Origin of the sequence: Pseudomonas sp. CROZ-RG-20F-R04-15, assembly GCF_022662375.1 — a bacterium.
GTDB lineage: Bacteria > Pseudomonadota > Gammaproteobacteria > Pseudomonadales > Pseudomonadaceae > Aquipseudomonas.
The window spans coordinates 1-115,343 of the sequence record NZ_JAKNQL010000004.1 but is presented as its reverse complement, the minus strand read 5'-3'; the positions used below and the strand labels follow the sequence as shown (position 1 = coordinate 115,343).

Below are 115,343 nucleotides of genomic sequence, written 5' to 3'. Positions count from 1 at the left end.
TTGGTGTTTTCGGGGTGCGAGCTGAGTGCTTCAATAAGTCGCAGGCAGTGAAGCGATTCAGCAGAAGGGCGGCAGGATAATGATCTGTTACAAAAAGACAAAGGCCTTTTGTGAACATGCAGCGTTTCGGATTCGGTAACAGTGCGGCAAACGGGCGCATTGTGAGCCGGGTCGTGGCCTGCGATCTTTTCAGGTTGGCCTACATTTGAAGTCAGGCCTTCCACCCGACCAGCCCCTCGGCTAAGGTGCGCGGCTTCTGCATTTTCACTTCGCCCAAAGGCCTGGCATGAACGAACAAACCCCCGATCCACTGCACGGCGTCACCCTCGAACAGATCCTCAATGCACTGGTGAGCCATTACGAATGGTCGGGGCTGGCCGAGCGTATCGATATTCGTTGCTTCAAGAGCGATCCGAGCATCAAGTCGAGCCTGACGTTCCTGCGTAAAACCCCGTGGGCGCGGGAGAAGGTCGAGCGTCTGTACGTGAAGTTGATGCGCACCAAGCGACCGCTCTGAGATGGACGCCGTCTCGCGGCGACGCCTGATCACCTGCGCAGCCGTATTGGGCTGGGCGGGACTGGGCATTCAGCTGTACCTGATTTTCTTCGCGCGCTTGAGTGTCGGCGCCAGCCTGTTGGGCGGGCTGGTGAGCTTTTTCAGCTACTTCACGATATTGACCAATACGCTGGTGGCGACAGTGTTGACCTGCGCCGTGACCGCTCGCGAATCCGCTGCGCGGCGCTGGTTTTTGCAGCCGTGGGTGAGTAGCGCGATTGCCGTGAGCATTGCTGTGGTCGGACTGGCCTACAGCATTCTGCTGCGGCATTTGTGGCATCCCGAAGGTTGGCAATTTGTTGCCGATGAACTGCTGCACGACGTGATGCCGTTGCTGTTTCTTGGCTATTGGTGGTTGTGCGTGCCCAAGGGCACTTTGCGCCTGTGGCATCTGCCGGTGTGGCTGATTTATCCGCTGCTGTATTTCATCTACGCCTTGCTGCGCGGACATTGGCTCGGTGCGTATGCGTACCCGTTCATTGATGTCGCGGTGTTGGGTTATCCACAGGTGCTGGTCAATGCCGGGGGGATATTGCTGGGGTTTGTGGTGATCGGGCTAGCGCTGATCGGCCTCGACCGCTGGCGGTCAGTACGAAGTTAAGGTCAAGGGTGGGAGCGAGCCTGCTCGCGAAAGCGGTGTATCAGTCGACATCGTCGGGTGAATGTCAGACCGAATTCGCGAGCAGGCTCGCTCCCACAGGGATCTCATTCTTCTTCGGGAGTGCCTTCTGCGCGCCAGTAGCCGACCGCTTTGATCAGTTGTTCATCCAGCCCATGCTCATCGATCAGCACTCGGCGAATCTGCCGTGAAACCTTGGTCTCGGTCGCCACCCACGCATACAGATTGCCCTTCGGCACCTGCAATTGCTTCACCGTCGCCAGCAAATTGTCCTTGCCGCCCTCGCGCAGCACCCAGATCACGTTGACCTGCGCTGCACTCTCCAGCACTTGCTGTTCGGCGCCGTTCTCCACTTCGATCACCACCAGCGCTTTGCGATTGGCCGCCAGGCCTTCGAGGCGGCGGGCGATGGCGGGCAGGGCGGTTTCATCGCCGATCAGCAGGTAGCTGTCGAAGATGTCCGGCACGATCATCGAGCCGCGCGGGCCGCCGATGTGCAGGAATTGCCCGGGTTGGGCTTGCTCGGCCCAGGTCGACGCAGGACCGTCGCCGTGCAGGACGAAATCGATATCGAGTTCGAGTGCGTCGAGGTCATAGCGACGTGGGGTGTAGTCGCGCATTTCCGGTTTCGGGCCGTCATCCTTGCCAGCGCCGAGCACCATGGTTTCGAGGGCTGCAGCCTGTTCGGCATTCTGCGGGAACAACAGTTTGACGTGGTCGTCGGTACCGAGGCTGATGAACCCGGCCAATTCCGGCCCGCCGAGGGTGATGCGACGCATGCGCGGCGTCAGGTCGACCACACGCAACACTTCCAGCTTGCGGCGTTTGATTTCGTGCATCACGCGGTGAATGGTTTGGCTATCGACTGCAGTCATTCGCTTTTCTCCGAAACAGGTTGAACGGCGGGGCCGTCGACGATGGCTTTGGCGGTGTCGTTGAGCAGGTCACGCACGCGCAGGATTTCTGCCGGGCTCCAGCGGCCGTGGTGCATCTGCAGGGCATGGCGCAAGTTGTGCACCGCCTCGTGGATTTCCGGCGGGCGATCATGGCCGCGCAACGAGCGTTTGCTGACGTCGATGCGCATGCGCACGCCGTCGAGGGCAACGGCTTGTTCGCTCAAAGACAAACGTCCGGCCTCGGTGACGCTGTAGCGTTTTTTGCCGCCCTCGGCGTCGCCGGTGATCAATTCGCTCTCTTCGAGAAAGGTCAGGGTTGGGTAGATCACGCCCGGGCTCGGGCTGTAGGCGCCGTCGAACATGCCTTCGATCTGGCGGATCAGGTCGTAGCCGTGGCACGGCTGTTCGGCGACTAGCGCCAGCAGCAGCAATTTCAGGTCACCGGGGGCGAACACCCGTGGGCCACGGCCGCCGCGTTCACGTCCGGGGCGCTTCTCGAAGCCGTCACGGCCGTCGCCGTGTTCGCGGTGGGGGGAATGATGGTCTCTCATTTCAGGTTTCTCTCGTCGTGTTTAGATACAACTTAAGATATATCTTAAGGCGGATGCAAGACGTTTTTCCCTGAGCCTTGACCCGGCCTGACGAGCGGCAGCCGCGGACAAAGGCAAGCGATGATTTTTCAGGCGAATGTCGCGTGCAATAACCTGAAAGTTAAAGTCATCACTCTATTCCATGTAGAGTATATGTTCTAAATTGCACTAAGTTACCGCGTTGGCAGGGTGAAGTTGCTGTATGGTTTTTTAACTTTAACTGTCTGTAGGGTGGAACTTACAGTCACTGTTTCGAATGTCGTGTTTTTGTTGTTTTTTCTTGCGGGTCATGGGGTTGTTTAACTACGCGGTTGTCGGAAGTTGCCTGCTTACTTTCCAGAGTTAACAGCCGATGATGTTCCGGCATTGAAAGTTCAAGTTGGCCTGGAACAACCCGGGCAGCGATTCGGGCAGTGTTCGTCTTGAACTTTCAATGCTCATCCCCCTATCAAGAAAACAGGTACATAACGATGTTCAAGAAATTCGCAATCGCCGCTCCACTGGCTCTTCTGGCACTGGGTTCCACTGGCGCATTCGCTGCCGGTGAAGCGTCGCACTCGATCAACCTTGTCGCGCATGTGCCGACCAACGGTTTCTACGTCGTGCCGACCGATCCGGATCTGGTCAACAAAGACCAGGACATGAGCTATCAGCCAACCACCGGCAAGATGCGCGACGTCAACGGCTTCTTCGATGTGCGCAACAATAACGGCTCGGTACACGCCAGCCTGGAGAGCCTGCCAAAACTGGTCTCCGGCAGCACGTCGATCGACTTGCGCGTTCTGTTCAACAACAAGGAACTGACGCTGACCCCGCAAATGGTCGTGGGTGAAGCCGAGTCCGACGTCAACTTCCGTGCGCCGCTGAGCATCAGCGCCGTGGGCAGCAACTTCCAGCCAGGTGATTACACCGGGGCCGTGGCGATGATCTTCGACGCTGTGACGCCATAACAGCAGTCACTTGATCGATCGATCAGGCACCAGGCCCAACTTCAATGTTGACGCTTGACCGTCGGGGCAGACGCTTTGTTTGCCTCGACGGACTTCCATTGTTTGTTATCCGAGTACGCGTTCATGTTCCCGATGACACCCATCGCGGCTGCGCTTGCGCTGTTGTTTTGTGCCAGCGCAGCTGTGGCTTCCAACTCCACCGGTACCACACCACGCAGTCTGCTGGCGCAGGCCAAGGGTTTGCCGGCGGATTTCGAGGAGCATTTCTTTGATGTGCCGCTCGCGGTACGGGTCGAAGTCGATCAGCAACCACTGGGTGAAGCCATGGTGGTGCTGTCCCGTGATGATCGCATCACCCTGCTGGAATTCACCGACACCAGCGAAAACCGTTTCGGCCCCGCCGAGCGGGAAAAATGGGCGAGCTATCTGAAACCCGGCGTGCCTTTGGGCGCGTGCAGCGGTTCCTGCCCGGAGCAGTTTCTGGTCGTGCATTACAACCTGGAAAACTCGCTGGTCTCGATCGTCACCGAAAACGCTGAACGCGACGTAGCCGCCAAGCGCTACTACGAGCAGCCCGACGGCGGCAGTAGCGGCCTGATGGTGCGCAATCAGCTCAATCTCAATGGCGGTCAGGATCAAGACCTCGGCGGCCGCTTCGGCCTGGAGGCCAGCTCAAGCCTGGGCAACTGGAGTCAGACGCTCAACCTGCAAATGGCCCGTCTCGGCGGTCCGGACGACAAGCTCTACCATGCCCTCCATGAGCTGCACACCCAGCGCGAACTGCAAGGCAGTTTTTTCCGTCTGGGTTATTTCACCCCCAATTCCGAAGGACTGACGCGCCAGCCCCGCACGTTCGGCACCAGCCCTGACACCGCTGTCGGTGTGATGTATGGCAGCTCCGACAGCCTGGCCATCAACAGCCCGATGCCCAGTGTCTATCCGATCTATGTCACCGCCAACCGTCAGGGCTCGGTGGAGATCTGGCGCGACGGCCTGCTGATCAACACGCAATCGGTGCCGGCCGGGTTGCAGACCCTCGACACCCGGCCGCTGCCCGGCGGTATTTATGAAGTGGAAGTGCGGCTGATCGAAGACGGCCAGATTACGTCGACAACCCAGGAGCTGGTGTACAAACCCAACAACTGGCGCAACCTCGACGAGCGCTGGCGCTACAACGTATTCGCCGGCGAAGAACAGAAACTGCTGAGCAACTGGGACACCCAGGCCAGCGGCAGCCCGACGGCGGGCGCCTCGGTCAATTACCTGATGCATCCACGGGTGATTCTCGGGCTGTCGGCGCGGCAGATCCGCGAAAAGCTGCAGTACGGCACGTCCATCGACTGGACGCTGGCCAATCACGTCAGCCTCTACGCCAACGTCTACAAGACCGAGGACTACGGCACCGGGCTCGACCTGCAGAGCCTTTACAACTACGGCGCCGGCAGTATCGTCGTCAGCCACAACCGCAGCTGGCTCGACACCACCAATACCTACGACACGTTACCGGACGGCACTCGCGTGCGGCCACGCAATGTGTTTATCGGCCAGACCAGCAATTCGTCGCTGGCGCTCAACCATCGCATCAGCAGCAAGAGTTCGGTCAACGCGCGGGTCTCGCACAGTGAAGGCAACGTCGAAGGCATGGGTGTGGATCTGGGCTGGACCCAGCGCACGGTGGTGCTGGGCAGCGATGCCAGTTGGCGCTTGTCGCTGTTCGATCGGCCGGGCAGTTACAGCAGTGGCGATGCGCGCAATCGTGGCGTCGACCTGAGCATCAATATGGCCCTCGGCACACCCGGGCAGCAGATCAGCGGCAGCATCGGCTCGCGCACTGCTCGGGACGGCGCGCGCGACAACAACGCCTCCCTCGGTTGGCGCAAGGATCTCAAGGACCACGTGCTGCAAAGCGTTTCGGTCACTGCGCTCACCGACACCTATGGTCTGGGCATGTCCAGCCTGGCCAATTTCCGCACCGATGCGGTCAATGGCGACGCGTTCGTTCAGCGCTCCTCGTACAACGGCAATTTCACCGGTGGCCTCAACGTCGACAGCACGCTGGTAGTGGGTGGGCAGCAGATGCTCATGACCAGCCAGAGCGAAGTGCGTGGCGCCGGCATGATTGTCGATGTCGAGTCGGACATCGAGGACATCGTTCTGCGTGCCGATGATTACAGCGGTGGCGGTGCGGCGTTGAAGCCGGGGCGCAATTTCATTCCGATCACCGCGTACCAGAACAGCTCGGTGAGTTTCGATTTCGAGGGCAATACCGTCCCGGCGGCGACGATCGAGCCGGCGCGCACGCGTTATCACCTGAACAAGGGCGGCGTGGAATATCGCCAGGTCCGCGTAATGCGAACCCTGACCGTCCTCGGCCGGCTGGTCGATGCGCAGGGGCAGCCGCTGAAGGGGCACCACGTGATCAACCACGCCAGTCGCGGCGTGACCGAGGTCGACGGGTTCTTTTCGATGGAAATGAATGCCGGTTCGCCGACCCTGGAAGTGCGTCAGGGCAATCAGTTGCTGTGCCAGTTCCGCCTCGATGCCGACAGCCATCGCAACGAAAACAATGTGCTGATGATCGGTGACCTGCGCTGCACGCCGGACACGCTGGCCGATGTCACGTTCACTGAACAGAAGGCGGGTTGAGCCATGAAAATCATTACGACGGGGTGCGGGCTGGCACTGGCGCTGAGCGTGTTCCCGGCGCATGGAATGAATCAGGAGATCCGCGCGTTGTTTCAGCCCGACCCTGCGCAGCCGTCCAAGAACCTGTTCGTTAACCAGACGCCCAATAGCGGTTATTGCGTGAGCTATCCTGCGCAATGTGAGGCCAGGAACATGTTCAGCATCGAGTTGCCCGTTCCTTACCGATCAACTCGCGCGCTGATGCCCGGTGACGATGTTTCAGTGCGAGCGCCTGTGGATTGGCGGCGGCTGACGGTCACCAATCTGGATACCCAGGAAACCGAAGTCGTCGAGGTACGCATAACCGGCATCGGCTCCAGATTCGTCCTGAGCGAACCGGTGGAAACGTTGACGGGTGTGGCCGCCCCCACAGGCCATGACATCCTCTGGACGTCTGGCAGCGGTTGGCTTTATGCACCGGCGCCGTGCCTCGGTAGCGGCCTGGCAGGGTACAGTGCCACCACCTATCTGTTTTTCTGGCATACCCCTGTCGAAGCCTCGTGTACCAAGACCGCTGCCTTCCGTATCCCCTCGATGTATTTCAGCAAGCTCGATTTCGCCTATGAGCTGAAAACGCCTAATCCGCTGGGCATGAGCAGCGGTCTCTACACCGGATCGCTCTCCTACACCATGGGCCCCGGTGGCGATTTCGATTTGGGCGCTGCGTTTCAACCAGACGACAGCAACCTGACCCTCGACTTTGTCCTCGACGTACAGCACACCCTCAAGGTCGACCTGCCGCCCGGTGGCAACAACGTTGCACTGGAGCCCGAGGGCGGGTGGGCGCGCTGGATAAACAGTGGGCGCAAACCCACGCGGATCTTTCGCGATCAACCGTTCTTTATCTCGGCTTCATCGCGTTTCAAAGTGATGCTCCTTTGCAGCTCCCAAGGCGGAAATACCTGCAACCTCGGCAGCCCGAAGGGCAACACCACCGAGGTTGAGGTTTCCATGTCGTTACCACCGGGCATTACCCATTCCGGCGGCACTAACGTTACTCGGCTACCTCTGCGCTTCAACGAGTGGATCGGCCCGTTTCAGCCTGGCCTGTACGTGGATCGCAAGCCCGGAGCAATCCATTTCGAGATGACGCCGTTTGCCATCGAATTTCTCCTCAAACAGCCCGACCTCAACGACCGGCTGCGCGGCAATGTCACCGTGATCTGGGATTCGGATGTTTGAGCCTTTCAATCCGTGCCTTCTTAACCGTTCAGGAGTTTCAACGATGAACCGTGGTTTTCTGCTGGGCGTGCTCAGCGTGTTTTGTCTGACCGCTCAGGCCGGTCCGCAGATCAATGTCGGCACCGTGTACGACTATCTCGACGCCGACAAAAGTACCTACCTCAAGCGCGTATTCAATAGTGGCGATGCCACTGCGTTCGTGAAAGTCAACGTGCTGGAAATCGTCTACGGCGCCGACGGCACCTCCCAGGAAATTGCAGTCGAAAACGCCGCCGACGGCGCCTCGCGCAATGGTCTGATGGCCAGTCCCGCACGGCTGATCGTGCCGGCGCAGGGCATGCAGGGCACGCGTCTGTTGTACATGGGCGAGCGTGATCGCGAGCGTTATTTCCGCGTGCGCTTCGTACCGGTGGTGCCGGAAAAGGAAGACGAATTCGTGGTCAGCAACGAAGAGCGCGAGGACTACAAGAACTCCCTGTCGGCCGGGGTCAACGTGATGACCGGCTTCGGCACGATCTTTTTCGTGCGGCCAAAGGACGCGCGTTTCGACACCCAGGTCAATGACAGCGCCAGCCGCTACGAACTGCGCAACAACGGCAATACGGTGATCATCGTCGACGAGTTCAAAAGCTGCTCGCTGACGAAGGAGTCCGACTGCGGCGCGACCACCAAACACCATGTACTGGCCGGCAAAACCTTCGCCTTCGACAAGGAAAAGGGCCGCGAATACCGCTTCTTCCTGATCGAAGGTGCCGACAAAAAAATCGTGAAAATCGCCAGTCGTTAAGTCTGCTTCCATTGACGCATCGGGTAATCAACATGATCAAGCAATGCACCGCCGCCGCGCTGATGGTCGCTACCGGACTGACCTGCGCGCTGGCGTGGGCGGCCCGGGAAGAGCACACCTTCGAGGTGTCCCTGACCATTCCCAACCGGCCCTTTTATGTCATTCCCGCCGAGCCGGACTGGATTCACCGGCCGCAACAGCTGTTCTGGGACTATCCCAAGGCAACCCTCGGCAGCCTGCAGAAAAACTTCGATGTGCGTCACGACAGCAGCGCCATCGATGCCCGTCTGTTGTTTGATCCTTATCTGGAAAATGGCCGGCCCAGCGAAGTGATCATGTTGCGAGTAACGTTCAATGATGTCGTGCTCAGTTCACACATCGTTCCGCAACAAGTGGTCTCGAAAGAAGAGGCGGCCGGCGGCAAACGCGTGGCGCTGAAAATAGAGCCGATCGAGCCGGCTGGCGGTTATCGCTCGGGCGATTACAGCGGCAATGTGTTGCTGATGTTCAGCGCTGCCGCGCCGGCCGGGGAGCTGGAGCCATGAATCCGGGGCGGATCCAACCATGAAAAAGCTCACCTTGGCGCTGGCTCTGTTGTTGATGGCGGGCATTCCCGAGGCACAGGCCGCGAATCTGGAAATTCGTGCGTTGTTTCAGCCCGATCCTGCGCAGCCCAGCAAGAACCAGTTCGTCAACCAGACGCCCAACAGCGGTTATTGCGTGAGCTATCCGGCGCAATGCGCGGAAAGCAACATGTTCAGTATCGAAGTGCCGGTTCGTTTCACGTCATACCGCGACCTCCCCCCCGGTCACGGCGTCGCGCTGCAGGTTCCCGTCAACTGGCGACGGTTGACGGTGACCAATCGCGACACCGGGGAGACGGCGCAGGTCGAGGTCAGTATCACTGGCGTCGGCTCAACTTTTCATTTGAGCAAGACTGTGCAGGAGCTCACTGGAATCGACAACACGTTCCAGGCCCATGACCGTCTGTGGACCTCCAACGGTTGGGTGTATGCCGCGCCGCCTTGTCGCAACAGCCTGGTGAGCGGAGTCAGTGCCAAAACCTATCGGTTCTTCTGGCACACGCCGGTGGAGAACACGTGTACCAAGACCGTCGCTCTGCCGATTCCATCGATGTGGTTCGAGAAGCTCGACTTTTCCTATGCACTGAAAACCCCTGACCCGTTGGGTATGTCGAGCGGCGTATACACCGGATCGATCAGCTATTCCATGGGCCCCGGTGGAGATTTTCACATGGGTCACTGGATGCAACCGGACGACAACAACCTGACCCTGGACTTTGTCCTCGACGTGCAGCACACCCTCAAGGTCGACATTCCACCCGGTGGCAACCACATCGTGCTGGAACCTCAGGGCGGCTGGCGCAGTTGGCTAGAGAGCGGGCGCAAACCGGTGCGGCTATACCGCGATCAGGTTTTTCATATCTCCGCCTCGTCCAGGTTCAGCATGAGGCTTGAATGCGAACACAGCCTGGGCACGGGTTCTGGCTGCGCCATTCTTGATCGTGAGTCCGGTTTCGCCGGGGGCGTCGACGTCGGCGTCAGCCTGCCCAATGGCTTGAACGACGGCGCCGGGCAAGCGGTCAGCCGTTTCCCGTTGAGCCGCGAGAACAGCCCGGTGTTTCAACCGGGGTTCTATGTCGATCGCAAGCCGGGAACATTGCATTTCGAGGTCGGCAAGTCGTGGACCGATTGGCTGATCGATAACGCCAAAGGCCGGGCCTACACAGGCAAGATCACGGTGATCTGGGATTCGGAAACCGGTTAGCCAGCCCGGCCAGCCTTGACCAGGCTGGCCGGTTGAACAATGCCGCCGTCAGAGACCGGCTCTGGCCATTGCCTCGCGGGTCAGACTTCGCAACAGTTCCGTGCGTTGCGAGCTGATACCGTCATACAGTTGCTTATAAAGTTTTTCGCTCAGAGGGGCATCTTCGAACAGCTCCGGGGCGTCAGAAATACCGAGCGCATCGGCCAGCGTCTGTATCCTGCGGGAAAGCATGTGCAGGTTGGTTTGCTCATTCGGGGCGGCCCATTCAGCCTTGGCGTTTTTCAATTCTTCGAGCCGCTCCGCTTGGGGACGGAACGCAAGATCATTGCTGGCGATCTCCTGCGGATAGGTCTTTTGCAAATACTTTTCCCAGAAATTGCCGTAGTACAGTTCGAGCATGCCGTTAACCAGACCATCACCTTGTTCGCCGGCCTTGATCGTTTCGTAGGCTTTAGTGATTTTCTCGTCGGTCACGCCGGAGCGCGCCCGGTACAGCATCCCTTCGGTTTGCCAAGGCAATTGCAGGCGTTCAGCCAGCCCGGTTTCGAAGGCCATGTGCACTTCGACTTCATCCGGCGCGGGATTGCGCGGGTCGTCTTCATTCAGCTTTGCCTGGGTCTTGTATTCAAAATCCGCTTCGTCGGTCACCCGGTTCAAGCGCGCAGCGCTGCGGGCGAGGCGCACGAGTCGGTCCTCGATCATGGCCGGTGTGCTGGATTCGGCGTACGCCTTGGACACCAACACCTTCATGCCCAGCGAGTTGAACAACTGCGCACCGAAGTCGCCGCAATCTTTCGGCTCTACGACCTGCTTGAACAGCTTCTTGCGCAGTTTTGTGTCCAGCGCCGCAGCGTCGACCATTTCCCAGACGCGCTGAGTCAAGCGTCGGCGTCCCTGGTCGGAGCGGTAGTCGGCGCTTTCCCGCAGTTTGCGGATCATGGCGAAAAAACCGGCGGAATCCGGTTCTGCCATCAGGTCATGCCAGGATTCTTCACGGTACTTAGTGAACGTTACTGACGGGCTGAAAGGGCTTGATTCCCGAGGAAACAATTTCCAGTGGCTGATCTCGTTATCGGTCGCCGCTGAATAGTCCTGGACAAATGCCATGCCTACGGACTTGCGGTAGTTGCCATAGCGCACGCGGTCCTCGTTGGACAGCCGCCCCGTATCGAAACGTGCACGGCTGAGAATGTGCGCCTGAGTGGAACCGGGAGTGACTTCGGGCAAGGTGTTGATGGGCGCTTTTCGCATATCCAGCATGAAGCTGCGCGGTCGCTGTTTGTCCACTGCATTGACACTGAACAAGCCGTCCGGCCAGCTCTCGATGCGGGTATCGGCCAGACTCAACTCTGTCAGATGGTCCATGCGCCCGACATCGGGTGGCAGGGTCAACGGGTTGCCGTTCAGATTCAGCGTTTGCAGCTCTGTCAGGCCGGCGAGTTCTTGCCGGGAGGCAACTTTCAGCTGGATCTGATTATCGGCCAGATCGAGGGTCTTCAATGACCGTATCAAGCCGAGGATGGAAGGCAGTTCCTGTAACTCACACTCCCGGGCGCTTAAATGGCGAAGGTTGGGGAAACTGCTCAGCAGGGCGCTGGGATCGGATGAAATTGGCGCCTTGTCGAGTCTGAGCGCGGTGATGCGATCGAAGTATTGCTTCATTTTCGGGCGCTTGCGCAGCTCATTCCACCAGGGCTCGATGTCTTTGCCCTTGAACTCGCCGGAAAAATCCAGCGTGTAGCCATCCTCAGGATGGGCACCGGAATCTTCGGAAAATGTGCTTTGGCGCTTGAAGCATTTGATCAGCTGATCGGCGACGTCTTTGCCGCCATTGTGCAGGTAGTCCGATGACGTGCCCACGTAGTCTGTTTCGGGATCCACCTCGCGAGGGAGACTGTCGCGCCAGCTGTCCAGCTCGCTGCTCAGCTCATTGAGGTCCTGCTTCAGACGTGCAATCGCTTCATCCGGGTTGCCCCGGCGCTGCAGCGTCTCAAGCAGCGATGCCACTTCCCTTTGAGTCATTGACGGATACAGGTCGCTGATTTTTTCCTCCCGGGTCGATGCACGCAAATACCGGGGCAAGCCGCGTACCAGCGTTTCGGTTTCGATATTGATCACCGGGCGAATCGGCGGGTCGGCCAGCACACTGCGGCGTTCGGCGGGAGCGGCCGACAACTCCATCAGCCACAATTTCAGCGGGTGGCCCTGACCGCGCCGGTAACCCACGCTCGACAACGTTTCAGCCGGTACGGCATGCAGCATCGATGCATAGAAATCATCGGCGGCGTGCAGCGAACGATGGTTGGCATCGAACACTTCGTAGCGGCCGTGTTCATCTCTGACCAGTCGTCTGAGGGTGCTGGCGTCATCCGGTCCGACGCTGCAACGCAACGGCCCGTCGAGCGTGCCGTCGCGTACCTCGATGCGCAGGTTGGCAAAGGTGTCGGTGTGAATGCGCAAGGTCCCCAGCGCGAGCCGTTCGGTGTCGGCAGACAGTTGATCGTCGCGATAGAAACCTTCGTAGGCACGGCTGGCCCTGGCTTCAAAATCCAGTTCTCGTGCTTGCGTCTTGAGGCGCAGTGGCAGGCGTTTTTCGTTTACCGTGCGTTGCAGCTCGGCGGGACTGGCCTGGGCCAGCAGTTTTTCGCTGAGTGGCAGCGGCAGCTCGGGGAAGGTGTCGCGCACGACGCCCACGTCAGCCTTGGCGGATCGTTCGCTCGCTTGATAGAGACGCCGGGACACCTCCGCCTGGCGTGTGTCGACGGCATCGGCAAGCACATTGCGCAGCGCTTGCACACGCTCCGCTGCGGGTACCTCTGGCCCCAGCAGAGCGCGCATTTGCGCGTCATTCAGAAACCCCACCAGGCGCTGCGGCAAGTGCCCGGCATTGAGTTCGGCCTGGGTGATGGTCAGGGTGTCGGCCGGGCTGGCCGTCGGATTGCCGTAGCGGCGCGAATAGCCATCGAGATGGTCGTACAGCACGTTCATCGCCCGTTGACGCGGCCAGCCGGGCAGGCTGGTGACGATCGGTTCGAACCAGTCCGACTCGGCTGCGATCGGCCGGCCGGCGCGGATATTGGTACTGGCGATCCTCGCGTCATCGTAAGCCGTAAAACGCTTGAGGCCGTCGGCCAGCAATGGGGGCGGCGCGCTACTGGCGCTGTGCATGCGACGCAGGTGATCGTGCCCGGTGCCGCTGCTGATGCGGATCTGCTCCAGCTGCGCCGGCGAGAAGCGCTCGGCGCGGTGGCCGAGGCGCGGCATCAGGGCCTGGTCGTCCCAGTCTGCCGGGTTTTCTGCCTCATGCCGCCAGGCGCCGTGCTCGTTGTGTTCAATGAGCGGTTTGTAGGCATTGGCTCGCACGGGATGTTTGACCCGGTAGATTTTTATGTCGGCACGCGTCGAGGCTTTTTCCACACTGTAGAGTTTGCCCTCGAGCGGCAGGATGCGTTCGCGGCCGTGGTCGTGCAGGCCGAGCAGGTCTGGTTTCGAGGCAGCATTGAGTTGCAGGTTCTTGTGTTCGTAAGGACTGAGGTCGGGCTGCCACAGCGTCGGTTTGCCATCAGGCAAGCGCACCGGTTTCATGCCCTCGACCAGCGGCGATAACTTGACTTTGAAGGCACCGGCAATTTCCGCGCCTGCGCCAAAAGCGGCGAGCTGGATGATGTTGGTCACCACCCCGATGACATGGTCGGCGGCTTCCTGCCAAAGGCCTTCGGCCAGATCGACGATGCCTTCGATCACGTCGGTGGTCAGTTGATAAACGGTGTAGACCATCATCAGTTCGCCCAGCCCCGGCACGAATGGCGTGGCAATCAACAGGGCGACATTGAAGATGTCCGAAAGGATTTTCTTGAAGTTGTCCCACCATGCCCAGCGTGCCTTGCTGTCGGTGTCTGCGGTGGAAACGGCGATTTCCCGGGCGTCGTTGAGAATCTTGTTGAGCTTTTGCTGATAGGCATGGCGCCAGTAATCGCCCTGCAATTTCACCCGGCTGAATTGCAGGTTGGGATTGGCCACGGGATCCTTGTGCCACGGCGGGCCCTGATCGGTCGGATCCTTGCGCGGGTGATACCTGACGACGAACAGCCGTTGTTCGAGTTCAGCGAAGAAGTGCCCGCGCTGCTGGTGATCGACGAACTGGCTGAAAAACTGGCGGTAAGTCTGTTGTGTCGAGTCGCTGAAACGGTCTTCGCGCAGCTGGCGCGCCAATTCCTCCCGGAACGCTTTCAGAGAATCGTATTCCTTGAGCGGGTGATCGGGGTCGTGGGGGATGTAGACAATCAGCCGATTGATGCCACGGCTTTCCGGCTGCGCATGGGTCAACAGCAGGATCGCGTTCAGCCGGGTGCCGAGCAGTGACAGGTCATTGCAGCGCATCGAGCGGCCGTTGAGCAGCAGCGACGATTGGTTTTCCGCCAGATTCAAGACCATTTTGTAGGCGTCGTACGGGATGTCGTTCTTGATCAATGCCAGTTGTGCGGCGACGGCGAGGGCGTCTCGCTGGCTTTCGCTGACCTTGTGTTGCAACACGGCCTCGGCCACGGGCTCACCGGGCAGCAGCCAGGTTTCCAGATGCTTTTTGTACTGCGCGCCGATGTCCAGCTCGCGGCACAGCGACTGGAACTGGCTGATGGGCATGGCGCTTCTGATCGGCAGGACATCGAACAAACCGCGCTCATCGGGCTGGCTGATGTAATCCGAACCGGGCTCGACCTTTTCACTGTCGGCGAAGTTGTGCAGTGCCGCATCCAGCAGCGAGACCGTGTGGGTCACGACGCCTGCGGAAAAGTCGCCGGTGTACCACGGGCGGTCTTTGGGCAGGTACAGGCGCAAAAAAGTGCTTTTGACATCTGGCTCGATGCCGTGACGCGCCTTGATTTTTGCCTTGAGCAACGGTTCGGCGAAGGCATACAGGTCGGTTTTCGCCAGCAGATGATCCACGCGGTTCTGCGAACCCCAGGCCTTGAGATTGGCGGCGGCGAGTTTTTTTCGGTAAGCGGCGGGCGCAGCGGTGTACCAGGCCGGGTTAGTCAGTGGCGTGACTGCCAAAGCGTTGGCACGACTGAGGGTGGCGTTCTTGAAACTGTCGTCGACGGCGGCTTTGATGAATTCGTAGTGCCGTCCTTTGTCCGCGAGTTCGGCAGGCAGGGGAGCGAGAGACATGGCCAATCATCCTTGATTGTTGAGGAGTGATCAGCCTACCCACGGCAGGGCAAAACAAAAGTTCAAAGATCGGGAGGCAAACGACTTGGCGGGCGCCTAACCCGACGAAAATTCGAATCTGAAAAATACATGAGTACCACCCACCGTCGAGAAAAACCGTCACCCTGATTCAGAATGTCCCGACACGATTTGTTACCTCGCTGTAGGACGCTGCGCCTCGAGCATCGCCACGCTGGCGGTTTGCGCCGGCTTGCATTGCGAGTCGCTGCCCGGTTGCAGATACGGCGTGAGAATCGGTGCCATGCCCTTGAGCACCTGCACTGGCAGGGCCGAAGTGAACTTGAAGTTCTCCGCCGAACGCCCCGGAACGAATGCGGTGAGGGTGCCGAAATGGTGCTCGCCGATATAGAACACAAAGGTCGCCGTGCGGTTGATCGACTTCGAACTGAGGATGCGCCCGCCCGAGCCAATCGCCTCGATGCGGTTGTCGCCGGTCCCGGTTTTGCCACCCATGGCCAGCGGGCTGCCATCGGCCAGTTTGAAACTGCCGGAAACACGTTTTGCCGTACCGGCATCGACCACTTGCGACAGCGCCTCGCGCATGGCCGTGGCGACCTCGGACGGCATCACGCGTTTGCCGACATGCGGGTCGTTGACCAGTTGCGTTTCGTACGGTGTGCCAGCGGCGAAATGCAGGCTGTCGATGCGCAGGGTCGGCATGCGCACGCCGTCATTGAGGATGGTGCCGATCAGCTCGGCCAGCGCGGCGGGGCGGTCGCCGGAGCTGCCGATGGCGGTGGCCAGCGACGGCACCAGGTGGTCGAACGGGTAGCCGACTTTCTGCCAGCGCTGGTGAATCTCGAGGAACGCTTCGATTTCCAGCATGGTGCGAATACGGCTGTCGCGGGCGCCCTTGTGCTTGCTCTTGAACAGCCAGCTGTAGACTTCCTGACGTTCGAAATGACTGGCCTTGACGATCTCGCTGAACGTCGCGTCAGGGTGGTGGAGCAGGTAGCCGATCATCCACAGGTCCAGCGGGTGCACCTTGGCGATGAAGCCTTGATCGGGCAAATCGTAACTGCCGGGGCCGTAGGCATCGTAGAGGCGGATCAGGCGATCGTCGGTGAGTTTTTCGTTGAGCTTGGCGCCCTTCAGGTGTGAACGCACGAAGGTGTTGAAGTCTTCCTGACTGGCATCGGGCAACAAATAGCGATGCACGGCAGCCATGCGGATCGGTGTCGGACGCATGCTGTCGAGGAAGGTGTCGAGGCGCGCCTGGGTGTCTTTGTTTTTGTATTTTTTCCAGAACTTGAGCTGGAACGAGGTGCCTTCGCGGTCGGCGAAACTGGCCAGGTATTCCTGACGACGCGGGTCGCGATCATCTTTAAGCAGTTCGGCGCTGTTGTTGGGGCCGGAGTAGGTGGTGTAGCGCACCAGATCGCGCATCAGGCGAATGAACGGCAGGTTGATCGACTCGCGCAGAGCATCGCGCAAGGTCGGCATGCGGCCGTTGTCTTCATTGCGAAAGTTGTGGAACACATGCAAGCCGCCGCCAGTGAAAAAAGCTTCTCCGGGGCTCGCCGAGTATTTGCGATCGAGTGCGGCGCCGAGCATCTTCGACAGGTCGTGATCCTTGTTTTGAATCAGGTAATCAATGACCCACTGGCTCAGGCGATCCTGATCGGGGACTTCGACTTTCTTCAGCTCCGGCACGCTCATTGCGCCGTACTTGTCGTGCAGCTCGGCGATGATTTGCAGGTACGTGGTGAGCACGCGCATTTTCGCCGTCGAGCCAAGTTCGAGTTTGCTGCCTTCGTTGATGTCGAAGGGCTGGTCGGTGCTGTCGGTCTGCACCCGCACTCTTGAGCCGTCCGGGGTCAGTTCGAAAAGGGTAAAGCTGTAGCGCACTTGCGTGGTACTGGTCGGCGTCAGCAAGCGTTCGCCGAGCAGGCCGATTGCGGCGGCATAGGCCGGGTCGGCGAGTTTCTTCAGGTACGCGGTGGCCTGGGTCTGCAGGTCGCCCTGCAGGGTGCTGGTGGCTGACAGATCGAGGCGGTCGAGATCGTACAGCGGCCGGTTGAGCATGCTGGCCAGGCGACTGCGGGCGACGCTGATGCCCTTGTTGGTCTCGATTGGCTGAATGGTCGGCTGGGTTTGCCAGTCGCGATAACTGACCTTGCTGGTCAGGGCGGCATCGGCCAAGGCGCTGTCGATCACGCCGTTCTGCTTGAGCAGGCGCAAGTGACTGTCGGTGAGTTCGGTGAGTTCTTCGCGGCCCTTGGTCAGGTAATGCGATGGACGGCGCTGGGCGATCATCAGCGACAGCATCTCGCGCAGGGCCAGGCCTTTGGCGGCCATGGTTTTAGGATCGGTCGCCGGGCTGTTCAACTGTTCGTTGGCCTGATTGAAGTCGCTGCCGTACCAGACCCGCAACCCTTCCGCCATGCCATGCACTTCGCCATGCCCCGGCACCGCCGACAGCGGCACGCTGTTGAGGTAGTCACGCACGATGTTCTGCCGTGCCCCCAGGGTCTGTGGGCCGGGTTGATAGGCGCGCACGCTGGCGGACATCATCTGCCGCAGCTTTTCAGCGCCGGACACCGTCAGACCATCCGGCGAGTGGCGGTACTTTTCCAGCTGTGTCGCCAGCGTACTGCCGCCCGCCGACTGGCCGGGCAGATGCAGCAATTTCGCCACCTGCGACCACGCCGCCATGCCGAAGCGCGGCCAGTCTACTGCCGGGTTGGCCAACGGTTGTTTCGGGTCGAGCAGGAAACGGTTTTCGATGAACAGCAGGCTGCTGACCACCACTGGCGGGATGGCCGCAAAATCGGCGTACAGCTGTTGAGGATAGTTATATTTATACAGCGGTGCAGCCCGGCAATCGGTGATCGACAGCCCGGCCTGGATCTTCTCCGAGTACGGTACGAACAGGCCTTTGTCGGTGTAGCTGAGCAGCGCCGGCGAAAACCGCGTCTGCTCGGTCACGACGTAATTGCGTTTGAGCAAGCGCGGCAGGAATTCATCGAGGGAGCTGTAACCCAGGCGCAGATCGAACGGTCCGTTGCCGGGATAGCGAATCGCTTCGCTGGGGCCGGGTTCGAGGGTGTAGGTCAGTGACGCCGCGTACTGGCTGAGTTCCCGCGACTGAAAGCGCGAGGTGCGCATTTCCTTGGACGCGGCCAGCCCCACCACGATCGCGATAATCACCAGCAACAGCCAGAAAGCCTTCCACCCATGCCGATTGCGGCGGGGTTTTTCAGGGACAGGCGCTTCATCCACTCGTTCAGTCGGAACCACGGCTTTACTCGAATCGGTTTGCCACAAAGCGCCCATAGTCGATTGATCCATTCACGCAGATTGATCGGACTTGTCTGAAGCTTAGACGGTGGTTGGCGAGGGGCGAGGGAATTGTGAGGGGGATGAGCATCGAAGCCCTGACAAGCCTCGATCACTCGATGAGTGGCTGCAGTTCTGTCAATTTTTTACGGCGTGATCGTCAGCCAGCCATAAGATCATTCCATTCTCGAGAGGCATTCAGTTCAAGATTCGGTTACTGCCGTTGCCGCTCCAATAATCGGGTCCGGCACCGGTGGTTAAAAGTATGAGTCATTTTTATAGTTGATATCGAGTAAGAAAGTTTAAAAACATAAGTTGATAAAGTTTTATGGTTTGAGCTTTCTGGCTGTTTTTGCCTCCGCGGCGCTTGATGTTGGTAAGTTAGCGTATGAGCCAGTGCGGGGTGTTTGAAGTGTTGGCTGGTTAAGTTTTATATACAGTTGGTAAAACACTTAATTGGTAATGCTTGTCGACTGTTTCTTTGAGGATTTTGGATGTTTACTTTTTCCTTGTTTTAATCCTCAAGGAATAGTGTATGTCTGAGTCCAATGGCTCTGTGTCGAATGTTGTTTCGACGTCTGATAGTGATACAAGTAACATTGACCTCGCCAGACTTGAAGCCGAAAAGGTTTTGCCTTCCGCACTGGCTGATTTTGCCGGCGCTTTATCCTGGCAGATTCCTTTAAGTTCCGAGCAAAAGAAGCAGGTGCTGGAAGCTGTGCGGATTTATACCGAGGGTCTTGATGACTTGCCACCGACGGGGCGAGGGCTGCTGGAACTTCTGAACATGGAACAACCGCTGACTCTCGAAACTTTGCGCGATCCAGCCAGGGCGCTGGAAACCCTGATTGCCGGCACTCGCGGTCAGGCACTGGGGCTGGCGGTGCAAACTCGTTTGAAAGGTTATGCCTCGGATGTAAGCGTCAATGACTACGCACTGGCTGCTCTTCAACTGAGCATTGATTCGCAGTCGATTGAAAACCCTAAACGCAATAACGTTGCTGGTTTCGATCTGTGCAGCAAGCAACATTGGGGGAAACCGGTTACGGCAGTGTTCGATGAGCTGCGCAAACATCTGATCAAGGAACTTGTCAGCACCCCCCAAATGGCCGGATTGGGCGCGTATGTTTTGCTGGCGAACAACGCTCCTCTGTTCCTGATCAAAGATATTCCGGTCGGCGTGAAGTACGGCGGTCCGGCATGGTTCAACCTGGCGGTTGCCGCCGCGACCATCGAAGCTCAGTCGCCGGGCAAGGTGGCGAACATGACGTTTGCACAAGTCATGATCTGCGCCGAACGTGCAGCGTTGATCGACCCGGCCGCTACTCAGTACGCGCAGACCGTTACGCTGATTGATTGGGGCGTTGTTCATGGTCTGGTGGCAAGGAAAGAGGATGAAAATTACACCCAGGCAGAATTGGGTGTGCTGAAAACGCGTTTCAATGACGCATTGGCCGACCGGCTCAACACGCCAATCCTGTTGGGTAGTGTGTTCCCGAGTCGCAAGGAAATGGCCCGGGCCGGGCTGAAAAAGGAGTTTGGCGAAGATTATCCCATTGAAGAGCACGTGCTTGAGTGGGACCGATCGGTAGGGGAGAAAATAGTGGACGCGCTCTCCCCGCTGCCAAGTGCAATCCGCGGGCCGGCCGGTCTGCACACGCTGCTGGACGTCGCAATGATGGACGGGGCGTTCAAGTGGAAAACCAGCCATCCATTGGTGAAATACCGTATTCACGACATCAACGAGCTGGATCTGCGTGTACGACGGACCTTCAACCGGGAGTTTGAAGCGACGCTGAATAATCTCAAGGAAGGCGCCCGGTTAACGGTGCGACACCTGATATCCGAGTTGCCACTGGTGGACCGGGAGAACCTCGAACACGGCAAGATCGATTTCTATCAAGACAAGACCATCAAAGCAGGTCTGAGTTTTTTTGATAAGACGATTACTCCCACCAACAGCAACCTGACATTGAGAGTCGAGCGGGGTGCCTATAAGAAAGTCTCGGTGTATTACATCGATCTGGCTGCCGGCTCAATCAGCAAGGAAGATTCTGATCCAGCCACGCATGTCGATCGGGTCAGCCGAGATCTTCCGAGCGTTTCGTACGGCATGAGGCCTTTCACAGTTGCTGATGATGCAATTGCCGCGAAGTTTAAACAACAACGTTATCTGTCGTGGACTCCGTCCGTCCCCGACAGTTACTCCAGTGAGAGAACCCGCCTTATTGCCGATGCGTTTGTCGAACATCTCGATTACGACAGCGACGACATTCTCAAAGCCGCTGAAGGCCAGACCACCTGGGACAAGGAACTGGCGGTGCTGGATTCGCGCGTGCAGTTTCTGCTCAATTTGATCCCCTTCAAATCGGCCATCAGCAATTTTATCGACGGCAAATATCTGGACGGTGCAATTGACCTGTTTCTCGATGTCTTGGGGTTCGTCACCGCTGGCGTGAGTGCCGCGGCAAAGTTGGCACAATTAGGCGCCAGGACGGCATCGGCACTCAGCAAGGCGCTCAAGGCCGCGAAAATCATCGGCGCGCTGGTCATTGGCGAACTCAACCCGTTCAGCGGGCTGCACGTTCTGGCTGCAGGAGGCGCACGACTCGCAGGCAACGGAGTCAAGTTCGTTGCGAACCGCGGCCTGGAAAATCTCGTCAGGTTGCGCGGCGGGGCTGCGGGCACCTATGAGCTGTTGGACGCGGTGAGTAAACAACACGCGACTGCATTGCCAGGCCTCTGGAAGGTAGGCGAGTTGCGTATTGATGGCATAGGCGTTCTGAAAAACGATCAGTGGTACCCCTACAATCTTGCAAGCAATAGAATTTACGGCCCCCCCGGCGACTTTCAGTCCAGACAAGTGCGTATGGGCAGCCTGTTTGGAGCGGATGCAAACTACGCCGATCGCTATTCGAGTTTTCACGACAATATCAAGGCTGCCTGCACGCCGAACAATGTTTCAGCCTTCAAAGATGGCTTCAACGATGGGCTGGATATTGTCAAAGCCATCCCTGATTACAGTTCCCGCATGAGCACGCTGGAATTGTTGGAGTTGGCGACGAAACCGGGTTGGCTCCCCGAAGAAATGGGGGCTCTGACCAGGGAGATAAAAGAGAGTCTGTTTCTGGACGCAGTTATTTATCAAAAGCGACTCATTCGGGACATGCCCAAAGGTGTCAAAGTCGTGCCGTTTTCGCAGTGCAATTTTCTGGCACGGGTCGATGTGGCTTCCAATGGCAGATGCGCCGCGCTGTCATACGGCATGGCATACGCCTTTCATCATCGGCGAGAGGGTACGTTTTTCAGGAATGTCACAAAGGCTGCCGATAACCAGAGTGCTCCGCAAGCGGCACAATTTATTGCCGATCTGGAAAAGAGTCAGCAGCGTCTGGGTGCCAAATATTCATTCCATACAGGGGGCAAGCCGCAAAAAATGGATGCGCAGACCATCATCGATGAGCTCGTCGATGCTCGTGATGAAAAAATACTCATGATCGGCACTAAAAGTCATGGAATGGTCGCCGGCACAAGATTCAAAGCTGGCAAGCAAGAGTGGTTCTTTTACGACCCTAACTCTGGCGTTGCGCTATTTGACACCCAGGAAACCTTACAGGAAGGCTTGTCCAAAGCGTTAGGGGACGGGGCCTTGGCGAAGACTTTCCAGCCGTATGGAAAAAAGCGCGGCGGTGCTGATTATGCTGTCAACGAGTTCAAGCCTGACGAAGTCGAAATAAGTGACATCCGCAGCACCCTCGAGAACTTTTCATCCGCGCCCCTGAGCGTGTGATCCGGCCTGCCTTGTCAGCGCACTGCGGCGATGTTCCGGCGGCGTCAGAAGCCCCGGTAATACGTTGTCGACAGTGCTGAAAAGCCGGGCGAAGCAGAACGGATCAGGCTTTTTGTGAAATACTCGCCGCCGTTTTCAGTGGCGAGTTTTCCTACTTGTGCCAGTTGATCCCATGGGTCTTCTGGCATTCTTGCGGCAACTCCCGCTGAATCTTGTGGTTTATAGAGTGAAAAATCCTGCCCCAGGCTTTTTATACTGCACGCCCCGCTGATCTTGCAGGTTGTCCTGCAGGGCGCGTTTGCCCACGAGGCACTCGCGGTGTCACAGCAGCCAAGGCTTATCGGCCGACGCTTCGCTACTCGGTGGTCATATCCAATAACAAGACGAGGTTGTCCCCCTATGCCAACTGGCAATCACCTGCCTCACGGCGACACCGCTCAGGGCGGTCCGCTGAAACGTGAACTCGGCGAACGGCATATTCGCCTGATGGCGCTCGGTGCCTGTATCGGCGTCGGTCTGTTTCTGGGTTCGGCCAAGGCCATTGAAATGGCCGGCCCGGCGATCATGCTTTCGTACATCCTGGGTGGTCTGGCGATCCTGGTGATCATGCGCGCCCTCGGCGAGATGGCCGTACACAACCCGGTGGCCGGTTCGTTCAGCCGTTACGCACAAGACTATCTCGGCCCGCTGGCGGGCTTTCTCACGGGCTGGAACTACTGGTTCCTGTGGCTGGTGACTTGCGTCGCGGAAATCACCGCGGTAGCCGTCTACATGGGCATCTGGTTTCCCGATGTGCCGCGCTGGATCTGGGCGCTCGCGGCGCTGATCAGCATGGGCTCGATCAACCTGATCGCGGTGAAAGCCTTCGGTGAATTCGAATTCTGGTTTGCCCTGATCAAGATCGTCACCATCATCGCCATGGTCATCGGCGGCGTCGGCATCATCGCTTTCGGCTTCGGCAATGACGGCGTGGCACTGGGGATTTCCAACCTGTGGGCCCATGGCGGCTTCATGCCCAACGGCGTTACCGGCGTGCTGATGTCGCTGCAAATGGTCATGTTCGCCTACCTTGGCGTCGAGATGATCGGCCTGACCGCCGGTGAAGCGAAGAATCCGCAGAAGACCATTCCCGATGCGATCGGCTCGGTGTTCTGGCGGATTCTGCTGTTCTACGTCGGTGCACTGTTCGTGATTCTGTCGATCTACCCGTGGAACGAAATCGGCACTCAGGGCAGCCCGTTCGTGATGACCTTCGAGCGCCTGGGCATCAAGACCGCCGCCGGCATCATCAACTTCGTGGTGATCACCGCCGCGCTGTCGTCGTGCAACGGCGGCATCTTCAGCACCGGCCGCATGCTCTACAGCCTGGCGCAGAACGGTCAGGCCCCGGCCGGTTTTGCCAAGACCTCGAACAACGGCGTGCCACGTCGTGCGCTGCTGCTGTCGATTGCGGTGTTGCTCTTGGGCGTAATGCTCAACTATCTGGTGCCGGAGAAAGTCTTCGTCTGGGTCACCTCGATTGCCACCTTCGGCGCGATCTGGACCTGGGTGATGATCCTGCTGGCCCAGCTGAAATTCCGCAAAGGCCTGAGCGCCAGCGAACGTGCCGGCCTCAAGTACAAGATGTGGCTGTACCCGGTCAGCTCGTACTTTGCCCTGGCGTTTCTGGTGCTGGTGGTCGGCCTGATGGCGTACTTCCCGGACACACGTGTGGCGCTGTATGTGGGCCCGGCGTTTCTGGTGCTGCTGACGGTGTTGTTCTACGTGTTCAAGTTGCAGCCGACCGGTGAATCGCAGGGTGCGGCGCGTTCGGCCTCTTAAGTCGTAGCGGCTGAAGCAACGAAGCCCCAGTCGCGAGATTCGGGGCTTTTTTGTGGGCGCTATTGCAGCCCGACCGCCGGTCTGAAACAACGATACAAACCCGGCGCTGAGGTTCAAATCAGTATCACTTGGCGCGGCAGTGAATAGAGGCGCAGCGATGAGGATCAGCGATTTTGTCGTGCGCGAACTCGGCCGCCGCCAGGTCCTGTGGTTCTTTGTGCTGGCGAGCGGGTTATACGTTCTGCCGTTGATCCTCGCCGACTTTCGCTACATCGATGACAACTGGCGGACACTGGCCGCCGGTAATGCCTGGGCCGGTTACGGGCGGCTGTTTGCCGACTGGCTGTATCAAGCGTTGACCTTCAGCGGCGCTGCGCCGGATATCTTCCCGTTGCCGCTGTTGCTCGCCACTGTGGCGATGAGCCTGGCGCTGACACGACTGACATTTCACTACTTCCCCGAACCGACTCTGGCCTGTTGTCTGGTGCCACTGCCGCTCTGGTACAACCCGTTCCTGCTGCAGAATTTGTCCTATCAATACGACGGGCCGAACATGGCCTTGAGTCTGGTGGCGATGATCTACGCGGTCACCTTTCACGGTTCGACGCAGGTGCAGCGCTGGCTGGTTCCGGCGGCATTGATTGCCCTGGGCATCGGGCTGTACCAGATCAGCATCAACGTGTTTCTCGGCTTGTGTTGTGTGGAGTTGCTCAGGGCGGTGCATCGGCGCGTCGCGTGGATGGAGGTCTGGCACTGCCTCGGCGGCAAGTTTGCGCAACTGGGTCTGGGCTTTGCGATCTATGCGGTCACCGCGTACCCGTTCATGGCGTTTTCCCGGCAAGCGGAGCTGCTCGACCGGGCAGGGCATCCCTTCTTGCAGATCGGCATCAACATGGGGCGGGTCGTGGAAAAAACCGCGCTGCTGTTTCACGGTGGATATCTGTGGGTGTTTGCCGCTCTGGTGCTTCTTGCGCTCTGGGGACTGGCACGACTCGCATGGCCGCAGCGGCGCGCAAGCGCTGTGATCATCGGCCTGAACGCTTTCGCGGTTCTGGTACTGCTCGTGCCGGGCATCACCTTGCTGTTTCGCGACTTCAACGAGGGTGCGCGCACGCTGATGGGGTTCGGCGTCCTCTTGGTGTTTCTGTTCTATCTCGCCCGCCTGGCATTGGCGCCGCATCATCGTTTGTTGCCCTTGCTGCTGATCATCCCGCTGCTGGCGACGCTGTCGCTGTCCTTTGCCTACGGCCGCGTTATGAACCTGCAGAAAGCCTTCGCCAGCGCTGCCCTGTACAGCCTCGGTCACGACATCGGCGCTCATCGAGCACTGCGTGAAGCCAAGCGCATTTACCTGTCGATCAATTACTCCGATCGCTGGCTGGCGAGTGCCGAGGGATCGTTCAGACAGCTGCCAGTACTGCGTTATCTGCTGAATGTCGATTACTACATGCTGGCCGAGAGTCTGCCCTCGATGGGCATCACCAACGTGGTTGCCGAACGTGAGCGGCGCAACGCGACCCACGTCGGTTATCTGGGTTACCCAGCGCTGGTGGAGAGTCTGTATTACCGCATTTATCTGATTGGCGATTACGGTTTTATCGTCATGCAAGAGCCGCCGCACGGGCGGTCGTTGCAGTGGTGAAGCGCTGACCACTCGTCGCATTCAACCCTGCACCTGTAATTTCTGACAGTAGACCGCTACCCCAGCATGGCCTAGGTTGAACGTTCGCCAATGAACGGCCATGGGCAAGGAATCGCGATGAAGGGATTCTCCGCATTGACAGTGATCGGCATCGCCGATGGATTGATTCACTGGCAGATTTTTTTTGTCCTGTGCAGCGCTGTTGGTCTGACTCAGGCCGCGAGCAATTTCGCCGCGTTTTGCGTGGCAGCAGCGTTCTCGTTTTACGTGAACGTGCTCTACACCTTTGAGCGCAGCACGTCGGTGTTCGGCTATCTGCTGTTTATCGGCGTGATGGGCGGGGTGAGTTTTGGCATCGGTTCGATTGCCGATGCGCGGAGTCTGCATGGGTTGGTCACAGTGACGTCTTTCACGCTGCTCAATCTGTTGTCGGGTTACTGCTTTTTCCGGTTTGTCTTGTTGCGCGAGCGACAGGAGTAAAGCGCCAGTCCGTTGCGCAGACTGGCGCATTGGTGCGCTATGCAGCCGCTATTTCCTGAGGCTCGAAACTGTCCGCCCGCGCCATCTGCCACATCCGCGAATAGAACTCGCCATTCACTTCCCCGGTCAGCAATTCCCCCGGTTTCAGGAACACATGCAACTGCGAGAACAGTTTGATCTCGGTCGCCGACATGCGCCGCACCAAGTGCTTGGCCGACAGTTGCGACGGATGTTCAAGGCCAGCCGCTGCCAACATTTCCGCCAATGCCTTGAGCGTGTTGCGGTGGAAGTTGAACACGCGCTGGGCCTTGTCCGGCACCACCAGTGCACGCTGGCGCAAAGTGTCCTGGGTGGCGACGCCAGTCGGGCATTTGTTGGTGTGGCAGCTCTGCGACTGGATGCAGCCGATGGCGAACATGAAGCCGCGTGCGGAGTTGGCCCAGTCGGCGCCGATGGCCAGCACGCTGGCGATGTCGAAGGCGCTGACGATCTTGCCGCTGGCACCGAGTTTGATCTTGTCACGCAGGTTGAGGCCGACCAGGGTGTTGTGGACGAACAGCAGGCCTTCGCGCATCGGCACACCGATGTGATCGGTGAACTCGACCGGTGCTGCGCCGGTACCACCTTCCTTGCCGTCGACGACGATGAAGTCCGGAAGGATGCCGGTTTCCAGCATGGCTTTGGCGATGCCCATGAATTCCCACGGATGGCCGAGGCAGAACTTGAAACCCACCGGTTTTCCGCCGGACAGTTCGCGCAATTGCTGGATGAACTGCATCATTTCGATCGGCGTGGAAAACGCGCTGTGGCGTGACGGCGACACGCAGTCTTCGCCCATCATGATGCCCCGTGTTTCAGCGATTTCCCGGGTGACTTTGTGTTTGGGCAGGATGCCGCCGTGGCCGGGTTTGGCGCCCTGGCTCATCTTGATTTCGATCATCCGCACTTGCGGGTTCTGTGCCTGGGTGGCGAAGCGTTCCGGGTCGAAACGGCCGTCGCTGGTGCGGCACCCAAAATAGCCACTGCCCAGTTCCCAGGTCAGGTCGCCGCCATGTTCGCGGTGATACGGGCTGATGCTGCCTTCACCGGTGTCGTGGGCGAAGTTGCCGAGTTTGGCGCCCTGATTCAGCGCGCGAATCGCGTTGGCGCTGAGTGAACCGAAGCTCATTGCCGAGATGTTGAACACCGACGCCGAATACGGCTGGCTGCACTGCGGGCCACCAACGGTGACGCGGAAACTGCTCGGGTCGCTCAGCGGCGCCGGACGCATCGAGTGGCCGATGAATTCGAAACCGGATTGATAGACATCGATCAGCGTGCCGAACGGCTTGTCGGCGGTTTCGTTTTTCGCTCGCGAATACACCAGCGAACGCTGGGCGCGGGAGAAGGGCAGGGCATCGCTGTCGGACTCCAGCAAATACTGGCGGATCTCCGGGCGGATGCCTTCGACCAGATAACGGATGTTGCCGAGGATCGGATAGTTACGGCGTACGGCGTGCGGGCTTTGCAGCAGGTCGAACAGACCGATCAGGCTCAGCACACCGGTGACGGCGGTGATCGGCCACAGCCAGTCATGTTCGAGAAAGGGCAGGCTGGCGAGGGTGAAAATCACGCAGACGGCAAAGAAGGCGTAGCGGCTCAGGAGTGACAGGCTCATACGGTTTCCTTGGTTCGGACTCGGAATAATCAGCGCTGCAGATTTGTGTGGGAGCGAGCTTGCTCGCGAAAGCGGCGGATCAGCCAACATCAATGTTGGAGGTGATGGCCTCTTCGCGAGCAAGCTCGCTCCCACAGAAAAGCATCAGTCGCGCTGTGTCAGGCGTTTTGCGCCTGAAGAAAAATCGAAAACAGCTCGGACTGGGATTTGATCCCCAGCTTGCTGTACATGTGTTTCTTATGGACTTTCACGGTTTCTACGGAGATTTCCAGCTTACGGGCGATTTCTTTACTGGAACAACCGCTGAGCATCAAGCGCCCGACATCCAGTTCGCGGGCCGTTAGTTGCGCGCCCTTGAGTTGTTGTACCGAGGCTTCCAGTTGCACGCGCCAGTCTGCTTGTGCGGGTGCGACGGCGAGGGCCACGGTTTCGTTGATTTCATAGGGTAGCCGCTGGCGCAAAAGGCCGAGTACCCAAGGCTGGATCAGCGACAACAGGGCAATCTGCTCGTTGCTGAAACGCTGCTTGCTGCCCAGCGACAGGCACAGCGTACGATCGCCTTCGAGCTGACAATTGAACTGGATTTCGTCGGCCACGACATTCAGACGAAAGTATCGCTGGTAATACTCGGTCAGTTCGAAATGCTCCGGCGCCACCTCGGAAAGGCGATACAAACCGGTGCGCGACTGCTCGCGGCAGGCGATGTAGAACGGGTCGAGCCGATACAGGCCGCGCAGATAATCCTGAAACAACTGATCGGGACTGCCGTCTTCGCCGGGGCATTCGGCGAAGACCTGCGGGTGTTGATCGGCGCTGAACAGCAGCGCCACCCAACTATCGAACGGCACGTACTGATCGAGCAAACGCACCAGTTGCGCCCAGAAATTCGGCTTGTCGAGCGCATCGATCAGTTGCCCGACGGCGCGGTGCCAGGTGATGTCGTCAAACGAAAGTGTCATCGATCTACCCCTATCGGGTTACCCCGGCCGCGTGATTCCCTGGCCGGCTGCTTGCTGCGCATACTGGCCCACAGACAGCCACCGGGCAATCTTTCAGCGCCCGACGCTCATCACAAGGAATGCCCATGAAAGTCGAACTCGCCCAATTGGCGGGCCGTGACAATGCCACGGCGTACAACCTCGAACGCGCTTTGGCGGCGATTGCCGCGTGCGCTGCCGACACGCAACTGATCGTGTTCCCGGAAACCCATCTGATGGGCTTCCCGACTGCCGAGACCGTCGCACAAACCGCCGAACCGCTTGATGGCCCGACGGTCAGCGCGGTGCTGGCGGCGGCGCGCCAGCGCAATATCGCGGTGGTGATCGGTATGGCCGAGAACGACCACGGTCGCTTCTACAACACCACGCTGTTGATCACCCCTGAAGGCATCGCCCTGAAATACCGCAAGACGCATTTGTGGGCGTCGGATCGCGGCGTATTCGAGGCCGGCGACCGTTACGCCACGTGCGTGTGGAACGGTGTGCGCGTTGGCTTGCTGATCTGCTACGACATCGAATTTCCAGAGTCGGCCCGTGCCCTGGCGCAACTCGGTGCCGAACTGTTGATCGTGACCAACGGCAACATGGACCCGTACGCACCGACTCACCGCACCGCGATCATGGCCCGTGCCCAGGAGAATCAGGCATTTGCGCTGATGGTCAACCGCGTGGAAGCGGGGGATGACGGTTTGATGTTTGCCGGTGGCAGCGCGCTGGTCGATCCGCTGGGCTCGCTGCTGTTCGAGGCCGGGCGGGAAGAAGGGACGTTCCGCGTTGAGCTGGATTTCGACCGACTGGAGATTGCGCGCAGGGATTACCGCTATCTGGATGATCAGCGGTTGAAGTTGCCGGGGGAGGTGGTGGAGCTTGGCGATGGTGTTCGCGAGTTGTTGATTCCACGCCGTTGACCGCTGCCCTCACCCTAGCCCTCTCCCAGTGGGAGAGGGGACTGACCGTGTTGATTGTTCGAGGTACGCCGACCTGCAATACCGAGTCGCACTCAGGATTTACCCGATCGTTCCCACGCTCTGCGTGGGAATGCAGCCCGGGACGCTCCGCGTCCCAAGAGCGGACGCAGAGCGTCCATTGAGGCATTCCCACGCAGAGCGTGGGAACGATCAGCCACACCCGAAAACATTCGCCGAACCCGGCTCTGCCATAAAACCAATAATTCGGAGTAAGTCGCCCATGGCTCGTTTGCAACGCACCCTTTCATTAGGGGCGGTGGTGCTGTTCGGCATCGCCTACATGACACCGATCATCGTCCTCGGCACCTTTGGCATCCTCGCCCAGTCCACCGCCGGCATGGTCCCCGCCGCGTATCTGGCGGCACTGATCGCGATGTTCTTTACCGCGATGAGCTACGGGCGCATGGCCGCCGCATTCCCGGTCGCCGGTTCCGCCTACAGCTACGTGCGCAAGGCGATCAGCCCCAAGCTCGGTTTCATCGCCGGTTGGGCGGTGCTGCTCGATTACCTGTTTCTGCCGATGGCGATCTGGCTGATCGGTGCGGCTTATCTGGCCTCGGCATTCCCGTCGATCCCGCAATGGATCTGGGTGCTGGCGTTTATCGGCATCACCAGCGCGATCAACATCATTGGTCTGAAACTGGCCAACGGCATCAACGCCTTGCTGATGCTCGTGCAGTTTCTGGTGTTGATCGCCTTCGTCGCGCTGTGCGTGCATTACATCGGTGGCGATGCGAGTACGCCGCTGTGGTCGATCAAACCGTTTTTCAACGGCGACATGCAGATGCCGTTGATCATGAGCGGCGCAGCAATTGCCTGCTATTCGTTCCTCGGCTTCGACGCGGTCAGCACCCTGACCGAAGAAACCCGCGACCCCCGCCGCACCATTCCGCGAGCGATCATGTTGATCACCTTGATCGGCGGACTGATCTTCGTCGGCGTGTCGTACTTCGTGCAGATCGCGCACCCGTCATTGCAGTTCGACAGTGTCGACTCGGCCGCCTATGAAATTGCGCGCAACATCGGCGGTGATCTGTTTGTGTCGATCTTTCTGATCGGTTTGATTGTCGGCCAGTTCGCTTCGGGGCTGTCGGCACAGGCCAGTGGTTCGCGCCTGTTGTTTGCCATGGGCCGTGACGGTGTATTGCCGAAATCATTCTTCGGCACCTTGCACGCGCGCTTCGGCACCCCGGTCAACAGCATCCTGCTCTGCGCCGTGGTGGCGTTGCTGGCGCTGAAACTCGACGTGACGACCTCGACTTCGTTCATCAACTTCGGCGCATTTCTGGCGTTCAGCCTGGTCAACCTGTCGGTGATCTTTCATTACTGGATCGGCGGCGAGAAAAGGGGCCTGCGTGAACTGGTGCTGTTTTTGCTCTTCCCGTTCATTGGTCTGGTCGCGGATTTGTGGCTGATGGTCAGCCTCGATCATCTGGCGGTGTATCTGGGCCTGAGCTGGCTGGCAATCGGCGTGGTGTATCTGGCGGTGCTCACCGGTGGCTTTCGCCGGCAGCCGCCGGAGATGGACTTTCAGGAAGCGAGCTGAGCCTTGCGGCTTGGCACACCGTTGACCGGCATGTGATCCTTGGCGCTTTTGCGCCAAAGGACACCTTGCATGCCGACGCCTTCCCAGACCATTCGTATAGCCGCCGCGCTGGTGCTCAATCCCGCAGGCCAGACTCTGTTGGTGCGCAAGCGTGGCACGACGGCGTTCATGCAACCGGGCGGCAAGATCGAAGCGCACGAGTTGCCGGTACACGCGTTGGCCCGTGAGCTGGAGGAGGAATTGGGCTTGCAGATCGACCCGGTGCAGGCTGCATTTCTCGGGCAGTTCTCGGCGCCTGCCGCCAACGAACCGGGGTTTGTCGTTCAGGCGCAGATCTTTCAACTGACGATCGATACTGAAGTCATGCCGGCAGCGGAAATCGAAGAGGTGATCTGGGCCGATCCTGCCACTGATCCAGTCGTCGAGCTGGCGCCATTGACACGCGACCTGATCCTGCCGTTTTATCGCCAGTCATTGACGGCCATCGCCTGATCATCCACGCAAAGGACTTTGCCATGATCCCGCTGCAAGACTTGCTGATCTTCGCTGCCGCTGCCTTGTTGATGGTGCTGACACCGGGGCCGAACATGATCTATCTGATCTCGCGTTCGATCTGTCAGGGACGCAAGGCCGGGGTCACGTCGTTGCTCGGCGTGGTGGCGGGGTTCTTTGTGCATCTGTTTGCGGCGGCAGCCGGTTTGACCGCCGTGTTCCTGGCGGTGCCAATGGCTTACGAAGTATTGAAATGGGCCGGCGCGCTGTACCTGCTGTGGCTGGCCTGGCAAGCGCTGAAGCCGGGTGCGCGCTCGCCCTTCGAGGCGCAGCAATTGCCTGCCGATTCCTCGCGAAAACTGATCACCATGGGCTTTCTCACCAGCGCCCTGAATCCGAAAATCGCCGTGTTTTATCTGTCTGTTTTTCCGCAGTTCATTACCCCGGAACACGGCTCGGTGTTCAGCCAAAGCATCGTTCTCGGCCTGACCCAGATCAGCGTCAGTTTCTGCGTCAATTTGCTGATCGCGCTGTTCGCGGCGGGCATCGCGTCGTGGTTCGTGCGCAACCCGACGTGGCTGATGCTGCAGCGTTATTGCATGGGATTTGTGCTGACGGGTCTGGCCGTGCGCCTGATGCTTGAACAACGCAGGACGGCTTGAACATGTGGATCGAACGGCTGGACGCCACGCATGCCCTGGCTTACCGGGAACTGATGCTCGAAGCCTACGACCGTCATCCGCAGGCGTTCACCTCCAGCGTCCGTGAACGCGCGGTGATGCCATTGAGCTGGTGGGAAGGGCGCCTGACCAGCACACTCGATGTGGTGCTTGGCGCGTTCGAAGCAGGCACGTTGGCCGGCATCGTCGGCCTGGCTTTCGAGCCACGCGAGAAGGCCCGCCATAAGGCGACGCTGTTCGGTATGTACGTTTCGGCGGATTTTCGCCAGCACGGTCTGGGCTTCGAACTGGTGCAAGCGGCCATTGCCGAAGCGCAGATCCACCCGGCGTTAAAACTCATCCAGTTGACCGTCACGGCTGGCAATGACGCCGCACTCAAGCTTTATCAGCGCTGCGGCTTTATCCAGTTCGGCCTCGAACCGCTGGCGGTGCGGGTGGACGAAGATTATTTCGACAAGATCCACATGTGGCGCGAGATCTGATATCACCCTGATCCCTGTGGGAGCGAGCCTGCTCGCGAAAGCGATGTGTCAGTCAGCAATGTTGGCAACTGACCGATTGCATTCGCGAGCAGGCTCGCTCCCACAGAGGTCGCGCTGTACTTGAATCAGCGCACGGCGCTGACACCGTCCAGGGTCGAAAACGAGGTGTCCTTGGCCGTCAGCAGGAAATCGCGCATGTACGGTGCATCGAGCATGTCGGTGCGGATCGCCGCGTACAACGTCGCGAACAAGCCTTTTTCCCCCAGCCGTTTGCCCTTCACGTAGCCGCGCGAGCTGTATTCGTGCAGCGCCCAGTGCGGCATGCCGCAGACGCCGCGGCCGCTGGCGACCAGTTGCATCATCATCACCGTCAGTTCCGAGGTGCGCACCTGGGCCGGTTCGATGTCGGCAGGTTCGAGAAAACGCGTGAAGATGTCGAGGCGATCGCGTTCCACCGGGTAGGTGATCAGCGTTTCCGTCAGCAGGTCTTCCGGGACAATGTACGGTTTGCTGGCCAGTGCGTGCTGGTTGGCCACGGCGAGCATCGCTTCGTAGGTGAACAGCGGCACATAAGTGATGCCGGCGATTTCCAGCGGGTCGGACGTCACCACCAGATCCAGATCGCCACGGGCCAGCGCCGGCAGCGGCGCAAACGAGAAACCCGAGGCGAGGTCGAGTTCGACTTCCGGCCAGGCATCGCGGAACTGGTCGATGGTCGGCATCAGCCACTGAAAGCAGCTGTGGCATTCGATGGCCATGTGCAGACGCCCGGCGGTGCCACCGGCCAGACGACCGATATCGCGCTCGGCAGCGCGCAGCAGCGGCAGGGTTGCGTCAGCCAGTTGCAGCAGACGCAAACCGGCGCTGGTGAAACGCACCGGTTTGGTCTTGCGCACGAACAAGGCCATGCCCAGGCGTTCCTCGAGCTCCTTGAACTGGTGCGACAGCGCTGATTGCGTCAGGTGCAAGCGATCGGCGGCGTCCACCAGACTGTCGGCTTCGCGCAGGGCATGCAGGGTTTTCAGGTGACGGATTTCAAGCACTGCGGGACTCCATGAGGAAAACTTGTGATCAATGCATAGGCGTTGAGTTTGTCTCATGTTGGTCGGGCTGTCGATATTAGCCCGGCATCAGACAGCTTGGTCGAGCGCCCGGCGACTCTCCCGCTCGTTCTGAAAGGTGCGGTGCGGCTGGCAGATCTGCCAGCCGTGCCGGGTGTTTGTGTGATGTGGATTCAGAGTCCCTCGAAATGCCCCAGAACAATCGAACGCGGCCCGATATCGGAGTACGGCAGATCGGCTTTATCGGCATGGGTCAGATATCGATGCGCCGGCAGTTTCAAGTGCGCTTTCTCGAATTGCCTGAATACCGGCGCTGCGCTGGAGTAGTGGAAGTGGGCGTACCACAGCAGCCGGGCCGGTGCTGCGGTGATGTCCCAGATTTCATATTCCTGCATGTAGTCGTTTTCGCCATGGCGCTTGCCGAGCTGTTTGATCGGACGGGGTTTGCGGATTTCCACAGCGTTCTGGGCGATGAGGTCATCGAGCATGCCGTCGGTAGGCTTTGCCACGCTCATCGTACGTTGCGTGCGCAGGGTACGCCCGGCAGCGATCAAGTCGTCAGCCTTGTCACGCAATTGCACGATGATCGGGTGCTCGGCCGATACCGCCGCGATGCGATCGGCCCGAGTGTTGAGCTCTGCGGCCTGGCTGTCCATCATGTGTTGCAGATCGACGGGCAGCATGCCCCGGTCGGCGTTGCTCTCAACCGTTGCGCGGTAAGTCACTTGAGCGTCCAGACGCTGTTGTGCGTCTGTCACCAGATCGGCAAGCGCCGTTGGCGTGGTTGCCGGCGTTTCAGCATTGCCCGGGGTGAGCAGGCGAGCCTTGCCATCGGCGCCTTCTTCCCAGATTTCGACGATGCCCTCGCGAAGTCTGCGCTCATACAGGCGTCTTTGCGTCTTTGAATCCCATTTTTCAACGCCGTACAACAGATTGTCATCCGTGGTCGTGAACACCCGTTGAGCTGCCTCGCCTGAGGTTTTCGCTTTGCTCGGTGTCTTCACTTCGGCGAGGGCACGGCTGGTCATTTTCTCCAGATCGTTGAGCAACGGTTCAACCATATCCATATGGAAATGCTGTGGATAGCTGGCCGTCCAGACTTTCATTTGCAGACGAAAGCGGGTGTACAGATCGGCGCAGTTCTGCAGAATCTGACTGCGTTGTGCCGGCGTGGTGATGATTTTCGGCAGGTCATACTGCGTTTCCACCGCGCGGTACACATCGGCGCGAAGTCTGGACGCTCGTTGCAGCAGATAAAACCAGGAAACCTCTCTGTGATGGGCGTGATTCTTGACGGCTTCCAAGCGTTGGGTTGCTCGCACGTAGAGCAGATTGGCATCGCTGTACAGGGTGTTCATTTCTTCGACAAACTCGACGAGATGGGTCTTGTCGGCTTTTATACTGACCCGCGCATACCAATGGTTGGCAAGCGCTTTGACTTCCTGCTGCTGATCGAGCTTTTTCAGGTATTCGACCCGCAGCACGCGGACCTCTTCCAGCATCCTCAAACGCTCTGGCAACGCTTGGCTCGGCAAGGCGTTCAACGTCGTGCTCAACTCGTTAATGCGGTCCGTCACCGGAACAATGCTGTCGGAAACATGTGAAGCGCGCTGCCAGTATCGTTCGGTCAGTTTCATCGCGACCTCACTCTGACTGTCCTTAACGGATTGACGCTTTTTTTTCTGTGTCAGCGGCCTCAGTTCTTCCAGAACCTCATAGCGCCGGCTCTCCAGACGGATATCTTCGAGGCAGGCGGCTTCGGAGGCCGCCCGCAATGCGTGGCGGTCGGCAAGGCTGGCATCTTCGTAACTGTCGATGGCTTTCTTGCTTAGCGGGATTCTTGCGTCGGCCAGATCGGTAAGGCGTTCGGACTCATCGGTCAATTGCAGTTGACGGCGAAATGCGCGGTCGGCCCACCAGCGCGGCAAGCGTTGCCGAATGACCGGTGGCCAGTAAGGGTCAAGGACATCGGCCAGGTGTCCGGCGACATTGCCACCGCCCAGCGCACCGCCTTCGAGCGTGGTGCCGTAGACCCCAAACCAGGTGTCCCAGTGTCCGCTTTCATCCAGGGCAATCGGCTGTTTGTAGGTTTTGCGCGAGTTGCCGGACAACCGCCAACTGCGTGAATCGTTGCTGAGTTCCACCTGGTAAAGACGTCCCTGGCGTTCGATGAAATCGCCGTCGGCATGCCGGTAGATATTGCGGTAGAGACCATGAGTCGCGGGCTGTACGCTCGACAGGGAAAGCGGCTTTTCATAGTCGTAATCGGCGAAGCGTGCCAATACGTGTCTGGCCTGCCGCCGGGTTTTGCCCTGCAGGGTGGCCACATTGCCAATCAGTTGATTAAGCTGACGCGTCCGGGTCAGCGCGCGGCTGGTCCGCGACAGCGTCGAGGCGATGGCTTCACCCGGAAGCACATCCATCAGGGCGTCGATCAACGACAGCAACATCGATTCGATTTCCGCCAGACCATCGCCCACCTCGCCGCGCAAGAACGCGGCCGTCGCCTGATTGGCCGCCGTCCAGGCTTGATAAAGGGCCAGCGCAGTGCCGACGAAGGGCACCATGCCGATCGCCATCAAGATGTAGTTGAAGGCGCGCGGACCCTTCAATGCATGGCGCTCGAAGAACAACTCGTCATTGGAGCGCGAGCTGCCGCGATGGGCCTCAACCAAACGGCCCATGTGCGCGTCGAGTAGATGCGCGGCCAGGGAGGTGGTTTGTGGCCAGCGCTCACCAATTTCGATGAGGGCATCGAAGTTCTTTGCCACGGCCTGATGGATCCGCCCCACATGCGCCTTGACGTTACCGTGCAGGGTTCGGCCGGCCAGCCAAGTCACCCATTTGTCGCTCGTGCATAACCTGAACAGGCCTTTGCGCGCGGCTTCGAGGTTGTCGTAGCGGCGCAAAAACTGCTCGTCGGGGCTTTCGGGCAGATACAGCAGGGTCACCCCGCTGACCTGTTCTTCGATGAACGTCACTCCCGACAGCGTGACGGGGCCTTCACGCGGCGTGTCTTTGCCGCCCACTTTCAGGGACACTGGCAGCAGCGCGATGCGCTTGCCGTCGACATTCCACGCTTGCGCAGTGCTGGCCGCGATGGCGGTGTTCAGCGTCGCGGCCTCCTCGTTGCTGATGTGCTTGCGCCGGCGTGCGCTTTCAGCCTGGATCGTGAGCATCAGGCGCCAGGGCTCAATCAGGCTTTCCCGGCGATGCTCCTTGACGAACACTGGCTCGGTCGTAGTGCCGATGAAGGCGTCGCGGATTTTCTGCTCATAGACCTTGGGCAAGTCCAGTTCCGGCAGCGCTTTGCGCAAATAGGTCAGATTGATGCCGTTAAGCAGGCGGCTGCGATCTGTCTTGTGAGTTGCGCGGACCTCCGTTCGCAGGAAAATCAAGCGTTGCGACAGTGAGTCATTGAGCACTGATTGGACATTGTCGATGTTGAGTTGAGCGAGATCTTCGAGCGGCATTTTGCTGCGCGTCGCGCCGGGCACGATGACCGTGGTTTTTCGATGGCCGCCGGGGCCGGATTCATAATGGGGTTCCGTACGGGTCGAATCGGGCAGCTCGACTTCTACCGAAAAATCGCCCTCGAGGGAGAAATCCTTGCGCAGCCGCGCGTACAGGTGCTTGCGGGTAAAGTCGTCACGCGGCTCCAGCGCAAGGGTCATGAGCTGGTGGCTCTTGCGCATCGCCGCGATGTACGCCTCGAGGTTTTTTTTCAGCGCGCTGCGTTCACCACTGTTGAGGTTGATCAGCCAGTCCGGCAGATGCTCGGCGAGCGTGGCACTGCGATCCTGTTCCAGCACATGGGCAAACGCCAGGCTTCTGGCGGCGTGTACCGGCACCTGCAAAGCAGCACAGCTGTTTTCGCGGAGGATTTCCAGCGCGTCGGCCTGCTCGGCTTTGCCGCTGAGCGGGGTGGCTTTTGACTTGTAATCGTCGAGCAGTTCATCCAGACCGGCATGCAACGGGTCCGTGGTCATCGTGTTCAGTTGCAGGGTCAGTTCGGGCGTGTGGTCCTCAATCATGAACGCCTCGCGCTCCAGCCGCCGACGGTTGGCGAACGCCTGCAAACCGCCGCCGCTGCCTGGCCAGTAGAGCAGCAGACTGTCTGTCGAGTCGCGGTCTGCCAAGGCGCCTGGCTGCGTGATGACAAAGGCTCCCTTGAGTTTTTCGGTTTGTACGGCAGTGGTTCCACCAACCGTTTCGGTCATCGACAGGGTGAGGCTGGCCACGCTCACGTCAGCATTTGTCTGGTTGGCGCCGGCGTTGTCCAGCACGGTTGTGAGCCGTGTGTGCTGATCGGTATCGAGATGGCCCAGCGCCAATTGCAGTTTGGCGTCGGCGTACAAACCGTCTTTGTGCGCCTGATGAAGCGCGGTGAAGTCTTTGTGGCTGCTGCTCAGGTCGGATATTTGCACCTGATAAAGCAAGTCGTTCAGCGCTTTGTCGCAGGCTTGCTCAGCGGCTTCAATGGCGTTGAGTGCGTCCTGGCAGGTCTTCTTGTGTGCTCCGTCGTGGTCGTTCTCCAGCAGTGTGTCGAGCGCTTCCCGCTCGCGCTTGATGGCTGCCAGGCGTACACCCAGCGCAATCCCCGCCGACAGGCCGCCGAACAGCGGTTTTTGATCGGGTTCGACAGTGGACAGTTGATGGCTGACGGACGGCGCAGAGGCGACGATGCTCGCGGTGCCGCGCTGGCGATCCAGCTGATCGACCTGCACCAGCGATTGTGCGCCGTGCTCCATCAGCCCGGGCTTGCCTTTGTTTGTATTGCACAACGCGCTGATCTGCGCTTGTTGTCGAGTTGCGAACAGATCGCTTGAACCGCTGACGACCGGATCAAAGACCGTGGTGTATGCAAAACGCAGATGTTCACCAGACAGGCCGGTTGGCACCAGTCCCTGGCGGGACAGCCAGTTTTCCATCTCTTTGCGCGTCTTGAAAAACTGCACGGGCACGGAGCGGCTGGGCAAATAGAGCAAAGGACTGGCAGATGCCGGATCATCCACGCTGATCACCCAAGCCCCCGCGAGTTTGACTTTGCTGCCATTGCTCAACAGCAGCGCCAGCTGTTGCGTATGAATGGGCTGACCGTCCAGCAGCAGCGCTCCGCAGGCGCTGTCGAGGATTTGCTGCAGGGGTTTGAGCTGTTGCGCGGTGATCGTGCGACGGGCGAGCGCCATGTCGGCTGTGGCTTCCAGGTGTTCACGATAGAACTGCAGGCAGCGTTCTCGCCGCGACACTGCCGTATGCGGTGCTCGCGCCTCCCAGAAACTTGCCCAGCGCGTGGCGTGGAACTGCTGCGGATCAAGCGCTTTGAGCTTTTCGAGCACTTGCAGCGGTTTCAAGGCGAACAGTGGGTGATCGGCAACCAGACCGGTGACCTGGCAGCGCTGGTCGAGCGTGACGTCCAGCGTCGGCTGTTGCAGGACAAACGCACAGGCCTCGGTGAGGCTGACAAGGTGCTCGGGATGATCGGCGGTAGCGGCAAAGCGCAGCGCGGTTTTCTCACCGTCAAGTTGCAACTTTTCCTGCAACAGCTCATTGAGGCTATCGCGCAGCCCAGGGCTGGCTGCATACAGTTCACGCAAGCCGTCGCTGCTGTCCTGCCAGCGTCTGGATGCTTGCAGGGCGAGGCTGTCATCGGTGATTTTCGCCAACCGAGTGGATGTTTTCAGCGTCGGTGATGGCGCGGAGGGTAAAGCGCGGGTGCTCTGATCAGGCATGGTGGCATGACTCGCAAGGGGAGCGGCGGATCCGCTCCGGTGCGCGTCATTCAAGGCAAATTGCGCAGGACGTTGGCGGTATATAGATATTGTTTGCCACCCCCCTGCCTGACCGCTCGGCACTCTTCATCAAACTGTCATGGAACTGTGGCAGCGCGCTTGTACAAACTTCATCAGACTCGCGCTCTACTGGGGTTCTGCGTTTCGGTGTTTTTCATGGCTAAGGTTTTTTTGTCTGTCGCGGCTTTGTTGGCCGCGATTTTTTTCGGTCCGTCGACTTGGGCGGCGGCGCGCTGCGACGTGGATGTACCGACCGAGCACGTTGATCTGCAGCAGGTGAGCATTGCTTACCAGAGCATCGGTCGCGCATCGGATCCGGCGTTGTTGCTGGTCATGGGTCTGGGTGGGCAGCTGATCCACTGGCCTGACGAAGTGGTGGTTGCACTGTGTCAGCAGGGCTTTCGGGTGATTCGCTACGACAACCGCGACGTCGGCCTGTCGACCTGGCGTCAGGCGCCGGTGGAAGCCAATCTGACCTTTGAAGTGTTGCGCTACAAGCTCGGTCTGCCGGTGGCGGCGCCGTACAGCCTGACCGACATGGCCGATGATGCGTTGGGTCTGATGGACGCGTTGCACATCGAGCAATTTCACGTACTGGGCGCAAGCATGGGCGGAATGATCGCCCAGCACATGGCGGCGATGGCGCCACAGCGGGTCGAGAGTCTGACGCTGATCATGACCAGTTCCGGTGCCGAAGGTTTGCCGGCACCGAGTGCGGCGCTGGTGCAGTTACTGTCGCGACGCGGTGCGCCGAATCGTCAGGTGGCACTGGAGCAACAGGCCGATCTGCTGGCGGCACTGGGCAGCCCGGCGGTCACCGATGATCGGCAGGTCTTGCTGCATCAGGCCGCGCTGTCGTATGACCGTGCATTCAACCCGGAAGGCGTGAAGCGGCAGATCATGGCGATCCTCGCCGAACCGAGCCGTGTGGCGTTGCTCAACCAGTTGCGGGTGCCGACGCTGGTGGTGCATGGCACGGCGGATCCGTTGCTGCCGGTGATGCACGGCGTGCATCTGGCAGCGCACATTCGCGGCAGCCAGTTGAAGCTGATTCCGGGATTGGCCCATCGTTTTCAGGAGGCGTTCAAGGAGCCGTTATTGGCGGCGGTGTTGCCGTATCTGCAGGCGCATCGTGAAGACACTTCGCACTGGGCGCAGATCGAGCCGGCGGTGGGCGGGAATTTGCTGTAACCGAAAGTTGGCGGTGGTGATGGCCCCTTCGCGAGCAGGCTCGCTCCCACATTTGCAATGCGTCCCCCTGTGGGAGCGAGCTTGCTCGCGAAGGGGGCACCACAAAATCCGGCCGGGGTGTATCGTGCAAACTTTCCCGCACGATTTCCCCCCGCGAGGTGTGTGATGAGTTCTGCCTTGAAAATCGACTTTGTCAGCGACGTCTCCTGCCCGTGGTGCGTCGTTGGTTTGTATGGCTTGCTCGAAGCGTTGGAAATCCTGCGCAACGAAGTGCAGGCCGAGATCCGTTTTCAGCCGTTCGAGCTGAATCCGAAAATGGGCGTCGACGGGCAGAACATTGCCGAACATATTCAGGAGAAATACGGTTCGACGCCTGAGCAGTCGCAGAAGAACCGCGAAGCGATCCGCGCCCGGGGTGCCGAACTTGGTTTTGCTTTCCGCACCGACGGCAACAGCCGCATCTACAACACCTTCGATGCACACCGCTTGCTGCATTGGGCGGGGCTTGAAGGTCTGCAATTGCCGCTGAAAGAGGCATTGTTCAAAGCCTATTTCAGCGATGGTGGCAATCCGTCGGATCATCAGCAACTGGTGCAGATCGCTGAAAGTGTCGGGCTGGATCGCCAGCGTGCGGAGGCGGTTCTGGCGTCGGAAGAGTTTGCCAATGAGGTGCGCGAGGAGGAGCAGCTGTGGCTGCAGCGCGGGGTGAGTTCGGTGCCGACGGTGGTGTTCAACGGGCAGTATGCGGTGACGGGCGGGCAACCGGTGGAGACGTTTGTCGGGGCGATTCGACAGATCATGGCGGAGTCCAAGGGCGGTACCGTCAACTGAAGATCAAAAGCCCCTCACCCTAGCCCTCTCCCAGAGGGAGAGGGGACTGAATGGGGGATGCTGGAGTGATACGCCGACCTGAGCGTGTTTCGCTGAATCCATAATCGACTCGGTTTTTCAGGTCGATGTAACTTCAACGACACCTCGGTCGGCCCCCTCTCCCTACGGGCGGTCCGACGTTTCGGGAGGGCTGGGGTGAGGGTCAGCTGTGCAGCCGAACCCAAACAGTCACCAAAACAGTGGCAGCCATCAACCAGGCCACCGCCGCTACGGCCAGCGAAGCCTCCAACCGCAATCGATCCACCATCACATACAACGTCGCCAGATACACAAAATACGGAATGATCGACCACATCCCGAACACGATCGTGGTCTTCAGATCCTCAATCGAGCGCCCCTTGCCGACGATGTAATGCGCGATCAGCGCAAACGTCGGAAACAGCGGCACCAGCCCGGCGATGTAGTAATTTCTGGTCTTCGACAGTGCCGCGAGAATCACCACCACCGCTGCGCCCAACAGGGCTTTGAAAATCAGATCCACATCGTTCTCGCTTAATGGCTCAGGCCGTACTTTTTCACTTTGTCGAACAGCGTGGTCTTGGCCATGCCCAGCTCAAGACTGGCCTGAGTCAGGTTGCCACCGCTGCGTTGCAGGGCGTCGCCGAGCAGGTTGCGCTCGAAGGCTTCCACCGCTTCGGCAAACGCCAGGCCTTGGCCGCCTGCGCTGGTGCCGGACTTCTTGAACGCTGGCAGACCGAGGGCAAACCGTTCGGCGACATTGCGCAGTTCACGCACGTTGCCCGGCCAGTCGTGGCTCATCAGGTTCGACAGGGTCTGGTTGTCCATCTCCGGCAGTGCGCGGTCGAAGCGCAGTGCTGATTGCTGGGTGAAGTGTTCGAACAGTTGCAGGATGTCCTCGCGGCGCTCGCGCAGCGGCGGCAATTCCAGCGTCACCACGTTGAGGCGGTAGTACAAGTCGCTGCGGAACTCGCCGGCCTTGCTCGATTCGTCGAGATCGGATTTGGTCGCCGCGATCACCCGGCAATCGACCGCCACGCTCTGGTTCGAGCCGAGGCGTTCGAGAGTGCGTTCCTGCAACACGCGCAGCAGTTTGATCTGCAATGGCAGCGGCATGCTTTCCACCTCGTCGAGGAACAGCGTGCCGCCGTCGGCGTGTTCGATCTTGCCGATCCGGCGTTTACCGGCGCCGGTGAAGGCATTGGCTTCATGGCCGAAAATTTCGCTTTCGAAGAGATTCTCCGGCAGGCCGCCGCAGTTCAACGCGACGAACTGCTTGCTGTGCCGGCGGCTGAAGTCGTGCAGGCAGCGCGCGACCAGTTCTTTACCGGTGCCGGTTTCACCTTCGATCAAGACGTTGGCCGAGGTGTCGGCGACGTTGGCGATCAGTTCGCGCAGGTTCTGCATCGCTGGCGAGCGGCCGATGATCCGTCCTTCCAGGGAGTCGCGCTCGGCCAGTTGCCGGCGCAGCGACGACACTTCGCGAGCCAGACTGCGTTGCTCCAGCGCCCGTCGTGCGACATCCACCAGACGCTCCGGCGAAAACGGCTTTTCCATGAAGTCGTAAGCGCCTTTCTGCATCGCGCCGACGGCCATGGAAATGTCGCCGTGGCCGGTAATCAACACCACCGGCAGGCTGCGATCGCGTTGCTTGAGGCGGGTCAACAGTTCCAGGCCATCGATGCCCGGCAGGCGGATATCGCTGATGACGATACCGGCAAAGTTGTCGCCGACACGTTCCAGCGCTTCCTCGGCACTGCCGACGCCGACGCAGGGAATGTCTTCCAGGGTCAGTGCCTGCTGGCAGCCGAGCAGCACATGGGGGTCGTCTTCGACGATCAGCACACTAAGGTCGTGGTTCATATTGGCTCGGCAGGAGTAGGGCTTACCAACGGTAAACTGAGGACGAAGGTGGTGCCACCGCTGGCCGGGTGTTCAACACCCAGGTGTCCGCCGGTGGCGGCCGCGAGGCTGGCGGAAAGGGTCAAACCAAGGCCCAGGCCTTGTTCGCCAGGCTTGGTAGTAAAAAACGGTTCGAACAGATGCTTGCGCGCTTCGGCATCGATGCCGTGGCCGTTGTCGCGCACGCGCAGGCGATATTTGGCGTTGAACTCTTCGCCTTCCAGCCACAGCTCGGGTTGCGGTTGCGCCTGCATGGCGTCGAGGGCGTTGCCGATCAGGTTGACCAGTATCTGTTCGAGACGGGTCTGGTCGATCTGCACCTGCACATCAATGAACTGCCGGTGAATGTTGAGCGCCGAACTCTCCAGGCGTGCACCCAGCAACTGCAGTGCTGCCTCCACGGCTTTGCCGAGGCTGGCCTGGCCCTGGTTGTCACCGCGCCGGGCGAACGAACGCAGGCTGGCGGTGATCCGGCCCATGCGGTCGATCAGCTCGTTGATGGTCTTCAGGTTGGTGCTGGCCACATCCAGCTGACCGCGTTCGAGAAAGCGTACGGTGTTGCCCGACAGCGTGCGCATGGCGGCCAGCGGCTGGTTCAATTCGTGGGCGATGCTGGTCGACATCTGGCCGATGGCGGCGAGTTTGCCGGCCTGCACCAATTCATCCTGAGCGCGGCGCAACGTCTCTTCGGCCTGACGACGTTCGCGGATCTGGCTCTTCAAACGTTCGTTGCTGGCGCGCAAGTCGGTGGTGCGTTCGGTAATCCGACGCTCCAGTTGATTATTGGCTTCCTGCAAGGCTTCACGGGCAGCGAGGCGAGTAGCAATGACCTTGCGCCGCTCGTTCCAGGCAATCAACAGGAAGGCGACCAGCGCAAATGCGACCGCGACGAGAATGCCTTGATTGATCGCTTCGCGGCGCAGGTCCTGCAACGGTGTGAGCAGGGTGAAATTCCACGGTGTGTCGCTCAATTGCCGGGTTTGCGCGAGATAGCTGATGTTGTCTGCATCGGACTGCACTTCGCTGTTGGCAGGGAAGGTGAGTTTTTCCACGCCTTCCGACAATGTTTCCCGAGCCAGCGGTTGCAGTTCATTGAGCGGGAACCAGTAGTACTGCAGGCTGCGCGCGAGTCTTTCCTTGATTTCGTCGGTGAGCGGAATCACTGACTTGAGGCGTCGAGCCGGATCACTGGAAAGAATGATGATGCCGTTCTCATCGCTGACAAAGGCTTCGAGACGCGCGCGTTGCCAGCGTTCTTCCATGGCTTCCATGCGCACTTTGACCACCGCGACACCGATGATCTTGCCGTGCTCTTCGAGGCCATGGGCGAGGTAGTAACCGGGTTCGCCGTTGGTGCTGCCGATGCCGTAGAAACGCCCGGGCTCACCGCGTATGGCTTTCTGGAAATAAGCGCGAAAGGACAGGTCTTCACCGAGGTAACTGTCGACATCGCGCCAGTTGCTGGTGGCCATGACGCGGCCGGTGGTGTCCATGACGTAGATGGCCCGACTGCGGCTGCGCCGGTTCAGGCCTTCGAGGTAATCGTTGACGGTTCGCCGGTGTTCCGGGGTCGGGTCGGCCAGCAGTTGCGAGACACTCGTCTCAAGCTCCAGCAGGCTGGGCAGGTAGGTGTATTTGCTGATTTCGCTTTCGACCGCGCGGGCGTTCAGTTCGAGCTGACGCTGACCGTTTTCACTGAGGCTGCGAATGCCAAAATGCTCACTGGTCCAGAAGCCGGCGTAACCCAGCCCGATCATCAGGATGATGACCAGCGGCGGCAGAAACAGATGGCGAATCAGACGAGGCTTCACGGCAAGTGATGGCGGCGCGGCGCGATAGAGATTGGGGTCGCATTTCATCACAGTTGCCTTGGGTCAACCACCACACTTGCAGGCTCACCGCTGTCCCTGTGGGAGCGAGCTTGCTCGCGAAGAGGCCGGATCAGTCAACATCAATGTTGAATGTCAGTCCGCTTTCGCGAGCAAGCTCGCTCCCACAGGGATCAGTGTGATGGCGCAAGTACTCGGTTTTAGTGCTGCAGGATTTTCTCGAGGAAGTGCTGCGCGCGTTCGGAGCGGGCACTGATATCGCCGAAGAATTCCTCTTTCGGGCAGTCCTCGATGATCTTGCCGGCGTCCATGAAAATCACGCGGTCGGCCACTTTGCGCGCAAAGCCCATTTCGTGGGTTACGCACATCATGGTCATGCCTTCATGGGCCAGTTGCACCATCACGTCGAGCACTTCGTTGACCATCTCCGGGTCGAGCGCCGAAGTCGGTTCGTCGAACAGCATGACGATCGGGTCCATCGCCAGCGCACGGGCAATCGCCACACGCTGTTGCTGACCACCGGACAATTGCCCCGGATGCTTGTGGGCGTGAGCGGACAAACCAACGCGGTCGAGCAGTTGCAGGCCTTTCTTGGTCGCCTCTTCCTTGCTGCGGCCCAACACCTTGATCTGCGCGATGGTCAGGTTTTCGGTGATGGTCAGGTGCGGGAACAGTTCGAAATGCTGGAACACCATGCCGACGCGCGAACGCAGTTTCGGCAGGTTGGTCTTCGAATCGGCTATCGAGGTGCCGTCGACGACGATGTCGCCTTTCTGGAACGGCTCCAGCGCGTTGACGCATTTGATCAGGGTCGATTTGCCGGAACCCGACGGGCCGCAGACCACGATCACTTCGCCTTTTTTGACCTCGGTGCTGCAATCAGTCAGCACCTGGAAGTCGCCATACCACTTGTTGATGTTTTTGATAGAGATCATACGGCGAACCTTTTTTGCAGACGCTTGACCAGCAGCGAGGCGGAAAAGCTGATGATGAAGTAGACGACACCGGCGAAGATCAGGAACTCGTTGGAACGACCGATGATGTCGCCGCTGGAGCGGGCGGAGTTGAGGAAGTCCACCAGGCCCACGGTGTAGACCAGCGAGGTGTCCTGAAACAGGATGATCGACTGTTGCAGCAGCAACGGGGTCATCTTGCGGAACGCCTGGGGCAGGATGATCAGGCGCATGGTCTGGCCATAGGTCATGCCCATTGCCTGCGCTGCGGCCATCTGGCCTTTGGGGATCGACTGCACACCGGCGCGGACGATTTCGCAGAAGTACGCGGCTTCGAACATCATGAACGCCACGACGCAGGAGGTGAATGCACCGATCGGCGTGTCTTCACCGGTGATCCAGCGCAGCACGAACGGTACCGCCAGGTAGAACCAGGTGATCACCAACAGCAGCGGGATCGAACGGAAGTAGTTCACATAAGCGCCGGCCACACGGGACAGCAATTTGCTCGACGACAGGCGCATCAGCGCCAGAATCGTCCCCAGCACGATGCCGCCGACCACGCCCATGACCATCAACTGCAAGGTCATGACCATGCCGTTCCACAGGCCCGGAATGGCGGGGATGATGCCGCTGAAATCGAAGTCCATTATTTACCCCCCACGGAGATCAGGCCGGGCACCGCGACTTTCTTCTCGACCATGCGCATCAGCAACATCAGGCTCATGTTCAGGGTGAAGTAGATCAGCGTGGCCAGGGTGAACGCTTCAAACAGGTTGGCCGAGAATTCGGCGGTCTGTTTGGTTTGCGCCAGCAGTTCCATCAGGCCGATCAGGGACGCCACGGAGGAGTTCTTGAAGACGTTGAGGAATTCCGAGGTAAGCGGTGGAATGATGATCCGGTAGGCCTGGGGCAGCAGCACGTTCCAGTAGATCTGCGGCAGTTTGAAGCCCATGGCGCGAGCAGCGGATTCCTGGCCGCGTGGCAGCGCCTGGATGCCGGTACGCACTTGTTCGCAAACGCGGGCAGCGGTAAACAGACCCAGGCACACGACAACGCTCAGGTAAGCCGAGGTGGTCGGGTTGAGGTCCTGTTTGTACCAGTCCTGCAGGTTTTGCGGCAGCAGGTCGGGCACCAGAAAGTACCAGATGAACAGCTGAACCAGCAGCGGCACGTTACGGAACAGCTCGACGTAGCAGGTCGCGATGCCCGATACGATGCGGTTCGGCACCGTACGCATGACGCCCAGAATGGAGCCCAGCAGCAAGGCGATGATCCACGCCACGATGGCGATGGCGATGGTCCAGCCCAAACCGGTGACGTACCAGTCGAGATAAGTCTCGCTGCCGACGCCGGTGGACTTGAAGAATACGCCCCAGTCCCAGTTGTAATTCATTAGGGTCTCCCCTCGAGATCGATCGATGTACAAGCACCCGCTTGGGGAAGATCCTTTCCCGCCTGACGTTGAACGTCAGGCACACGCGATCGGCTCGAAAACCGCCAGGTCGAGTGTTCCACAGTACAGCCCGCAGGTAGTAACAGACGCCTGAGGGAGAGTGGCCCCCCTCAGGCAATAAGGTTAGTCAGGAATCAGATTTTTACGTCAGGCGCCGGCTTGTCGCTCGGGTTGGCGATCAGATCTTTTACCTTGTCGCTCATCGGGAAGTTCAGGTTCAGGCCTTTTGGTGGAACCGGGCTTTCGAACCACTTGCTGTAGATCTTGTTGATCTCGCCAGACTTGTACAGGGCGACGATGGCGTCATCGACAGCCTTCTTGAAGGCCGGGTCGTCTTTACGAACCATGCACGCATAGGCTTCGAAGGACTGCGGCGTACCGGTGATGATCCAGTCAGCCGGTTTCTTGGCCTTGGCTTCTTCGCCGGCGAGCAGGGCGTCGTCCATCATGAAGGCAACGGCACGGCCGCTTTCCAGCATGTTGAAGGATTCGCCGTGGTCTTTGGCGGAGATGATGTTCATGCCCATCTGCTTGTCGGCGTTCATCGCTTTGATGATGCGCTCGGACGTGGTGCCAGCGGTGGTCACGACGTTTTTGCCTTTCAGGTCGGCAAAGTCAGCGTAGGAAGGCTTGCCATCCTTGTCTTTCTTGACCAGCAGACGGGTGCCGATTTCGAAGATATTGACGGTGAAGTCGACTTGCTGAGCGCGTTCGGCGTTGTTGGTGGTGGAGCCGCACTCGATATCCGCGGTGCCGTTCTGGATCAGCGGGATACGGGTTTGCGAGGTGACCAGGTTGTACTTGACCTGCAGATCCGGCTTGTTCAGGTCTTTTTTCAGGGCTTCAACGATGGCCACTTGAATGTCGTGGGAGTAGCCCACTGGTTTGCCGGAAGCATCGGCAATGTAGGAAAACGGAATGGAGCTGTCGCGGTGAGCGAGCGTGATGGTGCCCGAATCGTTGATTTTCTTCAGGGTGCCGGTGAGTTCGGCGGCGAAAACTGGCGTGCTGATCAGAGCGGCCGCAATGGCTGCGCCCAGGATATGGGGAACGATGCGCATCAAATTTTCCTCGAATTGTTTTTTTTATGGAGCCAGTTCGTCGGCCCTTTTGTGCTTCGAATGCCTGACGGCTCCTGAAGTGTTGGCGCAACAGGCATTCGTCGAAAGAGTGTAGAGCATGAGTCGTGCCATACCAGTGAGACGTTCTTAACTTTATGATTTATAACGTTATTAAAGTTTTGTGATGGTTTTTTTTGGCGTAACTGATCCGGTTTACCGAATCGATCGGGAGGTTGCGTTCGGAAAACCGAACGATAAAAAGCCCCTCACCCTAACCCTCTCCCGGAGGGAGAGGGGACTGATCGCGGTGGATGGTCGATTTATGCCGACGTGAGATATCGAGTCGAACTCAAGTTTTGAACCCCATGAAGATCGGCTCCCTTCCCCCTCTACCCCCTGGGGGAGAGGGCTGGGGTGAGGGGGAAGGATCTAACTGACCCAATCAGGTTCAACAGAACCCACAAAACAAAAAGCCCCTGAATCTCTCAATTCAGGGGCTTCTCGTTTAAACAATGTTCACATCACGCCGCTTCGATCTTGCTACGGTTCTGCTCAACCTTACCCAGATACGCCGCAAGCTTCTCCTGCTCGGCCGGAGTGGTAAACAACCCCAGCTTGCTACGACGCCACAGAATGTCATGCGCCGTGGTCGCCCACTCTTCGCTGCACAGGTAATCGACCTCACGGGTGTAGAGCCCGCCGCCAATGTGTTCGCCCATGTCGGCGAGGGTTTCCACACCTTCGAGCATACGCCAGGTGCGGCTGCCGTAAGTGGTGGACCAGCGGCGAGCGATCTCGGTCGGTACGAAGTCGAACTTGTCGCGGATCAGCGCGCTCAAGGCCTGCGGGGTTGTCATGTTCTCGCCGCCGGGCAGTGTGGCGGTGGCGGTCCAGCTCGGGCGCATCTGGGTGAAGAACGGCAGCAACTGCGCCATCGCCGACTCGGCGAGTTTGCGGTAGGTGGTCAGCTTGCCGCCGAACACCGACAGCAGTGGCGCTTCTTCCGTGTTGCCGGACAAGGCCAGGGTGTAATCGCGGGTGACCGCCGACGGGTTGTCGGATTCGTCGTTGCACAATGGGCGTACGCCCGAGTAGCTGTGCTGGATGTCGTCGCGGCTCACCTGTTTCTTGAAGTGGGCATTCACCACTTTCAAGAGGTAATCGGTTTCGCCTTCAGTGATCGCCACTTTCGCCGGATCGCCGGTGTATTCGCGGTCGGTCGTACCGATCAGGGTGAAGTGGTTCAGATACGGAATAGTGAAAACGATGCGCTGATCTTCGTTTTGCAGAATGTGCGCGTGATCACCTTCGTACAGTTTCGGCACGATGATGTGGCTGCCCTGAATCAGACGGATGCCGTACGGCGATTCCATCTTCAGGTCGTCACGGATGAACTTGGCAACCCAGGGGCCGGCGGCGTTCACCAGCGCTTTGGCGGTAATCGAAAACAGGCTGCCGTCGGCGCGTTCCAGATTCAGGTGCCACAGGCCTTTGGCGCGACGGGCGCTGACGCAACGGGTCTGAGTGTGCACGTGGGCGCCTTTGTCACGGGCGGCCATGGCGTTGAGTACTACCAGGCGGGCATCGTCGACCCAGCAATCGGAATATTCGAAGCCTTTCTTGATTTCGCTTTTCAGCGCGCTGTCGGCGCCGAACTTGAGGCTTTTCGAGCCCGGCAGTTTTTCGCGCTTGCCGAGGTTGTCGTAGAGGAACAGGCCGGCACGAATCATCCACGCTGGACGCAGGTGCGGACGGTGCGGCAACACGAAGCGCATCGGCTTGACGATGTGCGGCGCCTTGGCCAGCAGCACTTCACGCTCGGCCAGCGCTTCACGCACCAGACGGAATTCGTAATGTTCGAGGTAGCGCAGGCCACCGTGGATCAGCTTGCTGCTGGCCGACGAGGTGTGGCTGGCCAGATCGTCCTTTTCGCAAAGGAACACCGAAAGCCCGCGACCGGCGGCATCCGCTGCGATCCCCACGCCATTGATCCCGCCGCCGATAACGGCGATGTCGTAGATCTCGGAGATTGGGGGCGTACGCAAGGTAGAGGTGGACATCGGCTGGCCTCGGGTTTTTTTGATTTTCTATATTGGAAATCGAACATGAATGTTCATTTGCGAAAATGGTAGCCCATAAAGACGCGCGCAGCCAGTCACGTTCGATTGAAAAAACTCATCGAAGATCAAAGAAAGGAAAATTTTCGAACATGGGAGGCGCTTAATGGCGCGAGAGGTGTGTTGTTTGAGTGATCGCTTTCGTCGGATCGCCGCCCGGAGCCGGCTCGCTCCCACAGTTTGAAATGCATTCCAGTGTGGGAGCGAGCCTGCTAGCCAATGAAGATAAGAAGGGTTAAACGACTTCCAGGCGAATCTTGTGCTGACTCAACAACTGCGCCAGCGCCGGCACCGGCTGCTGATCGGTCACCAGACAATCAATCAGACTGATCGGCCCCAACCGGATCATCGCGTTACGTCCGAACTTGCTCGAATCCGCCGCCAGAATCACCTGCCGCGCGTTGGCAATGATCGCCTGCGAAACCCGAACTTCCTGATAATCAAAGTCGAGCAGACTGCCGTCCTCGTCGATACCGCTAATCCCGACCAGCGCAAAATCGACCTTGAACTGATTGATGAAATCCACGCTCGCCTGACCGACAACACCGCCGTCACGACGGACATTGCCACCCGTCAGCAGCACATCGAAATCATCCTTGGCACTGAGCATCGACGCCACGTGCAGGTTATTGGTGATGATCTTCAGGTGATTGTGATTGAGCAGGGCGCGGGCAATCGATTCGGTGGTGGTGCCGATATTGATGAACAGCGAGGCGTGATCGGGGATCTGGGCGGCGATGGCTTCACCGATGCGTTGTTTTTCATCGCGCATCTGGTCGGCGCGCATTGCATAAGCGGTGTTTTCTACGCTGGAATCGTAAGCGGCGCCGCCATGGTAACGGCGCAGCAGATTGGCTTCCGCGAGCTGATTGATGTCGCGGCGAATGGTTTGCGGGGTAACAACGAACAGCGTAGCCATTTCCTCGATGCTCACATAGCCGCGTTCGCGGACCAGCTCGAGAATTTGCTGCTGACGGGGAGGCAGATTCATGGGGCTTCCTTTGGGCTGCCGTGCAAAATTTGCCCATGATGCCGCAGGAATCCGCTCCCGACCAGTTAGTTACCTGTCAGTCTCTGCAGGTTGGCTTATTCAGCGTCCTCACGCGCCCAGTCACGGGTGCGGCTGACGGCTTTTTTCCAGCCTTTATACAGTTTCTCTTTCTCCACTTCGTCCAGGCTCGGTTCGAACTCGCGCTCGATTACCGCTTTGCCGCGCAGTTCTTCCAGGCTGCCCCAGAAACCGCACGCCAGGCCGGCCAGGTACGCCGCGCCGAGTGCCGTGGTCTCGCGCATTTGCGGGCGCTCGACTTGCGTGCCGAGGATGTCGGCCTGGAACTGCATAAGGAAGTTGTTGGCCACCGCACCGCCATCCACGCGCAGGGCTTTGAGGCGTTCGCCGGAGTCCTGCTGCATGGCGTCTAGCACGTCGCGGGTCTGGTAGGCGATCGATTCCAGCGCAGCACGGATGATGTGATCGACGTGCACACCGCGCGTCAGACCGAACAGCGCGCCACGGGCATACGGGTCCCAGTACGGAGCGCCGAGACCGGTGAACGCCGGTACCAGGTACACGCCGTTGCTGTCCTTCACTTTGTTGGCGAAGTATTCGGTGTCGTGGGCGTCGTTGATGATCTTCAGCTCATCACGCAGCCATTGCACGGTCGAACCACCGTTGAACACTGCGCCTTCCAGCGCATAAGCGACTTCGCCACGCGGGCCGCAAGCGATGGTGGTGAGCATGCCGTGCTGGGATTTCACCGCTTTGTCGCCGGTGTTCATCAGCAGGAAGCAGCCGGTGCCGTAGGTGTTTTTTGCCTGACCCGGCTCGACGCACATTTGACCGAACAGGGCGGCCTGCTGGTCGCCAGCGATACCGCCGATGGCGATGCCGCTCTTGGTGCGACCGTAGATTTCCGAGGAGGCCTTCACTTCCGGGAGCATTTCGCGCGGGATGTCGAGGATCTCCAGCATCTTCGAATCCCACTCCAGCGAGTGGATGTTGAAGAGCATGGTGCGCGAGGCGTTGGTGTAGTCGGTGACGTGCACTTTGCCACCGGTGAATTTCCAGATCAGCCAGCTATCGACGGTGCCGAACAGCAGTTCGCCGTTACGCGCACGTTCACGGCTGCCTTCGACGTTATCGAGGATCCACTTCAGCTTGGTGCCGGAGAAGTACGGGTCGGTGACCAGACCGGTGTTGTCGCGGATGTACTCTTCGTGGCCGTCACGCTTGAGCTGCTGGCAGATCTCGGTGCTGCGGCGGCACTGCCAGACGATGGCGTTGTACACCGGCCGGCCGGTGGTCTTGTCCCAGACCACGGTGGTTTCACGCTGGTTGGTGATGCCGATGGCAGCGACCTGATCGTGATGCAGACCGGCCTGGGCCAGCGCTTCAACCATCACTGCGCTCTGGGTGGCGAAGATTTCCATCGGGTCGTGTTCGACCCAGCCGGCCTGTGGGTAATGCTGGGCGAATTCGCGCTGCGCGGTGCAGACCACGTTCGCATCGCGGTCGAAAATGATCGCGCGGGAGCTGGTCGTACCCTGATCGAGGGCAATGATGTAGTTCTTATTCTGAATGTCGGTCATGTCGATTGCCTTGGACGAAATAAGGGAGAGTGGGCCGTGGCGCAGGCTCTATTGGGCAGGAGCCTGCGCCGACTGTTTCAAGAAGTTCTTGGTTTGCCGTCAATGGCCGGTTCTGCATCCTTTGTAGCAGGTGTGGCGCCGGTCAGGTGACGGGCGATGAGCCCGCGATACCCGGCAGCGCCGAGGCAGGCACCGACAATCGGTGCAAAAATCGGAATCAGGAAGTACGGAATATCGCGACCGCCAGTGAAGGAAATTTCACCCCAGCCGGTAAAGAAAGTCATCAGCTTCGGACCGAAGTCACGCGCCGGGTTCATCGCGAAACCGGTCAGCGGGCCCATCGAGCTACCGATCACGGCAATCAGCAAACCGATCAGCAGCGGTGCCAGCGGGCCTTTCGGCAAACCGTTGTTGTCGTCGGTCAGCGACATGATCACGCCCATCAGGATCGCGGTGATGATCATCTCGACCAGGAACGCCTGAGCAGTCGACAGCACCGGATTGGGGAAGGTCGAGAACACCGAGGCCAACTCGAGGCTGGCCGCCGAGCCACGAACCATTTGGTGAGTTTGTTCGTAATCGAAGAAAAGATTGCTGTACAGCGTGTAAACCAGCAACGCACCGCAGAACGCTCCAGCGATCTGCGACAGAATATAGAACGGCAGTTTGCGCTTTTCGAAGTCAGCGAAGATCGCCAGCGCGATGCTGACCGCCGGGTTCAGGTGCGCGCCGGAAACACCGGCAGTGAGGTAGATCGCCATGCTCACGCCGACGCCCCAGATGATGCTGATTTCCCACAGGCCAAAGCTGGCGCCCGCGACTTTGAGCGCGGCGACACAGCCTGTGCCGAAAAAGATCAGAAGAGCAGTACCCAGAAACTCGGCCATGCATTGGCTCGAGAGCGTTGGTTGCTGTAAAGCAGTTGTCATTGAAAACCTCGGTTTTTGTTGTTGTCTGGCGTCTTGCCGGTAGGGCAGGGCGCGATTTTCACCAGGTAGGAATCCCCATTCCGTTCCCGGTTTACTGCTGGGTGCTGCGATGACGATAATTCTTACATTATTCAGATTCGAAAAAATATAGACAAGAAACAAACCTGTCAAAGGTCGAAAGTGAACCATCGGTCACAATAAAACTATTCGCTGCGTGAATGATCCTCTGGCATCGACGCGCGATGGTGCTTGTGGAATGTCTGCAAGCCACGGGAATCGTGGCTTGGGATAGAGCCTTTTGGGGGCTGATCGCCTAGAATCCGACGCAGCATTTTTCTGTCACTGCCGAGCCTGGAGCTGCCATGACCCCTGCGTTGGACTTGTTGAAAAAAGTTCGTGCCGAACATCGCGTGCACAGTTACGAACATGACCCCAAAGCCGCCTCCTATGGGCTGGAGGCCGCAGAGAAACTGGCACTGGAACCGGCGCAGGTGTTTAAAACCTTGCTGGCGGCCAGCGAAAAAGGTGAGTTGCTGGTGGCGGTGGTGCCGGTCGTCGGAAGTCTCGATCTCAAAGGTCTGGCGCATGCGGCGGGAGTGAAAAAAGCCGAGATGGCTGACCCGGCGGCCGCACAACGCTCCACCGGTTATCTGTTGGGAGGCATCAGTCCGTTGGGGCAGAAAAAGCGCCTGCGCACCTTCATTGATAACTCGGCTCAGGGTTTTGCGACTATTTATGTCAGTGCCGGTCGGCGAGGCCTGGAGGTCGAACTGGCACCCGCCGTGCTCGCCGAGCATACCCAGGCGAAATTTGCCGATATTGGCCGCGCGTGACCGTGATCGCTGTATGCAGAAAATTCGCCGGTTCTGTCACTGGCGCTGATCGCCGCGTGGTTGCATGCTCTGGCGACTGACTTAGGGAGAAGGTTATGCAGCTCGAGTTTCATCAGGTCGACGCGTTCAGTGATCGGCCGTTCAGTGGCAATCCGGCGATGGTCTATCGGCTGGACGCCTGGCTCGCGGATGAGCTGATGCAGAAGATCGCCGCCGAACACAATCTGGCGGAAACTGCGTTTCTGGTACGCGAGGGTCAGGCCTGGCATATCCGCTGGTTCACCCCGACCACCGAAGTGCCGTTGTGCGGGCACGCTACGCTGGCCAGTGCTTATGTGCTGTTCGAGATCTACAAGGAATCCGCCGAGCGTATCGACTTCACCTGTAAATCCGGTCCGCTGAGCGTCACGCGGGAAGGTGATCGGTTGTGGCTGGATTTCCCTTCGATCGTGCCGTCCGAGATTGGTGTAACTGTCGACGTCGAGCGGGCGCTGGGTGTCGAGGCGGTCGATGTACTCGGCTCCAACGAACTGTTCGTAGTACTGGAATCGGAGCAGGCCGTGCTCGATTGCCAGCCGGACATGGTTGCGCTGGCCAAGCTGCCGTGGCTGGGCGCGATCGTCACGGCGCGCGGCAATCAGCACGATTTCGTCTCGCGCTATTTTGCCCCGGCGATTGGCATCAATGAGGATCCGGTGACCGGGTCGACGCATTGCAGCCTGATTCCGTATTGGTCAAAACGCTTGGGCAAGTCGAGCCTGACTGCGTGCCAGCGTTCGGCGCGGGGCGGGGAGTTGTTTTGTCGGCTAGAGGGCGAGCGGGTGAAGATTGGCGGCAATGCGACGCTGGTTGCCAGCGGTACATTGTTGTTGGGCTAGTCCAAAAAAACTTGTGGGAGCGAGCCTGCTCGCGAATACGGTAGGTCAGTCAAATCATCTGTGACTGATACATTGCATTCGCGAGCAGGCTCGCTCCCACAGTTTTGATCCATGTTGGATCAGAGTGCGTTGCTGTACCGGCGGACGCCGTTTTCCGCCGCCGGGATTTGTGCGGCGGTACTGCCCGATGCCTGGAACAACACCAGATGTTCAGCGGCTACGCGAATCCCCACCTCCGCCCCCACCTGATGATCAGCATGGCTCGGGAAAATCGATTCCAGCTGCGCCCCCGTCGGCAGTTGCAGGCGATACAGCGTCGAAGCGCCCAGAAAGGTCTTGCCGACAATCCGTGCTTTCAAGCCACTGTCCGGTGCATAAACGATGTCATCCGGGCGCAGCAATACATCCACCGCCCCGCCAATCGGCCAGGTATAAGCCCGATTGCCACGCAGCTCACCCAGTTCGGTCTGCACCGATTCCGGGCTGCCGAGCTGGCCGCGAATGAAGTAACCCTGACCGATGAAGCTGGCCACGTACGGCGTTGCCGGTTCGTGGTACAGGTTATACGGCGTGTCCCACTGCTCCAGGCGACCTTCCTTGAACACGCCAACGTGGTCGCTGACGGCGAAGGCTTCTTCCTGATCGTGGGTCACGAGGATCGCGCTGGTGCCACGGGCCTTGAGAATGTCGCGCACCTCATGACTGAGCTTGCGGCGCAGTTCGCCATCGAGGTTGGAGAACGGCTCATCAAGCAGCAGCAATTGCGGTTCCGGCGCCAGGGCGCGGGCGAGGGCGACACGCTGTTGCTGGCCGCCGGACAATTCGTGCGGGAAGCGCTTGCCGAGGTTTTTCAGGTTGACCAGTTCGAGCAGCTCTTCGGTGACCCGCTCTTTGTGCGGGTGTTTGCGAATGCCGAAGGCGATGTTGTCGGCAACGCTCAGGTGCGGAAACAGCGCGTAGTCCTGGAACACCATGCCGATCCGGCGTTTCTCCGGCGCCAAGGTGAAACCGGCGCTGGAGATGGTTTCGCCGCCGAGGGTGATTTCGCCCTCGTGCACCGGTTCGAAGCCGGCGATGGCGCGCAGGGTGGTGGTCTTGCCGCAGCCGGAAGAGCCGAGCAGGCAACCGATGTCACCGGCGTTGAGGTGCAGATTGAGGTTCTGCACCACACGTTGATCTTGATAACCGCAAGCGAGGTTGCGCAGGTTCAGCAGTAATTCATGGCTCATGCGTGGTGATATGCCGGTTCAACGAGGAACTCGAGCAGGGCCTTCTGTGCGTGGAGACGGTTTTCTGCCTGATCCCAGGCGACGGAGCGCGGGTCATCAAGCAGGTCGAGACTGATTTCTTCGCCACGGTGCGCCGGCAGGCAATGCATGAACAGCACGTCCTCGGCAGCGAGGTCGAGCAGGGCACGGTTGACCTGGAACGGCGCGAACAGCTTGAGGCGCTTGGCAGTTTCCTCTTCCTGGCCCATCGAAGTCCAGACATCGGTGCTCACCAGGTGCGCGCCACGCACGGCGTCTTGCGGGTCGCGAACGATGGTCACGCGATCACCGGCCTTGGCGACGAATTCAGGGTTGGGCTCGTAGCCTTCCGGGCAAGCGATGCGCAACTGGAAGTCGAACTGCATCGCCGCTTCTATATAGCTGTTGCACATGTTGTTGCCGTCGCCGATCCAGGCCACGGTTTTGCCCTGGATCGAGCCACGGTGCTCGAGGAACGTCTGCATGTCGGCCAGCAACTGGCACGGGTGCAGATCATCGGACAGGCCGTTGATCACGGGCACGCGCGAGTTGGCGGCGAATTCGGTCAGGGTGCTGTGGGCAAAGGTACGGATCATCACCGCATCGAGCATGCTCGACATGACGATGGCACAATCGCCGATCGGCTCGCCACGGCCCAGTTGGGTGTCACGCGGCGACAGGAAGATCGCCTGACCGCCGAGCTGGATCATGCCGGCCTCGAAGGAGATGCGCGTACGGGTCGAGGACTTCTCGAAGATCATGCCCAGTACGCGGTTTTTCAGAGGCTCGAACAGTACGCCGCGGTTACGCAGGTCCTTGAGCTCAACGCCTCGACGGATCACGCTGACCAGCTCTTCGGGCGTGCAATCCATCAGGGAGAGAAAGTGCCTTGCGCTCATCATTGACTACCTTTTGCTACAAACCGCAGATGCTCAAAGCCTTGTTTAACGGAACAACGGGCGAGACCTGCGGCGTAAGCCGCACGGGGCGACGAAATAGGGGAAGGCGCGATATTGACACTAAATGTCGCGTTACGCCAATAGGCTACGGTTTTTGCGGGATTCGGAGGGCGCACCGGATTTTGCAGTCGCGCATTTGAAGCCGGGTTCAGGACAGCAGCGAGTCCCTTTGTACACTGGCCTCGCAGGGCTTGGCAATGCGCCGTGGCGGGGATGGAGCACGCTGAGTCGGTTTACGACCGTGGCGCCATGCCACCACTTGGTCGGATGCTCGAGCTGAAACATTTGCTAAAGCAAAGTGCTGGGTTATAAATAAGTTTCGAGCGACGCAGGAAGCCTCCGCATGGAATCGAAAGAAAAACTGTTAATGGAATTGCTGGGCCACACGGCTCGCTCTCTGACCCATCTCACCGCGTCGGTCACCTCAATGTCGTTCGAACTGCTGCGCAGCGAAGACGAAGTCGTCAAGAGCGCCGGCCGCCACATGATCGATCGCATGGCAACCATCAGCGCCGGGCTCGACGAACACTGGCGATTGATCGGCGAACTCACCGGCGTTCACGTCGCCCACGAGCAGATCGAAACCATCCAGGAAATCCAGCTCGCAGCACCTCCGCAGCTTCCATCGAGTTGAGCGCGGCGGTCTATCGGCTCACCTGATAGGCATCGATTCACAAGACGAACGTCGCTGGCGCCGCTTCTTCGCTCGGGCCATAGTTTTGTTCCCGCGGGCGTGATTGCCCGCCCAGAACAAGACAGAGACTGGCCATGACCAAGACTCTCCATCACCGTGCCTGCCACCTGTGTGAGGCCATTTGCGGCCTGACCATCGAGACCACCGAAACCGATGGCAATGTCGCGATCACCTCGATCAAAGGCGATGCGCTCGACACCTTCAGTCGCGGCCACATCTGCCCCAAAGCCGTGGCGCTGCAAGACATTCAGAATGACCCCGACCGTCTGCGTCAGCCGATGCGCCGCGTGGGCAGCGAATGGCTGCCGATCGAGTGGGACGAGGCTTTTGCGCTGGTGGCCGAGAAGCTGGCGGCGATTCAGGAGCGTCACGGCCAGAACGCGGTCGCGGTCTATCAAGGCAACCCAAGCGTGCATAACTACGGGCTGATGACCCACAGCAATTATTTCCTCGGTTTGCTGAAGACGCGCAATCGCTTCTCGGCGACCTCGGTCGATCAGTTGCCGCACCACCTGAGCAGTTATTTGATGTACGGCCACGGCTTGCTATTGCCGATTCCGGACATCGACCACACCGATTTCATGTTGATCCTCGGCGGCAATCCGCTGGCGTCCAACGGCAGCATCATGACCGTGCCCGATGTCGAGAAACGTTTAAAAGCTATTCAGGCTCGCGGTGGTAAGGTCGTGGTGGTCGATCCACGGCGCAGCGAAACGGCGGCGATGGCTGATCAGCATCTGTTCGTGCGCCCGGGTGGTGATGCGGCGTTGTTGTTTGGTGTGCTCAACACGTTGTTCCGTGAAGGCCTGACCCGCGACAGTCATTTGCCGGTCGATGGGCTCGACGAGGTGCGCGCTGCAGTGGCGACGTTCACGGCAGATGCGATGAGTCCGCTGTGCGCCGTTCCCGCCGAGCAGATCCGTCAGTTGGCGCGTGATTTTGCCGCCGCGCCGAGTGCGGTTTGCTATGGCCGGATGGGCGTTTCAACCCAGGCCTTTGGCACGCTGTGCCACTGGGTGGTGCAGTTGATCAACCTGGTCTCCGGCAACCTCGACCGGGTAGGTGGCGCGTTGTGCACCGAACCCGCAGTGGATCTGGTGGCATCGACCTCCGGCGGACACTTCAACAAGTGGCAGAGCCGGGTGTCCGGGCGTCCCGAGTACGGCGGCGAGTTGCCGGTTTCGGCACTGGCCGAAGAGATGCTCACCGAAGGCGAGGGTCAGATCCGAGCGCTGATCACGGTGGCCGGCAACCCGGTGCTGTCGACGCCGAACGGACGGCAACTGGAACAGGCGCTGGACGGCCTGGAATTCATGGTCAGCATCGACCTGTACATCAACGAAACCACGCGTTACGCCGATCTGATCCTGCCGTCGACGTCGGCGCTGGAGAACGATCACTACGACACCACGTTCAATCTGTTCGCGGTGCGTAATGTCACTCGCTTCAATCGCGCGATCCTTGCCAGGCCCGAGGGCGCGCTGCATGACTGGGAGATCTTTGTCGGTCTGGCCAAGGCCTTCGCCGAAACAACCGGCAAGGAGCTGAAACCGACCATGCCACCAGCGAAGATGATCGACATGGGTCTGCGCATGGGCATGTACGGAGACGCGTCAGAGCAGAAGCTCTCGTTGGCGACATTGTTCGATCATCCCCATGGCGTTGATCTGGGCGCTTTGAAAGCGAATCTGGCGCCGCGTCTGAAAACGCCAAACCAGCATGTGCAGGCCGCGCCGCCAGAGATCCTTGCCGACCTCGCACGGTTTGCCGCGTTGCAGGCGCCTGCTGCTGATGAGCTGCTGATGATCGGCCGTCGCCATGTACGCAGCAACAATTCGTGGATGCACAACTACCACCGTCTGGTGAAGGGCAAGCCACGCCATCAGTTGCTGATGCACCCTGATGATCTCGCCAGCCGTGGTCTCAACGATGGTCAGTTGGTGCGCGTCAGTTCGCGGGTGGGGCAGATCGAGGTGGAAGTGCTCGGCAGCCTCGACATGATGAGAGGCGTGGTCAGCCTGCCGCATGGTTGGGGTCATGCACGGCCAGGCGTACAGATGGCGATTGCCAGCGGTCAGCCGGGGTCGAGTGCCAATGACCTGACTGATGAATGTCAGCTCGACGAGTTGTCCGGCAATGCGGCGCTGAACGGCGTGCCGGTCACCGTGGCGGCGGCTTGAGCGTGACCGTCGGGGAGACCGAGCATGGCGCTCGGGATTCCGTTACAATGCGTCACCGTGCCGACCCGTGAGTCGGAAAGTTCAGCCGAGGTGCTCCATGGATATCATCGAAACGATTAAAGAGCAGATTGCCAACAACACCATTCTGCTTTACATGAAAGGCTCGCCGAATGCCCCGCAGTGCGGCTTCTCCGCGAAAGCTGCGCAGGCTGTAATGGCGTGTGGTGAAAAGTTTGCGTACGTGGACATCCTGCAGAACCCGGAAATCCGCGCCAACCTGCCTAAATACGCCAACTGGCCGACTTTCCCGCAACTGTGGGTTGGCGGTGAGCTGGTCGGCGGTAGCGACATCATGACCGAGATGGCTGCAGACGGTTCGCTGCAAACCACCATCAAGTCGGCTGTTGAAGCGGCAGCGGCGAACAAGTCCGAAGCCTGATCAGCCAGGTTTCATGCGACAGCTGCTTCTGCAGGAGCTGTCGAGTGAAACGAGGCTGCGATCTTTTGATTTTCAGCCAATAAAAAGCCCCGCCACTCGAAAGAGGGCGGGGCTTTTTAGTGCGTTCGAAAAGTTACTGCTAGTTGCCGGTGCAGTCTGAAAAGATCGCAGCCTGCGGCAGCTCCTACTCTTCGCCCATCTGCGATTGCAGATAGTTCTCAAGACCGACTTTATCGATCAGGCCCAGTTGGGTTTCCAGCCAGTCGATATGTTCTTCTTCGGATTCGAGAATGTCTTCAAGCAGTTCACGGCTACCGAAGTCACCGACGGTTTCGCAATGCGCGATCGCGGTCTTCAGGTCAGCGTGGCCGGTCTTCTCGATACGCAGGTCGCACTCCAGCATTTCCTTGGTGTGCTCGCCGATGTGCAGCTTGCCCAGATCCTGTACGTTCGGCAGGCCTTCGAGGAACAGGATGCGCTTGATCAGCTTGTCCGCGTGTTTCATCTCGTCGATGGATTCTTTGTACTCGTGTTTGCCGAGCTTGTTCAGACCCCAATCTTCGTACATGCGCGCATGCAGGAAGTACTGATTGATCGCGACCAGCTCATTGGCAAGGATCTTGTTGAGATGCTGGATGACTGTAATGTCGCCTTTCATGATCGGAGTCCTGCCCTGTATTCGCTGTATATACGGCAGAGTTTGAGCTTCGTACTTATAAGTGTCAAACCTAAGTTATTGAATAATATATGAAAATTAATCGGAATAAGAATGTTTGTGTTCCGCGTCTGGAACCTAAGCAATTGATTTTCAGGCATAAAAAAACCGGACATAAGTCCGGTTCTCTGAAATAGGGGGTATTACGCGGCAGTAAATTCTACCGGATAAGGGATCGCAGCCTGAGCGGTTTGCAGCTTGGTCAGGGTTTCGCGGACGACTTCCTTGGCAAGGCAGGCACATTTGCCGCATTGGCTGGCGACGCCGGTGGCCTGGCGGACTTCTTTATAGCTGCAGCAACCTTCATAGATCGCTTCGCGGATCTGTCCGTCGGTGACGCCAGTGCAGAGACAAACATACATAAGTGAGAACCGTCGCTGGTTGTGACTCAATTGCGATGGATCTTAATGTTAACGAGAATGATTGTCAAAGTGCTTTCGGAAGGCTTTTGCCGATTGACAGCGGTGACTGACGAACGGTGATTACTGGCGATTTGCCTGGCCCCGGAAATGCAGCGCCGTTCTGCGCCTGCTTTGAAAAACCGTTAAGGACAGGCCAAATTCGCAGTGTATGATGGTCGGCCCTTGCGAAGGGGGTTCGTGTCACAGGGCTGTCGCCTGAGGGTGGCAGGCTGGCGCGGACCCTGAACTTCAAGTTTTTACACCAGGAGATATCAATGAGCGTACTCGTAGGCAAACAAGCCCCTGACTTCACCGTCCCGGCCGTACTCGGCAATGGCGAGATCGTTGACAGCTTCACCCTGTCCTCGGCCATCAAAGGCAAATACGGCCTGGTGTTCTTCTACCCACTGGACTTCACCTTCGTCTGCCCGTCCGAGCTGATCGCTCTGGACAACCGCATGGCTGACTTCAAGGCACGCAACGTTGAAGTGATCGCTGTGTCGATCGACTCGCACTTCACTCACAACGCATGGCGCAACACCCCAGTGAACAATGGCGGCATCGGTCAGGTGAAATACACCATGGCTGCCGACATGAAGCACGACATCGCCAAGGCTTACGACGTTGAGTCGGAAGGTGGCGTAGCGTTCCGTGGCGCGTTCCTGATCGACGACAAAGGCGTTGTCCGTTCGCAGATCATCAACGACCTGCCGCTGGGCCGTAACATGGAAGAGCTGATCCGTCTGGTCGACGCTCTGCAATTCCACGAAGAGCACGGCGAAGTCTGCCCTGCCAACTGGAAAAAAGGCGACAAAGGCATGAACGCGTCGCCAGAAGGCGTTGCGGCTTACCTGACCGAGAACGCTGCTGCCCTGTAAGGCGTAACGTCGAGGTACAAAAAACCGGCTCATTGAGCCGGTTTTTTTATGCGCGGGATTTACCCGACGACCAACAATCAGTCGTCGAAGTCTTCCCAGCCGCCCATCTGTTTCCAGCGATTGACGATGCCGCAGAACAGCTCAGCGGTTTTTTCGGTGTCGTAACGCGCGGAGTGCGCTTCACGGCCGTCGAAATCGATGTCGGCGGCCTGGCAGGCTTTTGCCAGTACGGTTTGACCGTAGGCAAGACCGGCCAGCGTCGCGGTGTCAAAGCTGGAGAACGGGTGGAACGGGTTGCGCTTCATGTCCAGTCGCGCGACGGCGGCATTGAGGAAGCCGAGGTCGAAGCTGCTGTTGTGGCCGACCAGAATCGCGCGCTTGCAGCCGTTGGCCTTCAGCGCTTTGCGGATGCCACGGAAGATGTCGGTCAGCGCGGTTTCTTCGCTGACGGCCATGCGCAGCGGGTGATCGAGCTTGATCCCGGTGAACTCCAGCGCTGCTGCTTCGATGTTGGCGCCTTCGAAAGGCTCAACGCGAAAGAAGTAGGTGTGATCGGGGTAAACGAAACCCTTTTCATCCATGGCGATGGTGGTCGCAGCAATCTCCAGTAACGCATCGGTGGCCGAGTTGAAGCCGCCGGTTTCTACGTCGACGACAACCGGCAGGTAGCCGCGAAAGCGTGCTGCCATCGGGTGACGAGAACCGCCGCCGCTACTTTGACCGTCCAGTTCGTCGTCGAAATGGTCTTCACTCACGCGTGTTCCTCCAGCAGGCGCCAGCGCAGTTTTTCACCGGCGCGCAGCGGGATAACGGTCAGCTCGCCGAATGGCAGGCTGGTCGGGGCGGTCCATTCTTCACGAACCAGGGTGATGCGATCGGTGTTCGCTGGCAGGCCGTAGAAACGTGGGCCGTTGAGGCTGGCGAAGGCTTCGAGTTTGTCCAGCGCATTACGCTGTTCGAAGGCTTCGGCGTACATCTCGATGGCGGCGTACGCGGTGTAGCAGCCGGCGCAGCCGCAGGCGGCTTCCTTGGCGTGCTGGGCGTGCGGCGCCGAGTCGGTGCCGAGGAAGAACTTCGCGCTGCCGCTGGTAGCGGCGTCGAGCAGGGCTTCCTGATGCGTATTGCGCTTGAGGATCGGCAGGCAATAGAAATGCGGCCGAATGCCGCCAACCAACATGTGGTTGCGGTTGTAGAGCAGGTGGTGCGCAGTGATGGTCGCGCCGACGTTGGCCGAAGCCTCGTTGACGAACTGCACGGCATCGCCGGTGGTGATGTGTTCAAACACCACTTTCAGCGTCGGGAAGCGCTCGACCACACGGCGCATGTGTTCATCGATGAAGATCTTTTCGCGATCAAACACATCGACGTCGCCACGGGTGACTTCACCGTGGATCAACAGCGGCATGCCGACTTCGGCCATGGCTTCGATCGCTGGCAGAATCTTGTCGATGCTGGTCACGCCGGAATCGGAGTTGGTGGTCGCGCCGGCCGGGTACAGCTTGGCGGCGTAGACAAAACCGCTGGCCTTGGCTTCACGAATTTCTTCGGGCTGGGTGCGGTCGGTGAGGTACAGCACCATCAGCGGCTCGAAGCGACTGCCGGCCGGGCGGGCAGCGAGAATCCGCTGGCGATAGCCGTCGGCTTCAGCGGCGTTGCGCACCGGAGGTACCAGGTTGGGCATGATGATGGCGCGGCCAAAAGTGCGCGCAACATCGGCAACGGTATTGGTCAACACGGCACCATCGCGAAGATGAATGTGCCAGTCGTCGGGACGCAGCAGGGTCAGGCGGTCGGACATGAGGGGATTCCAGGCGGGTCAAACTGAGGCGAATGCTACCGGAAAAGACTCTTGCAGGCACTCGCTATCAAGTTTTGCCGGAACCTTCCGATATCCCGTAGGTATGCCGTAAACATAGTGTGAATCGGTCTTTGTGTTTCAGAAGCCAATGGAGCCTCCCGTGCGCCAGCGTTATTTAGCCTTGCTCAGTGTGTTTGCCAGCTTTCCCGCGATGGCGCTCACGTACCAGACCCGTCTGGAGAACATTGAGTGGACGGTCGCCGGGGACAAGTTCGAATGTCGTCTGACCCAGCCGATCACGGATTTCGGCTCGGGTGAGTTCGTGCGCAAGGCCGGTGAGCAGGCGATATTTCGTCTGAATGCCTACAACGCCATGCTTGGCGGCGGTTCAGCGACCTTGCTCGCGGCGGCGGCGCCTTGGCAGCCGGGCCGGGGCGACATCAATCTCGGATCCGTGAGACTCGGCAGTGGCAACGTATTGTTCAACAGTTCGCAGTCCCAGGCCGGTGGTCTGATCAGTGGCCTGCTGGACGGTCGCAGCCCGGTTGTACGTCGCGCGTCTGGCGATGGCCGTGTTTCGGAAGTGCGCTTGCTGCCGGTCAAATTCAGCAAGGCGTTTAACGACTATCAGACCTGTGTGGCGAAATTGCTGCCGCAGAATTTCGAACAGATCAAACAGTCGCAGATCGGCTTCCCCGGCGAGGGTGTTGACCTCGATGCCGCCGCCAAGGCCAAGCTGCAAGTAATGCTCGAATTCATGAAGGCCGACCCGACGGTCAATCACATCGAGCTCGACGGCCATTCTGATAACAGCGGTAATCGCCTGACCAACCGCGAACTGTCGCGGCGCCGCGCGCTGGCGGTGGTCGACTTCTTCAAGGCCAATGGTATTCAGGAATCGCAGATCACCGTGCGTTTCCACGGCGAGCAATATCCCATTGTGCCGAACACCAATGCGGCCAATCGCGCGAAGAACCGTCGGGTCAATGTAAAACTGGCACGCGTGGCGCCGGTCAGCCCCGCACCTGCGCCGCAAGCGAGCACGCCAGCCAGCACTGCAGCGACTTCCTGACCCGCCGGTCATCGTCGCGCTCTCGACAGATTCTGTCGCTTTGTCGTCTTAAGCTGTCGCGCCTCTGTAAATTATCGCGTTTGAGCGGTAGACTCCTCGGCTTTCCGTAGAACCCCGTGGAGTGATGGCATGGCGGACGTAAACAAGGTCGTTCTGGCGTATTCCGGCGGCCTGGACACTTCGGTGATCCTCAAGTGGCTGCAGGATACTTATAACTGTGAAGTGGTGACTTTCACCGCTGATCTCGGTCAAGGCGAAGAGGTCGAGCCGGCCCGCGCCAAGGCTCAGGCCATGGGCGTCAAAGAAATCTACATCGACGATCTGCGCGAAGAATTCGTGCGTGATTTCGTGTACCCGATGTTCCGCGCCAACACCGTTTACGAGGGCGAGTACCTGCTGGGTACTTCCATCGCACGTCCGCTGATCGCCAAGCGTCTGATCGAAATCGCCAACGAAACCGGCGCTGACGCCATTTCCCATGGCGCCACCGGCAAGGGCAACGACCAGGTGCGTTTCGAACTGGGTGCCTACGCCCTCAAGCCAGGCGTAAAAGTGATCGCGCCTTGGCGTGAGTGGGACTTGCTGTCCCGCGAGAAGCTGATGGATTACGCCGAGAAGCACGCTATCCCGATCGAGCGCCACGGCAAGAAGAAGTCCCCGTACTCGATGGACGCCAACCTGCTGCACATCTCCTATGAAGGCGGCGTGCTGGAAGACACCTGGACCGAGCACGAAGAAGACATGTGGAAATGGACCGTCTCCCCGGAGAACGCTCCTGACAAACCACAGTACCTGGAACTGACCTACCGCAACGGCGACATCGTTGCACTGGACGGCGTTGAAATGACTCCGGCCACCGTGCTGGCGACGCTGAACAAGATCGGTGGTGCTCACGGTATCGGCCGTCTCGACATCGTCGAAAACCGTTACGTCGGCATGAAGTCCCGTGGCTGCTACGAAACCCCGGGCGGCACCATCATGCTGCGCGCTCACCGCGCCATCGAATCGATCACCCTGGACCGCGAAGTCGCTCACCTCAAAGACGAGCTGATGCCGAAATATGCCAGCCTGATCTACACCGGTTACTGGTGGAGCCCTGAGCGTCTGATGCTGCAACAGATGATCGACGCTTCGCAGGTCAACGTGAACGGCGTTGTGCGCCTGAAGCTGTACAAAGGCAACGTGATCGTTACCGGCCGCAAGTCCGACGATTCGCTGTTCGATGCCAACATCGCGACCTTCGAAGAAGACGGCGGTGCTTACAACCAGGCTGATGCGGCGGGCTTCATCAAGCTCAACGCGCTGCGCATGCGCATTGCTGCCAACAAGGGCCGCAAGCTGTTCTAAGCGTTGCAGACTGACGTGTAATGAAAAGGGCGGCCTTGTCATCGAGACAAGGTCGCCCTTTTTGCATGATTCTTTGTCTGGATCTGATCGAGCCGTGTTTGTGGTCTTCGCGCTTGTCGCCAAGACTCATCTTTCATGTACGTGCCATCAGCGTCACTGCTTGCGAACACAGGTTATAGACGATACAGAGCGTCTTGCCCGAGCCCTTTTTTACCTGCTTGCTTTGCAGCAGTGCGTTTTTCGTCAGTAAAACATCCGACACGTGATTGGAAAGGAAGACCACCACCCGGGCAGTTTTTCTGTCGAGGGTTCGGATGTTTTCCAGAATCGTAGCTAACTCCTTGGCTTCATCGACATCCCTCGCATCAATGAGGTGCAGGTTACTGATCCATGCAGGTAACTGAATGTTGTGCTGAACAATCAGGTTCGGCTTTTTGTTGATGTCCGTCGGTGGGTCAGGTGCGTTGTGGATCTTGCATGAATCTTGCCGATCGGCAGTGTTTGACTCACTTGGCACGATACAACTTGATAATCCAAATGTACCTTGCATGCTGGGTTCCTGGGGCGAGGTGTGTCGTTTGTTCTCGCGATCGTTGTTATCGATTACTTTTAGAAAGTTTTTGTCTTTACCGAAGTCGGAGGGTGAGTAGAGGGAACGGTAGTTGAAATTTAGTGTGATAAAGAAAAGGAATAACAAATAAAACGGAAAGCTGATCAAGAACCACACGTATATTTCCCGGTCCTTATTGTCGAGAAACGGTAGCGAGATCGCGGCTGATGTTTCCGAGATGGCGGCAAATATGGCAATGACGGTCATTGGGTTGGTGATTTTGTTTTTTATTTTCAACATGCTTTGGCTCTTCTGTCTGATCTTTCTCATAGTTACTGTATTGGTAGTTGGGTTGTTGTTTGGTAGTTGTTTTCCGAGATGTTTATTTTTATAGCAAAAACAAATCGTCAGGTATAAATATCTTGTTTCAGGTGTTTATATTTTGGCTGAGGTGGCGTGTTGCTCTGCAATTGATATTGCTTGATGTTTCCAATTTGAAATCGTGTTGCTTTCATCCGCCGAATCGAAGTTGTTCAGCGCGGGCTCAGACGTTATTGGTCATCGCGGCGAGTCACGATTTCAGCGCTGCTGGAAGTGGCCTGTAACAATGTAAACAGGGAAATATTGCAGCGTCCGAAGGAGGCAATGGTGTCGGTTTTTTCTAGGGGCAGCGGTTTTTTGTAGGATTAATCCGCAATGACTGTAGGGCATGTCTTTCGATGCAAGTGCATGATTATCCTGGCATGCCATAGAGCAAGTGGCTGGGCTATTGTGCGTGTTCTAAAAATTCGAACAGCGAAACTGGACTTGCCCATGAATAAAGTGCTGATCGTGGATGATCATCCTGTCATTCGTCTTGCGGTGCGTATGCTGATGGAACGTCATGGCTACGAAGTCATCGCAGAGACTGATAACGGTGTGGATGCGTTACAACTGGCTCGAGAACAAATGCCGGATATTGTTATTCTGGATATTGGGATACCGAAGCTTGATGGTCTGGAAGTTATCGCGCGTCTGACTTCGACGGCCATGCCTATTAAAGTCCTGGTATTGACTTCACAGGCGCCCGGGCATTTTTCAATGCGCTGCATGCAGTCGGGGGCGGCCGGCTATGTTTGTAAACAGCAGGACCTGACCGAACTGCTCAGTGCGATCAAGGCGGTATTGTCAGGCTACAGTTATTTCCCCAATCAGGCTTTGCATACGGTGCGAACCAGTCTGGGCAATGCCAGTGAGGCCGACATGGTGGATCGTCTGTCCGGTCGGGAGATGATGGTGTTACAGCAGTTGGCACGGGGAAAGACCAACAAGGAAATCGCCGATGGCATGTTTTTAAGTAACAAAACCGTGAGCACTTACAAGACACGCTTGTTGTTGAAGCTTAATGCACGTTCCCTGGTTGACCTGATCGAGTTGGCGCAGCGCAATGGTCTGGTCTGAATACCTGTAGTAGCTGACAGGGTCATGGGCCGATCGAATCCAGCTAGCTGCAGAAAGTAAAAAGCCTCCGGTTCGGGAGGCTTTCAAATATCAGTCATCAAAATCGAACTCGGCCAATCGTTTTTGCAGTCGGCGCTCCTCAAGCAGGTTATCGATGGTGCGGCGCTTGCTCAGATTGGTCTTGGCGACTTCGACCACAGGTTCGGCGTCATCAGTTTCTGCAGCGATATCGTCATCTACATCCAGTTGCTCTGTGTCGCTACTCATAAGCTGACTCCCGGCTAAGAATGCCTTTGGCGCTCCTTATATCGACATTCCAGCGGCGGGTAAAAAAGATTTTTTCAATCGACTCATCAATTATTCCAATAGCCGGTCAATCGTCCGAAGTTTTGGCTTTGTATTCGCACAAGTCCTCGATCCGGCAACTGCCGCAGCGCGGCTTGCGGGCCAGACACACATAGCGGCCGTGAAGAATCAGCCAGTGATGAGAGTCGAGCAGGAATTCTTTGGGGACAAACTTCATCAGCTTTTTTTCCACCTCGACCACATTTTTGCCCGGTGCAATGCCGGTGCGATTGCTGACCCGAAAGATGTGGGTGTCGACAGCCATGGTCAGTTGCCGGAAAGCCGTGTTGAGCACTACGTTTGCGGTTTTGCGGCCCACTCCGGGCAAGGCCTCGAGTTCTTCGCGGGTTTGCGGAACCTCGCTGCCATGGCGTTCAACCAGCAAACGGCAGGTTTCAATGACGTTCCTGGCCTTGCTGTTGTAGAGGCCGATCGTCTTGATGTATTCGGATAGACCGTCGACACCCAAGGCGTGTATCGCGGCCGGAGTATTGGCAACCGGGAACAGCTTCGCCGTGGCCTTGTTGACACCGACATCGGTCGACTGCGCTGAAAGAATCACGGCGATCAACAACTCGAACGGCGAGGAGTAGGCCAGCTCGGTCTTCGGCTCCGGATTGTCTTCGTGCAGGCGGCGAAAAATCTCCAGACGTTTTGCAGCATTCATGGACGATGTGTTTCCTTGGAAATTGAGTTCGGGCGAATCAACGCCTGGCGCGCCGCAAGCAGCAGCGCCAACAAAATAAAAGCGCCGGGGATCAAGCTAATCAAATGCAGCCCTTCGCTGAATACAACAATACCTGGCCATGATTCGGCGAGTCCCCGGCCGAGGCTACCTTGACCGATGAGCTCACGCAGCCCGGCGAGCATCAGCATTAAACTGCCGAACATAACGCAAAGCTTGAAGCGCTCGGTCAGCGACTGGTACCAGAAACCATTGTGCTCCAGCACCACGCATTGCAAGGCGAACAGGCTGGTATAGAGGCCGAAAGATTGCTGCCAGGGTAGAAACCAGCGTTGCGCCATAAGCTCTGCGCAACTGGTGAAAGTCGCGGCGAGCAGCAGGCTTGCCAGCAAAACACTTGTTCCTGTGAGTCGTGAGCGTAAAGCGGACATGCACAGACCATAGAGGCTCACCACCGTAGCGAACATCAATAATGTACCCCGCGCGCCTGCCAATGACTCACTGGTGCCAAGCAGCAGGGTCAGCATCAAGGCGTTCGAAATAGCCGCCGACCGGTTCATGTGCCGCTCCCCAGCAGTGCCGCACGATGTTTATCGAAATAGCGCAGGGCATCATGGATCGCGCTGATTGCGGCGCGAGAGGTGATGGTTGCTCCGGCCATTTGGTCGAACTGTCCTCGATCCTTTTTCAGCGCCCAGCCCGCCTCTGTCGGCTCATTGCCCGACTTACCGATAAACGTCTGCAGCCAGGCATTCGGCCAGTCACCGAGATGTCCGCCGAGTGCTGGCGTTTCGGTCTGTTTGAGGATTTTGACACCCAACAATCTGCCGTTGGCATCCACAGCGATCAACAACTCGATGGCGCCCGCATAACCCTGGGCCTGACTTCGCAGCAGTATCGCTACAGTCTGGCCGCCCAGGGTCGCGCGATAACCGCCCGTCAAGGTGCTATGGCTCAAGGCAGTGTCGGCCAAGGCCAAAGGTTGTTCCAACGGTTGATTGTCGTAGGTTTGAAGCGGCAGCAGATCAAGCAGTTTGCGGGTTTCGATCAAGCGCTGCGCGGCGGCAATCTGTGGTGCGTTAATGCGTTGTACAACGTACGTCGCAGCGATGCCGATGACGGCCAGCAACACAACAGTCACCGCGCTGACCGTGCGACTCATGGGCTCACCTCTGACTGACGAGCCGCGGCAAATCGCTCCAGCGCCGGTACGCCAAGATTCATCAGCAACACCGCAAATGCCACGCCATCCGGGTATCCGCCCCAGGTGCGAATCAAATAAGTCAGCAGCCCGACGCCGACACCGAACAGCAGACGGGCGAGCGCGGTTTTCGCGCCGGACACCGGTTCAGTGATGATGAAGAACGCGCCGAGCATGGTTGCGCCGCTGAGCAGATGAAACAGCGGCGATCCATGCGAGTCCGAACCTGAACCATTCCAGCACAGCAGGCTTGCGACAAACAGGCTGGCAAGCATGCCCAGCGGAGCGTGCCAGGCAAAGACCTGGCGTTGTAGCAAAAACAACCCGCCGGCGAGAAACGCCAGATTCACCCACTCCACACCGTGTCCGCCAAACCGACCGAAGGCCGGATTGCTGGCGAACAACTCGTCCATGGTCAGGCTTTTGTTGATGCGCAGGCTGTCCAGCACAGTGGCCTGTGCCCAGGCGTCCGGTGCCCCACCTGCGCCGAACACCTGTTGAAAAGCGGCGGTCAGGTCCAGGCCGTGGGCCGGCCAATGGGTCATCGGCTGCGGGAACATCACCATGGCCAGGGCGAAGCCGAGCATTGCCGGGTTGAAGGGGTTTTTCCCGACGCCACCGTACACGTGCTTGCCGAACAGCAAGCCCGAGGCAATGGCCGTCACCGTCAGCCACCAGGGGCAGTAGGGTGGCAGGGCGGCAGCCAGCAACGTCGCGCTGACCAGCGCACTGCCGTCGCTCAGCGTCGGCTGCATGGGTTGTCGGCGCAAACGGAGCACCGCAGCCTCGACAATCAGCGCGGTGAGCAGAGACAGCAGCAGATTGATCAATACGCCCCAACCGTAAAACCAGAACAGCGCCAGCAGCCCCGGCAACGTCGCCAGCAGTACCAGCTTCATCGCCTGTTGCAGGCGATTGTCCGGCGTCTCAAGGGGCAACATGATCTTGCACCTGGCGCTCGGCGTCTTGCAGGCGGGCGCGGGCCTTGTCGAGCATTTCTGTGGGCGTGTCGGCGCGCCGTTCGAGTTTGTTGAGGTCCGCGCGGGCGTAGGCCAATTCGGTTTTCAACTGGCGAAGCTGGCTGTCGATCGGGCGTTTTTCGACGCGCACCAAGTCAGGCAATGGCTGCTCGCTGATGGTTTCGGCGGCGTGCAGGGCCTGCTCGGCGTCGCGCAGCGATTGTTCCAGCGTGGCGATCTGAGCGGGCGCCGCTTCGGCGGTTTGGGCTTTTTTCAGTTCGGCGCGGCGCATGGCCAACTGGATCTTCGCCCGTTTCAGATCGGCGTCTTTGGCGGGGGCGGGCACTATGGGCGCTGGCGTTGCGCTGCTTTCAAGTTTCGCCAGGGTCAGTTCTGCCGCTTCGAACTGCTGTTGCAACAAGATCAATTGCGACTGCTGCTCGAATGTCGGCGGATGGCCGAACGCTTTCAACGATTTGTGCAATTGTGCACGGCTCATCGCCACATCGATCTTGGCTTTCTTCAGTGCTGCATCTGCGGACGCTGCTTTCTGCGCACGCACTCGCTCCAGCGCCGCCTGCACCGGATCGGTGGCGGTCACTTCAGGTTGCGCCGCCCGTTTTGCCCGGGCCTCACGTTCAGCCTGTTTCTGTTGTTCTTCGCGTTGCAAACGCTCGTTTCGGCGCTCGAAGCGCTGACGCGCGTGATCACGTTTGGCTGCGCGTGCGCGTTGCTCGTCGAGGCTCAAGGCCAGACCGCCGACCACCGGCAATGTGCCGAGCGGCAGCGGGTGCATTTCAATGCAATCCACCGGACATGGTGCGACACACAGGTCGCAACCGGTGCATTCATCGATGATCACGGTGTGCATCAGTTTCGCTGCGCCGACAATTGCGTCGATCGGGCAGGCCTGGATGCACTTGGTGCAGCCAATGCATTCGGCTTCGCGGATATAGGCAACCTGAGGCGGCGCCGAACCGCGACTGATGTCCAGTTCCAGCACCGGCACTTTCAGCAGTTCAGCCAGCGCAGCGATGGTTTCGTCACCGCCCGGCGGGCACTTGTTGATCGGCTCGCCCTCGGCGATGCCTTGTGCATAGGGCTTGCATCCGGGATGGCCACACTTGCCGCATTGGGTCTGCGGCAGGAGGGCATCGATGCGTTGAATCAGACTCATGTTTTGATCAGTCCACTGAATCCGAGAAAAATCACTGCAATCAGTCCGGCACCGATCAGATCGATCGGCAAGCCGCGAAAGGGCAGTGGAATATCGTTGTCGGCCGTACGCTCGCGCAAATCACAGAACAGGCTCAGCACCAGCCAGAAGCCCAGCCCGGCGCCGAGACTCAGCGCAGTGGCCTGCAGCAGGCCTCGATCGTTTTGCGCGTTGATCAGCGCCAGCCCGAGTACACCGGCGTTACCCAGCAACAACGGCCATAAACCTTCGAAGGGCAGATCCGGCAACCCGCGCGCCAACATTTTCAGCAGTGGCGCGATCAGTAAAACGCTCAACGGCAGAAATACGAATAACCGCAGGGCTTCAAGGTGAAACGGCACCAGCAGCCAATGCCAGATTACGTAACCGATCACGCCAACGATCAACATCAGGCACAACGTCGCCAACCCCAGTGCATGCACTTGCCGACGACTACCCGCCAACAGCGGATCGACGCCCAGCGGCCAGTGCAACACGAAGTTGTTGAGCAGCGCAGCACTGACAAGCGTTAGCACGAGTTCGGTCATGGTTCTGTCGGCGTTACGGGCAGGTGTCTCATAAGGTTAGGCAGTATCCGCCCAGATATGAAAAATCCCACCGGCATGCGGGGCACGTCGGTGGGATCGATTTTGTTGCTGTCGCTTACTTGATGCGCTGACCCGGCTTGGCGCCGCTGTCCGGGCTCAGCAGGTAAATCTCTTCACCGCCAGGGCCGGCCGCCATCACCATGCCTTCGGAAATACCGAATTTCATTTTCCGTGGCTTGAGGTTGGCGATCATCATGGTCAGACGGCCGTCGAGTCTGGACGGATCCGGATAAGCGCTCTTGATGCCCGAGAACACGTTGCGTTGCTCGTCACCGATATCCAGTGTCAGGCGCAGCAGTTTGTCGGCACCTTCCACGTGCTCAGCCTTGACGATCAGCGCGACGCGCAGGTCGATGGCCGCAAAGGCGTCGAAGTCGATTTCCGGCGACAGCGGATCCTTGGCCAGTTCGCCATTGCCGGCCGGAGCAGCGGCACCGGTGTCGGTCTGGCTGGCGGTGAGGTCTTCTTTCGAGGCGTCGCTCATGGCTTGCACTTTTACCGGGTCGATGCGGGTCATCAACGGCTTGAATTCGTTGAGCTGATGGTTGGCCAGCAGCGTGGTGTGGTCGTTCCAGGTCAGCGGGGCAACGTTGAGGAACGCCTCGGCATCGGCGGCCAGTAGCGGCAGCACCGGTTTGAGGAAGATCACCAGTTGGCGGAACAGGTTGATGGCGGTGGCGCAGATCGCCTGGACTTCATCCTGCTTGCCTTCCTGCTTGTTCAACGACCATGGCGCCTTGTCGGCGATCCAGGCGTTGGCGCGGTCGGCGAGGGCCATGGTTTCACGCATGGCGCGGGCGAAATCGCGGGCCTCATAGGCGTCGGCAATGCTCGGCGCGGCGGCGAGGAACGCCTCGGTCAGCTCTGGCGCGGCATTGGTGTCGACCAGCAGGCCGGCGTTGCCTTTCTGAATGAAACCGGCGCATCGGCTGGCGATGTTGACCACTTTGCCGACCAGGTCGGAGTTGACCTTCTGCACGAAGTCTTCGAGGTTCAGGTCGAGGTCATCGACGCCACGGCCCAGTTTGGCCGCGTAGTAGTAGCGCAGGTACTCCGGCGACAGGTGATCCAGATACGTACGGGCCTTGATGAAGGTGCCACGCGATTTGGACATTTTCTGGCCGTTGACGGTCAGGTAGCCGTGCACGTTGATGCCGGTTGGCTTGCGGTAGCCCGCGCCTTCGAGCATCGCTGGCCAGAACAGCGCGTGGAAGTTGACGATGTCCTTGCCGATGAAGTGGTACAGCTCGGCGGTGGAGTCTTTGCCCCAGAACGCGTCGAAGTCCAGCTCCGGAGTGCGGTCGCAAAGGTTCTTGAAGCTGGCCATGTAGCCGATCGGCGCGTCCAGCCACACATAGAAATACTTGCCCGGCTCGCCCGGAATCTCGAAACCGAAGTACGGCGCATCGCGGGAGATGTCCCACTGTTGCAGGCCGGCATCCAGCCATTCGGCGATCTTGTTGGCGACGGCGTCCTGCAGGGTGCCGCTGCGGGTCCAGGTCTGCAGCATTTGCTGGAAGTCTGGCAGCTTGAAGAAGAAGTGCTGGGAATCCTTGAGCACCGGAGTGGCGCCAGAGATGGCCGACTTCGGATCCTTCAGGTCGGTCGGCGCGTAGGTCGCACCGCATTTTTCGCAGTTGTCGCCGTACTGGTCTTCAGTGCCACATTTCGGGCAGGTGCCCTTGATGAAGCGGTCGGCCAGGAACATTTTCTTTTCCGGGTCGAAATACTGGGTGATCGAACGCTGGGCGATGTGCCCGGCGTCACGCAGCTTGAGGTAGATCTGGCTCGACAGCTCACGGTTTTCTTCAGCGTGAGTGGAGTGGAAGTTGTCGAAATCAACGAGGAACTCGGCAAAGTCGGCGCTGTGTTCAGCCTGCACATTGGCGATCAGTTGTTCCGGGGTGATGCCTTCCTTTTCCGCGCGCAGCATGATCGCCGAACCGTGGGCGTCGTCGGCGCAGACATAAATGCATTGATTGCCGCGATGCTTCTGGAAGCGCACCCACATATCGGTCTGGATATATTCCAGCATATGGCCAAGGTGAATCGAACCGTTGGCGTAGGGCAGGGCGCTGGTGACGAGGATCTTGCGTGGTTCGGACATGTGGGGCTTCGCTACTTGATGAAACGGAGGTCGGCCACTATAAAGCGCCGGGCAAGATATTTCACCCCTGCAAATCGTTGCCGGGCATGCCGTCCGGAGGATAGAAGGGGTAGGATAGCCGCCATCTTTTCCCAGTCTTGTTATCGGAGTTGCCCATGAGTGCCGTCACTCGCGCAGCGGTGGAAGCCGTCCTCAGCCAATACACCGACCCTTACCTGAACCAGGACCCGGTCAGCGCCGGTTGCGTGAAGAACATCGAGATCGTCGGTGACCGCGTCAACGTGCAGCTGGAAATCGGCTACGCCGCCGGTCTGTTCAAGAGCGGCTGGGCGCAATTGCTGCAACTGGCCATCGAAAACCTCGACGGCGTGGTAATCGCCAAGGTCGAGGTCAACACGGTGATTGCCGCGCACAAGGCCCAGGCGCAGATTCCGGGGCTGGCCAACGTCAAGAACGTGGTCGCCGTGGCGTCCGGCAAGGGTGGCGTGGGCAAGTCGACCACTGCGGCCAATCTCGCCCTGGCCCTGGCCCGTGAAGGCGCCAAGGTCGGCATTCTCGACGCCGATATCTACGGCCCGAGTCAAGGCATCATGTTCGGCATCCCCGAGCGCACCCGCCCGGAGGTCAAGGATCAGAAGTGGTTCGTGCCACTCAAGGCCCATGGCGTTGAAGTCATGTCGATGGCGTTCCTGACCGACGACAACACGCCGATGGTCTGGCGCGGGCCGATGGTCTCCGGCGCGTTGCTGCAACTGGTCACGCAAACCGCGTGGGGCGATCTGGATTATCTGGTCATCGACATGCCACCGGGCACTGGCGACATTCAGTTGACCCTGGCGCAGAAAGTCCCGGTGGCCGGCGCGGTGATCGTCACTACTCCGCAGGATCTGGCATTGCTCGACGCGCGCAAAGGCGTGGAAATGTTCCGCAAGGTCAACATTCCGGTGCTGGGCGTGGTGGAAAACATGGCCGTGCACATCTGCTCGAACTGCGGGCATGCCGAGCATCTGTTCGGTGAGGGCGGTGGTGAGAAACTGGCGACCCAGTACGGTGTGGAACTGCTGGCTTCGCTGCCGCTGTCGATGTTGATCCGCGAGCAGGCCGATGGCGGCAAGCCAACGGTGATCGCCGAGCCGGACAGCCAGATTGCCATGGTCTACCAGGAACTGGCCCGCCACGTCGGCGCGCGGATTGTGTTGCAGGAAGCGGCAACGCCGGCGATGCCGAACATCACCATCAGCGACGATTGATCAATCAGCAACACCGATAACCCTGTAGGAGTGAGCTTGCTCGCGATAGCGGAATAACATTCAACAGATTTGTTGAATGAATGACCGCAATCGCGAGCAGGCTCACTCCTACATTTGTTATGTGTTGGCAGTTAGATACGCAACCCGCCATCCATCTCCAGAATCCGCCCGGTGTAATAGTCGTTTTCGAAAATATACGCCGCCGAATGGGCGATCTCTTCCGGCTTGCCCATGCGCTTGAGCGGAATTCCCGAGGTCATTTTCTCCAGCGCTTCGGGCTTCATGCCCAGGGTCATCTCGGTCTCGATGAAGCCCGGCGCGATACCCGCCACACGAATGCCATAGCGTGCCAGCTCTTTGGCCCAGGTCACGGTCGCCGCAGCAACACCGGCCTTGGCCGCGGAATAGTTGGTCTGGCCAACGTTACCGGCACGCGAGATCGACGAAATATTGATGATTGCGCCGCTGGTCTTCAGCTCGACCATTTTCGCCGCCACCTCACGGGTGCAGAGGAACACGCCGGTCAGGTTGACGTCGATCACCGCCTGCCACTGTGCCAGGCTCATCTTGGTCATTTCGCCGTCCTTGACCTTGAGCAGCAGGCCATCACGCAGGATCCCGGCATTGTTGATCAGGCCGTGGATCGCGCCGAAATCAGCGGCGACCTGGGCGACCATGTGCTCGACCTGTTCTTCATTGGCGACGTTGCACAGATAGCTGCGCGCCTCGACGCCCTTGGCCTTGCAAGCGGCCACTGCATCGTCGAGCTTTTCCTGATTGAGGTCGACGAGGGCGAGCTTCGCGCCCTTGCTGGCGAAATACTCGGCCATGGAACGGCCCAAACCCTGGCAACCGCCAGTGATAATGATTACTTTGTCGTTGAGTTGCATTCGCATGTCCCGATAGCAGGTCTGAGTTGTTTTTGTTATCAGCGCCTCTCGATCTGCACCGGCCGAGGCGGGTTTGCACATGAGAATTTCCCGATGGCGTGACGGGGACTTGAACCCGGGCGCCTGTCCGTTTTTTCGACGGATTCTATTTAAGGAGTCATAAATTGAGCGTTGAAGTGGCCAAGAATGCCCGAGAATTGCTTCTCAAGGAATACCGTGGAGTGCTGTCGACTCACTCCAAATCGATGCCCGGTTTTCCCTTTGGCTCCGTGGTGCCGTACTGCCTCGACGAGCAGGGCCGGCCGCTGATCCTGATCAGCCGCATCGCCCAGCACACCCACAACCTGCAAAAAGACCCGAAATGCTCGATGTTGGTGGGGGAGCGCGAAGCCGATGACGTGCAAGCCGTTGGTCGCCTGACTTATCTGGCCGAAGCGCAGAAGCTTGAAGATGCCGCTGCCATCGAGGCCGCTGCCGAGCGCTACTACCGTTATTTCCCGGACTCGCAGAACTACCACAAGGCCCACGATTTCGATTTCTGGGTGCTGAACCCGGTGCGTCACCGCTACATCGGCGGTTTTGGCGCGATTCACTGGGTCGATCAGTTGACCCTGGCCAACCCGTTTGCCGGCAAGGCTGAAATCAGCATGGTCGAGCACATGAACAGCGACCACGGCAAAGCCATCGCGCACTACGTCGACCTCGCCGGTCTGCCGAAAAACGTGCCGGCGCAACTGGCCGGCATCGACGCCGAAGGCCTGCATCTGCGCATCGGTCAGGCGCTTTACTGGTTGCCGTTCCCGGCACCTTGTAATACGCCGACACAAGTGCGCGAAGCCTTGGTTTCATTGGCCCATGCTGAGGTCTGGCCAAAAAATGAGGGGGTCGGCGCTTGAATTCACGAAAGGGCGACGTCATCTAAGGCTTACTGCAAGGCATTTCTTGCGTTGAGGAAACTTTGATGCGCCCTTTTCTGTTGCTCTTTCTGCTGTTTCCAGTGCTGGAGCTGTTCGTATTCGTCAAAGTGGCAGGGGCTATCGGGTTCTTCCCGGCCCTGCTGCTGGTCATTCTCGGCTCGATGTTCGGCGTGTTCGTGCTGCGCGTCGCCGGTCTGGCCACGGCACTGCGTGCCCGTGAAAGCCTGAACCGCGGCGAACTGCCCGCGCAAACCATGCTCGAAGGGCTGATGCTGGCTCTGGCCGGTGGCCTGCTGATCCTGCCGGGCTTTATCAGCGACGTGGTCGGCCTGGTCATGCTGCTGCCGTTCAGCCGTCGACTGCTGGCGAACAAAATGCGCCAGCGCGCCGAGGAACAGGCCATGCGCCAGCGTGCGTTCGCCGATGACCTGCAACCCCGTGGCGGTCCTGCACCGCGTCAGCCTCTGGGCCGCGAGGGTGATGTGATCGAAGGCGAGTTCGAACACCGCGACACCAAGTAACTGCACTGTCTGCACGGCACCTTCGGGTGCCGTGTTCATTTTCGGGCTGCTGAAGTGAAAAATTTTCTGCCCCCGCCCTTGTAATAAGCTTATGCGCCCTTATGTATCGGTCACCGCAAGGTTTCCGGTATTTGAACCGGACAGACTTCCGCGACTCGCTCGACGAGCCGCAACCGGCGCAGGCCGGATTTGTTAAACCCGCCGGGACCACACCGGCCGATGAAAACCACAATTAGGAGAGATCGACAATGAAGCTTCGTCCTCTGCATGACCGCGTCGTAATCCGTCGCAGCGAAGAAGAAAAGAAAACCGCTGGCGGTATCGTCCTGCCAGGTTCGGCTGCCGAGAAAGCCAACCACGGTGAAATCCTCGCTGTAGGTCCGGGCAAAGCACTGGAAAGCGGTGAAGTGCGTGCACTGGCCGTCAAGGTTGGCGACAAGGTTGTGTTCGGTCCTTACTCCGGCAGCAACACTGTGAAAGTCGACGGCGAAGACCTGCTGGTAATGAGCGAGAACGAAATCCTCGCGGTTATCGAAGGCTGATACCCCCCGTTCATTTTCCCGCTACTACAAAGTATTTAAGGAATATCGATCATGGCTGCTAAAGAAGTTCTGTTTGGCGATTCCGCCCGTAAAAAAATGCTCAAGGGCGTCAACGTCCTGGCTGACGCAGTAAAAGCGACCCTGGGCCCGAAAGGCCGTAACGTGATCATCGAGAAGAGCTTCGGCGCTCCGACCATCACCAAGGACGGCGTTTCCGTCGCCAAAGAAATCGAACTCGAAGACCGTTTCGAAAACATGGGCGCGCAGCTGGTCAAAGACGTTGCCTCCCGTGCCAACGATGACGCTGGTGACGGTACTACCACCGCTACCGTTCTGGCTCAGTCGATCGTCAACGAAGGCCTGAAAGCCGTCGCTGCCGGCATGAACCCGATGGACCTGAAGCGCGGCATCGACAAGGCGACCATCGCAATCGTCAAAGAGCTGAAGAACCTGTCCAAGCCATGCGCTGACACCAAGGCAATCGCTCAGGTAGGCACCATCTCCGCCAACTCCGACAACTCCATCGGCGACATCATTGCCGAAGCCATGGAAAAAGTCGGTAAAGAAGGCGTGATCACCGTTGAAGAAGGCACTGGCCTGGAAAACGAACTGTCGGTTGTTGAAGGCATGCAGTTCGACCGTGGCTACCTGTCCCCGTACTTCGTCAACAAGCCAGAGACCATGGTTGCCGAGCTGGACAGCCCGCTGATCCTGCTGGTCGACAAAAAGATCTCGAACATCCGCGAAATGCTGCCAGTGCTGGAAGCCGTTGCCAAAGCCGGCCGTCCACTGCTGATCGTTTCCGAAGACGTTGAAGGCGAAGCCCTGGCGACTCTGGTTGTGAACAACATGCGTGGCATCGTTAAAGTCGCAGCCGTCAAGGCACCAGGCTTCGGCGACCGTCGCAAGGCCATGCTGCAGGACATCGCTGTTCTGACCGGCGGTACCGTTATCTCCGAAGAGATCGGCCTGAGCCTGGAAGCCGCTACCCTGGAAAACCTGGGCAGCGCCAAGCGTGTGACCATCTCCAAGGAAAACACCATCATCGTTGACGGTGCCGGTGCAGAATCCGACATCCAGGCGCGCATCACTCAGATCCGTGCTCAGGTTGCCGAGACTTCGTCCGACTACGACCGTGAAAAACTGCAAGAGCGTCTGGCCAAGTTGTCCGGCGGCGTTGCAGTGATCAAGGTTGGCGCTGGTTCCGAAGTTGAAATGAAAGAGAAGAAAGCCCGCGTTGAAGACGCCCTGCACGCAACCCGTGCAGCCGTTGAAGAAGGCGTGGTACCTGGCGGTGGCGTTGCGCTGATCCGCGCTCTGCAAACCCTGGTTGACCTGAAAGGCGACAACGCTGATCAGGACGTCGGTATCGCCGTTCTGCGTCGCGCTGTTGAAGCGCCGCTGCGTCAGATCGCTGCCAACAGCGGCGACGAGCCAAGTGTTGTGGTTAACGAAGTCAAGAACGGTAAAGGTAACTTCGGTTACAACGCTGCGACTGGCGAATACGGCGACATGATCGAAATGGGCATCCTGGACCCAACCAAGGTGACCCGTTCGGCTCTGCAAGCAGCATCGTCGATCGGCGGTCTGATCCTGACCACCGAAGCAGCTGTAGCTGACGCGCCGAAGAAAGACGGCGGCGCTGGCGGCGGTATGCCAGACATGGGCGGCATGGGTGGCATGGGCGGCATGATGTAAGCCAGCCTTGTCCCTGTAACGCAAAACCCCGCTGGCGAAAGCCAGCGGGGTTTTTTATTGCCCGTATTTCAGCGGTACACCAATCCGCTGTGGGAGCGAGCCTGCTCGCGAAGGCGCCGGATCAGCCAACATTAATGTTGAATGACACACCGCATTCGCGAGCAGGCTCGCTCCCACAATGAGATCTATATTTCAGGCGCTGACCGGTTGTGCCTGGACCACGGCCTCGGCCTTCACCGCCGGGCGATACAGCACCCAGTAATACGACCCCAGACAAATCAGCCAGCAGAAAATCGCCGTCCACACGTTGTGCGAGAAGAAGTGCGCCCCCTGCATCATCCGGCTGATCGAAAACACCGAACCCAGTGCAAAGGCAAAGATGAAAGCCTGACGCGCCAGGCGCGGACGGCGATCACGCAGGACAAAGAACAACGCAAACAAGGTGAACCCCGTCGCCGCATGGCCACCGGGCCAGCAACGGCCGGGTTTGTTGGTCTGTGGACGATGTTCCATCAGTTTGCTGTAGGTTTCATGCCCGCCGAATTGCTCCAGGCTCCATGGGCATTGCACCGCCGTCACGGCTTTGACCGGGGTGACGAACGAGGTCGCCAGGCCCAGCGACAGCACCAGGCAGCCCAGCTCACGCTTGAATGGCTTCAGTCTGGCGATAAAAAACGAGCCGATAAAGCCCAGTACCGCAATCACCGAAAAGCCGATCACCACCTGTTTGGCACGGTCATGAAGGATGTTTTCAAGGAAAAAGCTGTGGCGGCCAATGAAGTCGCCGGCAACCGGATCGTAGAACAACTGCGCCAGCACCATGTCCAGGTCGGTCATTTCCAGCAGAATCAGGCTTATTGCCGCGATGAGGGGAATGCCCAGATACAGTCTCAGATTCAGCGGGCGAGGGGTGGGGCGTACAACACTTGATGACATGTTGGTTCCTGAATAAAAGAAACGCCCCGGAGCATCAGCCCGGGGCGCTTCGATTAACGATCGCTGACTTGCGGAGCTCCCTCCTTGGGAGCTTTCCAGCCAAGCAGCTGTTGCTTGAAGCCATAACTGGCGGTTTGGTAATAGGTGATGGCGCGGCTGATCAGCGGGTCATCGCTGGTTGCGCGGGATTCGCGGCTCTCGGTCAGCGCATCGTCATGCCGGCGCAAGCCTTGGCGCGGACTGAGGATCGCCAGATCCTTACCGTCGAACAGGCCCAGATGCTGGTAGTTGCCGACCACGACGCGCGGTGGCAGCGGGTTGTCCTGCAACAGGTTGCGACCGAAGAACGTCGATTGGTAATCCATGTTCAACAAGCCCAGCAGCGTCGGCGCCAGATCGATCTGGCTGGCCAGTTGGCCATTCTCGCGAGGCTCGACCAACTTCGGTGCATAGATGAACAGCGGAATCTGATAGTTGGCGATCGGCAAGTCTTCTTTGCCGGCGCTACCGGCCGTGTGGTCGGCAACGAAGATGAAGATCGTGTTGTCGAACCACGGTTTCTGCCGTGCCTGCTCAAGGAACTGGCCAATCGCATAGTCGGTGTATTTCACCGCGCCATCGCGACCATTACCGGATTTGATGTCGATCCGGTCGTCCGGGTAGGTGTAAGGACGGTGGTTGGAGGTGGTCATCAACTGCAATAGAAACGGCTGCTGTTTGGCATAGTCGGCATCGGCCAGCTTCAGGGTCTGCTTGTACAGATCCTCGTCGGCCATGCCCCAGGCGTTCTTGAAGTGAATTTCGGCTTCATCAACGCTGCTCTGGTCGACCACGCGATAACCGTTGCCACTGAAGAACGCGTTCATGTTGTCGAAGTAACCGCGTCCGCCGTAGACAAACACGCTGTCGTAGCCCACTGCGCTCAGCTGCTGACCGAGACTGGCGAAACCGCTTTCACGGCCGATGCGCTTGACGATCGAACGGCCCGGAGTCGGTGGAATGGCCAGGGTGATGGCTTCCAGACCACGGTCCGTGCGAGTGCCGGTAGCGTAGAAGTTATTGAAATACAGGCTCTGTTTGCGCAAGGCATCCAGATTCGGTGTCAGGTCACGTTTGTCACCATTGCTGCCCAGGTACTTGGCGCTGAGGCTTTCGATGGTCACCAGCACGATGTTCGGTTTACGCGGGGTGCCGGGGTTATCGATCATCCGGCGAATGTCTTGCGGATCCTGGCCGATGAAGCGTGCGTTAGGCTCGCTCAACTCAGCGCGAATCTGCCGGGCGACTACGTCAGGCGTGTGGCTGCTGTAGAACTGTGTGTAGTCCAGTTCATTGTTACGAAACGCAGCGAAGAACTGATAAGGGCCGTTGCTCGCCAGTTCATTCTGATAGGCGTTGCCGCCTTGGGCGCGGGGCGCATCCTGACTGAGCAACTGCAGGCTCAGGCCGGCGACCACCAGCAGCACCAGCGCATTGAGCAAACGCCCACGCAACGGCGGCAGCGGAGCGTCCAGCGCCGCATTGAACGGCTTGCGCAGAGCGAAGCTGAGAGCGACGGCCAGCAGCGCGAGGATGCTCAGCAGCGTGCCGATCGGGTACGACTCCAGCACGTTGTTCAGCACTTCGTCGGAATACACCAGGTAGTCGACAGCGATGAAGTTGAAGCGCACGCCGAATTCGTCCCAGAACAGCCACTCGGCCACCGAGACGAACAACATGGCGAACAGGCTGACGGTGAGCAGCCCTTGCAGAAACCAGCGATGACCACGGCGACGCCACAGCGCTGGCGGGCACAGCAACAGGTACAGGCCCATCGGCAGCGCCGCGTAGGCGAGGAACCCCAGGTCATACAGCAGACCGACGCCGAAGACGGAAAGCGCAACGCCACCGGCCTCATCGAGGTGAGCCAGCAGCAGGACGATTCGGGTCAGGGAAAACACCACCAGCCAGACGCCAGTGACCAACAGCAGAAGGCGCAGGGGCGCCGTCTTGAAAAAGTCCATTGTCTACATTCCTTATATCTAATGGCGCGAGAGTCTCGCGTTGTCACTGTAGTCAGGTTGTGAACCGATAGTGAAAAACTCGTTAAGGTTTGAATTTGCTTGAGAGAGTTGATTTACGAGGCTTTCAGCCCTAGCCCTGAGCTGGCGATGGCCTTAAGCTGCGCGAGCCATGACGGCCGTTACTGTGTACGGAGGAGTGCCCATGCGAATTCTATTGGTTGAAGACAACCGCGATATCCTCGCCAATCTGGCTGATTACCTGGGGCTCAAAGGCTATACCGTCGATTGCGCCCAGGACGGTCTGTCAGGCCTGCATCTGGCGGCCACCGAACATTACGACCTGATCGTCCTCGACATCATGCTGCCTGGCATCGACGGCTATACCTTGTGCAAACGCCTGCGTGAAGACGCCCGTCGCGACACGCCGGTGATCATGCTCACTGCCCGCGACCAGCTCGACGACCGCTTGCAGGGCTTCAAGTCCGGCGCCGACGATTACCTGGTCAAACCCTTTGCCTTGTCCGAACTGGCTGCGCGCGTCGAAGCGGTGATGCGGCGTACCCAGGGTGGCGGACGCCGGGCGTTGCAGGTCGGTGATCTGAGTTATGACCTCGATACACTGGAAGTGACCCGTGAAGGCAAGTTTCTCAAGCTCAACCCGGTCGGCCTCAAGCTGCTGGCAGTGTTGATGCAGAAGAGCCCGCATGTGCTGCGCCGGGAAATTCTCGAAGAGGCACTGTGGGGTGATGATTGCCCGGACAGCGACAGCTTGCGCAGCCACGTGCACCAATTGCGTCAGGTGATCGACAAACCGTTCGCCAAACCACTGCTGCACACCGTGCACGGCGTCGGTTATCGCTTGGCCGAGGGCCGCGATGGAGTTTAAGCAAAGCCTTTCCCAGCGGATCATCATTGCCTTTGCGCTGATGAGCGCGCTGGTCGCGGGGGCCTTTGCCATGGGCATCGTTGCGACCGTACACCTGGTGGAAGAGAAGCTGATTTCGGCGGGGCTGGGCGGCGATCTGCAACGCCTGCTGCTGATGGACAACGTCTCGGACTGGAGCCATCGCCCGGAGCCGGATCAGCTGTTCTATTTCAGTGGCGGGCCGGGCGATTTCGAGCTGCCGAAGGACTTGCGCCACCTCGATTCCGGCTTCCACGAGGTGTTCCGGGAGCAATTGTCGTATCACGCGATGGTTGAGATCGTCGACGGTCGGCGTTATGTGCTGTTGCAGGATCAAAGCGATTTCGAAGAGCGTGAGCGCGTGCTGTTTGCCGTGGTGCTGGTGGGCTTCGTGCTCAGTCTGGCGCTGGCGGTGTTCCTTGGCTGGGTGCTCGCGCGCAAGGTGATGGCGCCGGTGGTGCGATTGGCCCGGCAAGTGCGCCATCGCGACCAGTTGCTCGGGCTGGCACCGCCGCTGGCGCCGGATTATGCGGCCGATGAAGTCGGTGAACTGGCGGTGGCGTTCGACGCCACGTTGGGGCGTCTGCGTCAGGCGCTGACCCGTGAAAGATTGTTCACCAGTGATGTCAGCCACGAGCTGCGCACGCCGTTGATGGTGCTGGCCAGTTCCTGCGAACTGCTGATGGAAAACCCGGCCATCGATCAACGCGGACGCAATCAGGTCGAGCGTATTGCCCGCGCCAGTGAGGAAATGCGCGAACTGGTGCAAACCTTCCTGATGCTCGCGCGCTCGCAACGTGAAGATGCCGGTTCGGCGCCGCAACAGAATCTCGCCCAAGTCGCGGACAGCCTGCTGTGCGTGTGGCGTGAGCCGATCGAAAGCAAACGGCTGACCTTGCAGTTCGAACCGGGAAATCCGCCGAGCACGTGCCACAACGCGACGTTACTGACCGCGGTGATGGGCAACCTGTTGCGCAACGCTTGTCACTACACCGAGAAGGGTTTCATTCGCCTGACACTCACTGCCAACGGCTTTGTGGTGGAGGACTCCGGTGTCGGCATTCCGGAGGAAAAACGCGAAGCCATGTTCGAGCCTTTCGTGCGTGGCAACGAAAAACGCGGCGAAGGCTTGGGGTTGGGATTGTCGCTAGTTCAGCGCATCTGCGAGAACCAGGGCTGGACCGTCAGTCTCAGCACGATGGAGCCCAATGGCTGCCGCTTCGAAGTGGATCTTGGCAAAATCTGACGCGTGCAGTGGCTCGATGCTACTCCCTCCTTCCTGTCTAAATCCTGTATAACGCTGTAATAATTTGTCTATTTACCGGACATTTTTTTCACAAACGGATGACCTGACGCTGACACGCCGCTCCTTAAGGTGGTGACATCAGCAATTCAGGAGTCCAGGTGATGGCCGGCCCGATCAAACTCGATTTTTCCGAGAAGTACGACGATCAACATGCGCAGAAATACCTGCGCAAGCACAAAGAGAGTCTTGGACGTCGGCTTTCTCACTGGCGTGACGAGCAGCTGGCCCGCAAGGCGCTGTCGTTGGTCGGTGAGCCAGGGCTGGTGCTGGATCTGCCTTGTGGTGCCGGGCGGTTCTGGCCATTGCTGGGTGAAAAGACCAACCGGGTGATCATTGGCGCGGACAACTCCGAGTCGATGATCAAGACGGCCATGCAGGCGCAACCGGCCGATGTGGTGAAACGGGTACAACCCTTGCACACATCTGCGTTCGACATTGCCTTGCCTGACAACGCCGTCGACAGCATTTTCTGCATGCGTCTGCTCCACCACATCGGTGAAGCCGAGCATCGCCGGGCGATTCTGCGCGAGTTCGAGCGTGTCACCCGTGACAGTGTGATTGTTTCGCTGTGGGTTGACGGTAATTTCAAGGCCTGGAAGCGCGAGCGTGCGGAGAAAAACCGTGACAGGCGCGAGTACCAGAATCGCTTTGTGTTACCGGCCGCTACGGTGGAAAAGGAGTTCGAAGACGCAGGTTTTCGAATTCAGGAACAACTGGACTTTATTCCGCTCTACGCCATGTGGCGGGTTTACGTATTACGCAAGAGGTAACAGGATGGCAGTGCAATTTGCAGCAGAAACGGATGTCGCTCCGCAAGATCGCTTTGACTTTTACTGGAACCAGCGCGGCGAGTGGGTGGAAGAACCCAATGTTCGACGCGGTGGCGAAAGTGGTGTGCAAAGGGTCGTGGGGCGCGATGGTCAACTGCTGTATGCCAAGCGCCAGACTGGACACATTTATCGCAGTTGGTTGCACCCTTTTGGCCGTCCTACTGTTTTGCGTGAACTGGACGCGCTGACTGGCGTGAGCAAACTCGGCGTGCGCGTGCCCGAGATCGTTTTCTGCGGTGCCCAGCCGGACCCTCAACACAAGTGGCGTGCACTGCTGGTCACCAAGTCCCTGGACGGTTTTCAGGAACTGGAACATTGGCTGGCGGCTGCCGGCGGTCGCGACCAGTGTGGCGATGTGGTTTATGAGCGCGTGCTCAAGGACCTCGCCGAGAACCTGGCGCGCATGCACAAGGGCCGTTGGCAACACAGCTGCATCTACATCAAGCACGTGTTTGTGCGGGTGACGGGCGAAGGCGAGTCGGCCAAGGTCGAGGTTGCCTTGATCGATCTGGAGAAATGCCGCCAGCGTCTGACCGCCTATCGCGCCGCCTCCCATGACATGAAGCAATTGCGCCGCCATTCGTCGTTCCGCGACGCGGACTGGAAGAAACTCGTCTATTTTTATGAGACGGCGTTTGGCAGCGCTATCAAAGGTTTATAGCGATGAAACTAGAAATTGCACGAGGTTTGTTTTTGGTTGGAGCCTTGGCAGTTGCGTCATTGGCGGTGGCTGCCTGGGAGCAGCCCCGCATGCAGGTGGTTGGCGCGTCCGTAGACGACGCCCACTGCGCAGTCCCACGGGTGGCGAAAGCCGCCGTGGCGACCAAACCCGATCATGATTTGTTGCTGTTCATGTTTGGACTTTCTCAAGGCATGAGGCCGCAGAGTTGAAACGATTGAAGCCGACATAAAAGGCCTCGCAGATGCGAGGCCTTTTTTTATGCCCGGATTTTATGGATATACGCTAACCAATGTGGGAGCGAGCCTGCTCGCGATAGCGGTCTGTCAGTTAACACTTATGGTGCCTGACACACCGCCTTCGCGAGCAAGCTCGCTCCCACGGGGTTATGCAGTTGGTTTGGGATCGGGTTTGGCCAGCAAGGTGTAAACGCACGGCAGCACAAACAGCGTAAACAACGTGCCAATCGACATCCCCGTGGCAATCACCATGCCGATATCAAAACGGCTGACCGCACCGGCCCCCGTGGCCAGAATCAGCGGCACCATGCCAAACACCATCGCCGCTGTGGTCATCAACACCGGCCGCAAGCGAATCGCCGCCGCTTCCTCAACGGCTTCACGCGCCGTCAGGCCTTTGTCCTTGCGCAACTGGTTGGCGAACTCGACGATCAGAATCCCGTGTTTACTGATCAGACCGATCAGCGTCACCAGCCCGACCTGGGTGTAGATGTTCATGCTCGACCAGCCGAGAAACAACGGAATCAACGCACCGCAGATCGACAACGGCACCGTCACCAGAATCACCAGCGGATCGCGGAAGCTCTCGAACTGCGCTGCCAGCACCAGAAAGATAATCGCCAGCGCCAAGGCAAACGTCACCCACAACGCGCTGCCTTCCTGGACGAACTGGCGTGACGCGCCGCCATAGTCGAAGGCAAACCCGGCCGGTGCTTCTTCGCGGGCAATCTGCAAAACCGTGTCGATGGCTTCGCCCATGCTGACCAACGGGAAACCGGAAATCTTCGCCGCGTTGAGCTGCTGAAACTGATTGAGCTGACGCGGCCGCGCGCGGTCGCTGACCTTGATCAGCGTCGACAGTGGCAGCAATTCGCCCTGAGTGTTTTTCACGTAGTAATTGTTCAGCCAGTCCGGGTTATCGCGGTACGGCCGTTCAACCTGGGCGATCACCTTGTAGCTGCGACCTTCGATGGTGAAACGGTTGATTTCCGCCTCGCCCAGCAGGGTGGCGAGAGTACCGCCGAGGTCCTGCATCGACACGCCCATCTGCGCGGCTTTGGCGCGGTCGATATCGACCACCACTTCAGGTTTGTCGAACGCCAGATCGAGGTCGACGAAGGCGAACTTGCCCGACTCCATGGCGCGCTTCTTGATCCGGTCGGCCACTTGCAGCAGCAGTTCGTAATCGTTGGCGGTGTTGACCACGAACTCGAACGGCAAGCCTTCGCCGGTGCCGGGCAGGGAGGGCAGGTTGAAGCCGAAAATCTGCAGGCCCGCAATGGCCCCCAGTTTGCCTTGTACCTCGGGGAGGATCTGCATCTGCGTGCGGCTGCGCTCGTTCCACGGTTTCAGCAGGAACCCGCCGATACCGGCCTGCACACCGTTGTAGCCGTTGATCTGGAACGAGGAGTAGTACTCCGGGAATTCCTTGAAGATCTTGATGAACTCGTCGGTGTAGGTGCTCAGGTAATCGAGGTTGGTCGGCTGCGGCGCGTTGGCCATCATGAAAATGATGCCCTGGTCTTCGTCCGGGGCCAGTTCCGATTTGGTGAACTTGAGGAACACCGGGATCAGGCACAACACGATCACCGCGAATACCAGCACCACCGGCCGCGTGTTCAGCGTGCCGTGGAGCATGCTCTGATAGCGGCGCTTGAGGCCTTCGAAGATACGGTCGAGGCGGTGCGCCAGGCCACTGGGGTTTTCCTCGTGGCGCAGCAAGAACGCGCACATCATCGGCGACAGTGTCAGGGCGACGATCCCGGAAATCACCACCGCACCGGCGAGGGTCAGCGCAAATTCCTTGAACAGCGCTCCGGTCAGCCCGGTGAGAAAACCGATCGGCGCATATACCGCCGCCAGGGTGATGGTCATCGAGACCACCGGCATGGCGATTTCCCGCGCGCCTTCCAGCGCCGCATCAAACGGCGTCTTGCCTTCCTCGATGTGCCGATGGATGTTTTCCACCACGACAATCGCATCGTCGACCACCAGACCGATGGCCAGCACCATCGCCAGCAGCGTCAGCAGGTTCATCGAGTAGCCCATCATTTGCATGAAGAACATCACGCCGATCATCGACAGCGGGATGGTTACCACCGGGATCACCACCGAACGCAGGGCTCCGAGGAACAGGAACACCACGACAATCACGATCAGCACCGCTTCGAACAGGGTTTTCACCACTTCGTCGATGGAGGCCTGAATAAACAGTGTGGCGTCGTAGGCGATCTCGCTTTTCAGATTCGGCGGCAGTTGCGCTTCCAGCTCGGGCATCAGCTTGCGCACTTCCCTGATCACGTCCAGCGGGTTGGCGCCCGGCGTGGCCTTGATGCCGATGTATACCGAAGGCGTGCCGCCGAAGGAGCTGATCGAATCGTAGTTTTCCGCGCCCATTTCCACCCGCGCGACATCGCTGAGCAGTACGCGGCTGTCACCACTGACCTTGAGCGGAATCGCCGCGAAGGCTTCGGCCGATTTCAATTCGGTGTTGGCGTTGATGCTGGTGACTACATACTCGCCTTTCACTTCGCCGGCAGCGGAGAGGAAGTTGTATTGCCGCACGGCGTTGGTCACGTCGGCGGCGCTGAGGCCAAAACCGGCGAGCTTCACCGGGTCGAGCCACAGACGCATGGCGAACACCTGATTGCCGAGGATTTCCGCTTCGGCCATGCCCGGCAGCGTCGCCAGTTTCGGCTGGATCACCCGCGACAGGTAGTCAGTGATCTGCGGGTTGCTCAAATCCTTGCTGAAGAAGCTGATGTACATCAGCGCCGAAGCGTCGGCGGATTCCTTGCTCAACACCGGGTCTTCGGCGTCCTGCGGCAGCTTGTTTTTCACCTCGTTGGCCTTGGCCAGCAATTCGGTGAACAAACGGTCGGTATTGGAACCGATGCGCGCGTAGATCGAAATCACCGAGAAGTTCTGCCGACTGACCGAGGTCATGTAGTCGATGCCCTCGGCGCTGGCCAGACTTTGCTGCATCGGCTGGGTGATGTAGCCCTGAATGGTTTCGGCGTTGGCCCCGGGATAAGCGGTGGTCACCGTGATCAGGGCGTTTTCCATTTGCGGGTATTGGCGCAGCGGCAACTTGCTCCAGGCCTGAAAGCCGAGCAATACAATCAACAGGCTGACCACAGTGGCGAGCACCGGGCGGCGGATGAACGGATCAGTAAAAGCCATGAGGATTCCTTGATCAGTCGGCGCGAGGCGGACTGTTCTGCTCGCCGAGGGTCTTGTCGTCGCTGATGGCAATGTGGGCGCCGTTGTCCAGTTTGATCTGGCCGGCCGTCACCACTTGTTCGCCGCTCTGCACGCCCTTGTTGATCATCACCAGGCCATCGCGGCGTTCACCGGTTTCGATGAAGCGGCGTTCGGCGATCAGCACCGGTTGGCCCTTGTCATCCTTTTCGACGCTGCCGTCCTCGGCTTTCTTCTGCCCGACCACGTAGATCGAGTTGCCGTAGAGGGTGTAGGTGATCGCACTTTCCGGCACGACGATATGTTTTTGCGGATCCGGCAGCAGCACGTCGAGGCTGGCGAACATACCCGGCAGCAGCTTGCCGTCGGGGTTGGCCAGGGTGGCGCGCACGAGAATATTGCGCGTGGTGCTTTCGACGATCGGGTTGATCGCGCTGATCTTGCCGGCGAAGGATTGCTTGGGATACGCGGCGACAGTGATCTGCACCGGCTGACCGATGGCGAGTTTCGGCACCGATTGTTCGGGCAGGTAGAAGTCGGCGTAGAGGCTGCTCAAATCCTGCAACGTGGCGATTTTTGTGCCACTGGCCAGATAATCACCGACGTCGACCTGACGGATGCCGATGGTGCCGCTGAACGGCGCGAGGATGCGTTTCTTCGCCAGTGAGGCGTTGAGCTGATTGACCGTGGCGCGGTTCTTTTGCAGCACGGCGGAGAGACGGTCGTACTCGCCTTTGGAGATCGCGCGGCTGTCGACCAGTTGGCTGCCACGGCCGAAATCCAGTTGCGCCAGACCCAGATCGGCCTTGGCGGTTTCCAGCAGGGCGCTCTCGACGGCGCTGTCGAGTTGCAGCAACGGTTGCCCGGCCTTGACCTTCTGTCCGGATTCGAACTTGAGTTCGGTGACGGTGCCGGCCACTTCCAGGCTCAGCTCGACCCCTTGCAGCGCCTTGAGCGTGCCGACGGTAGGCAAACGCAACTGCCACGGCTGCTCGGTGGCATGGGCCACGGCGACGCTGATCGGCGGTTTCGGCTTGGAAAAGCCCTGGATCATCGTGTAGATCGAAAAGGCTTTGTACCCGCCCAGCACCAGGACGATCAACAAAACAACACCCAACATGATCAGCATGCGGCGACGCAGCATATTTCCAGTTCCTTGGATAAATCAGGTGAGACAGGCGGGCACATTACTCCGAGTACAGGGGGGATTCCAACTGACAGTTCTTACAGGGTGGCTGAAAAAGATCGCAGCATGCGGCAGCTCCTTCAGGAGATTGCATTCCAGAGTAGGAACTGCCGCAGGCTGCGATCTTTTAGGGCTGTTTCAGGCCATCAGGTGTAGATGGTTATCCCAGAGCCCCGCCGGTAATTCCAGCGGCTTGGCCAGCAGCTCATCCTGACGGCAATCGTAGTAACGGCAACGCCCCTGACCTGAAGTCACGACAAAACCGTCCTTCACTGCACCGACACCCGCGCAATCGGGCAACGGCGCATCGAGGCGCACTTCGCCGCTGTCCAGATCCCAGATAAAGAAGCGGTTGCCACGCGGCGCCGTCAGTGCGACCAGACGCAATTCACTGTGCACGGCAACGCTGGCGGTGTAATGCCCCATCGACTGCAACTGGTGCTCCGGCACCGGGAACGCCACGAACGGCTGCCCCGGACGCTTGATCGCCAGCAGCTCTGAACGCTCGTGCGAGGCGCCCATGAATTGCTGACCGGCGACGATGGTGCCGTCGCTGGCGATGCCCAGGTGACGCACGCTGTTCATCTGCTGGGCGAGAGTTTCCTTGCTCAGCAACGTACCGTCGCGCTGCATCAGCACCAGACTTGGCTCCATGGCGTTGAGGTTCATGTCGACGCGGCTTTCCGCTTCGGTACGAATCCCGCCATTGGCCACCACCAGTGTCTCGCCGTCAGGCATCCACGACACTTGATGCGGACCGAGGCCATGGGTGGAAATCTCGCCTGTGTGCACCAGTCGCTCGCCTGCGAACTTGTACACGCCGAGCAGGCCACGACCAGGATCGGTCGTGTCGTTCTCGGTGGCGTACAGGTATTCGCCGTCCTTGTGCACCACGGCGTGGCCGTAGAAATGCCGGTTCGGCTGCGAGGTCACCGTCTGCAGCAACTTACCGTCGCGCAGATCGATCAGGTAACTCTCGGTGCCCGGACGCCGCGCGACGAACAGTGCAATCGGCTGCGTCGGGTGGTTGATGATGTCGTGGCAACGCTGGCCGACTTCGGTGGCGAACACCCGCGTGCCATCCAGCCGATAGCCGACGGCGTAATGCTTGCCGTCGGTGTCGTCGCGCGCCGACAGCAACAGCGGGCTCTGATCCTTGCGTTTGAACAGCGTCCAGCCGTCCAGCGTCACTGCTCCCAGCAGTGCACTACCTAAAGTCAGAACCTGACGTCGCAGCATGGCAGTTGCCCTCATCAGTCACCGTCGTTGGCGTTGAAGCCCAGTTGAATGCCCAGCGCCTTGGCCAGTTCGCCTTCGTGCAGGCGATGGACGACGTTGAGGCTGTCGTAGATGTCGTTCAGTTGCTGACGACCGGCGTCGTCTTCGAGCATTTCGCCGAGCGAACGCTGGGTGCTGTCGAACAGTTTCAGCGAAGCGGCGTAGGCCGCATCGATCTTGTCGGCCAATGGCTTTTGCTCAGCCGGCAACAGACCGCGCAGGCCTTTGTTGTCGACGCCTTCCCACACGGTTTTCGCCGCCGCGAGGCTGGCTTCCAGTGCGGTCAGCGAAGACTGGCTGCGCCAGGCGTCGGCCTGGAACGGCTGTGGCACGCCCTTGCTCTGGCGGCCCATTGGCGTACCGAGTTTTTTCTTCAGGGTGTCCAGCGCGGTGACTTGCACACGCAGCAGATCGGCAATCGCTTCGTGGGAGTCGGCATAGCGCTGGTTGGGGAACTTGGTCATCTGCGCGAGCATGCCGTCGGTGTTGTTCCAGTTCTGCAGAATCTCTTCAGCCAGTTGTTTCTGACGCTCGCCGATGGCGATCAGCAGCGGGCAATACTTGGCTTTCTGCTCGGCATTGGCCACATCAGGCTTGGCGTCGAACAGAATGTATTCGTAAGCCGACAGGCCTTGTACCACCACACTGGATTTGGCCAGTGCGGCGGCATCGATCTGCGGCTGGGCTATAACCAGTTGCTCGACCTGACGGCCGACGAGGTTTTTCTTGTCCGGCCAGAACTGCACCTGCCACGAACGATTGCCCTCGGCCAGTGGACCGATCAGCAGCGGTTGCAGCTCGGCCCAGGCTTTCTGTGCGTGCAGGAAGTCGGCACGGGCGGTCTCCAGGGTTTCTTTGCCCTGACAGTAGGCGAGGGCGCTGACCGCCAGTTGCTTGTCGGCTTCGACCCAGCGGGTGTAGGTCGGCAGGATCACCGATTTGGCGATGGCTGCCGAGGTGACCGCTTGCGGATCCTGCGGTGAGCAGGCGCCGAGGGCGAGTGCGGCAAGGCTGGTGAACAGTAGCTTGGGACGGAACATGTCGGGCTCCCGATTCTTTTATCAGTGTTTAAAGTGAGTTCAAAAACGCCAGCAGCGCGGCACGCTGCTCGGCATTGAAAGACAAAACCTGTTGCTGCGCGGCTTGCGCTTCGCCGCCGTGCCAGAGCACCGCTTCGAGCAGATTGCGCGCGCGGCCATCGTGCAAAAACTGCGTGTGGCCACTGACCGCTTGCGTCAGGCCAATCCCCCACAACGGCGGCGTGCGCCAGTCGCGGCCGGAGGCCTGGAATTCCGTGCGGTGGTCGGCCAGACCGTCGCCCATGTCATGCAGCAGCAGATCGCTGTACGGACGAATAACCTGATTGGCCAGTTCAGGTTCGGCGGCGTTGGCGGCGGTGGTGTATTTCGGTGTGTGGCAGGAATCGCAGCCAGCCTGGAAAAACAGGTTCTTGCCGGCAATGACCTCTGCATCGTTAATGCCACGGCGTGCCGGCACGGCGAGGTTGCGGCTGTAGAACAGCACCAGACGCAGGATGTTATCGCTGACTTCCGGTTCGCCGTTCGGGCCATTGCCGTTCGGCGCCTGTTTGCAGGCGGTTTGGGCATCGGTGCAGTCATCAAAGGGTCTCAGGCTGGTCGTGAGGCCCATGTCTCCCGAAAACGCGTGAACATTCTGTTGATTAAGATTCGGTTGCCCGGCTTTCCAGCCAAATCGGCCCATGACGGTTTTTTGCAGCGCGTCATCCCAGACTTGATTGGGCCGGCCATGGATGCCGTTTTTCGCTTTGGCTTGCGCGGCGGCGTTGGCGAGGATGGCTTCTTCAGGGATCGCTTCGAGCAGGCCGAGGCCGATCATTGGCGGGGCAACTCGGGCTGAGAAACGCGTGTCCGGGTGCATTGGGCCATAGCCGAGTTGAGTGATCTGCAACAGCGGTTTGCGCAGTTCGACTTCGGTGCCGTCCTTGAAACGAATCGGCACCGGCGTGTAATCAACGCGCACCTTGCCTTCGGGGGCGACGCCGGGCACGGCCATGTCCTGGAACTGGCCGCCGTACACCGGCTCCGGCACCACGCCGATCTGTTCAATGACTTTGGCAAACTCCGGCGCATCGGGAATCGACAGACGCACAAGCATCGACACGGCGTTGGGCGCATTTGGCGGTGGCGGATGACCGCGACCGTCCTTGATGTGACAGCCCTGACAGGCGTTGGTGTTGAACAACGGGCCGAGGCCATCGCGTGCGGTGGTGGTTGACGGGGCGATCACCCACGGGCTGCGAAAGAAGCTGTTGCCGACACTGAAATCCACCCGTCGCGAGGGCGGCAGGTTGGCCGAGGGCAGGGAGAATGAGTTCTGATCGGTCTTGCGCACGGTCGCTGCACCGCCGGAACGTGCTTCACCAGGCTCGGCCTTGGTGAAACGCGGGGCGTCATCGCAGGCACTCAGGCCCAGGGCCAGCAACAGTGCGGACAAGCGAAGAGGCAGCGAGGGCATCAGACATCCTGCGGACGGGCAAAAATAAAGGCGCAAAGTCTAACAGGGCCGGGGTGATTGAATAAGAGGAATTATCGTTTGCTTGATGCAGCGCAAGCCTTGGCGCTCATGTAAACCCTGTGGGAGCGAGCCTGCTCGCGAAAGCGGTGTCCGGCGCGCTGAGAATGTGGCGGCCGATACAGCCTTCGCGAGCGGGCTCGCTCCCACAGGGATGGGTGGTGCATTTGATATCGAGTACATCATGAGCATGGTTTTGTGTAGGGCAGGTATGAAAAAGGCGACCCGAAGGTCGCCTCTTTTAACGCAGACGCTGTTGATCAGAACTCGTGATCAGCGTTGTCCGGGTTCAGGTCGCTGATGCCCAGTTTGCCAGCAGCGGCTTCGATCGAACCGGTCTGCTTGACCAGGGAAGCGATGGCGTCGCGAACGATCTGGTTGCCAGCGGTGTTGCCGGCGGCGATCAACTGATCGTAGTGCTCACCCTTGTTGGCGTGATCGACCATGACCTGGATCTTGGCTTCGGTGGCAGCCAGATCGGCTTTCAGCGCGGTGTCGGCAGCCGGGTCGGCCTTGGCCACCAGCGACGACAGGCTGGCGCCGGTCATTTTGGTGCCGTCAACACGGGTGTACTCGCCCAGGTAAACGTTACGAATGCCTTTGGCATCGTAGAAGTGCGAGTTGTGCGTGTTGTCGCTGAAGCAATCCTGTTCGTCTTCAGGGGAGTTGGCTTCCAGGGAAACCTTCATGCGCTCGCCTGCCAGTTCGCCCAGCGACAGGCTGCCCATGCCGAAGAGCATTTTGCGCAGGCCGGTTTCGCCCGGCTCGGCTTCCAGGGTGGCGCGGTAGTTGTCAGCCACGTTCGGCTTCCAGTTACCGACCATTTCTTCCAGGTCGCTGACCAGCAGTTGGGTCACGGATTTCAGGTAGGCACGACGACGATCGTTGTGACCGCCAGTGGCGCCGGCGCCTTCCAGGTAATCGGAAGCCGGACGGTTGCCAGCGCCTGGGCCGGTGCCGTTGAGGTCCTGGCCCCACAGCAGGAATTCGATGGCGTGGTAGCCGGTGGCAACGTTGGCTTCGGAACCGCCCAGCTCGTTGAGGCTGGCGAGTTTTTCCGGGGTGATGTCTTTGACATCGACCTTGTCTTCGCCGACCTGGACTTCGGTGTTGGCGATGATGTTGGCGGTAGCGCCCGGGTTACCCAGTGCGTGCTCGTAGGATTTGTCGACGTAGTCGATCAGACCCTCGTCCAGTGGCCACGAGTTAACCTGACCTTCCCAGTCGTCGATGATGGTGTTGCCGAAGCGGAACACTTCGCTCTGCAGGTACGGAACGCGCGCGGCGACCCAGGCAGCCTTGGCGGCTTTCAGGGTGTCGGCGTTCGGCTTGGCGAGGAAAGCATCGACGGCGGTTTGCAGGGTTTTCGCGGTGGATTCGGCATCGCTGTAAACGGCGAAGACCATGTCGGCGTAGTGCGCAACCACGGCCTTGGCGGCGGCTTCGTCGACTTTACCGGCAGCAGCAGGCGCCGCCGCTGGTGCGGTGGTGCTGGCGGCTGGCGTCGGTGCGGCCGGAGCGGCGGCCTTGTCTTTGCCTTCGCCGCAACCGGCGAGGGAAATAGCGATGGCCAGCAGACTGGCGGTAGCCAGAGGCATACGAATCATGGCGAACATCCTGCTTCGGTAGTTGATTGGACAGGCGCGGGGGTGCGCAAAACTGCGACATAATGCAAATCTTTCGCATTATGTGTAAAGGGTTGTGGCTGGAAATATTTCTTATTTACGACGGTGCAGTGGCAGGGATCAAAGGATCGCCGCGTTACTGCGCTGCGCCTGCTTGAGATAGGCACTCAGCTCGCGCGCCGGCAGCGGCTTGCTGTAGTGGTAACCCTGACCCTCGTGGCAGCCTTCGGAGATGATGTAAGTTTCCTGCTCAGCCGTTTCCACGCCCTCGGCAATCACCTGCATGCCGAGGCTCTTGCCCAACTGAATGATCGCGCGAACGATGGTCGCATCGTCGTCGTCATCGAGCAGGTCCTGGACGAAGCTCTTGTCGATCTTGATCTTGTCCAGCGGCAGGCTTTTCAGATAACTCAGCGATGAATAACCGGTACCGAAGTCATCGATGGCGATCAGCGCGCCGGAACGGCGCAGGCTCAGCAAGTGCTGGGCGGCGGTGCTGATGTCTTCCATCAGGCCGGTTTCGGTCACTTCCAGCTCCAGGCTGCGCGGTGGCAGGCGATACATCTGCAGCAGGTTGTTGACCACGCGCGGCAACTCAGCGTGGTGCAGCTGCACGGTCGATAGATTCACTGCCATGCGCAGGTCGGCGAAACCCATATCGTGCCATTCGCGTAATTGCTTGCAGGCCTGATCCAGCACCCATTCGCCGATGGCGATGATCGTGCCGTTCTGCTCGGCCAACGGAATGAACAGGTCTGGCGGCACCAGACCGTGTTCCGGGTGTTGCCAGCGAATCAGCGCTTCGACACCGACCACGCGGTGATCGCGATAGCTGATCTGCGGCTGATAGACGAGGTAGAACTGATCGCGCAGTAAGGCATCGCGCAGGTCTTTTTCCAGTTCGCGACGCCGCCGCATCTCGCTGTCGACGCTGGCGATATAGAACTGATAGCGGTTGCGCGAGCGGGTCTTGGCCAGGGTCATGGTCTGCTCGGCCTTCTGCAACAGCTTCTCGGTGCTGTCGCCGTCCTCCGGGAACAGGGTGATGCCGATGGTCGCGCGCAGGCGGATTTCCTGGTGATCGAGGGCGAACGGTGCTTCCAGATCATCGAGAATGCTTTGCGCCAGTTCTGCCGCTTCATAAGGCTGTTCGATGTCAGCCTGCACCAGCGCAAACTGGTCGCCACCCAAACGGGCAAGGGCGCCGAGGCGGCCGCTGTGGGCACGCAGGCGATCGGCCAGGGCCAGCAACAATTGGTCGCCGGTCTGGTAGCTGAATTGTTCGTTGATGCCTTTGAAATCATCCAGCCCGACGCACAGTACCGCGACCCGGCGTTGCAGCTTGCCGGCGTCGACCAGAATCTTGTCCAGTTGCTGCTGCAATTGCTGGCGATTCGGCAGGCCGGTGAGGAAGTCGTATTGGGCCATACGCAGCAGACTGTTTTCGGCTTCGTGGCGCAGATGGGTGTTGCGTTCAATCGATTCGAGCAACTGGTTGGCGGTGTTGATCCAGATGCCCAGTTCGTTTTTCTCGTGGCCCTTGAGCTGCGGAATCTTGTGCTCGCTGGGGCGATCCGGGTTGATCTCGGTGAGGTGCTCGATGATCCGCGACAGCGGTTTGGTCAGCAGCCAGTGATAGACCAGATACAGCACCAGGCCCATGGCCAATGCGCGCAATACGCCGGAAATGAAAATGATCACCGAACTGACGATAAACCCTTCGCCATAAGTGGCGGTGTCGAGGGTGATGCTCAGGTCGCCGTAATATTCGCTGTACGGGCCACGCCCCACCAATTGCGTGGTGAAGGTGCGCTCCTGGCCGAGGATCAGGTCGGTCAGCCAGCGACTGTTGGAATGCTGCAACTCGCGGGATTTCTGCGCGAGCATGGCTTCGTTGGGATGGCCGATGGAGGCCTGACGCACGGCATCGTCCTGGAACAGGCCTTCGATCACCTGCATGCCCATTTCCCGATCGAGGCTGTAAACGGCCTGGGTCGAGGGGTCGCGGAACATGTCGAGAATGCGTTCGGCATCGCCAGCAACAGCCTGACGGGTTTTGTAGGCATCGAAAACAATCTGCGCGCAGCTCAAGACTACGCCGACGATCAATGCCGACAGGAGCACGACCCGGAGCAACTTCACCGACAAGCTGTTCTTGAGTTCCAGCTTCAAAGGGTTATTCCTTGTTCCGTGCGGGTAGCGTCAAGTTGCCATGAGTATTGGCAATCCCGTGTTGGCAGTCAAAGGGACAATCAGGCCCGAGATGATTTGCCCGTGGCCTTGGCCGAAATGCGGCTGTCTGGAGTATTAGCCCTATTTGTACTATGTCGGTAGTTTCGGCCCGCAACTTGAGCGGTTCGGCACAATTTTTCGCCTGATTTGATGTTAGCCCGCTGTGGCACGGCGGCAAGCGGCCTGAGGCTGCATTTTCTGTTTGATCGTTCCCACGCTCCGCGTGGGAATGCCTCGAGGGACGCTCTGCGTCCAGTGACGCGGAGCGTCACGGGCTGCATGCCCACGCGGAGCGTGGGAACGATCATCGTACGGGGTTTATCCGGGCATAAAAAAAACCCGGCAATAGCCGGGTTTTTTGACTGGCGCGCAGCTTAAGCGGTGAAGGTTTTACCTTCGAACTGCTCGGCAACGAACTTCCAGTTGACCAGGTTCCAGAACGCTTCGACATACTTCGGACGAACGTTGCGGTAGTCGATGTAGTAAGCGTGTTCCCAGACGTCGCAGGTCAGCAGCGGGGTGTCGCCGCTGGTCAGCGGGTTGCCGGCGCCGATGGTGCTGGCCAGAGCCAGGGAACCGTCAGCCTTTTTCACCAGCCAGCCCCAGCCGGAACCGAAGGTGCCGATCGAGGTTTTGCTGAACTCTTCCTTGAACTTGTCGAACGAACCGAAGGCTGCGTTGATGGCTTCAGCCAGCGCGCCGGTTGGTTGACCGCCGGCGTTTGGCGCCAGGCAGTTCCAGTAGAAAGTGTGGTTCCAGACCTGAGCGGCGTTGTTGAAGATACCGCCCGAGGAAGTCTTGACGATTTCTTCCAGGGTCTTGCCTTCGAACTCGGTGCCTGGCACCAGGTTGTTCAGGTTCACGACGTAGGTGTTGTGGTGCTTGTCGTGGTGGTATTCCAGGGTTTCCTTGGAAATGTGCGGCTGCAGGGCATCGTGTGCGTAAGGCAGCGGCGGCAATTCGAAAGCCATGATGATTCTCCTAATCAGGTCTGTTGCGGTGAGCGCAAGGCCGATCACGGGCGGCCAGAAATGCACCGGCGAGTTTTTACTCTTTGCGGCGCAGGGTTTCGATCATAGCACCGGGGTTGCGGCATAACCACGCAACAACTGTGTGGGATAGAGGTTCCAGAGCCTTTTGGAATAAATCAGGAAGCCAATATCAATTGCCCCGCGACCGTAAACATCATTAACGCCACCACCAGATCAAGGATCCGCCAGGTACTTGGCCGCGCCAGCCACGGTGCCAACCACGCTGCACCCAATGCCAGAGTGAAAAACCACAGCAGCGAAGCACTCGCCGCACCGACGACATAAGCGCCCGGCACCGATTGCTGCGCGCCCAGCGAGCCGATCAGCAACACCGTATCCAGATAAACGTGCGGGTTGAGCAGCGTCACCGCCAAAGCGCTGAGCATCACTGCACGCAGCGAACGCACGGTCTGGTTTGCGCCCTGATCCATGCTCTGTTTCGAACACGCCCGGCGCAGCGCCTGGCTGCCGTACCAGATCAGAAACGTTGCGCCGCCCCAGCGGGCAATCGCCAACAGCGTCGGGTTCTGCGCCAGAATCGTCGCCAGACCGAATACCCCGGCGGCGACCAGCAGCGCATCACAGACCACGCACAATGCCGCCACGGGCAAGTGGTGTTCACGGCGCAAGCTCTGCGCCAGGACAAACGCGTTCTGCGTGCCGATCGCCATGATCAGCCCGAACGCCACCAACAGTCCGTTCACATAACTTTGCCACATAAGATCTACTCCGCGTTGGCTGCGAGATCGCGCAGCACTTGCATGGCACGTTCAGCGTCGGCCTGACCGACAAACAAATGATCGTGGTAGTAGCCGGCGATCACGTTGCAACTGATCCCGGCCTTGCCCAATGCCGTGGCGAACGCGGCGGTGAGGCCAACGGCTTCCAGCGCCGAGTGCACGTTGAGGGTGATCCACGCGGCGACGTAGTCGAAACTGAAACCGGCCTGTTCGGCCTGCGAGCGTTCAAGAATCACCGTCAAACCTTCCTGTTCGCGGAAGCTGCCGACAATCTCCAGATCGCTCGGCAACAAGCCGTCGTGCAGGGTGCAGAACACGTATTCGCCGGCGTTGAGTTGCGGGCTCATGCTGCGCAACAAAGTCGTGAGTGAAGTTTCGCCAGCCATGCATGTGTTCCTTGAGAAAGAGTGCTTGCTGGCTATTCTCCGGGCGAAACCTGTATAAGAAAAACCAATAGTGCTGATCGCTCATTAGGAAAACTGATGTTCGACTATAAATTGCTTTCCGCTCTGGCCGCCGTGGTCGAGCAGGCCGGCTTCGAGCGCGCCGCGCAGGTGCTGGGGTTGTCGCAATCGGCGATCTCGCAGCGGATCAAACTGCTTGAAGCGCGAGTCGGCCAGCCGGTGCTGATTCGCGGCACGCCGCCATCGCCGACCGAGATTGGCCGGCGCCTGCTCAACCATGTGCAGCAGGTGCGTTTGCTTGAACGCGACCTGCAAACCCTGGTGCCCGCGCTGGACGAAGAGGGTTTGCCGGAGCGTCTGCGCATTGCGTTGAATGCCGACAGCCTCGCGACATGGTGGGCCGACGCGGTCGGCGACTTCTGTGCCGAACAACATTTGTTGCTCGATCTGATCGTCGAAGACCAGACCGTCGGCCTCAAACGTATGCGCGCTGGCGAAGTGGCCGCATGCCTTTGCGCCAGCGAACGTCCGGTGGCGGGCGCGCGCAGCGTGTTGCTCGGTGCAATGCGTTATCGCGCGCTGGCCAGCCCGGCGTTCATCAAGCGGCATTTCCCCGACGGCGTACGCGCCGAACAACTGCCGCGCACCCCAGCATTGGTGTTCGGCCCGGATGATTTCCTCCAGCATCGCTATCTCGCCTCACTGGGCGTCGACGGTGGATTCGAACATCATTTATGCCCGTCTTCGGAAGGTTTCATCCGCCTGACCGAAGCCGGGCTCGGCTGGGGGCTGGTGCCGGAACTGCAAGTGCGCGAGCAGTTGCAGCGCGGGGTGCTGCGCGAACTGTTGCCAGATAAACCGATCGACGTGCCGTTGTACTGGCATCATTGGCGCAATGGCGGTCAGTTGCTGGGGTTGCTGACCGAGCAATTGGTGCGTTCATCGGCGCAATGGCTGGTGCCGTTGGAGTGACGGCCAGCGTCAAGACACACGAATCAGGCAAAACGAAAGACATCGGAGCGTTACATGAAAATTCTGGTCACCGGCGCAAGCGGCTTCATTGGCGGACGCTTTGCGCGTTTCGCCCTGGAGCAGGGCCTGGACGTGCGGGTCAACGGTCGCCGGGCCGAAAGCGTCGAGCATCTGGTGCGCCGGGGTGCCGAGTTTGTGCCCGGCGATCTGACCGATCCCGATCTGGTCCGCGAACTGTGCTCGGACGTCGAAGCCGTGGTGCATTGCGCCGGTGCCGTCGGATTGTGGGGCCGTTATCAGGACTTCCACCAGGGCAACGTGCAGGTCACCGAGAACGTCGTCGAAGCCTGCCTCAAGCAGCGCGTCCGTCGTTTGGTGCATCTGTCGTCGCCATCGATCTACTTCGATGGCCGCGATCACTTCGGTCTGACCGAAGAGCAAGTGCCCAAGCGCTTCAAGCATCACTACGCCGCGACCAAGTATCTGGCCGAGCAAAAGGTCTTCGGTGCGCAGGAGTTCGGCCTCGAAACCATCGCCCTGCGCCCGCGCTTCGTCACTGGTGCCGGCGACATGAGCATCTTCCCGCGCCTGCTGAACATGCAGCGCAAGGGCCGTCTGGCGATCATCGGCAATGGCTTGAACAAGGTCGATTTCACCAGTGTGCACAACCTCAACGAAGCGCTGCTCAGCAGTTTGCTGGCTGCCGGTTCTGCGCTGGGCAAGGCCTACAACATCAGCAACGGCGCGCCGGTGCCGTTGTGGGATGTGGTCAATTACGTGATGCGCAAGATGGAAGTGCCACAGGTCACCAAGTACCGTTCCTATGGTCTGGCCTACAGCGTCGCGGCGCTCAACGAAGGCGCGTGCAAGCTCTGGCCTGGGCGTCCGGAGCCAACCCTGTCGCGTCTGGGCATGCAGGTAATGAAAAAAAATTTCACCCTCGACATCAGCCGTGCCCGGCATTATCTCGACTACGATCCGAAAGTCAGCCTGTGGTCGGCGCTGGATGAGTTCTGCAGTTGGTGGAAAGCTCAGGACATTCGTTGAAACGATTCGGCCGGGCGGCAATGAACCGTGTCGCTGCTCGGGGGTCAATCCCTGCGGCTGCGGCGGTTATACTTCGCAGCATTTAGCCATCACCGCGTTTCACAAAGGTTGCCTCAATGTCCATGCGTAATGATGCCCACGACGATTTCGATGATGTCCCGAGCCTGCGGGCCGACGCCTTCGACGACGATGACATTCCGACCACCGCCCGCACCTCGGTACACTCGCGCACGCCGCCGGTGGTCAAGGTCAAGGCCGCGAGCACCGGGCCATTGTGGGCCTTGGTTGGCGCACTGTTCTTTGCCTTCGCCGGCCTCGCCTGGTGGAGCTTTCAGCAGATCTCGCTGATGGAGCAGCAATTGGTCGCGACCCAGGAAAGCTTCGCGCGGATCAGCGAAGAAGCGGCCGGGCGCTTGCAGGACATTTCCGGCAAGGTCGTCGCCAGTCAATCCAACGTCACCAGTGACAGCGAAGCCCTGAAGCTGCAAATCAAACAGCTCGAAGGCAAGCTGCTCGATCAGAGCAAACAGCAGCAAGGCGTAGCGGGGCAGACCAGTGATCTGGACAAGCGCCTGGCGCAAATGACCGCGCAGACCACCGAACAACAGAACGCCAATACCCAGTTGCAGGCGCAGGTCAAAGCGTTGAGCGCGGAACTGGCGACGGTGAAAAGCACGCCGGCCGACACCAGCAAGGTCGACGCGCAGTTGAAAGCCTTCGATGCGCAATTCAAAAGCCTTGGCGCCGATATCGCTGCATTGAAGAAACAGGGCAACCCGAGTGCGGCGATCGATCGACTTGAGCAGGAAATCGTCGTGCTCAAAAGCGAACAGGACAATCGCCCGGCGGCTCCTCAGGGTGGCGGCAATACCGCTGAGTTCGATGCATTCCGTGGCCAGATGACTCGCAACATCAATACGCTGCAGGCGCAGATCCAGAACCTGCAGCAGCAAATCAATGCCCGCCCGTAAAGCCTGAGCAAGGGTGGTGAGGCTGGCCTCACCACCCAATCCGCGAAACGTTCAGAAACTTCCTGAATATCCATACATGACCCCAAGCCGTCTACGCTCTTGAAACACCAACAAGAACGAGGGATGCGCTATGGGGTTTTTGCATAAAGTGGCCTGGTTGGGCGTGATGTTACTGGCCGGTTTCGGCCAGGCCAGCGCCGCCACTGCCGCCAAGGATGACAGTCAGGCCGCCATCGCTTTGCTGGAAAAAGCCCTGGCCTATTACCACGACAATGGCGACAAGGCGTTCGCCGCGTTCAGCCGTCAGGGCGAGTTCGTCGACAAGGATCGCTATGTATTCGTGGTCGATACCAAGGGCGTGATGCTTGCCAGTGGCGGGCCTTCATCGGCGTTGATCGGTCGTGACGTCAGCGAAGTACTCGGCCCGGATTTGCAGAAGGCGTTCAAGGAGGCGTTGCGGGTGCCCGAGGGCAATGGCATTCAGCAAGCCGAGTACCGTTGGCAGAACCAGACTGACGGCAAGGTCGAGCGCAAGCATGTGTATTACCAGCGCATCGGCCAGCGGATTCTGGCGGTGGGTTACTACTTGCCGCGAGCGTCGGCCGAGCAGGCCAAAGCCTTGCTCGATAAAGCCGCTGCCGATTTAGCCAAGGACGAGAAGGGCACGCTGACCGCGATCAACTCGCTCAAGGGCGGCTACCTGCAGGATGACTTGTACGTGTTCGTCGTCGATCTGAATACCCAGCGCTATGTCGCCCATGGCACCAACCTGCGCTTGATCAATACCGACTTCGGCAAGGTCAAGGACCCGGAAGGCAAACCGGTGGGCGAGCCGATTCTGGCGCTGATCGGCAAGCAGGATGAGGGTGAGTATGAGTACCGCTGGAAAAACCCGGTGACCGGCAAGGTCGAGGACAAGCATGCCTACCTGAAGAAGGCCGGGCATTTCCTCGTTGCAGTCGGTTACTACAGCCCTTGAATGAAAGACCGCCCTCCTGTGGGAGCGAGCCTGCTCGCGAAGGCGTCGTGTCAGCCGACATCCTGGTTGAATGACACGCCGCTTTCGCGAGCAGGCTCGCTCCCACAGGGTTTTGTGGTGTTGCAGTTATTTGGCGCCGTGTTCGCGCCCGCGCAGCAGATTGTTCGGCATCGCGATCGCTGCCGCCAATCCCAGCAACGACACTGCCGCACTTACCCACAGCAAATGCCGGAACGTGACCAACAATTCCGCGCGCAAAGCATTTTGTGCATCCCCCGGCGCGGCGTTCAGACCATCCAGCAGGACGTTGCCCGAATGGCCCTCGCTCATCAGCGAACTGCTCGCCAGATGGGCAAAACTGGAATCCTGCAGCAACGCCAGCAACAACGCCGACATCAACGCCACGCCCACTGCGCCGCCGAGGGAGCGGAACAGGTTGGTGGTGCTGGTGGCCACGCCGATATCGCGTTGCTCCACAGAGTTCTGTGTACCCACCAGCGATGTCGGGAATTGCATGCCACCGGCAATCCCGCTGAGCAGCATGAACAAGCCGCTGAGCAGCGTCGCCTCTGGCGGACTGAACGCCATGCCGAGGATCGACATCGGCATCAGCATCGCGCCGGTCAGGATCTGCGGCTTGTAGCGCCCGGTGATCGACGTGCGACGACCAGCGAAATACGCACCAATCGGCAAACCCATTGCCAACGGCAGCAAGTGCAGCGCGGCGCTGTCGGCGCCGGCACCGGTGACGCTCTGGAAGCGCAACGGCATCAGCACAATCAGCGAAATCGCCTGGAAACTGGTGAAGAAAATCGTGCACCAGCACAGCAGCGCATTGCGGTTGGCGAACAGGTGCATCGGCAGCAATGGCTCACGGGCACGCCGCTCATGCCAGACAAACACCGCCAGCACGACCACCGCACAAGCGAACAAACCGAGGACTTCAGCGCTGCGCCACGCATGACCCTGGCCGACCTGAGTAATGCCCAACAGCAGCGCGGTCAGGCCGATGATCATCAACAGTGTGCCGAGGTAATCGATGATTGGTTTGCGCTGCGGAATCGGCAAGCCGCGCAGATTGCGTCGCGCCACCCAATACGCGCCAAGGCCCAGCGGCAGGTTGATCAGAAATACCCAGCGCCATGACAGGTATTCGGTCATGTATCCGCCCAAAACGGGGCCGGCGACACTGGCCACCGCATACATGCTGCTGAAGTAACCCTGATAACGCCCGCGTTCACGCGGCGGCACGATGTCGCCGATGATCGCCTGACTCACCGAGATCATTCCGCCAGCGCCGATACCCTGAAGGATCCGCGCCAGAACCAGTTGCTCCATGCTCTGCGCCATGCCGCAAAACAACGAGGCAAGGGTGAACAGGCCCATGCCGAACAGCATCAGTTTGCGCCGCCCGTACAAGTCACCGAGCTTGCCGTAGATCGGCACCGCCACGGTCATCGCTACCATGTACCCGGAAATCACCCAGGCCAGCAGGCTGACGTCCTTGAACTGAGCAGAAATGGCCGGCATCGATACAGCAACGATGGTCTGGTCGAGCGCGCCGAGAAAGATCGCCATCATCAGCGCGACCAGCACGCTGCGAATGGCCGGTTTGGGCGTTTCGGGGTGATTGAGATTGGTCACGGGCAAAACCTGCGGGCAGTGAGAGTCCCGCAGATCGTCGGGCGAGCGGGGATGCTCGCCAGTGTAAGTCGGTAGCAGGCTATTCGATAGCCTCATAAGGAAGTCCGACGTAATTTTCTGCAATGGTTTTTCGCCCTGCTTCTGAACTGACAAAATAGTCCAGTTCCGAGGCGCTGATGCGTTGGCTGAAGTCATCGTGATCGTCGAAGCGATGCAGCATCGAGGTCATCCACCAGGAAAAGCGTTCGGCTTTCCACACGCGGCGCAGGCAGATTTCCGAATACTTCTCGAGCAGATCGGTACGCCCGTCGCGGTAAACCTTCAGCAGAATATTGAACAACGTGCTGACGTCACTCGCCGCCAGATTCAAACCCTTGGCGCCGGTCGGCGGGACGATATGCGCAGCGTCGCCGACCAGAAACATCCGTCCGTACTGCATTGGCTCGACGACGAAACTGCGCAGCGGCGCGATGCTTTTTTCAATCGACGGGCCAGTGATCAGTTTCTCGGCAAGCTCCACCGGCAGACGATTTTTCAACTCATCCCAAAAGCGCTGATCGCTCCAGTCATCGACGTTTTCATCCGCCGGCACTTGCAGGTAATAGCGGGTGCGGGTGGCCGAACGCATGCTGCACAAGGCAAAGCCGCGTTCGTGGCGGGCGTAGACCAATTCGTCATGCACCGGCGGCGTGTCGGCCAGAATGCCCAGCCAGCCAAACGGATAAACCCGCTCGAACACTTTCAGACAATCGGCGGGAATCGACTGCCGAGCGACCCCGTGGAAGCCGTCGCAACCGGCGATGTAATCGCAATCGACGCGAAAGATTTCGCCGTCCTTTTCAAAGGTGACAAATGCCTCGTCGCTTTTCATGCCGTGAGGAACGACATTGCTCGCCTGGTAAATCGTTGGAGCACCGGCCTCCCGACGAGCGGCCATCAGGTCACGGGTGACTTCGGTCTGGCCATAGATCATGACGTTCTTGCCGCCGGTCAGCGCGTGCAGATCAATGTGCACCTGACGCCCGTCCAGCGCCAGATCGAAACCGCCATGCACCAGCCCTTCGGCGTCCATGCGTCGACTCACGCCAGCCTGACGCAACAGCTCTACCATGCCTTGTTCAAGCACACCGGCGCGGATGCGCCCGAGGACATAATCGGGTGTCTGACGTTCGAGGATGAGGGTGTCGATGCCGGCGTTGTGCAACAGTTGGCCGAGGAGCAATCCGGATGGACCGGCGCCGATGATGGCGACTTGGGTTTTCAGCGTTTTCATTGTTTTTATGACTCGCAAGCTTCACGCGGCCAAGACCGGTGAATGATTTTTATGGATCGAGTGCTTGCATTTTTCCCTTGCGGGTCTGTCAATTGAAGGTGAAAACTGAGCCGATACCTGTACATTCTGCCAATCGGTGCGATTATCGCCCACAACCCCGAGGCCTGGATTGAAGTGATGAACAAGCCTGAGCTGCCTTCGATTCCAGTGTTCAAGCTCTACGGTGAAAGCCTGGACTGGCCGACCCCTGACTTGCTGCACTGTGAAACCATTTCCTCCCGCAGTCGCGAACATGAGTGGGAAATCAAACCCCACCGCCATGCTGATTTGTGCCAGTTACTCTTCGTCTTCAAAGGTCAGGCAGAGCTTGAGATCGAAGGGCAACGCACGCAACTCCAGACCCCGGCGATTCAGGTGCTGCCACCGTTGTCGGTGCACGGCTTTCGTTTTTCCGAAGACGTCGAAGGGTTCATCGTTACCCTTGCCACACCGCTGATCAATCACCTGCAGGCGCAACTGGGTGAGGCGGTGCATGCCTTGGCCCAGGCGGAAAACTACCCTGCCGGCGACGACGGTGAATATCTCAACAGCCTGTTTTCGGCGTTGCAGGCCGAGTACAACGGCCACCAACCGGCGCGGGAAATGCTCATGCATTCGCTGGTCAGCGTGATCATGGTCTGGGTCAGCCGCCAGGCCATCGTGCGCCACAAAGCCAGTCAGCGCCCGCAACGTCAGCGTGAATACCTCAATGGCTTTATTCAGTTGGTGGAGGAGACTTATCGCCAGCACGTGAAAGTCGAAGACCTGGCCCATCGACTGGGCATTTCGGTATCGCACCTCAACGGCACCTGCCGTGAGCTGGCGGGACAACCGGCGTTGCAGATCATGCACGAACGCCAATTGCTCGAGGCCAAGCGCTTGCTGACCTACACCAGCATGACGATTTACGAGATGTCGGAATTGTTGGGGTTTTCCGATCCGACCAACTTCACGCGCCTGTTCCGGCGCAGGGTGGGGATATCACCAAAGGCCTTCCGCGACAGCCTCAAGGCCGAGCATTAATCCACTGACACCACAAAACCCCTGTGGGAGCGAGCCTGCTCGCGAAGGCGTCCTGTCATTCGACTCAAGTGTTGACTGACCCACCGCATTCGTCGGATCGCCGCCCGGAGCCGGCTCGCTCCCACCGGTTTGCATTCCAGCACAGGTCAGTCAGCGCAATGCGTTCAGCGTGGCATTGTGCGGAATGCACCGCTCGAAGTTGCAGCTCGCATACTCGCGCGGCAGCTGTCGCAGCTGTTCGACCCGCCAGGCAGCGGTGCCGTACAGCGCCAGGGTGGCGGCGCAGGTAATGAAAATCGCGAAGTACCTTCTTGTTTTGATGTTCATGGCGTAGACCTCTGAACGACATACCCTGCGGTATTACTTTCAGCATAGGTCAGCGGTGGGGAGTTGCCAGCGAGTGTGCTTGAGGTTGTAACTGGCCATTCAGCACATCGATAACCACTGTGGGAGCGAGCAGGCTCGCTCCCACAGTAAATCGGGTTTACAGATCAACGTCCCATTGCGGATGCTCAGGAAAGCGCTCTACCAGAAAATCCAGCATGCTGCGCAGCGCCGCCGGCATGTGTTTGCGCGAGGCGTACACCGCGTAGATGTTCATTTGTCGTGGTTCGGCATGGGGCAGCAGGCGGACCAGTTCACCGCTGTGAATGTGCCCCCCGGCCTGATACGTCGGCAGCATCGCCACCCCCGCGCCGGCCAGTGTTGCGCGCAATAACGTGCTGGCCTCGTTGGCGCTGATATTGCCCTGCACCGGTACTGAAACCGGTTCGCCATCCTCCTCGAAATGCCACAGGCTCTTGCCGAAATAGGAGTGTGTCAGGCAGTTGTGTCGGCTCAGTTCCTCGACCCGCAACGGCGCCGGTTGCTCCTGCAGATAAGCCGGTGCGGCGCAGACCACCGAACGACAAACGGTCAGGCGTCGGGCGATCAGGTTGGGGTCGAGATCGTTACTGGTGCGAATCGCCAGATCGATGCGCTCATCGACCAGATTCACCGTGCGATCGAGCATTTGCATATCGATACTCACACCGGGATAGCGCTTGACGTAGGCAGCCATCGCGTCGGCCAGTTGCGCCTGCCCGAACGAGGTGCTGACGCTGATCCGCAGCAAGCCGCGCGGCGCATCATGGGGTTCGCTGACGGCGGCTTGCATGTCGGTCGAGAGTTCGATCATTTGCCGACAGCGCGGCAGAATTTCACTGCCGGCGGCGGTCAGGCTCAATTTGCGCGTGGTGCGGTGCATCAGGCGGGCGCCGACCCAATCCTCCAGCTCCGCCAGATAACGGGAAACCACTGGCCGCGAAAGGTCCAGATGATCGGCCGCTGCCGACTGGCTGCCCAGATCCACCACGGTGACAAAGACCCGCATTGCTTGGAGACGATCCATGATTTGCCCGCTTTCAGAAACAAACTATGTTCAAGCATCGCATTTTTTGTACTGAGTCAGGCAACTAAGCTCTGTCCCATCGCCAAACACGGCATTCGGACACCGGAGCAACAGATGATCGGCTTCACCACACTCAAACGCGTTCTGCTCGCCACTGCTTCCCTGGGTTTTGCCGCGCATGCCGCTGCTGCCAACCTGACCCTCGACGTTTACAACCCGGAAACCAACGCGATTTTTCCGGTGAGCTCGGTGTTGGTCAGCGGCGAAAAAGACGCGATCCTCGTTGATGCGCAATTCGGCAAGTCCCAGGCGGAACAAGTCGTGGAAAAGATCCGCGCCAGCGGCAAGCACCTGACCACCATTTACATCAGCCATGGTGACCCGGATTACTATTTCGGCCTCGACACCCTGACCCAAGCCTTCCCCGACGCCAAGGTGCTGGCTTCGCAACCGACCGTCGATCACATCAACAAAACCGTCGCCGGCAAACTGGCCTTCTGGGGCCCGAAAATGGGCGCTGACGTTCCGGCGAAAACCATCGTGCCGGGTGTGCTCAAGGGCGACAGCCTGATGCTCGAAGGGCAGAAATTGCAGGTGGTCGGGCTTGAAGGCAAACAGCCGGATCGCAGCTTCGTTTGGATTCCGTCGCTCAAAGCCGTGGTCGGTGGCGTGGTCGTCGCCGAGAACATTCACGTCTGGATGGCCGACACCCAGACCGCGCAATCCCACGCCGACTGGCTGGAAACCCTGCACTCGATCGAAACCCTGAAGCCGAACACTGTGGTGCCGGGTCATTACCTTGGCAACAGCAGCCGTTCGCTGGCCAGCGTGAAGTTCACTGCCGACTACATTAAGGCTTTCGACGCTGAAACCGCCAAGGCCAAAGACTCCACCGCACTGATCGCCGCGATGAAAAAACGCTACCCGAAACTCGGCGAAGAAAGTTCGCTGGAGCTGAGCGCGAAAGTCGCCAAGGGCGAAATGCAGTGGTAAGCCGATTTACGAAACCGCAGCACTCTCAAGCCAACTGGAGAATGTCATGAGCAAGATCGCAATCATTGGTGCCACCGGCCGTGCCGGTAGCCAACTGCTGGAAGAAGCCCTGCGTCGTGGCCATAGCGTTACCGCTATTGCCCGCGATACCTCGAAGATCGGCGCGCGTGCCGGTGTGGTCAGCAAGAATGTCGATGTGCTGGATTCGGCGGCGTTGCAAGACGCGGTGGCCGGTCACGATGTGGTGATCACCGCCGCGCATTTCGCCACCGTGCCAGCGGCGGCGATTGTCGGGCCAGTGAAGCAGGCGGGTGTGAAGCGTCTGTTGGTGGTGGGCGGTGCCGGTTCGTTGTTGCTGCCGGACGATACGCGAGTGATCGACAGTGCGGGATTTCCCGCGGAGTACAAAGCTGAAGCCAGTGCCGGTGCGGCGTTTCTTGAGGCGTTGCGTCAGGAGCAGGATCTGGACTGGACCTTTCTGTCGCCGTCGGCGGAATTTGTTGAAGGTGAGCGCACGGGGAGTTTCCGTGTCGGCAAGGATCACTTGCTGGTGAGCGCTGAAGGGCGTAGCTGGATTACCTTTGGCGATTACGCGATTGCGCTGATCGACGAAGTGGAAACGCCGAAGCATTCGCGTCAGCGGTTTACTGTCGGGTATTGATATACCGCTTTA

At 59.2% G+C, this 115,343-nt stretch carries 97 protein-coding genes and 2 pseudogenes; 47 read left to right on the top strand and 52 right to left on the bottom strand.

Going from position 1 to position 115,343, the window contains the following annotated elements; all coding sequences use genetic code 11:
- The first annotated feature begins 286 nt into the window (after positions 1-286).
- A complete protein-coding gene (locus L8H52_RS08335) occupies positions 287-517 on the top strand; it encodes a VF530 family protein (protein WP_007916799.1) in 231 nt (76 codons plus the stop codon).
- A gap of 1 nt (position 518) precedes the next feature.
- On the top strand, positions 519-1,157 hold the full coding sequence (locus L8H52_RS08330) for a Pr6Pr family membrane protein (protein WP_242206718.1): 639 nt from the start codon (positions 519-521) through the stop codon (positions 1,155-1,157).
- A gap of 104 nt (positions 1,158-1,261) precedes the next feature.
- On the opposite strand, the gene L8H52_RS08325 is transcribed toward L8H52_RS08330, so the two are convergent.
- Both L8H52_RS08325 and L8H52_RS08320 read right to left on the bottom strand, forming a co-directional pair.
- On the bottom strand, positions 1,262-2,050 hold the full coding sequence (locus L8H52_RS08325) for a siderophore-interacting protein (protein WP_242206716.1): 789 nt from the start codon (positions 2,048-2,050) through the stop codon (positions 1,262-1,264).
- Positions 2,047-2,622, bottom strand: a complete 576-nt coding sequence (locus L8H52_RS08320; protein WP_242206714.1) for a PadR family transcriptional regulator — start codon at positions 2,620-2,622, stop codon at positions 2,047-2,049. The genes L8H52_RS08325 and L8H52_RS08320 overlap by 4 nt, the downstream gene beginning before the upstream one ends.
- 509 nt (positions 2,623-3,131) lie before the next feature.
- Here L8H52_RS08320 and L8H52_RS08315 point away from each other — a divergent pair.
- From L8H52_RS08315 to L8H52_RS08290, 6 genes are all read left to right on the top strand, one after another.
- A complete protein-coding gene (locus tag L8H52_RS08315) occupies positions 3,132-3,611 on the top strand; it encodes a CS1 type fimbrial major subunit (RefSeq protein ID WP_242206712.1) in 480 nt (159 codons plus the stop codon).
- Between the two features lie 123 nt (positions 3,612-3,734).
- Complete coding sequence (locus tag L8H52_RS08310; protein WP_242206710.1) at positions 3,735-6,257, top strand: CS1-pili formation C-terminal domain-containing protein; 2,523 nt, start codon at positions 3,735-3,737, stop codon at positions 6,255-6,257.
- Positions 6,258-6,260: 3 nt separating this feature from the next.
- Positions 6,261-7,478: a hypothetical protein gene (locus L8H52_RS08305; protein ID WP_242206708.1), complete on the top strand. Its 1,218-nt coding sequence runs from the start codon at positions 6,261-6,263 to the stop codon at positions 7,476-7,478.
- Between the two features lie 43 nt (positions 7,479-7,521).
- Complete coding sequence (locus L8H52_RS08300) at positions 7,522-8,265, top strand: molecular chaperone (protein WP_242206704.1); 744 nt, start codon at positions 7,522-7,524, stop codon at positions 8,263-8,265.
- A 32-nt stretch (positions 8,266-8,297) separates the two neighbouring features.
- Complete coding sequence (locus L8H52_RS08295; RefSeq protein WP_242206702.1) at positions 8,298-8,810, top strand: fimbrial protein; 513 nt, start codon at positions 8,298-8,300, stop codon at positions 8,808-8,810.
- Positions 8,811-8,829: 19 nt separating this feature from the next.
- Positions 8,830-10,053 (top strand): hypothetical protein, encoded by a 1,224-nt coding sequence (locus L8H52_RS08290; RefSeq protein ID WP_242206700.1) that lies wholly within the window; start codon positions 8,830-8,832, stop codon positions 10,051-10,053.
- 48 nt (positions 10,054-10,101) lie between these two features.
- Here the strand turns inward: L8H52_RS08290 and L8H52_RS08285 are convergent, their stop codons facing one another.
- Positions 10,102-15,219 (bottom strand): DUF6543 domain-containing protein, encoded by a 5,118-nt coding sequence (locus L8H52_RS08285; RefSeq protein WP_242206698.1) that lies wholly within the window; start codon positions 15,217-15,219, stop codon positions 10,102-10,104.
- Between the two features lie 192 nt (positions 15,220-15,411).
- A complete protein-coding gene (locus L8H52_RS08280) occupies positions 15,412-18,555 on the bottom strand; it encodes a transglycosylase domain-containing protein (RefSeq protein WP_242206695.1) in 3,144 nt (1,047 codons plus the stop codon).
- 538 nt (positions 18,556-19,093) lie between these two features.
- Between L8H52_RS08280 and L8H52_RS08275 the strand changes: the two genes are divergently transcribed.
- Positions 19,094-22,348, top strand: a complete 3,255-nt coding sequence (locus L8H52_RS08275) for a hypothetical protein (RefSeq protein WP_242206693.1) — start codon at positions 19,094-19,096, stop codon at positions 22,346-22,348.
- 44 nt (positions 22,349-22,392) lie between these two features.
- Here L8H52_RS08275 and L8H52_RS08270 read toward each other — a convergent pair whose 3' ends face one another.
- Entirely contained in the window at positions 22,393-22,536 is a 144-nt protein-coding gene (locus L8H52_RS08270; protein ID WP_242206691.1) for a hypothetical protein, read from the bottom strand.
- 211 nt (positions 22,537-22,747) lie between these two features.
- On the opposite strand from L8H52_RS08270, the gene L8H52_RS08265 reads away from it, so the two are divergent.
- The 3 genes from L8H52_RS08265 (at position 22,748) to L8H52_RS08255 (ending at position 26,291) form a co-directional block, all read left to right on the top strand.
- Positions 22,748-24,169, top strand: coding sequence for an amino acid permease (locus L8H52_RS08265; RefSeq protein ID WP_242206689.1), 1,422 nt, complete (start codon positions 22,748-22,750; stop codon positions 24,167-24,169).
- 157 nt (positions 24,170-24,326) lie between these two features.
- Positions 24,327-25,811, top strand: a complete 1,485-nt coding sequence (locus tag L8H52_RS08260; RefSeq protein WP_242206687.1) for a glucosyltransferase domain-containing protein — start codon at positions 24,327-24,329, stop codon at positions 25,809-25,811.
- A 117-nt stretch (positions 25,812-25,928) separates the two neighbouring features.
- The gene (locus L8H52_RS08255) at positions 25,929-26,291 is read left to right on the top strand and encodes a polysaccharide synthesis protein GtrA (RefSeq protein ID WP_242206686.1); all 363 of its coding nucleotides are present in this window, start codon (positions 25,929-25,931) and stop codon (positions 26,289-26,291) included.
- A gap of 37 nt (positions 26,292-26,328) precedes the next feature.
- Here L8H52_RS08255 and L8H52_RS08250 read toward each other — a convergent pair whose 3' ends face one another.
- Together L8H52_RS08250 and L8H52_RS08245 are read right to left on the bottom strand one after the other, a co-directional pair.
- Positions 26,329-27,948: an FMN-binding glutamate synthase family protein gene (locus tag L8H52_RS08250; RefSeq protein WP_242206684.1), complete on the bottom strand. Its 1,620-nt coding sequence runs from the start codon at positions 27,946-27,948 to the stop codon at positions 26,329-26,331.
- Positions 27,949-28,106: 158 nt separating this feature from the next.
- The gene (locus tag L8H52_RS08245; RefSeq protein WP_242206682.1) at positions 28,107-28,907 is read right to left on the bottom strand and encodes a LuxR C-terminal-related transcriptional regulator; all 801 of its coding nucleotides are present in this window, start codon (positions 28,905-28,907) and stop codon (positions 28,107-28,109) included.
- 125 nt (positions 28,908-29,032) lie between these two features.
- Here L8H52_RS08245 and L8H52_RS08240 point away from each other — a divergent pair, with 125 nt between their 5' ends.
- The 5 genes from L8H52_RS08240 to L8H52_RS08220 all read left to right on the top strand — a co-directional run bounded on the left by L8H52_RS08240 (position 29,033) and on the right by L8H52_RS08220 (position 33,114).
- Positions 29,033-29,854, top strand: a complete 822-nt coding sequence (locus tag L8H52_RS08240; protein WP_242206680.1) for a carbon-nitrogen hydrolase family protein — start codon at positions 29,033-29,035, stop codon at positions 29,852-29,854.
- A 280-nt stretch (positions 29,855-30,134) separates the two neighbouring features.
- A complete protein-coding gene (locus tag L8H52_RS08235; RefSeq protein ID WP_242206679.1) occupies positions 30,135-31,460 on the top strand; it encodes an APC family permease in 1,326 nt (441 codons plus the stop codon).
- A 69-nt stretch (positions 31,461-31,529) separates the two neighbouring features.
- A complete protein-coding gene (locus L8H52_RS08230; RefSeq protein WP_242206676.1) occupies positions 31,530-31,952 on the top strand; it encodes an NUDIX domain-containing protein in 423 nt (140 codons plus the stop codon).
- 23 nt (positions 31,953-31,975) lie between these two features.
- Positions 31,976-32,614, top strand: coding sequence for a LysE family translocator (locus L8H52_RS08225; RefSeq protein WP_242206673.1), 639 nt, complete (start codon positions 31,976-31,978; stop codon positions 32,612-32,614).
- A 2-nt stretch (positions 32,615-32,616) separates the two neighbouring features.
- Positions 32,617-33,114, top strand: coding sequence for a GNAT family N-acetyltransferase (locus L8H52_RS08220; protein ID WP_242206671.1), 498 nt, complete (start codon positions 32,617-32,619; stop codon positions 33,112-33,114).
- A gap of 125 nt (positions 33,115-33,239) precedes the next feature.
- Here the strand turns inward: L8H52_RS08220 and metR are convergent, their stop codons facing one another.
- Entirely contained in the window at positions 33,240-34,157 is a 918-nt protein-coding gene (metR, locus tag L8H52_RS08215) for a transcriptional regulator MetR (RefSeq protein ID WP_150652343.1), read from the bottom strand.
- A 191-nt stretch (positions 34,158-34,348) separates the two neighbouring features.
- Entirely contained in the window at positions 34,349-39,907 is a 5,559-nt protein-coding gene (locus L8H52_RS08210; protein ID WP_242206669.1) for a DUF6543 domain-containing protein, read from the bottom strand.
- A gap of 216 nt (positions 39,908-40,123) precedes the next feature.
- Here L8H52_RS08210 and L8H52_RS08205 point away from each other — a divergent pair, with 216 nt between their 5' ends.
- Both L8H52_RS08205 and L8H52_RS08200 read left to right on the top strand, forming a co-directional pair.
- Positions 40,124-41,158 (top strand): alpha/beta hydrolase, encoded by a 1,035-nt coding sequence (locus tag L8H52_RS08205; RefSeq protein ID WP_242206667.1) that lies wholly within the window; start codon positions 40,124-40,126, stop codon positions 41,156-41,158.
- A 165-nt stretch (positions 41,159-41,323) separates the two neighbouring features.
- Positions 41,324-41,989 (top strand): DsbA family oxidoreductase, encoded by a 666-nt coding sequence (locus L8H52_RS08200; protein WP_242206665.1) that lies wholly within the window; start codon positions 41,324-41,326, stop codon positions 41,987-41,989.
- A gap of 202 nt (positions 41,990-42,191) precedes the next feature.
- Here the strand turns inward: L8H52_RS08200 and L8H52_RS08195 are convergent, their stop codons facing one another.
- The 11 genes from L8H52_RS08195 to L8H52_RS08145 form a co-directional block, all read right to left on the bottom strand.
- Positions 42,192-42,521 (bottom strand): GlpM family protein, encoded by a 330-nt coding sequence (locus L8H52_RS08195; RefSeq protein ID WP_242206860.1) that lies wholly within the window; start codon positions 42,519-42,521, stop codon positions 42,192-42,194.
- A gap of 20 nt (positions 42,522-42,541) precedes the next feature.
- The gene (locus tag L8H52_RS08190; protein WP_277930344.1) at positions 42,542-43,870 is read right to left on the bottom strand and encodes a sigma-54 dependent transcriptional regulator; all 1,329 of its coding nucleotides are present in this window, start codon (positions 43,868-43,870) and stop codon (positions 42,542-42,544) included.
- Entirely contained in the window at positions 43,867-45,768 is a 1,902-nt protein-coding gene (locus L8H52_RS08185; protein WP_242206663.1) for an ATP-binding protein, read from the bottom strand. The genes L8H52_RS08190 and L8H52_RS08185 overlap by 4 nt, the downstream gene beginning before the upstream one ends.
- A gap of 170 nt (positions 45,769-45,938) precedes the next feature.
- Complete coding sequence (locus tag L8H52_RS08180; protein ID WP_186615352.1) at positions 45,939-46,673, bottom strand: amino acid ABC transporter ATP-binding protein; 735 nt, start codon at positions 46,671-46,673, stop codon at positions 45,939-45,941.
- Positions 46,670-47,341, bottom strand: a complete 672-nt coding sequence (locus L8H52_RS08175; RefSeq protein ID WP_003227756.1) for an ABC transporter permease subunit — start codon at positions 47,339-47,341, stop codon at positions 46,670-46,672. Before L8H52_RS08175 ends, L8H52_RS08180 begins: the two co-directional genes overlap by 4 nt.
- Positions 47,341-48,087, bottom strand: coding sequence for an amino acid ABC transporter permease (locus tag L8H52_RS08170; RefSeq protein WP_016986630.1), 747 nt, complete (start codon positions 48,085-48,087; stop codon positions 47,341-47,343). Before L8H52_RS08170 ends, L8H52_RS08175 begins: the two co-directional genes overlap by 1 nt.
- Before the next feature lie 194 nt (positions 48,088-48,281).
- Positions 48,282-49,208 carry a glutamate/aspartate ABC transporter substrate-binding protein gene (locus L8H52_RS08165; RefSeq protein WP_077574373.1) on the bottom strand — a complete coding sequence of 309 codons (927 nt, stop codon included), beginning with the start codon at positions 49,206-49,208 and terminating at the stop codon, positions 48,282-48,284.
- Positions 49,209-49,729: 521 nt separating this feature from the next.
- Positions 49,730-51,268, bottom strand: a complete 1,539-nt coding sequence (gene glpD, locus L8H52_RS08160) for a glycerol-3-phosphate dehydrogenase (protein WP_242206661.1) — start codon at positions 51,266-51,268, stop codon at positions 49,730-49,732.
- A gap of 292 nt (positions 51,269-51,560) precedes the next feature.
- The gene (locus tag L8H52_RS08155; protein ID WP_007916700.1) at positions 51,561-52,316 is read right to left on the bottom strand and encodes a DeoR/GlpR family transcriptional regulator; all 756 of its coding nucleotides are present in this window, start codon (positions 52,314-52,316) and stop codon (positions 51,561-51,563) included.
- A gap of 95 nt (positions 52,317-52,411) precedes the next feature.
- Complete coding sequence (glpK, locus tag L8H52_RS08150; protein ID WP_242206659.1) at positions 52,412-53,914, bottom strand: glycerol kinase GlpK; 1,503 nt, start codon at positions 53,912-53,914, stop codon at positions 52,412-52,414.
- 77 nt (positions 53,915-53,991) lie between these two features.
- Positions 53,992-54,843, bottom strand: a complete 852-nt coding sequence (locus L8H52_RS08145; protein WP_064391976.1) for an MIP/aquaporin family protein — start codon at positions 54,841-54,843, stop codon at positions 53,992-53,994.
- 362 nt (positions 54,844-55,205) lie between these two features.
- Between L8H52_RS08145 and ybaK the strand changes: the two genes are divergently transcribed.
- Positions 55,206-55,676 carry a Cys-tRNA(Pro) deacylase gene (gene ybaK / locus L8H52_RS08140; protein ID WP_242206656.1) on the top strand — a complete coding sequence of 157 codons (471 nt, stop codon included), beginning with the start codon at positions 55,206-55,208 and terminating at the stop codon, positions 55,674-55,676.
- Positions 55,677-55,771: 95 nt separating this feature from the next.
- A complete protein-coding gene (locus L8H52_RS08135) occupies positions 55,772-56,554 on the top strand; it encodes a PhzF family phenazine biosynthesis protein (protein WP_242206654.1) in 783 nt (260 codons plus the stop codon).
- Between the two features lie 119 nt (positions 56,555-56,673).
- On the opposite strand, the gene L8H52_RS08130 is transcribed toward L8H52_RS08135, so the two are convergent.
- The gene (locus L8H52_RS08130) at positions 56,674-57,783 is read right to left on the bottom strand and encodes an ABC transporter ATP-binding protein (RefSeq protein ID WP_242206652.1); all 1,110 of its coding nucleotides are present in this window, start codon (positions 57,781-57,783) and stop codon (positions 56,674-56,676) included.
- Positions 57,780-58,700 (bottom strand): ornithine carbamoyltransferase, encoded by a 921-nt coding sequence (gene argF, locus L8H52_RS08125; RefSeq protein WP_242206651.1) that lies wholly within the window; start codon positions 58,698-58,700, stop codon positions 57,780-57,782. Before argF ends, L8H52_RS08130 begins: the two co-directional genes overlap by 4 nt.
- Before the next feature lie 403 nt (positions 58,701-59,103).
- Between argF and L8H52_RS08120 the strand changes: the two genes are divergently transcribed.
- The 3 genes from L8H52_RS08120 (at position 59,104) to grxD (ending at position 62,073) form a co-directional block, all read left to right on the top strand.
- Positions 59,104-59,394 (top strand): hypothetical protein, encoded by a 291-nt coding sequence (locus L8H52_RS08120; protein ID WP_007916677.1) that lies wholly within the window; start codon positions 59,104-59,106, stop codon positions 59,392-59,394.
- A 134-nt stretch (positions 59,395-59,528) separates the two neighbouring features.
- The gene (locus tag L8H52_RS08115; RefSeq protein WP_242206648.1) at positions 59,529-61,634 is read left to right on the top strand and encodes a molybdopterin oxidoreductase family protein; all 2,106 of its coding nucleotides are present in this window, start codon (positions 59,529-59,531) and stop codon (positions 61,632-61,634) included.
- Between the two features lie 97 nt (positions 61,635-61,731).
- The gene (gene grxD / locus L8H52_RS08110) at positions 61,732-62,073 is read left to right on the top strand and encodes a Grx4 family monothiol glutaredoxin (RefSeq protein ID WP_007916674.1); all 342 of its coding nucleotides are present in this window, start codon (positions 61,732-61,734) and stop codon (positions 62,071-62,073) included.
- A 184-nt stretch (positions 62,074-62,257) separates the two neighbouring features.
- Here the strand turns inward: grxD and bfr are convergent, their stop codons facing one another.
- Both bfr and L8H52_RS08100 read right to left on the bottom strand, forming a co-directional pair.
- The gene (gene bfr, locus L8H52_RS08105) at positions 62,258-62,731 is read right to left on the bottom strand and encodes a bacterioferritin (protein WP_007916671.1); all 474 of its coding nucleotides are present in this window, start codon (positions 62,729-62,731) and stop codon (positions 62,258-62,260) included.
- 200 nt (positions 62,732-62,931) lie between these two features.
- Positions 62,932-63,150 (bottom strand): bacterioferritin-associated ferredoxin, encoded by a 219-nt coding sequence (locus L8H52_RS08100; protein WP_003227725.1) that lies wholly within the window; start codon positions 63,148-63,150, stop codon positions 62,932-62,934.
- Between the two features lie 314 nt (positions 63,151-63,464).
- Here L8H52_RS08100 and L8H52_RS08095 point away from each other — a divergent pair, with 314 nt between their 5' ends.
- Complete coding sequence (locus tag L8H52_RS08095; protein WP_003227723.1) at positions 63,465-64,067, top strand: peroxiredoxin; 603 nt, start codon at positions 63,465-63,467, stop codon at positions 64,065-64,067.
- Positions 64,068-64,144: 77 nt separating this feature from the next.
- Here L8H52_RS08095 and rnt read toward each other — a convergent pair whose 3' ends face one another.
- Both rnt and pyrC read right to left on the bottom strand, forming a co-directional pair.
- The gene (rnt, locus tag L8H52_RS08090) at positions 64,145-64,822 is read right to left on the bottom strand and encodes a ribonuclease T (RefSeq protein WP_242206647.1); all 678 of its coding nucleotides are present in this window, start codon (positions 64,820-64,822) and stop codon (positions 64,145-64,147) included.
- On the bottom strand, positions 64,819-65,865 hold the full coding sequence (pyrC, locus tag L8H52_RS08085; RefSeq protein WP_007916661.1) for a dihydroorotase: 1,047 nt from the start codon (positions 65,863-65,865) through the stop codon (positions 64,819-64,821). The genes rnt and pyrC overlap by 4 nt, the downstream gene beginning before the upstream one ends.
- 160 nt (positions 65,866-66,025) lie before the next feature.
- On the opposite strand from pyrC, the gene L8H52_RS08080 reads away from it, so the two are divergent.
- Both L8H52_RS08080 and L8H52_RS08075 read left to right on the top strand, forming a co-directional pair.
- Positions 66,026-66,937, top strand: coding sequence for an OmpA family protein (locus L8H52_RS08080; RefSeq protein ID WP_242206645.1), 912 nt, complete (start codon positions 66,026-66,028; stop codon positions 66,935-66,937).
- 129 nt (positions 66,938-67,066) lie between these two features.
- Entirely contained in the window at positions 67,067-68,284 is a 1,218-nt protein-coding gene (locus L8H52_RS08075; protein WP_016986656.1) for an argininosuccinate synthase, read from the top strand.
- A 133-nt stretch (positions 68,285-68,417) separates the two neighbouring features.
- Here L8H52_RS08075 and L8H52_RS08070 read toward each other — a convergent pair whose 3' ends face one another.
- The gene (locus tag L8H52_RS08070; protein ID WP_242206643.1) at positions 68,418-69,134 is read right to left on the bottom strand and encodes a hypothetical protein; all 717 of its coding nucleotides are present in this window, start codon (positions 69,132-69,134) and stop codon (positions 68,418-68,420) included.
- Positions 69,135-69,647: 513 nt separating this feature from the next.
- Between L8H52_RS08070 and L8H52_RS08065 the strand changes: the two genes are divergently transcribed.
- Positions 69,648-70,274: a response regulator transcription factor gene (locus tag L8H52_RS08065; RefSeq protein WP_007916656.1), complete on the top strand. Its 627-nt coding sequence runs from the start codon at positions 69,648-69,650 to the stop codon at positions 70,272-70,274.
- Positions 70,275-70,364: 90 nt separating this feature from the next.
- Here L8H52_RS08065 and L8H52_RS08060 read toward each other — a convergent pair whose 3' ends face one another.
- The 8 genes from L8H52_RS08060 to metG form a co-directional block, all read right to left on the bottom strand.
- Complete coding sequence (locus L8H52_RS08060) at positions 70,365-70,541, bottom strand: hypothetical protein (protein WP_242206640.1); 177 nt, start codon at positions 70,539-70,541, stop codon at positions 70,365-70,367.
- Positions 70,542-70,647: 106 nt separating this feature from the next.
- Positions 70,648-71,286 carry an endonuclease III gene (gene nth / locus L8H52_RS08055; RefSeq protein ID WP_242206638.1) on the bottom strand — a complete coding sequence of 213 codons (639 nt, stop codon included), beginning with the start codon at positions 71,284-71,286 and terminating at the stop codon, positions 70,648-70,650.
- Positions 71,283-71,864: an Rnf-Nqr domain containing protein gene (locus tag L8H52_RS08050; RefSeq protein WP_242206636.1), complete on the bottom strand. Its 582-nt coding sequence runs from the start codon at positions 71,862-71,864 to the stop codon at positions 71,283-71,285. Before L8H52_RS08050 ends, nth begins: the two co-directional genes overlap by 4 nt.
- Positions 71,861-72,466, bottom strand: coding sequence for an RnfABCDGE type electron transport complex subunit G (locus L8H52_RS08045; protein WP_242206635.1), 606 nt, complete (start codon positions 72,464-72,466; stop codon positions 71,861-71,863). Before L8H52_RS08045 ends, L8H52_RS08050 begins: the two co-directional genes overlap by 4 nt.
- On the bottom strand, positions 72,463-73,446 hold the full coding sequence (locus L8H52_RS08040) for an RnfABCDGE type electron transport complex subunit D (RefSeq protein ID WP_242206633.1): 984 nt from the start codon (positions 73,444-73,446) through the stop codon (positions 72,463-72,465). The genes L8H52_RS08045 and L8H52_RS08040 overlap by 4 nt, the downstream gene beginning before the upstream one ends.
- Positions 73,433-74,641 carry an electron transport complex subunit RsxB gene (gene rsxB, locus L8H52_RS08035; protein WP_242206630.1) on the bottom strand — a complete coding sequence of 403 codons (1,209 nt, stop codon included), beginning with the start codon at positions 74,639-74,641 and terminating at the stop codon, positions 73,433-73,435. The genes L8H52_RS08040 and rsxB overlap by 14 nt, the downstream gene beginning before the upstream one ends.
- Positions 74,638-75,207: an Rnf-Nqr domain containing protein gene (locus L8H52_RS08030; RefSeq protein ID WP_242206628.1), complete on the bottom strand. Its 570-nt coding sequence runs from the start codon at positions 75,205-75,207 to the stop codon at positions 74,638-74,640. Before L8H52_RS08030 ends, rsxB begins: the two co-directional genes overlap by 4 nt.
- 115 nt (positions 75,208-75,322) lie before the next feature.
- The gene (gene metG, locus L8H52_RS08025) at positions 75,323-77,374 is read right to left on the bottom strand and encodes a methionine--tRNA ligase (protein ID WP_242206627.1); all 2,052 of its coding nucleotides are present in this window, start codon (positions 77,372-77,374) and stop codon (positions 75,323-75,325) included.
- Positions 77,375-77,529: 155 nt separating this feature from the next.
- Between metG and apbC the strand changes: the two genes are divergently transcribed.
- Positions 77,530-78,624: an iron-sulfur cluster carrier protein ApbC gene (gene apbC / locus L8H52_RS08020; protein ID WP_242206625.1), complete on the top strand. Its 1,095-nt coding sequence runs from the start codon at positions 77,530-77,532 to the stop codon at positions 78,622-78,624.
- A gap of 131 nt (positions 78,625-78,755) precedes the next feature.
- Here the strand turns inward: apbC and L8H52_RS08015 are convergent, their stop codons facing one another.
- Positions 78,756-79,514, bottom strand: coding sequence for an SDR family oxidoreductase (locus tag L8H52_RS08015; protein WP_242206623.1), 759 nt, complete (start codon positions 79,512-79,514; stop codon positions 78,756-78,758).
- A gap of 164 nt (positions 79,515-79,678) precedes the next feature.
- On the opposite strand from L8H52_RS08015, the gene L8H52_RS08010 reads away from it, so the two are divergent.
- The 5 genes and pseudogenes from L8H52_RS08010 to L8H52_RS30500 form a co-directional block, all read left to right on the top strand.
- Positions 79,679-80,410, top strand: coding sequence for a DUF2470 domain-containing protein (locus tag L8H52_RS08010; RefSeq protein ID WP_242206621.1), 732 nt, complete (start codon positions 79,679-79,681; stop codon positions 80,408-80,410).
- Between the two features lie 65 nt (positions 80,411-80,475).
- Positions 80,476-80,952 carry an FxsA family protein gene (locus tag L8H52_RS08005; protein ID WP_242206619.1) on the top strand — a complete coding sequence of 159 codons (477 nt, stop codon included), beginning with the start codon at positions 80,476-80,478 and terminating at the stop codon, positions 80,950-80,952.
- A gap of 248 nt (positions 80,953-81,200) precedes the next feature.
- A complete protein-coding gene (locus L8H52_RS08000) occupies positions 81,201-81,494 on the top strand; it encodes a co-chaperone GroES (RefSeq protein WP_242206617.1) in 294 nt (97 codons plus the stop codon).
- Between the two features lie 51 nt (positions 81,495-81,545).
- Positions 81,546-83,192 (top strand): chaperonin GroEL, encoded by a 1,647-nt coding sequence (gene groL, locus L8H52_RS07995; RefSeq protein ID WP_175553332.1) that lies wholly within the window; start codon positions 81,546-81,548, stop codon positions 83,190-83,192.
- Between the two features lie 56 nt (positions 83,193-83,248).
- Positions 83,249-83,371, top strand: a pseudogene (locus L8H52_RS30500) (metal ABC transporter ATP-binding protein); the annotation flags it as partial.
- A 13-nt stretch (positions 83,372-83,384) separates the two neighbouring features.
- Here L8H52_RS30500 and L8H52_RS07985 read toward each other — a convergent pair.
- Together L8H52_RS07985 and L8H52_RS07980 are read right to left on the bottom strand one after the other, a co-directional pair.
- On the bottom strand, positions 83,385-84,128 hold the full coding sequence (locus tag L8H52_RS07985) for a phosphatase PAP2 family protein (protein ID WP_242206615.1): 744 nt from the start codon (positions 84,126-84,128) through the stop codon (positions 83,385-83,387).
- A 53-nt stretch (positions 84,129-84,181) separates the two neighbouring features.
- A complete protein-coding gene (locus L8H52_RS07980; RefSeq protein WP_242206613.1) occupies positions 84,182-86,131 on the bottom strand; it encodes an LTA synthase family protein in 1,950 nt (649 codons plus the stop codon).
- Between the two features lie 202 nt (positions 86,132-86,333).
- Here L8H52_RS07980 and colR point away from each other — a divergent pair, with 202 nt between their 5' ends.
- The 5 genes from colR to L8H52_RS07955 all read left to right on the top strand — a co-directional run bounded on the left by colR (position 86,334) and on the right by L8H52_RS07955 (position 90,062).
- Positions 86,334-87,017, top strand: a complete 684-nt coding sequence (gene colR / locus L8H52_RS07975; RefSeq protein WP_016986673.1) for a two-component system response regulator ColR — start codon at positions 86,334-86,336, stop codon at positions 87,015-87,017.
- The gene (locus L8H52_RS07970) at positions 87,007-88,281 is read left to right on the top strand and encodes a HAMP domain-containing sensor histidine kinase (protein WP_242206611.1); all 1,275 of its coding nucleotides are present in this window, start codon (positions 87,007-87,009) and stop codon (positions 88,279-88,281) included. The genes colR and L8H52_RS07970 overlap by 11 nt, the downstream gene beginning before the upstream one ends.
- 161 nt (positions 88,282-88,442) lie before the next feature.
- A complete protein-coding gene (locus L8H52_RS07965; RefSeq protein ID WP_242206609.1) occupies positions 88,443-89,111 on the top strand; it encodes a class I SAM-dependent methyltransferase in 669 nt (222 codons plus the stop codon).
- Positions 89,112-89,115: 4 nt separating this feature from the next.
- Positions 89,116-89,832 (top strand): lipopolysaccharide kinase InaA family protein, encoded by a 717-nt coding sequence (locus tag L8H52_RS07960; RefSeq protein WP_007916599.1) that lies wholly within the window; start codon positions 89,116-89,118, stop codon positions 89,830-89,832.
- Between the two features lie 2 nt (positions 89,833-89,834).
- Positions 89,835-90,062, top strand: a complete 228-nt coding sequence (locus L8H52_RS07955; RefSeq protein ID WP_016986677.1) for a hypothetical protein — start codon at positions 89,835-89,837, stop codon at positions 90,060-90,062.
- Positions 90,063-90,236: 174 nt separating this feature from the next.
- Here L8H52_RS07955 and L8H52_RS07950 read toward each other — a convergent pair whose 3' ends face one another.
- The 10 genes from L8H52_RS07950 to L8H52_RS07905 all read right to left on the bottom strand — a co-directional run bounded on the left by L8H52_RS07950 (position 90,237) and on the right by L8H52_RS07905 (position 104,321).
- The gene (locus L8H52_RS07950; RefSeq protein ID WP_242206607.1) at positions 90,237-93,272 is read right to left on the bottom strand and encodes a multidrug efflux RND transporter permease subunit; all 3,036 of its coding nucleotides are present in this window, start codon (positions 93,270-93,272) and stop codon (positions 90,237-90,239) included.
- A gap of 13 nt (positions 93,273-93,285) precedes the next feature.
- Positions 93,286-94,434 carry an efflux RND transporter periplasmic adaptor subunit gene (locus tag L8H52_RS07945; RefSeq protein ID WP_242206605.1) on the bottom strand — a complete coding sequence of 383 codons (1,149 nt, stop codon included), beginning with the start codon at positions 94,432-94,434 and terminating at the stop codon, positions 93,286-93,288.
- A gap of 180 nt (positions 94,435-94,614) precedes the next feature.
- The gene (locus L8H52_RS07940) at positions 94,615-95,715 is read right to left on the bottom strand and encodes a DUF1513 domain-containing protein (protein ID WP_242206603.1); all 1,101 of its coding nucleotides are present in this window, start codon (positions 95,713-95,715) and stop codon (positions 94,615-94,617) included.
- Positions 95,716-95,729: 14 nt separating this feature from the next.
- Positions 95,730-96,794 carry an imelysin family protein gene (locus L8H52_RS07935; protein ID WP_034153486.1) on the bottom strand — a complete coding sequence of 355 codons (1,065 nt, stop codon included), beginning with the start codon at positions 96,792-96,794 and terminating at the stop codon, positions 95,730-95,732.
- Positions 96,795-96,822: 28 nt separating this feature from the next.
- A complete protein-coding gene (locus tag L8H52_RS07930) occupies positions 96,823-98,250 on the bottom strand; it encodes a di-heme oxidoredictase family protein (RefSeq protein ID WP_242206601.1) in 1,428 nt (475 codons plus the stop codon).
- 317 nt (positions 98,251-98,567) lie between these two features.
- Complete coding sequence (locus L8H52_RS07925) at positions 98,568-99,914, bottom strand: imelysin family protein (protein ID WP_242206600.1); 1,347 nt, start codon at positions 99,912-99,914, stop codon at positions 98,568-98,570.
- 138 nt (positions 99,915-100,052) lie between these two features.
- Positions 100,053-102,104, bottom strand: a complete 2,052-nt coding sequence (locus tag L8H52_RS07920; RefSeq protein ID WP_242206598.1) for a bifunctional diguanylate cyclase/phosphodiesterase — start codon at positions 102,102-102,104, stop codon at positions 100,053-100,055.
- A gap of 434 nt (positions 102,105-102,538) precedes the next feature.
- On the bottom strand, positions 102,539-103,135 hold the full coding sequence (locus L8H52_RS07915; protein WP_007918933.1) for a Fe-Mn family superoxide dismutase: 597 nt from the start codon (positions 103,133-103,135) through the stop codon (positions 102,539-102,541).
- A gap of 176 nt (positions 103,136-103,311) precedes the next feature.
- Positions 103,312-103,914 (bottom strand): LysE/ArgO family amino acid transporter, encoded by a 603-nt coding sequence (locus L8H52_RS07910; RefSeq protein WP_242206596.1) that lies wholly within the window; start codon positions 103,912-103,914, stop codon positions 103,312-103,314.
- Between the two features lie 5 nt (positions 103,915-103,919).
- On the bottom strand, positions 103,920-104,321 hold the full coding sequence (locus tag L8H52_RS07905) for an ACT domain-containing protein (protein WP_242206594.1): 402 nt from the start codon (positions 104,319-104,321) through the stop codon (positions 103,920-103,922).
- 96 nt (positions 104,322-104,417) lie between these two features.
- Here L8H52_RS07905 and L8H52_RS07900 point away from each other — a divergent pair, with 96 nt between their 5' ends.
- The 5 genes and pseudogenes from L8H52_RS07900 to L8H52_RS07880 all read left to right on the top strand — a co-directional run.
- Complete coding sequence (locus L8H52_RS07900; protein WP_242206592.1) at positions 104,418-105,311, top strand: LysR family transcriptional regulator ArgP; 894 nt, start codon at positions 104,418-104,420, stop codon at positions 105,309-105,311.
- 54 nt (positions 105,312-105,365) lie between these two features.
- Positions 105,366-106,358: an NAD-dependent epimerase/dehydratase family protein gene (locus L8H52_RS07895; protein WP_242206589.1), complete on the top strand. Its 993-nt coding sequence runs from the start codon at positions 105,366-105,368 to the stop codon at positions 106,356-106,358.
- 116 nt (positions 106,359-106,474) lie between these two features.
- Complete coding sequence (locus tag L8H52_RS07890; protein ID WP_242206587.1) at positions 106,475-107,329, top strand: ATPase; 855 nt, start codon at positions 106,475-106,477, stop codon at positions 107,327-107,329.
- Positions 107,330-107,459: 130 nt separating this feature from the next.
- Positions 107,460-108,308, top strand: coding sequence for a cache domain-containing protein (locus tag L8H52_RS07885; RefSeq protein ID WP_242206585.1), 849 nt, complete (start codon positions 107,460-107,462; stop codon positions 108,306-108,308).
- Positions 108,309-108,416, top strand: a pseudogene (locus tag L8H52_RS07880) (metal ABC transporter ATP-binding protein); the annotation flags it as partial.
- Between the two features lie 18 nt (positions 108,417-108,434).
- Here the strand turns inward: L8H52_RS07880 and L8H52_RS07875 are convergent.
- Positions 108,435-109,952, bottom strand: coding sequence for an MDR family MFS transporter (locus L8H52_RS07875; RefSeq protein ID WP_242206584.1), 1,518 nt, complete (start codon positions 109,950-109,952; stop codon positions 108,435-108,437).
- 79 nt (positions 109,953-110,031) lie between these two features.
- Positions 110,032-111,225, bottom strand: coding sequence for a 4-hydroxybenzoate 3-monooxygenase (pobA, locus tag L8H52_RS07870; RefSeq protein ID WP_242206582.1), 1,194 nt, complete (start codon positions 111,223-111,225; stop codon positions 110,032-110,034).
- A 177-nt stretch (positions 111,226-111,402) separates the two neighbouring features.
- Between pobA and L8H52_RS07865 the strand changes: the two genes are divergently transcribed.
- A complete protein-coding gene (locus tag L8H52_RS07865; RefSeq protein ID WP_242206580.1) occupies positions 111,403-112,287 on the top strand; it encodes a helix-turn-helix domain-containing protein in 885 nt (294 codons plus the stop codon).
- A gap of 150 nt (positions 112,288-112,437) precedes the next feature.
- Here the strand turns inward: L8H52_RS07865 and L8H52_RS07860 are convergent, their stop codons facing one another.
- On the bottom strand, positions 112,438-112,614 hold the full coding sequence (locus L8H52_RS07860; RefSeq protein ID WP_008085463.1) for a hypothetical protein: 177 nt from the start codon (positions 112,612-112,614) through the stop codon (positions 112,438-112,440).
- A gap of 157 nt (positions 112,615-112,771) precedes the next feature.
- Positions 112,772-113,677 carry a LysR family transcriptional regulator gene (locus tag L8H52_RS07855; RefSeq protein ID WP_242206577.1) on the bottom strand — a complete coding sequence of 302 codons (906 nt, stop codon included), beginning with the start codon at positions 113,675-113,677 and terminating at the stop codon, positions 112,772-112,774.
- A gap of 114 nt (positions 113,678-113,791) precedes the next feature.
- Here L8H52_RS07855 and L8H52_RS07850 point away from each other — a divergent pair, with 114 nt between their 5' ends.
- Positions 113,792-114,670, top strand: coding sequence for an MBL fold metallo-hydrolase (locus L8H52_RS07850; RefSeq protein WP_242206575.1), 879 nt, complete (start codon positions 113,792-113,794; stop codon positions 114,668-114,670).
- Between the two features lie 46 nt (positions 114,671-114,716).
- Complete coding sequence (locus tag L8H52_RS07845) at positions 114,717-115,331, top strand: NAD(P)-dependent oxidoreductase (protein ID WP_242206572.1); 615 nt, start codon at positions 114,717-114,719, stop codon at positions 115,329-115,331.
- Positions 115,332-115,343: the final 12 nt, after the last annotated feature.

What these genes read in the sequence shown, in the direction of transcription:
- L8H52_RS08335 (WP_007916799.1), top strand. Translation starts at nt 287, where the DNA reads ATGAACGAACAAACCCCCGATCCACTGCACGGCGTCACCCTCGAACAG.
- L8H52_RS08330 (WP_242206718.1), top strand. Translation starts at nt 519, where the DNA reads ATGGACGCCGTCTCGCGGCGACGCCTGATCACCTGCGCAGCCGTATTG.
- L8H52_RS08325 (WP_242206716.1), bottom strand. Translation starts at nt 2,050, where the DNA reads ATGACTGCAGTCGATAGCCAAACCATTCACCGCGTGATGCACGAAATC.
- L8H52_RS08320 (WP_242206714.1), bottom strand. Translation starts at nt 2,622, where the DNA reads ATGAGAGACCATCATTCCCCCCACCGCGAACACGGCGACGGCCGTGAC.
- L8H52_RS08315 (WP_242206712.1), top strand. Translation starts at nt 3,132, where the DNA reads ATGTTCAAGAAATTCGCAATCGCCGCTCCACTGGCTCTTCTGGCACTG.
- L8H52_RS08310 (WP_242206710.1), top strand. Translation starts at nt 3,735, where the DNA reads ATGTTCCCGATGACACCCATCGCGGCTGCGCTTGCGCTGTTGTTTTGT.
- L8H52_RS08305 (WP_242206708.1), top strand. Translation starts at nt 6,261, where the DNA reads ATGAAAATCATTACGACGGGGTGCGGGCTGGCACTGGCGCTGAGCGTG.
- L8H52_RS08300 (WP_242206704.1), top strand. Translation starts at nt 7,522, where the DNA reads ATGAACCGTGGTTTTCTGCTGGGCGTGCTCAGCGTGTTTTGTCTGACC.
- L8H52_RS08295 (WP_242206702.1), top strand. Translation starts at nt 8,298, where the DNA reads ATGATCAAGCAATGCACCGCCGCCGCGCTGATGGTCGCTACCGGACTG.
- L8H52_RS08290 (WP_242206700.1), top strand. Translation starts at nt 8,830, where the DNA reads ATGAAAAAGCTCACCTTGGCGCTGGCTCTGTTGTTGATGGCGGGCATT.
- L8H52_RS08285 (WP_242206698.1), bottom strand. Translation starts at nt 15,219, where the DNA reads ATGTCTCTCGCTCCCCTGCCTGCCGAACTCGCGGACAAAGGACGGCAC.
- L8H52_RS08280 (WP_242206695.1), bottom strand. Translation starts at nt 18,555, where the DNA reads ATGGGCGCTTTGTGGCAAACCGATTCGAGTAAAGCCGTGGTTCCGACT.
- L8H52_RS08275 (WP_242206693.1), top strand. Translation starts at nt 19,094, where the DNA reads ATGTCTGAGTCCAATGGCTCTGTGTCGAATGTTGTTTCGACGTCTGAT.
- L8H52_RS08270 (WP_242206691.1), bottom strand. Translation starts at nt 22,536, where the DNA reads ATGCCAGAAGACCCATGGGATCAACTGGCACAAGTAGGAAAACTCGCC.
- L8H52_RS08265 (WP_242206689.1), top strand. Translation starts at nt 22,748, where the DNA reads ATGCCAACTGGCAATCACCTGCCTCACGGCGACACCGCTCAGGGCGGT.
- L8H52_RS08260 (WP_242206687.1), top strand. Translation starts at nt 24,327, where the DNA reads ATGAGGATCAGCGATTTTGTCGTGCGCGAACTCGGCCGCCGCCAGGTC.
- L8H52_RS08255 (WP_242206686.1), top strand. Translation starts at nt 25,929, where the DNA reads ATGAAGGGATTCTCCGCATTGACAGTGATCGGCATCGCCGATGGATTG.
- L8H52_RS08250 (WP_242206684.1), bottom strand. Translation starts at nt 27,948, where the DNA reads ATGAGCCTGTCACTCCTGAGCCGCTACGCCTTCTTTGCCGTCTGCGTG.
- L8H52_RS08245 (WP_242206682.1), bottom strand. Translation starts at nt 28,907, where the DNA reads ATGACACTTTCGTTTGACGACATCACCTGGCACCGCGCCGTCGGGCAA.
- L8H52_RS08240 (WP_242206680.1), top strand. Translation starts at nt 29,033, where the DNA reads ATGAAAGTCGAACTCGCCCAATTGGCGGGCCGTGACAATGCCACGGCG.
- L8H52_RS08235 (WP_242206679.1), top strand. Translation starts at nt 30,135, where the DNA reads ATGGCTCGTTTGCAACGCACCCTTTCATTAGGGGCGGTGGTGCTGTTC.
- L8H52_RS08230 (WP_242206676.1), top strand. Translation starts at nt 31,530, where the DNA reads ATGCCGACGCCTTCCCAGACCATTCGTATAGCCGCCGCGCTGGTGCTC.
- L8H52_RS08225 (WP_242206673.1), top strand. Translation starts at nt 31,976, where the DNA reads ATGATCCCGCTGCAAGACTTGCTGATCTTCGCTGCCGCTGCCTTGTTG.
- L8H52_RS08220 (WP_242206671.1), top strand. Translation starts at nt 32,617, where the DNA reads ATGTGGATCGAACGGCTGGACGCCACGCATGCCCTGGCTTACCGGGAA.
- L8H52_RS08210 (WP_242206669.1), bottom strand. Translation starts at nt 39,907, where the DNA reads ATGCCTGATCAGAGCACCCGCGCTTTACCCTCCGCGCCATCACCGACG.
- L8H52_RS08205 (WP_242206667.1), top strand. Translation starts at nt 40,124, where the DNA reads ATGGCTAAGGTTTTTTTGTCTGTCGCGGCTTTGTTGGCCGCGATTTTT.
- L8H52_RS08200 (WP_242206665.1), top strand. Translation starts at nt 41,324, where the DNA reads ATGAGTTCTGCCTTGAAAATCGACTTTGTCAGCGACGTCTCCTGCCCG.
- L8H52_RS08190 (WP_277930344.1), bottom strand. Translation starts at nt 43,870, where the DNA reads ATGAACCACGACCTTAGTGTGCTGATCGTCGAAGACGACCCCCATGTG.
- L8H52_RS08185 (WP_242206663.1), bottom strand. Translation starts at nt 45,768, where the DNA reads ATGAAATGCGACCCCAATCTCTATCGCGCCGCGCCGCCATCACTTGCC.
- L8H52_RS08180 (WP_186615352.1), bottom strand. Translation starts at nt 46,673, where the DNA reads ATGATCTCTATCAAAAACATCAACAAGTGGTATGGCGACTTCCAGGTG.
- L8H52_RS08175 (WP_003227756.1), bottom strand. Translation starts at nt 47,341, where the DNA reads ATGGACTTCGATTTCAGCGGCATCATCCCCGCCATTCCGGGCCTGTGG.
- L8H52_RS08170 (WP_016986630.1), bottom strand. Translation starts at nt 48,087, where the DNA reads ATGAATTACAACTGGGACTGGGGCGTATTCTTCAAGTCCACCGGCGTC.
- L8H52_RS08165 (WP_077574373.1), bottom strand. Translation starts at nt 49,208, where the DNA reads ATGCGCATCGTTCCCCATATCCTGGGCGCAGCCATTGCGGCCGCTCTG.
- glpD (WP_242206661.1), bottom strand. Translation starts at nt 51,268, where the DNA reads ATGTCCACCTCTACCTTGCGTACGCCCCCAATCTCCGAGATCTACGAC.
- L8H52_RS08155 (WP_007916700.1), bottom strand. Translation starts at nt 52,316, where the DNA reads ATGAATCTGCCTCCCCGTCAGCAGCAAATTCTCGAGCTGGTCCGCGAA.
- glpK (WP_242206659.1), bottom strand. Translation starts at nt 53,914, where the DNA reads ATGACCGACATTCAGAATAAGAACTACATCATTGCCCTCGATCAGGGT.
- L8H52_RS08145 (WP_064391976.1), bottom strand. Translation starts at nt 54,843, where the DNA reads ATGACAACTGCTTTACAGCAACCAACGCTCTCGAGCCAATGCATGGCC.
- ybaK (WP_242206656.1), top strand. Translation starts at nt 55,206, where the DNA reads ATGACCCCTGCGTTGGACTTGTTGAAAAAAGTTCGTGCCGAACATCGC.
- L8H52_RS08135 (WP_242206654.1), top strand. Translation starts at nt 55,772, where the DNA reads ATGCAGCTCGAGTTTCATCAGGTCGACGCGTTCAGTGATCGGCCGTTC.
- L8H52_RS08130 (WP_242206652.1), bottom strand. Translation starts at nt 57,783, where the DNA reads ATGAGCCATGAATTACTGCTGAACCTGCGCAACCTCGCTTGCGGTTAT.
- argF (WP_242206651.1), bottom strand. Translation starts at nt 58,700, where the DNA reads ATGAGCGCAAGGCACTTTCTCTCCCTGATGGATTGCACGCCCGAAGAG.
- L8H52_RS08120 (WP_007916677.1), top strand. Translation starts at nt 59,104, where the DNA reads ATGGAATCGAAAGAAAAACTGTTAATGGAATTGCTGGGCCACACGGCT.
- L8H52_RS08115 (WP_242206648.1), top strand. Translation starts at nt 59,529, where the DNA reads ATGACCAAGACTCTCCATCACCGTGCCTGCCACCTGTGTGAGGCCATT.
- grxD (WP_007916674.1), top strand. Translation starts at nt 61,732, where the DNA reads ATGGATATCATCGAAACGATTAAAGAGCAGATTGCCAACAACACCATT.
- bfr (WP_007916671.1), bottom strand. Translation starts at nt 62,731, where the DNA reads ATGAAAGGCGACATTACAGTCATCCAGCATCTCAACAAGATCCTTGCC.
- L8H52_RS08100 (WP_003227725.1), bottom strand. Translation starts at nt 63,150, where the DNA reads ATGTATGTTTGTCTCTGCACTGGCGTCACCGACGGACAGATCCGCGAA.
- L8H52_RS08095 (WP_003227723.1), top strand. Translation starts at nt 63,465, where the DNA reads ATGAGCGTACTCGTAGGCAAACAAGCCCCTGACTTCACCGTCCCGGCC.
- pyrC (WP_007916661.1), bottom strand. Translation starts at nt 65,865, where the DNA reads ATGTCCGACCGCCTGACCCTGCTGCGTCCCGACGACTGGCACATTCAT.
- L8H52_RS08075 (WP_016986656.1), top strand. Translation starts at nt 67,067, where the DNA reads ATGGCGGACGTAAACAAGGTCGTTCTGGCGTATTCCGGCGGCCTGGAC.
- L8H52_RS08070 (WP_242206643.1), bottom strand. Translation starts at nt 69,134, where the DNA reads ATGTTGAAAATAAAAAACAAAATCACCAACCCAATGACCGTCATTGCC.
- L8H52_RS08065 (WP_007916656.1), top strand. Translation starts at nt 69,648, where the DNA reads ATGAATAAAGTGCTGATCGTGGATGATCATCCTGTCATTCGTCTTGCG.
- L8H52_RS08060 (WP_242206640.1), bottom strand. Translation starts at nt 70,541, where the DNA reads ATGAGTAGCGACACAGAGCAACTGGATGTAGATGACGATATCGCTGCA.
- nth (WP_242206638.1), bottom strand. Translation starts at nt 71,286, where the DNA reads ATGAATGCTGCAAAACGTCTGGAGATTTTTCGCCGCCTGCACGAAGAC.
- L8H52_RS08050 (WP_242206636.1), bottom strand. Translation starts at nt 71,864, where the DNA reads ATGAACCGGTCGGCGGCTATTTCGAACGCCTTGATGCTGACCCTGCTG.
- L8H52_RS08045 (WP_242206635.1), bottom strand. Translation starts at nt 72,466, where the DNA reads ATGAGTCGCACGGTCAGCGCGGTGACTGTTGTGTTGCTGGCCGTCATC.
- L8H52_RS08040 (WP_242206633.1), bottom strand. Translation starts at nt 73,446, where the DNA reads ATGTTGCCCCTTGAGACGCCGGACAATCGCCTGCAACAGGCGATGAAG.
- rsxB (WP_242206630.1), bottom strand. Translation starts at nt 74,641, where the DNA reads ATGAGTCTGATTCAACGCATCGATGCCCTCCTGCCGCAGACCCAATGC.
- L8H52_RS08030 (WP_242206628.1), bottom strand. Translation starts at nt 75,207, where the DNA reads ATGACCGAACTCGTGCTAACGCTTGTCAGTGCTGCGCTGCTCAACAAC.
- metG (WP_242206627.1), bottom strand. Translation starts at nt 77,374, where the DNA reads ATGTCCGAACCACGCAAGATCCTCGTCACCAGCGCCCTGCCCTACGCC.
- apbC (WP_242206625.1), top strand. Translation starts at nt 77,530, where the DNA reads ATGAGTGCCGTCACTCGCGCAGCGGTGGAAGCCGTCCTCAGCCAATAC.
- L8H52_RS08015 (WP_242206623.1), bottom strand. Translation starts at nt 79,514, where the DNA reads ATGCAACTCAACGACAAAGTAATCATTATCACTGGCGGTTGCCAGGGT.
- L8H52_RS08005 (WP_242206619.1), top strand. Translation starts at nt 80,476, where the DNA reads ATGCGCCCTTTTCTGTTGCTCTTTCTGCTGTTTCCAGTGCTGGAGCTG.
- L8H52_RS08000 (WP_242206617.1), top strand. Translation starts at nt 81,201, where the DNA reads ATGAAGCTTCGTCCTCTGCATGACCGCGTCGTAATCCGTCGCAGCGAA.
- groL (WP_175553332.1), top strand. Translation starts at nt 81,546, where the DNA reads ATGGCTGCTAAAGAAGTTCTGTTTGGCGATTCCGCCCGTAAAAAAATG.
- L8H52_RS07985 (WP_242206615.1), bottom strand. Translation starts at nt 84,128, where the DNA reads ATGTCATCAAGTGTTGTACGCCCCACCCCTCGCCCGCTGAATCTGAGA.
- L8H52_RS07980 (WP_242206613.1), bottom strand. Translation starts at nt 86,131, where the DNA reads ATGGACTTTTTCAAGACGGCGCCCCTGCGCCTTCTGCTGTTGGTCACT.
- colR (WP_016986673.1), top strand. Translation starts at nt 86,334, where the DNA reads ATGCGAATTCTATTGGTTGAAGACAACCGCGATATCCTCGCCAATCTG.
- L8H52_RS07970 (WP_242206611.1), top strand. Translation starts at nt 87,007, where the DNA reads ATGGAGTTTAAGCAAAGCCTTTCCCAGCGGATCATCATTGCCTTTGCG.
- L8H52_RS07965 (WP_242206609.1), top strand. Translation starts at nt 88,443, where the DNA reads ATGGCCGGCCCGATCAAACTCGATTTTTCCGAGAAGTACGACGATCAA.
- L8H52_RS07960 (WP_007916599.1), top strand. Translation starts at nt 89,116, where the DNA reads ATGGCAGTGCAATTTGCAGCAGAAACGGATGTCGCTCCGCAAGATCGC.
- L8H52_RS07955 (WP_016986677.1), top strand. Translation starts at nt 89,835, where the DNA reads ATGAAACTAGAAATTGCACGAGGTTTGTTTTTGGTTGGAGCCTTGGCA.
- L8H52_RS07950 (WP_242206607.1), bottom strand. Translation starts at nt 93,272, where the DNA reads ATGGCTTTTACTGATCCGTTCATCCGCCGCCCGGTGCTCGCCACTGTG.
- L8H52_RS07945 (WP_242206605.1), bottom strand. Translation starts at nt 94,434, where the DNA reads ATGCTGCGTCGCCGCATGCTGATCATGTTGGGTGTTGTTTTGTTGATC.
- L8H52_RS07940 (WP_242206603.1), bottom strand. Translation starts at nt 95,715, where the DNA reads ATGCTGCGACGTCAGGTTCTGACTTTAGGTAGTGCACTGCTGGGAGCA.
- L8H52_RS07935 (WP_034153486.1), bottom strand. Translation starts at nt 96,794, where the DNA reads ATGTTCCGTCCCAAGCTACTGTTCACCAGCCTTGCCGCACTCGCCCTC.
- L8H52_RS07930 (WP_242206601.1), bottom strand. Translation starts at nt 98,250, where the DNA reads ATGCCCTCGCTGCCTCTTCGCTTGTCCGCACTGTTGCTGGCCCTGGGC.
- L8H52_RS07925 (WP_242206600.1), bottom strand. Translation starts at nt 99,914, where the DNA reads ATGATTCGTATGCCTCTGGCTACCGCCAGTCTGCTGGCCATCGCTATT.
- L8H52_RS07915 (WP_007918933.1), bottom strand. Translation starts at nt 103,135, where the DNA reads ATGGCTTTCGAATTGCCGCCGCTGCCTTACGCACACGATGCCCTGCAG.
- L8H52_RS07910 (WP_242206596.1), bottom strand. Translation starts at nt 103,914, where the DNA reads ATGTGGCAAAGTTATGTGAACGGACTGTTGGTGGCGTTCGGGCTGATC.
- L8H52_RS07905 (WP_242206594.1), bottom strand. Translation starts at nt 104,321, where the DNA reads ATGGCTGGCGAAACTTCACTCACGACTTTGTTGCGCAGCATGAGCCCG.
- L8H52_RS07900 (WP_242206592.1), top strand. Translation starts at nt 104,418, where the DNA reads ATGTTCGACTATAAATTGCTTTCCGCTCTGGCCGCCGTGGTCGAGCAG.
- L8H52_RS07895 (WP_242206589.1), top strand. Translation starts at nt 105,366, where the DNA reads ATGAAAATTCTGGTCACCGGCGCAAGCGGCTTCATTGGCGGACGCTTT.
- L8H52_RS07890 (WP_242206587.1), top strand. Translation starts at nt 106,475, where the DNA reads ATGTCCATGCGTAATGATGCCCACGACGATTTCGATGATGTCCCGAGC.
- L8H52_RS07885 (WP_242206585.1), top strand. Translation starts at nt 107,460, where the DNA reads ATGGGGTTTTTGCATAAAGTGGCCTGGTTGGGCGTGATGTTACTGGCC.
- pobA (WP_242206582.1), bottom strand. Translation starts at nt 111,225, where the DNA reads ATGAAAACGCTGAAAACCCAAGTCGCCATCATCGGCGCCGGTCCATCC.
- L8H52_RS07865 (WP_242206580.1), top strand. Translation starts at nt 111,403, where the DNA reads ATGAACAAGCCTGAGCTGCCTTCGATTCCAGTGTTCAAGCTCTACGGT.
- L8H52_RS07860 (WP_008085463.1), bottom strand. Translation starts at nt 112,614, where the DNA reads ATGAACATCAAAACAAGAAGGTACTTCGCGATTTTCATTACCTGCGCC.
- L8H52_RS07855 (WP_242206577.1), bottom strand. Translation starts at nt 113,677, where the DNA reads ATGGATCGTCTCCAAGCAATGCGGGTCTTTGTCACCGTGGTGGATCTG.
- L8H52_RS07850 (WP_242206575.1), top strand. Translation starts at nt 113,792, where the DNA reads ATGATCGGCTTCACCACACTCAAACGCGTTCTGCTCGCCACTGCTTCC.
- L8H52_RS07845 (WP_242206572.1), top strand. Translation starts at nt 114,717, where the DNA reads ATGAGCAAGATCGCAATCATTGGTGCCACCGGCCGTGCCGGTAGCCAA.